This window comes from Synechococcus elongatus PCC 11801 (genome assembly GCF_003846445.2).
GTDB classification, from domain to species: Bacteria; Cyanobacteriota; Cyanobacteriia; order Synechococcales; family Synechococcaceae; genus Synechococcus; species Synechococcus elongatus_A.
This window is the reverse complement of record NZ_CP030139.2, coordinates 910256-1024261: the sequence shown is the minus strand read 5'-3', so window position 1 is coordinate 1024261 and position 114006 is coordinate 910256. Positions and strand designations below refer to the sequence as shown.

Below are 114006 nucleotides of genomic sequence, written 5' to 3'. Positions count from 1 at the left end.
GATGCAGCAAGTGCGACCAAAACGCTGATTCGGGGACAGGTGCGCATTGAGGATCCAGAAACAACCAGTCGTTATTTGCTCATTGAGATTTACGGAGAGTGCGATCGCCAAAATCCCCAACAGTCTTTTCTAGGACTTGAGCGCGTCAATGATGTGGATGAACTGCTGCAGCAACGCACGCCTCGAGCTGGTCTGGGAACAGTCATTAGTCTGGCGGATCCACAACCCCCTGCCTGGGTCAGTGATCTGATGCGGCGCTACTGCCCACCAGAAGCCTGGCCCTAGAACAACGCTTGACTCAGTTCAGCCAGTTAAGACAGGCGCATCGGTTTGGTCTGCGGCTCGAAATCGCGGCAGTTGACGGCGGCATCTGTCATCGCGAGATGGGGATGTACACAGCATTTGAGGTGGGTGTTGTTGCTAAAAAAACGACAGCGCGGACAGGGAATCGCATACATGCGCCGCGCTTGCCGGAGCGCATCTCGGGCCGCACTGAGTAAACTCCAAACCGTCAGCAGGATTAAGACCCAGCTCAAAATCATCGCAACGGCGACAAAGAGGGCTTCCATTCAACTGCGATCGCGATCGCTGACGTGCTCCCTCTACGCTAGCTAAACCCTGAGCTTGTAGCCAACACACACCCAAAATTACCCTTGGCGATCGTCAATGAATCGTTGCAATTGTGGTCATAGGCGTCAAATCTAGCCAGAATTTGAGCAATGCCTGTCACTGGGCCACGGTGTTCTGCAGAGGGAAACCCCATGACTAACAACAACGCGCCAAATAGTTCAGGCAACACGCCCTCTGAAGGTGAAGAGATTTCGCTCGATGAGCTCCTCGCAGACCTTGCGACTGACCCTCCTGCAGAGCCAGCAGCCGGTGATTTTTTAGTAGAACTTGCCTCCGAGCCAACACCCACAGATCCTGAGAATCCCTTCTCGGCAGTTTTTCAGTCTGTGACCGATAAAGCTTCTGAGCTTGGATCGGCAGCCGCAGAAGGTCTCAGCAATCTAAGGGAAAATGCTGCAGACTTAGCCGCAGGTGCCAAAGAAACGTTGGGCGATTTTACGGAAGCCCGTAAAGATGACTTGGGTGATCTCTTTGCCGGCGCTCAGGAAAAAGCGGCCAGTTTCGGTGAAGTTATCAGCGATCGATTGGGTGGCCTACGCGATTCTGCTTCAGAAAGTCTCGGTAACTTGCGAGAAAGCGCAGCTGACTTAGCTTCTGAGACTCAAGAAAAGTTTGGCACCTTTGCAGAAGCTCACAAGGATGATCTCAGTGATCTCTTGACCACAGCCCAGGAGAAAGCTGCAAGTTTTGGAGAGGCTGCGAGCGATCGCTTCAGTGATCTCCGCGAATCAGCCACTGAAGGACTGAGTAATCTGCAGGAGAGTGCTTCTGGATTCGCTGCAGGCGCGCAAGAGAAGTTTGGAGCTTTTGCAGAAGCAGGTCAGGAAAAGTTAAGCGACCTTGCGGAAACGACTCAAGAGAAAGCTGCAAGTTTTGGCGAAGCTGTTGGCGATCGCTTCGGCAATCTGCGCGATTCTGCCTCGGATGTTTTCAGCAACTTGCAAGAAGGGGCCAGTGGTCTGACCGGTGCTGCTCAAGAGAAAGTTGCGGAGCTCGCAGCTGGCGCTCGTGAGAAGTTCAGTGACTTTACGGCTACTTCGCCCGACCTTCCTGAAGCTGATCCAGCCTCCAATGAGGACTGGTTGCAGCCGCCGGTGTCTGAGCAGCCAGCGTCCCCTAGCGATACGGTCGATGAGATCTTGGCAGATCTGCCTACAGACACTGCTGTTGAACCGGCATCAGAAGATGCCGCGAATCCCTTTACCACGGCCTTGCAATCGGTTGCCGATACAGCGGCTGATCTGGGGGCTTCAGTAGCAGAGGGAGTTGGGAACTTACAGGAGGGTGCAACTGACTTGGCTGCGGGCGCCCAAGAAAAATTTGGTGCATTTGTTGAAGATCGCCAAGATGATCTGAGTGGGGTATGGACAACAGCCCAAGAAAAAGCTGCAAGTTTGGGTGAAGCTGCGAGCGATCGCTTGGGTGATCTGCGTGATGCAGCGTCAGAAACCCTGAGCAACTTGCAAGCAGGGGCTGCGGAATTAGCCGCCAATGCTCAAGAGAAATTTAGTAGCTTGGTCGATCCTCCTCAGGCTGAGGCTGAGCCACTCCTCGCAGCATTCCCAGATCCGGAAGTGACTGATGATGTCACTACGGATGAGACGCCCTTAGAGGACCTTACTGCTACTGCAGCAGAAGAGTCAGTGGAATCTTTGCCAACACCAACGCCTGCTGAAGATTGGCAGGCTGCCCTCCAAGAGCCGATTGGTGAGACTTTGGAGGCTGTGTCCGCGATTGCAACTGAAACAACAGAAACAGTCAGCCAGCCAGTAGTAGATTTACCCACAATCGCAGCTGATCCACTGGAAACAGCTCAGGAAAGTACCCCAGCAGCGATTGAAGCTGAAATTCCAGAACTAGCGCCTGTGCCAGAAGTGCTACCAGCCCCAGAAGCTCCGCCAGAAACCGCTGCTCAAGAGAACCTTACTGCTGCTGCCGTTCCAAGCCAGATCCTTGGCGATCGCATGCAACCAGCAGCTCCCCAAGGATCACTTCAATTGGCCAGTGAAGCACCGAAGCCCAGTCTCTTCAGTCGTTTACTGTGCAAAATCAAGGGCTTTTTCAGAAAGCTGTTTGGCTAAAGTCTGAGTCAAAGTCAGGATACAAGATAGCGCACTAGCAGAGCTCTGCTAGTGCGTTGCTGTCTATAACAGCTTTCATAAAGCTTGGATGGGTCATACCGTAGCAAGGGAAATCGTAAATCCCTGTAGCAAAGAATACTTCTGAGACAGGAATCTCATCCGCGAAGCCCTGACATCAAAAAACCGTGCGATTCAAAACTGAATGCTATCGCAAGAGATTCCTAATAAATCATCATCAAGGACTAAACAGGCTTGCTATCTAGCAGCTTTAGCCATCTCTGTAGCGTGTTAAGAGTGCATGTGGATTTAAGGCAGAACGAATCAGCAGCAAGAAAGCATCGAGTGCGCTTGTCCGACGTACTTGATGCCACCATAACCCTGAATCTACATAGAGCAAGCGAATGAGCATTTGTTCGGCAGCTTTGTCAGGAATTTTGAACTCAAGGCCAATTTGGCGATGTCCATTGATGGCTTTCCGACTAATCCGTAAGACATTGACGGGTATTCGTAGCTCTTCTCTCAACAAGACAAGCTCTGCCTGTCCATAGATCAATTGCAGGTCTCGCTCATTGCGTAAGACAAAACTGGCTCCGCCTTCTGAAAGATCTTGAGTCACTCCCCAAAGTTTGCGACCGTCAACTTCAAGACAGGCCACTGTTTGATAGGGATAGCGCTCAAATTGCCGTCGAATTGGTTGATCAATACAGGCAAATAAACAGACCAACATCAACATGGCATTGTAGAAATTCCAGACAATCATTAATCCTTCCCCTTCAAACGGCGATCGCACAAAGTTGGGAGATAGCAAGGGGGCAAGATAGCGTAGACAGAAACCAAGGCTAAATAAAATGAGATAGGCAACAAACGGCCAAGACATATGCCAGTTGAAGCGTTTGCGATTGTCTAACTCTCCCTTGGCAGTCACTAGTGATCCAAAATGACCGAAGGGATTCAGGAGAACCTGCACCAGTCGATGCAAGCTAGGCCAGCACATAATGGATTCATAGACCTCTGTCCAATAGAGAAAGTAGTGCTTGTAAGCTAACCAACTTGTTGCGCCATAGATTAATAAGACAAAAGGAAGGCCGTAATGTAAGTATTCAATAGGCGGTGCCGCGATGAGTGTGAAGCCAAAGAGGAAGCTCAGCAGTGGAAAGAGGATATACACTGCCCGCATCAATGGTGTTAAGCAGTAGATCAGCAGACTGAAATAAAAGAGCCGCTGCCAAGTGGTCAGACGTTGAGACCAAATGGGTAGCTTTTCTCCACTGCAATAAAGTTGAATGTTTCCTTGCATCCAGCGCAAGCGTTGCTGGAGATATTCTGAAAAATGGCGAGGCACCTCTCCTATACTTAAAACCTCATTGAGATAAACAACCCGCCAACGATTGAGAAGCAACTTCGTTCCAGTTTGAAAATCTTCAACAATACAATCGGTGTAGTAGCCACCAACCTCTTCAAGTGCTGAGCGACGAGCGACATACGACGTTCCACAGCAAATAACTGAATTAAATTGATCACGAAGAGGTTGGATATAGTGAAAAAAGTAATCCATATCATTGGGCAAGACATAGTCTAAACCTAGGTTCCGATTATGAAAGTCACTATTGTAATAGTGTTGTGGTGTTTGAACGAGAGCGATGTCATCATCAATAAAGAAACCAACAGTCCGCTGCAGAAAATTATGAAAGGGTAAGAAGTCACAGTCGAAAACAGCGATTAAATCACTTTCTGTATGAGCTAATGCATAGTTGAGATTTCCAGCTTTTCGATGTGTATTATCGGGTCGACTAAGGTAATGAACATTGAGTTCTTCAGTAATTGCTTGAATAATTGGTCGATGCCCATCATCTAAGACGTAAATTTCTTTGTTGTCATAGTTAATTAGCTGGCAGGCGAGAATGGTTCGCCGAATGATGCGAGGGTCTTCATTGTAAATCGGAATCCAAATAGCGACACTAGGCGAGAACTCATGCAGGATATCTTCTTGCTCATCAGCCTGTCGCGATCGCCGTTGAGGATCAAAAACAAGCGTAGGATAAAACTGTACTAGTAAGCTTAAGACATAAAGACTCTCGGCTAGCAGAAAAATAATACTAAAAGTTAGGCTAATCCAATGCCCTGAATTGAGTGCAAATAAACGCCAAATAAAGTACCTAAATCCATAAATTAAAAGGAAAACAAGAACGATTAAGTGACTAACTGGATGATGGGGAAAGACGGTTAATAAGAGTAGCAATGCTGTTGCTATCAAAAGGGGTTGAAGTAGCTTGCTCGGCTCGTCTGGAAACTGTAGAGATTCAGGTAAATCTCGAGTCAGCTGAGGATTGAGATAAGTAGGTAGATTTTGGAACCAGCTTAAATTGAGGCTGAGCAGGGCAATAACAAAGACAGCAAGACTCAGACATAAAAATCCCCAGGTCCATGGCGAAATAGGATTGGGTGGCAAGCTAGACTGCTGCGTTCGCCGCAAGAGATTAGGGAATGACATGATTCTGTTCCCTAAAGGTTCTGGAAGGTGACACGGCCTGTAAAGCCAACATCACAGAACTCAGAGGGTTGTATCTTGTCAGGATTGAGCTGAATACGAACCTGACTTTCTCGGGCAAGATTAATAGGAATTGAGGGCAAAACATCTTCGCCTACTCGCAACCGACCAACGCCAGATCGGATAAAAATAACTTTTCCTTCTAAAGATCTATCTTTGCCAATTAAATCGACTCGAGCTGGTTCACCTACTCGAATCTTACGCAAAGCAGTTTCACCAATGTAGACATCAACCCAGCGATCGCGGCAGTCAATCGTTTTGGCTAATGTTTGACCCCGTGTTACAACATCGCCATTGCTCACCGATGCTTGCCATAAAACCGTGGGAACAGGACTGGCTAGCGGAATCTCCTGGCGCGATCGCGTGTTGCGAGTAATTTCTTGCAATTGATTTTTCAGTCCATTGACTTGAGCAGTTTGCGCAGCCACCTGCGATCGCAGCTGACTCTCTTGTAGCTTGAGTTCCTGCAGCCGTACGCCCGGATCATAGTTACTGCGCGTATTGACTAGAGTCAGTCCTAATCTTGCGGCTTGGAGATCTTGCTCGCGGCTAGCGAGTTCCTTGGTTAAGGCATTGAGAATATCTCGCTGTCGCAGATACTCTGTTTCTGCTTGATCAGCAACTTCAACTGAGACTGCACCGGTTGCTGCTAAGGCTTGTCGTCGCTGATAGATTCTTTGTGCGAGTGCCAATTGCTCTCGTGCTGCACTGATGTCTGCTTGGAGCTTGCGACGAAGCTCGGTAAACTTTGTAATTTCTAGACGCTGCTGATTGCGGCTATCAAGCTCTACCTGTTGACGGAGTTGGACGATAGCTGCCAATTGATCCTGTTGGAGTTTTAGCTTTTGCTGCTCGGTGTTCAGTTGTGTTTGTAAGCGTGCTTGATCAAAGGTGCTGGCGCGAGCATTCTCAATCCGTAAGAGTGGCTGATTTGCAGGGACTTCTTCCCCAGGCCTGATTTGAAAATCAGTCACAATGCCATCGTCTGGGGCTTGGAGTGTAATGACTTTGGCATTGATAATGGCATCGCGTCCTCGGGTTGTCACCAATGCATAAAACAATAAGCCGACGCCGCTGAGGAGGATCAAAATACCGAGACTAATGACCACAAAGTTAGCGGCATTACTCCGTTGAGGTTTTGTGGTCAAATCAGTTTGAAACCGATTGGGATTGGAGGAGGCTGACGAGGATGCCATAGGTCTCGGTGGGTTGAAAGTTGAAGTCGAATGGAAGAGGACGCTGCGGTAGCCCGTCTGCGCGGGGAGCGAATTGATTGAGCCAACTCAAGCGATCGCTGAGTCCCCAAGTGGTCACCAACTTGAGGCGAGGGGTGGGGAGCACTGCCGTTAAAAAGCGTTGATAGAGGTGGGCCACCTCTCGATCGCGTTCGGCAAAGTTGGCAGGCAAAGCTCGGTCATTGACATCAAGCTCCGTGATATAAAAGTCCAGATCAAAGCGACTAAGCTCCGCCAAAAACTCTGCAAACCCTGTAAAACTTGGGGGTGCTTGGGGATTGGCGACTAAGTGTGCCTGAAACCCGATCGCCTGCAGGGGAGCATCGCGATCGCGCAGGGTCTCCACCAGTTGCAACAACTGCTGACGCTTACGGGTTGCTAGGGGGCTGTCGGGCTCTAGGCCATAGTCATTAATCACCAATGGAACTTGGGCATCAGCCACCCGTGCCCAGCGCAGAGCTTGCTCAAGATAGTTGGGGCCAAGCTGTTGCAACCAACGATTCGGCCGCAAACCATACCCATCTTCTGCGATTGGTTCATTGATCACATCCCAAGACTGCAACTGGCCTCGGTAGTGGCCAACAACGGTGTCGATGTAGCGTTGCAGTGCTGTTGCGGTTTCTGTGGCCGTCAGATTATTGAGCCAAGTTGGCAGCTGCTGGTGCCAGAGTAAGGTGTGCCCTCGTAACTGAGCTTGGTAGGAGCGGGCAAAAGTTAGCAGGCGATCGGGACGGCTGAAGTCAAAGCGATCGCGATCGGGCTGCAAAACCGCCCATTTCATTTCCCACTCCGGCACTAGGAGACGAGTCTGTTGCCGGTAGAGGCCGGCCCAGTCAGGGATCGTCAGCATCTCTGTGCTGATGGCCGCCCCCCAGAGCAGCGACCGCTGTTTTGCGAGCTCAGCCAGTGATGGCTGCTGTGCTTCAACCCGCAGCGGCTGACCCGTCAGCAATGCTGCAGAGAGACCTCCAATTCCCAGCAAAAACTGCCGTCGTTTAAGTGCAAAACGAGTCAAGTAAGACTGTTATCCAGATTCACTGGATCACAAGATTCCCATAAGTGGATTTAATCTTTCAATCATCAACCAAGATGACCATTTTGATGTCTGCAGCTGATAGTTCTCATTCTGGTCTCTTGGACTAGAAGGCGCACACCAATAATCACTTGCAGTGATTACTTTGAAAATTACTTTAAGTATGCAAGCTGATTGGGAAGGTAGTGGCTATGGTTGCTGCTTGGCTCTCCCAGCGGAAGAACCCTCGAGGATTTCAGAAACATGATTCGAGAGACCACTTGCCCCTCTTCTCTAGGCATTCTTCCCAGTGAGGGAGCGGAGAGCCTAAGTTGAACGGAACTATTCTTGAAGAGTTCTGAGATTGTTACAGCACAAATCTCGACAAGATAAGCTCAGGCGAGAGGGGCTAGTTTTGGTCAGAATTTACTGACCAAAACTATCGTCTTGAAACTGATAGTCCAGTTATTCATTAAACGGCTATAGGTGTTTTGACTGCTTGGGTGGCAGGTTCATAGAGATATTCAAACCAGTTACCATCAAGATCTTTTCCATAGAAAGAAGCCGTGCCATCCCGATGCTCGTGGATGCGGGTGAGTTCCACTCCTTGAGCTTTCAGTTGCTCATAGGCTGTGTCGATTTCAGCGCGATCGTGGAAGATAAAGCCAAAGTGGGGACCTGCTTGCTTGTAGCTCGGTCCTAACAGGGCCAATCCATCCTCACCGGCCTTGAGGTACGCCCAGTCGGCATCCTTCCAAACCAGCTCTAGGCCTAATCCTTGGTAAAACACAGCCGCAGCTTCGATATCTTTGACACAAATGGCGACGTGGCCGAGACGTTTAAGAGTCATACCAGTACGAGCAGCAGTACTCCTCTATTGTGCCGCTTGTGGCTGATCCACTCGCTGGAAGCCTACCCACTTCTCCCAGTTGTCGCCTGCTTGAGTCCAGTCTTCCTCAATAAAAAGAAATTTTGGTGAATTGTCAGTTGAACTCACCAGAGATGACATCTTAAAAGCTTGAGTCAGCTGCCAGCAATTGATGGAGAGGAGTCTGAATCATGTGGTCACGTCTCAGACAGTGGTTCTCATCAGCATTTCGTAAGTCTAGAACAATCAATAATGAACCACTTAATAAAGTTAGTCTCGTTGTCATCATTATTATCGATATTTTTATTCTTTCGAATGTCTTTTCTGGTTTAGCTGAAGTTAGTCGATGGCCGCTAACAGCTAGTGAGTCTTACCCTTGCTATCAGGACTGGCAGATTTATCAAGATCCACAATTGCGTCAAGAGAAAAATCAAGGTTTTGTGCTAGTTTCATCAGCTGTGAAAGTGGGCATGAAAACCATCGATGGATCTAACCCACAACTTTTACTCACAGAACAATATAAACAGTTACAAAGCGATCGCTTGGGTGAAGTTGCACCGTTGTGTTGGCAATATGCAGAGCGATACGACAAGATTTCAAAAGCGAACTACTCTAACTTGCTGACTTCCATCGATGAGAGACGAGTTGGGATTAGTCGGCTAGAAGATCAAAATCGAAAAATTCGCGAACAGTATGATTCGTCCTTGCTAGAGGAAATTGCTGGGCAGGCTCCCGATCAGGCAATCACAGATGTGAGTGCAGCACAGGCGCGTCAAACGCTAGAGGCCAATCAAGCGAAGATTCAAACCCTTCGTCGTGAAATTTCAGATTTTGAGAACAGGCTCCTAACACAACCCATAAGTCAGTCTTTTCTCAGTTTCCTCGCCGATCAGAGCCGTTTTCAGGCCGTATTACAGGGCTATCAGCAGGCTGGATTTTGGTATCCTGCTCTGCAACTATTACTGCAGATTCTCTTTCTTGCTCCTCTGCTCGCGATCGCGGGTGGTATCCATCGTTATGCTCAGCAGAGAGGCTATGGATTGCTGGCTTTGCTGAGCTGGCATCTGTTAGTCATCTTCTCGCTACCGCTCATCTTTAAAGCCTTTGAGCTGCTTCGCATCAATCTCATTTTTGATGCTCTCTCTCAGGTAGTACAGCTACTTTTTGGCCGTCTGCTTTTTCTCGTTAATTATCTCTATATCTTCCTAATTCCTGCGATCGGCTTTGGTATTATCAAAATTGCCCAAGCTTGGATCTTTAATCCTCGTCTACAGGCTGCTAATCGAGTTCAAAAATCTCGATGTATTAAATGTGCTAAACGTCTCCCCAATCAAGAGGCGCACTGCCCTCACTGTGGTCATTATCAGTATGTTGAATGCAGTCACTGTCATCAACTGACTTATCAGTACTTGCCCTATTGTCGTGCCTGCGGATCAGCACAGCGATCGCGTTAATTTCCTTTGCAGCTACTCGAGGCCCATCCGGTTCACACGGAATAGTCGATCCCTCTGGTCTCGTTAAAACTGATCTTTCAGACCGCGAAGTCTGGCAAAGGTCTGAACGGGATTGACGCTGTGAACAGTAGCTTGGACTGCTGGTTGATCCCAGCGCAAAAAAGGATTCGTCGCTTTTTCGAGGTCAATTCGGCTGGGAATCGTGGCGAGTCCTTGCTGTCGAGCGATCGCGACGGCTTGATAGCGTTCTCGCAGCTCAAGATTGTCAGGATCCACCGTCAGCGCAAACCGCAGATTATTCAAGGTGTACTCATGGGCGCAATAGACGGCAGTGTCATCGGGGAGCGATCGTAGCTGTTGGAGGGAGTCCAGCATTTGAGCAGGCGTCCCTTCAAACAGACGGCCGCAGCCACCGGCAAATAACGTATCTCCGCAAAACAAAGCACCCCTTGCTTCTGCACCAGCAACCTGCTCAAAGTAGTAGGCCACATGGCCACGAGTATGGCCGGGCACAAAGAAAACTTCTGCTGTCTGTCCACAGACTTGGATGCGATCGCCCGCTTGGAGCAAAACTGTTTGGCCAGGAATGCGATCGCGATCGACTGCACTGGCATAGACAGTCACAGTGGGGAAATGCTGCAGCAACTGACGGTTGCCACCCACATGATCGCCGTGGTGGTGAGTGTTGAGAATCGCCGTCAAGGTCAGTCCCTCGGCATCGAGGGCAGCAAGAACCGGCTCAGCTTCAGCCGGATCGACAACAGCGGCTTCGTGTTGCTCGGGGTCAACCAGCAGAAAGATGTAGTTGTCTTGGAGAGCGGGCAGGCAATCAATCCGCATAGGAAAGAGATCCAATTAGGGCGATTTAGACAGAATCGGCAGCTTGGAAACGATAGCCCTTGCCATAGACGCTGAAAATGAGCGGTGTCTCACCAGGGGCTTCGAGTTTTCGGCGCAGTAATCGGATTTGAGCAGCCAAAACATTACTACTGGGAGGATTTGCCAATCCCCAGACTTGAGATTGCAACGCTTGGTGGCTCACGAGCTGACCGGGATGTTGCATGAGCACGGCTAGTAGTTGTGTTTCCTTTTCCGACAGTTCAATGCAACGACCTTGACGATAGGCCAGTTGATTGGGGACATCGAGCGCAAGGTCACCACAGCAGAGACGAGGGACTTCTGGGGACTCTTGCCGAGGCGATCGCCGCAGCAAGGCACGCACGCGAGCCAGTAATTCTTTTAGCTCAAAGGGTTTGACCAAATAGTCATCCGCCCCCGCATCCAAGCCTTGAACGCGGTCATCTACCGTATCGCGAGCGGTCAGGAAGAGAACTGGCACTTGGCGATCGCGACTCCGTACCGACCGACAGAGCTCCAAGCCCGATCGCTCTGGGAGCATCCAATCCAAGATCAATAAGTCGTAAACCTGTTGCGTTGCCATCTGCTCCCCTGTCTGACCGTCGCTAGCGACATCAACTTCATATCCCTCACGACAGAGCATGCGATGGAGAGGCGCAGTCAGAGCTTCTTCGTCATCCACAAGCAGAATTCGCATGATTCAGGGTGCAGTCATGACAACTTCTATGATCGCGCCTTGCTGGGACTGCCGCGATTGCCTCGATCTAATTGAAGCTGGGCGGATTCCTCTCACCATTGGGAGTAGTCTTTTTTCTGCAATCTAAGGATGGGGATAGCGATCGCTCAGCCAATGGAGAACCCGCTGTCGAGCCGCTTCATCGCTGCCAGCCGGTACTTTGCCATCCAGAACCGCACCGTGCAGAGCCTCGAGAATCTCACGGAATTGAGGGCCAGGCCGATAGCCCAGCGTTTTGAGATCATGGCCGCTAATCGGTAATTCCAGCGGCAGCCACTCCCAGAGATAGCGGCTGATCACGCGGCGCTGCGATCGCGGTAAGACAGCCGCAGCTAACAGTAGAGTGATCGGGTCGTAGTCCGCTAGCTGGCGATAGAGCTGACTCGGGAGTTGTGCAGAATCCAGTTGGGTGAGCTGAGCGATCGCTTCCGGCCACTGTTGCAAGCGTTGAATCACTTCCTGTGGCAGTTGCAAGCGTTGGGCGATCGGCCCCGGCTCTGGCAGGCTGGTCAGCAGACTTTGCAGCCGTAGCAGCCAAGGCGGTACGGGTTTGAGTGACGGATGAGCTTGCTGTTGCCAGCGCCGATTAAGGCGATCGCAGCGACGGAGCTGGGCTTCGAGCGATCGCGTCCACCAACAATCACTGTGCAGACAACGGAAGGCTTGCAGAGAGCCAAGTTCCCGCAGGGCGGGCAGCCAATATTGCGCCTCCAAAATCAGTTGTAGTTCTGCCCGCAGACGGGTTTGCAGCGCGGGCGTAATGCTGTTTTCCCCTTGAGTACGCTGATAGACGCCACTGTCGAGGGCATAGCGAATTTGTCGCCGCGTTTGGTCTTCGATCGCAAAGCTGAGGCGCACGGCAAAGCGCACCGCTCGAAAAATACGCGTTGGATCTTCGATGAAGCTGTTGACATGGAGAACGCGCACCTGACGGGCTTCGAGATCGAGCCGTCCCCCAAAAAAGTCGAGGAGTTCGCCAGCGTGAGGTTCGGTCAGACGAATTGCAAGGGCATTAATCGTAAAGTCGCGCCGGTAGAGGTCTTGGCGGATTGAGCTGGCTTCGACTTCGGGGTTGGCTGCTGGGTAGGGATAGAACTCCGTGCGCGCCGTGGCGATATCTACCCAGAGCGACTCAAACACCGGATCTTCGTGCCAGAGCAGCGCCGCCGTTTGGAACCGTCCATGCACTTCCAGCCGCGCCTGCGGATAGCGATCGCGCAGCAATTGCGCTAGTTCGACTCCCGCTGCTTCGGACAGAGCGCGGTGAAACCCATCGACGACCAGATCGATATCGCTGATTAGCAACGGTGCATCGGTCTGAGCAAGGAAGAGATCACGCACACCACCGCCGACGAGATAGAGATGCCAGCCCCGTTCTTCAGCAAAGTGCGCCGCCGTTTCTAGGAGCTCCCATTGCGCAGGAATCAAGCGCTGGCGGAGCCAATCGCGGGGTGTGCCGGGTAGCAGGCAAGCAGGCGCATTCAGCGGCGGTGTTTGGCGCTGTTGATCCTGATGCAGTTGGCGTAGCACATCCGTGCGAGTAACGATGCCGACGAGTTGGTCGCGATCGAGCACCGGTAGACGGCCAATGTCGTAGGTGACCATCAGGTCTTCAATTTCCGGCAGACTCGTTTCGGGGCTGATCGTCTTGGGATTAAGAGTCATGTAGCCCTTGACCGGTGCATGGCCAAAACCATGGTGCAGCGCTAAATCCAAGTCGCGGCGGGAGATGATGCCAACGAGTTGATCCTGTTCGTCCACGACCGACAGGCCGGAATGACCGTAGCGCAGCAGGATCCGTTCGGCTTCCGCGATCGCAATTTCGGGGCGCACCGTTCGCACTGGCGAGGACATCAAATCGCGAGCCAACAGCGGAGCAGGCAGTTGCTCCAAAACTGCAGCCCCGATCGCTGCCCACGTTGCTGCGATTGCGGTACCTCGCCAATTCAGCGAAGCAGCACGGGCATGCCCACCACCGCCCCACTGCCGAAAGGTTTGACCCAGATCCGGTCCTTCAATCCGCGATCGCCCGATCACGGTCAAGCGGCGATCGGTACTGCCTTCCACCGGATAGTGAACGCCCAGCAGCAGTAAATCGGCTTCGGTTAGGGCAAATAACTGAGCGGCAAGGCTGGAGAGGCCGGTCAAATAGCCATCCACGGGCAGCAAAACTCGCGCGAGGGTTTTGCCCCGTCGTTCCTCCAACTCCAAGACCTCGAGGGACTGACTCAAAAGCGCTTGCAGCGGTGCAGACAGTCCGGGTTCCACATACTCCCGCAAGACTCGTAGATTTGCCCCTTGAGTCATCAGCCAGGCCAGTGCTTGAGCATCACGAGGGGTGCTTTGGTCGTAGCTGAGGGAACCTGTATCGACGTGAATGCCAAGAGCTAACACCGTCGCCTCAGCAGGTGCGAGTTGAATCTGGGCTGCTTGCAATCGTTCACACATTAAAGTGGCCGTCGCACCTACGGCTTCCACTTGGCGATCGCTTGCCGCAATATCGCAGGGACTTTGTAGGTGGTGGTCGTAGACTGCGATCGCCTCCAACTGCGGTAGGTCCAGCCATTCTGCCGCCTTGCCAAAGCGCAGCCGCTCTTGGGCATCCACTAAGTGAATTCGCCGCAGCCGCTTGGGATCAACCGATCGCCGTTCAATCAGCGGATACTCATCGCGATAAAGTGCCAAAAAGTCTCGCACGGCTGGATGAGCCCCGCCCGTCAGCACAATGCGCGACCCCGGCAGCAGACGACTGAGGCCAACCGCCGCGCCCAACGTGTCAAAGTCGGCCGTGCCGTGACAGAGAATCAGATCCATGCAATGCCCTAGGCCACCCTTTCATGCTCGCTGATTCTTCGCAGCCGTCGTCATTCCACCACGTCACGGTTCTCCAAAAGGAGTTAGTGGAGGGATTACTGCCCGATCGCGGCGGTTGGTTTTTGGATGCAACCTTGGGTGGTGGCGGTCATAGTGAGTTGTTGCTTTCTAGCTGGGCCAATACGCAGGTGATTGGCCTCGATCGCGATCCGGCGGCGATCGCCGCGAGTCAGAGCCGACTGCAGCCCTACGGCGATCGCGCTCAGTTTCAGCACGTCAACTTTGCTGACTATCAGCCGGGCGATCGCCAGTTTCAGGGGATCATGGCGGACCTTGGCGTCAGTTCCCCACAGTTGGATGAGGCGGAGCGCGGTTTTAGCTTCCGGCAGGATGCGCCGTTGGATATGCGCATGGACCCTACGGCGGAATTGACTGCTGCCGAGATCGTTAACGAATGGGATGAAACGGATCTCGCCAACCTGATCTATCAGTACGGCGAAGAGCGACTGTCGCGCCGCATTGCTCGCCGGATTGTGGAGCGGCGTCCCTTCGATCGCACACTGGAACTATCGGAAGCGATTGCTGGAGCCGTCCCGCGCAGCTACCGTTATGGCCGCATTCATCCGGCAACTCGTACGTTTCAGGCGCTGCGGATTGCGGTCAATGGCGAACTGGACGCGTTGCAAACCTTTCTCGATCGCGCGCCCGATTGGTTGGCACCGGGTGGCCGCATTGCCCTGATCAGCTTCCACAGCTTGGAAGACCGGATTATCAAACATGCCCTGCGCGGCGACGATCGCCTGACCGTGATCACCCGTAAACCACTCTTACCCAGCGAAGCCGAGATTGAAGCCAACCCGCGATCGCGATCGGCCAAGCTGCGAATTGCGGAGCGAGTTGCTGATTAACTGCTGCTGACAATCACTGCAGCAAGGTTGGGCGCTGGAAAGAATCACCGTTCTGCCTGCAGGGAGGAACTGTCAGAATCACGTCCTCTGTCGTACACTGCATCGACAGCTTTGCAGTTCCCCCTAACTTCGCCATGAAAGTAAGCGTTATTGGTACTGGCTATGTCGGTTTGGTTACAGGAACCTGTCTGGCGCACATTGGTCATGACGTGCTCTGCATCGATAACAACGCCACCAAGGTTGAGCAACTGCAGGCCGGTCAATCCCCCATCTACGAACCGGGACTGGACGAGCTGATTCAGTCCTCAACAGCGGCGGGACGGTTGCAGTTCAGCACAGACCTCGCGGCTGGGGTTGCCCATGCAGAAATTTTGTTTATTGCCGTTGGAACGCCGCCGCTTCCCAATGGCGAAGCCGATATGCGCTTTGTCGAGGCGGTGGCTCGCGGGATTGGCGAGCATTTAGATGGCAAGACCTATCGGGTAATCGTCAACAAATCGACGGTGCCGATTGGGTCGGGTGACTGGGTACGGATGCTGATCCTCGATGGCATGCTGGCGCGGCGACAGGCATTGGTGCCGGTTGGGGCTGCGATCGCCGATAGCGAGGACTTACCCCAAGACTGTTTTGATGTGGTTAGCAACCCAGAGTTCCTGCGAGAAGGCACAGCAATCCACGACACGTTTAATCCCGATCGCATTGTCTTGGGAGGCAGCAGCGATCGCGCCTTTGCCCGCATGCAAGAACTCTACGAGCCGATTGTTCAGCGTCAATTTGCTGTCGATCGCGATCGCCCACCAGTGCCGGTTCTTCGGACAGATCTAGGCTCGGCCGAAATGATCAAATATGCAGCCAATGCCTTCCTTGCGACCAAGATCAGTTTCATCAATGAAGTCGCCAACATCTGCGATCGCGTCGGCGCGGACGTTGTCCAAGTGGCGAAGGGCATGGGACTAGATGCGCGGATTGGCAGCCGCTTTCTCAATGCCGGTTTGGGCTGGGGTGGCTCCTGTTTTCCCAAGGATGTTTCGGCCTTGGTGCATATCGCCCAAGACTATGGCTATCCCGCAACCCTGCTAGAGGCCACGATCGCCGTCAACCAGCGCCAGCGGCTGATTCTGTTGGAGAAGCTGCAGCAGGAACTGAAAATTCTCAAAGGCAAAACGATCGGCTTACTCGGGCTAACGTTCAAGCCCGACACCGATGACCTGCGTGATGCGCCAGCCTTGACCTTGGCCGAACAGCTATTACGCCTTGGTGCCAAAGTCAAAGCTTACGACCCCATCGTGAGTGCTGCACCGATCACAGGTCTAGAGATCACGACCTCCGCTCTGGACCTCGCCAGCGGCTGTGATGCCCTAGCCCTCGTGACGGAATGGCAAGAATTCCAGGAGCTGGACTACCTGCCCTTAGCTGCCCGGATGCGGCGACCGCTGATCATTGATGGCCGTAACTGCCTCGATCGCGATCGCCTGCAAGCCCAGGGCTTCCGCTATATCGGTATTGGTCGTTAGGGCAGCACTGCAATACAGTCAATTTCAACTTTGGCATCCTTGGGCAGCCGCGCCGCCTGCACACAAGCCCGAGCCGGTGCAGTTGCCTCGTCGAAGACCGTCGCGTAGATAGCATTGACGCGGGCGAAGTCTTCCATATCTGCCAGAAAGACGGTGGTGCGCACCACATCAGCAAAGCTAGCCCCTGCTGCTGCCAACACTGCTTTAAGGTTGCTCAAAACTTGGTGGGTTTGTGCTTCTACATCGTCACCACCGACCATCACACCGGTCACAGGATCGAGAGCGATTTGCCCCGAGACAAACAACATCCGCCCGCTGGCTGCGATCGCTTGGCTATAGGGGCCGACCGGGGCGGGAGCTTGGTCGGTGTAGAAAACTTCGCGCGTCATGCCGTCATTGCTGAAACTTGCTTTGCCATTGTCTCGTTTGACGTTGCCGCCGTTCGACTAGAGCGATCGCTTGTTGCCGAGATCAAATGTCAAAAATCCATGACATATAGTCCTTGAAAACGACTAATTTGGTCAAAAAGTCTTTTCTGGACTGGATTTTTGCTTGATCCCCGCCTCTGAACTGAGGCAAGGTAGAAGCGTCGCATCTCGAATGGTTATGTCTAAACCGCCCTATCCGCTGGAGCAGATGACTCTGCGACAGTTGCGACGCGTTGCCAGTGAATATGGCGTGTCGCGCTACAGCCGCATGCGCAAGTCCGAGTTAATTGCCGCCATTCAAAAAATTGAGGCAAATAGCGCCGTGCATACTAGCCCTTCCCCCAGCAGCGATCGCCAAGAAGAAGTCGAAGCTACGAAATACGATGTGGGCCAACCGCAGCCGGTTGAACCGATCGAACTGACGGGTGTAGATGCAGAGCTGCCCGATCTGCCGGAAGGCTATGGCGAAAGCCGCATTGTCTTGCTGCCTCGCGATCCGCAGTGGGCCTATATCTACTGGGATGTGCCAGGCGACCACAAGCAAGCGCTCAAATCGCAAGGTGGACAGCTACTGGCGCTGCGTTTCTATGACGTTACCGATCTCGACCTCAATTACCAATCGCCCCACAGCCTGCAGGAATATCCCTGCGATGAGCTGGCGCGGGATTGGTACCTACCCGTACCGGTGAGCGATCGCGACTATTTGGTGGAAATCGGCTACCGAGCAGCAGACGGCCGTTGGTTGCTGCTAGCCCGCTCTGCCCCGGTGCGCGTGCCGCCGGTCTATCCCTCCGACTGGATCGAGGACCACTTCATCACCGTCAACTGGGACGAAGACCTCCGCGGTCAAACCGTTTTCCAGTTGGTGCCGCCCAGCCAAAAGGCCAGTTTGGCCGGCAGTGGCGGTGCTGCTCCTGGGGCCGGAACCGCCAGCGACGAAATCTTTGCCTTGTCGGAAGGGGCCGAGTCGATGCGCTTGGCGGGTTCCCTCTACGGTTCGCAACACATGCGTCCCGTCCACGAAGAAACCCTCAGCTCCTACGTCTTCCCTTCGGGTGTGGGCATGTGGGCGCTGCCGACCGCTTCGGGTCTGACTCAGTCGGGCGTCGGCATGGTTGGTTTCTCTGCTTCGCTGCCGCTGGAACGTCAACCCCGCAAGTTCTGGCTGGTCGCGGATGCTGAGCTGATTATCTACGGGGCAACGGAACCAGATGCCACGGTCACGATCGGCGGAAAAGAGATCAAGCTCAGCCCCGATGGCACCTTCCGCTTCCAGATGTCCTTCCAAGACGGTGTGCTGGACTTCCCGATCGAAGCCGTTGCAGTCGATGGTGAACAAACGCGATCGATTCGCATGACCTTCAATCGCGAAACTACCAACCGTCGCACCAACACCAAGGAAGAAGCCCAACTGGAATGGTTCCAGTAGGTCACTCCTGAGTCGTAGCCCTAGCGCTACAACGTACCCGCTGGCTCTGGCTGGCGGGTTTTTGCTGGTTGGACTTCGGGATGCTGCGCCAGAATTTGTCGCATCACCGTTTGCGCCGAGTAGCTGACGCCAGCGGTGCCTTCGCCGGGATGGGTGGAGTCGCCAACTAACCAGAGATTTTTGACCGGTGTGCGGTTGGCAAAGCCGAAGGGGCCAAAGGTGCTGATGCGCATCCCCAAACCACCGACACTGCCGCGATCGCGATCGGTGTAGCGAGCAAACGTGCGGGGCGTGCCGGCTTCCACATGGCGGAGGTGCTCAGGCCGTAAGTCGAAATATTGACCCAGCCGCGTCAGCATCGTTTCGGTGTAGTCCTGCTTGAGAGCGGTGTAGTCCTCGGTCTGGCTCCAGTGATCGAGATCCGTGAAAGTCGAGGCAACGATCGTGGCTTGACCTGTGGGTGCACGACCATCGTTGGGGCGACTAACAGAAACGAAGAGGGAATTGTTTTCGCCGAGGGGGCCTGCGGGATCAAACAGGAATTGGAGATGGGGCGGACAGTCGGCTGGCAGAGCGGCAGCATCCACCCCGAGATAAAGAACAAAGGCACCGGAAGGCGTGGGAGTTTTGGCGAGACGCTGTTGATAGCCCTTCAACGCTGGAAGGGTTTCAACGGTTGAGCCGAGCAATCGCAACAAATCAGCTGCCGTGACATTGGCAACAACGTGATCGGCCGCGATCGCCTCTACAGCCTGCGTGCGTTGATCGCGAACTCGGATCCCCTGAACGCGATCGCCCACAGTTTCGATCGCTTCTACCCGTTGCCGGTAGCGAATCTGGCCGCCATGTTTCTCCAGCCCTTCCAGCAGGCGATCGCTGAGGACTTGCATGCTGCCTTCGAGGTGATAAAGCCCATAGGGCGCTTGCGAGAGTGCTAAGGCAGTCGCGGCATAAAGTACTGCCGTTTCATCAGCACCGCACTGGGAATAGAGCTTGAGTTGAATATCCAGAAAAGTCTTGAGGCGGCGATCGCCCCCCAAGCCCAGCAGATTCAAAACCTGTCCCACGGTCAGCAGCGCGTAGGGTGCCGTCAGTACAGTCTCCGGTCGTACCGCGCCGATCAGCTGCTGCAAATCCCAGAGATTGCGCGGGGGCAATACTGGCTGACGCTGTTGGAATTGCCAGCCCAACTGAAAGAGCTGCTGCATCAACGCCCAAAAGGGTTCACTGCCAGGAAACCAACGCTCCCGTTCCGCTTTCCAGCGATCGCGATCGTGCCAAACGTGCACAGGTTCCGATTCACCCGGTAGCCAGACCGCGCAGGCCGGATCGCAGATTTTTGCTGCCGGTAGCTCTAGACCTAGTTCGGCAAAGATTTGAGCATGGATACCACCCGGTTCGAGCCCGGCAACCTGAGTTGCGCCGACATCAAAAGTAAAGCCACGCCGCCGAAACGTAGACGCGCATCCGCCCGCGATCGCTGCCTGTTCGTAGACCGTGACATCAAAGCCTCGTGCAGCTAAGAGAGCGGCCGCTGTTAAACCACCAATGCCTGCACCAATGACCGCAACTGAGGGACGCTCCACAGGCATGGCAAGAGTTAGAAAACTTTACATTTCCTACTCTAGCGATCGCGGTGGGCGAAGAATGCAGCGATCGATGTAACGGAATCGTTAGGATTAGCTCGAATCCGTGCTTCCAGACCCGATGAACAACCTGACACGCCGCCAATTTTTGGCGACTGCCACCCTTGCGACTGGCTTTGCCCTAGCAACTCGCCCGATCGCTGCTGCTGTCATCACGACAGATAGCAAGGGACTCGAGACCGGGACAGCTCAAATTCCGACTGCCGATGGATCGATTCCGGCCTATTGGGCGCGGCCCGTCAGTGGTCAAGACTTCCCGATCGTGCTGGTAGTTCAGGAGATTTTTGGCGTCCACGAGCATATTCAGGATGTTTGCCGTCGCCTAGCGAAGTTGGGCTACTTGGCAGTCGCCCCAGAAATGTTTGTGCGGCAGGGCGATGTTTCTAAGCTGGAAAGCATCGACGAAATCCGCAAGATTGTCAGCAAAGTGCCGGATGCGCAGGTGATGGCGGATCTCGATGCCACAGTGGCTTGGGCTGCGACCCAAAAAGGCGATCGCGATCGCCTCGCGATTACAGGTTTCTGCTGGGGCGGCCGGATTACGTGGCTCTATGCCGCTCACAATCCGCAGGTTAAAACCGGTGCAGCTTGGTACGGACGACTGGTTGGAAACTCGACTGAACTGACACCCAAACACCCAGTCGATGTCGCTGCCGAATTGAAGGTTCCAGTCCTAGGGCTCTACGGTGGCGAGGATACAGGCATTCTGTTAGACACCGTTCAACAGATGCGCGATCGCCTCAAGACGGGACAGAGCAAGTCCGCCATCATCATCTACGAAGGCGCACCCCATGCCTTCTTTGCAGACTATCGCCCGTCCTATCGCCAAGCGGATGCGCAGGATGCATGGCAACGGCTACAGACATGGTTCCAGCAGCACGGCGTTTAGAGTGTCGAGCTGAACCGTGAGTTAAGCGATTGCCTAGTCAGCCAGCGGCTCTTGAACGACTGTCAGTTCAGCTACCCAGTCAGGACAAGTGGCGGCGTTAGGGCCGTAGGGGTGCATGGCACAGATCAGGCGATCGCCCCGACCATGCACCCGTCCGTAGTAGTGACTGCAGCCGCGACAACTCGGTGGGCGATCGTCACTGGGGCGCAGAAACCCTGCTTGAGCCAGCAAAATTTGCTGCCGGCGATCGCGGAGACGCCGGCGATTTTCGAGGCGATAGCGTAGTCTGGGCAGTGCGTTCCAACTCAGATCAGCGGCATCCATTCTGGAAATCCCGCAGCAGTGATCTCAGTCTAGAAGCTCCGTCCTACCAGCGATCGCCTTGTGGAAGACAGGTTTAGATCTCGGATTGAGACTAAGCTTCCGGCCGAACCGTCGCAAAGATTTCGTCGAGAATTTCCTTCGCACCTTGGGCTTTCAGCTTGGCAGCCAGTTCGAGTCCGAGGGGTTCTGGATCGTTGCTGGGGCCACTAACCTGATCGCGCAGCAAGCGTTGGCCGTCCAAGCTAGCAACCATCCCGGTTAGCGTCAGTACGCCATCTGCGATCGCGGTGTTGACACCGATCGGGACTTGGCAGCCGCCTTCCAATTCCCGCAGGAATGCCCGTTCCGCCAAGCAACGCTGAGAAGTCGGTTCGTGCTCTAGGGCTTTCAGCAATTCCAGAATTTCTGGGTCTTCGGCGCGGCATTCAATCCCCAAAGCCCCTTGTCCAACGGCATGGAGCGAGACTTCTGCAGGAATCAACTGGTGAATGCGATCGGCCATGCTCAGGCGTTGTAAGCCTGCGGCAGCCAAAATCAGCGCGTCATATTCACCGGCATCCAGTTTGGCGAGGCGAGTGTTGAGGTTGCCGCGCACATCCTTGAACTGCAGATGCGGATAGTGGTGCCGCAGCTGAGCTAAACGGCGCAGCGACGAGGTGCCAATCACCGTTCCTTCCGGCAGCGTTTCAAGCTGGTGCTCTTTGAAGCGCTCATGAACGACCAGTGCATCGGCCGGATCTTCGCGCTCGGTGACGCAGCCAAGGATCAAGCCTTCGGGCAGGCGCGTCGGCAAATCTTTGAGGGAGTGGACAGCGAAGTCGACTTCGCCCGCCAGCATGGCGACTTCCAGTTCTTTGGTGAACAGTCCTTTGTCACCAATCTTGGCCAGTGCCACATCCAGAATGATGTCGCCTTGCGTGCTCATCGTCTGCACGTCGAACTGGCGCTCGGGATAGAGCCGTTGCAGTTCGCCTTGCACCCAGTGGGTTTGCACCAAGGCTAGTTGGCTTTTGCGAGAGCCAATACGAATCGGACGGGCAGGGCTGGAGACCATGGAATATCAGCAGTGGAGAGCAGCGGCCAAGCAAGGCCCTTAATCAGATTACCGTTTCGAGCGATCGCCCACTTCAGAAGCTGGAGAAGAGGCTGAGCGATCGCCCTTCAACCATCCCCACCCGGGCAACCTTTTAGGATCGAGGATAAAGACGAGGGATTGGGATGCAGGTTGCGGAGATTAGCCCCCTATTGATCGAGCTGTTCGGCGCTGATCGGCTCGAGGCCAATCCGCCCGAAAGTTGGCAAATCCAGACGCCGGAATGTCGGCTGTTGCTGCTGTTATCGGCCAGCGGTGAATGGCTCCGCGTGCTGTTGCCCCTGTTGCCTGCAGTCGATGCTGCTCCCTTTCACGCTCAAATCCTAGAGGCGAATTTCGATGCCACGGGGCCAGTGCGCTACGCCCTCCATCAAAACGTCCTTTGGGGAGTCTTTCAGCATGACCTCGCTAGCTTGACTACCGGTGATCTCTATCAAGCGATCGCTAGTCTCTTCGATTTAGCTCAGCGTGGATTGGATCCATTCTTCACGGCTTTGGCAGAAACACAGCTGCGGCAAATTGTGCACGCGGCCAAACAGCAGGGTCAGTCTTTGGCTGCCACGCTGCAAACCCTCACCCATCTCTACGAAGAGGGGGTTTTGGGGGATCTCAGCAATGGTCCTGAGATCCGACGTTTCACCCTCGATCGCTGGCGCGAACAACTGGAACGACTCTGGCCAGAAGTTGAACTAGATGCGCGGGAGCCATCCTGACTTACTTACAGTCTTGGGGCTGGTGTCTTGGACGTAGATCATCTAGCAGTCGCCGATACCGTCTTTTAGCCACTTTCCTCTAGGGTGAGTAAAGAAATTTTACGAGTTTTGAGGGGTGTGGGCATGGTGACGAGTGCGATCGTGGCCTATCTGCATTACTTGGGCTTCATGCTCAGCTTTGGAGCGTTGGTGCTGGAGCGGCGCTTGCTGAAGGCAGAACCCAGTATCAATGAGGCCAAGCTGATGATTGGCACTGATATTGTCTACGGCTTGGCAGCGCTCACAATTTTGGTGACCGGCGTGCTGCGGGTGCTCTACTTTGGCCAAGGCGTTGACTTCTACATGCACAATCCGGTTTTTCTGACCAAAGTCAGTCTGTATCTCGCGATCGGGGGACTCTCGCTCTATCCCACGATCAGCTTTATTCGCTGGGCTTTCCCGATTCGTGATGGTAAAGCGCCGGTGATTAGCGAAGCTGCCGCCAAACGCCTCGGCTGGGTGCTGAATATTGAAATTGCAGCCTTTGTGGTGCTGCCCCTACTGGCTGCTTTGATGGCTCGCGGGATTGGCCTGCAAGCCTAACGACACTGCTTGAGTTCAGTAAGCCTGCTCCCCTAGGGAAACTTGGGGGAGCTAATTATTAGGACTACTGTACTGATTGGTGTATTGATCGATCGCTTGCTGACGTTGTTCAGTGATGCGATTCATTTCCGTTTGGACCGTGTCGATGGTATCGAGTCCCTGCTGAGTCGTTTCAGCAGGCATCATCGCCATCTTGTAGTAGACACTGCCCAACCAAACGGCGATCGCGCCGATTGCGCCCCAAAAGATGAGATTGATCAGGGTCTTGGACATAGTGATTTCAAAATCGCTGTTTGAATTGTGCCCTGCGATCGCCACCATGCCTGCTGGCTCAGCCGTTGGAGGCTTGTACTGAGGGACTACGGAAACCGCACGCTAGGACTCAAGCACTCATCGCTAGCATCCGCTCAATTGGGCGAAGGGCCGCTAGGCGAATTTCTTCAGGAATTTGAATTTCAGGCTGGCGATCGCGCATACAGAGATAGAGCTTCTCCAGCGTGTTGAGCCGCATGAACGGACATTCGTTGCAGGCACAGGTGTTGTCTTGGGGCGGCGCCGGAATAAAGGTCTTGTCAGGTGCCGCTTTCTGCATCTGGTGGATGATGCCCGGCTCAGTGACAACGATGAATTCCCGACTGGGACTGTTAAGGCTGTAGTTCAGTAGCGCGGTAGTCGAACCAATAAAGCGGGCATGGTCGAGCACCGGTGTTTCGCACTCAGGATGCGCAATGATTTCGGCTTCGGGATGACAGGCTTGTAGCTCCAGCAACCGCTGCTCTGAAAACGTCTCGTGGACGATGCAACTGCCGTCCCAAAGCACCAGATCGCGTCCGGTTTCCTGCATCACATAGCGACCCAAGTTGCGATCGGGCGCAAAGATAATCGGCTGATCAGCCGGAATTTGCTGGACAATCTTTACTGCATTGGAGCTGGTGCAAATGATGTCGCTGAGTGCCTTAATCTCGGCGGTGCAGTTGATGTAGGAAATGACGATGTGGCCGGGGTGAGCGGCCTTAAACGCTGCAAACGCTTCGGGTGGGCAGCTATCGGCTAAGGAGCAGCCTGCCGCCAAATCAGGCAGCAAGACTTGCCGATTGGGATTGAGAATTTTCGCCGTTTCTGCCATGAAGTGAACGCCAGCAAAGACAATCACGTCTGCATCCGTTGCTGCTGCTTGACGCGACAATCCGAGCGAATCACCAATGTAGTCTGCGACATCTTGAATCGCTGCTTCTTGGTAATAGTGCGCCAAGATAACCGCGTTCAGCTCTTGCTTCAGTGCTGCGATCGCGGCAGGCAAATCAGTAGGAAGATCGGTGGTGGGGCGATCGGCGGCGAGGAACACAGGCAGATCTCAGCAAGGTCGAAGATGCTTCGATCCTAGCTAGCATTGCCGCGATAAATGCGTTGTTGTTGTTCCGGTGAGAGCCAGCCACGGCTGGAATAGCTAGCGGGTTGAGCCGCAGATGCAGCGATCGCGGGTTCTGGTTCTGCGGGCAAGTCTTCAGTCAAAGGCACCACACAGCGCCCCAGAATTGATTTTTCTTGGCTACCCGGCAGGCGCACCGGACATTCATCGATACCGGTGTCGTCACTGTTCGTACGGCTGATCTGTAGGACTTCACCGCTTTCGACTTCGTAGATCCAGCCAAAGATTTGCAGCTTGCCTTGGAAGAGGCGCGATCGCACCACGGGATAGGTCTTGAGGTTTTCGATTTGGGTGAGGACGTTCTCGGCAACCAGAATCTCGACCAAATCATCGGTGTCGTAGCCGCTGTAGTTGTCCAAGACCAAGCGGCGAGTTGCCTCAGCATGCTGCAGCCAGTTGTAGACCAGCGGCATTTTTTCTTGCAGCTGATTGAGCTTCAGCAAGCCCTTCATCGCGCCGCAGTGCGAGTGGCCACAGACCACCACATGCTCGATGTTTAGTGCTGCGATCGCATATTCAATCGATGCACCCTCACCGCCATTGGCTGCCCCAAAGGGCGGAATCAGATTGCCCGCATTGCGGATCACAAACAGTTCACCCATGCCCGACTGGGTGATGAGGTTGGGGTCAATGCGCGAGTCGGAGCAGGTAATGAACAACACGCGTGGGTGTTGGCCTTTGGCAAACTGCTCAAACAGCTCCCGATGGGACGGATAGTAAGACGTACGGAAATGCCGTAACCCCTCGATGAGCTTGCGCATGCCAGTGATACTCGGGACTGAGGAGCATTATCGCGGAGAAGCGATCGCAGCGCACGGCCTTTGCAAAATCCAATGGTGCCGATAAGTGCAGACAATCCTTCTGCTGGGTAGGCTATAGCCACAGACAGCAATTGAGGAGTGCAGGATGCGAGCTTTGAGTGGCGCAGTTGTGGTGAGTGCGATTGGTCTGCTGGCTACCCCCGCCATGGCGCAACCAAGCCCCAGCACCCTCTACGGCACAACACTGATCTATCTGACCTGCATTAATCTCAACAACGGCACGATTACTCGCCAAGATTTATCGAGCCTCAGTGATGGCGAATATAATGCGCTGCTTCCAATCTGCAACTCTCTCCAAGATGGGGCCATTACCCCAGAAGAAACGGTTGCGATTCAAACGCGACTGAAGCAGGAAAGCAATCAAATCAATCAAGCGGTCGCTCAAAAACTTCAGAGTCAGCCTTATCTGCAGGGCGCACAAATTGACCTGCAATCTGTGGAAACCATCAATCAAATCAACTCGATCTTCAACACGACATTCACCCCCGCTCCCTTTTAGATAGCTGTAGAAGACTGAGTTGCGATCGCAGGAATCAGCAACGCAACTGACTCATCTGCTAGCAACAGTCTCTCGACTCCAACCTCTGTCTAGATGAATCGATGCTGAAGCTCACTGTTGCTAATACGATTACGGCATTAATTCAAGGGGATATCAGCGAGCACTACCCGATTCGTCAAATCCCCCTTCAAGGCGAGGTGATTGGCCTTGGCACAACAACAGAAATTGATAATGGCGAGTTGTGTTTTTTGCCGGAGGGTAGAACCACTGCTATCTACAAAGGCGATCCTGAAGCAGGAGCTGCAATTCTCCAAGATCCAAGCTCAGAACTGATCCATTTCCCCTATGTCTGCTTTACCAGTAATGGCAGTGGGCTAGGAATTCCGATTGATACTGCTCAACTCCCTTCCGTAGAGGCCGGATTACAGGCCATTATTGCTGCCGCGATCGCCCAAATTGACTCCCCTGCAGACTACTTTGGTGTACGACTACAAGCTCACTGGCATACGTTAGTTGTGACGGTAGCTGCCAAGCTCTGTCTTTGGCAACGTCGCCGCTTGGTGCGTGATAGCCAAGAGGATAACGTCTACGAAAGTCTTAAACACTTTTATTTTGCTGATCAAGCTGGTGACCCGCTGCACCACCTTTTAGGGCCTGCTCCGATTTGGAATCTCAGCGGCTTCTATGCCCGCCATCCCGAAACGGGTTTAGTGACTGTTCCCCGTGCAAATGCCCATCTGCATATCCATGGCTGTTCCAGCGATCTCCGCTTTGCAGGTCACGTCCATCACGAGCATCCCAATACGCAACTAGTCTCGTTCAAAGAACTGATTCTCTATCCGATTAGCACCGTAGAGGTTCTAAAAGCGGATCTAGCAATCGAAAACCTCAGAATCGAGTCAGACTGGCTGCACTTTAGCGTGACGAATCAAGGTCGCATGGATGTTAGTAATGCTGATGTGGCGATCGTGGTCAACAACAGCTATCGAGGGCATCGTGCCTTACGGCTTCCTTGGTTAGCCCAAGGCGATCGCGAAGATTTGGCTTACCCGATCGCAAAATTACCGCTACGACCCGGTGAGAACTTTATCGAGGTTATTGCCAATCCTGATCAAACGATCTTAGAAGACGATCGTAATGATAATCGAGCAGGAATTACGACATTTCTATCCCGTAATTTCACACAGCTCTGCCCTGAGAACTTCGAGGATCTGTAATATGTTTTAGCCTTCATGGCTCAGATCCTCTTAACCTCAAATTTTTGTTTAAAAAATAGTTAATATGTGGCCGCCTAGATTCCTAGTGCTGCTGAATCTATCTATGAGCATTATGGATGTCAGCTTGCATTCAAACGAGCTGAGCTATGTCATGGAAAAATTGGTATCTGGAGTTCTATCTGTTGCAAAATTTAAACGGTGAAAACTACACACATGAGCACGCTGGATATGAAATATTTATTGAATGAAGATGAGTGATTTTAGACTAATGAATATGATGAAAGCATAGCTTCTGTCAGCTGACAGGAGGAACTGATGAATCGTCTTGTGCTGCTTGGGGGATTAGCGGTCAGTAGCACCTTGATAGTCGCTGCGATCGCGGCAACTTTACCGGATCCCGTGAAGGCTAGTTCTGTTGAATCTTCTGCGATCGCCCAAGGGATGGGACCACCCAACAATCTGGGGCGTCCTGGCTGGCCGGGCAGGATGGGCAATGCAGATCAACACTTCATTGTGATGATGATTCCTCACCATGAAGGGGCGATCGCGATGGCTGACCTCGCGATCAAGCAGTCTCAGCGATCCGAGATTCGCGCCCTCGCTCGCGCGATTCAAACAACGCAGGCTCAAGAAATCCGCGAAATGCAAACCTGGTACCGCCAGTGGTATGGCATAGAAGTCCCAGACTGGGGCGATCGCGGGATGGGAGGTTGGCGCAATTCATCCATGGTTGGTGGTGGCATGGGGTGCGGGGCGATGGGTGGCATGACGGGAGACCTGAACGCCCTGAACACAGCACCCGACTTCGATCGCGCTTTCATCGAAGCGATGATTCCCCACCATCAAATGGGGGTGCGAATGGCTCAAATGGTTCTGATGCGCAGCGATCGGCCAGAAATTCAACAGCTCGCCCAAGCCATCATCACGGCTCAGAATCGGGAGATTCGCCAGATGCAGCAGTGGTATCGCCAGTGGTATCCCTAAACTGCGATCGCGCTAAGAAGCAGTCGAAACACTTAGATAAGCGATCGGCTGATCGCCCCTTGAGATAGTCGTTTGAGTTTCAGTCGGGATGACAGGATTTGAACCTGCGGCATCCTGCTCCCAAAGCAGGCGCGCTACCAAGCTGCGCTACATCCCGGTCTGCTTATTATACCGAGGGGCTTGCACTTCCTGAAACTGCCGCAACGGGTATGCTGCTGAAAAGCATAGCGACAGAACGATGCGGATCTTAGTCACGGGTGGTGCCGGTTTCATTGGATCGCACCTCATCGATCGCCTGATGAACGCAGGTGCAGAGGTGATTTGCCTAGATAACTACTTCACCGGGCGAAAGCAAAACGTTGCCCAGTGGCACGGTCATCCGCGCTTTGAACTCATCCGGCACGACATCACCGATCCCATCCGCCTCGAAGTCGATCAAATCTACCATCTCGCCTGTCCTGCGTCGCCGGTGCACTATCAGTACAACCCGATCAAGACGGCCAAGACGAGCTTCATCGGCACAGCTAATATGTTGGGCTTGGCCAAGCGGGTTAAAGCCCGACTGCTGATGGCCTCTACGTCTGAAGTGTATGGCGATCCCCACGTTCACCCGCAAACCGAAGACTACTGGGGCAATGTCAACCCGATCGGCATTCGTTCCTGCTATGACGAAGGCAAACGGGTTGCAGAAACTCTCTGCTTCGACTATCACCGTCAACACAATCTTGAAATTCGGGTAGCGCGAATTTTCAATACCTATGGACCGCGCATGCTCGAGAACGATGGCCGCGTGGTTAGCAATTTCATTGTCCAAGCCCTGCGAGGTCAACCGCTGACGGTCTACGGAAAAGGGGAACAAACCCGCAGCTTTTGCTATGTTGCCGATCTCGTCGAGGGATTGATTTGCCTGATGAATGGCGATCGCATTGGCCCTGTGAATCTCGGTAATCCCAGCGAGTACACAATTCTGCAGTTAGCCGAACTGATCCGCGATCGCATTGATCCCAGCCTGCCGATCGAGTTTCGACCCTTGCCGCAGGATGATCCGCAACAGCGCCGACCAGATATCAGCCGTGCAAAGGCTTGGTTCGGTTGGCAACCCACCGTCTCGGTGCAAGAGGGTTTAGACCGGACGATCGCGGACTTTCGCGATCGCCAGCAAGCAGCTGCAGAGCGAGTCCCGGAAAGTAGCCTGCGTTAGCCTGCTGTTCCTGCCCGCGCTAGGCGATCGGATCACTGGCTTGGGGCGGGCGCGGCAAATCTGTCCAGACTAACCCCGGTGCGTGGAGAATGGCGAGACAAGCATCCACCACATCGGGGTCGTAGAGCTGACCGCGATTGGCTTCAATCTCGGCGATCGCTGCCCCTAGCCCCAGTCCCGGTCGATAAGGACGGTGGCTGGTCATGGCATCGATCACATCGGCTACAGCAATAATGCGAGCCCCGAGTAGGATTTGATCGCCTTTGAGTTTCTGCGGATAACCCGAGCCATCGAGTCGCTCATGGTGTTGCAGCGCAATTTCTGCCACTGGCCACGGGAACTGAATGTTTCTAAGAATGTCGTAGCTTGCTTGCGAGTGTAATTTAATCAGTTCATATTCAATCGGATCAAGCCGACCCGGCTTTGAGAGAATTTCAGCTGGGGCTCGCAACTTACCGACATCGTGCAGCAGCCCTGCCACGTAGATCCCACGAGCAGTATCTTCAGGTAGCTGCAGCTGATGGGCGATCGTGTAGGCGAGCCGTGCGACTTGATTTTCATGACCCTGTGTATAGGGATCGCGCAGCTCAACCATCTTCACAATCGCCTGAATTGTTTGGTCGAGGAGGCGATCTTGGGCTGCAAGAGTCTGACGGCTGGTCAGTCCATAGGCCAATAGCTGTGCGACTTGCTCTAGCAACTCTTGATCCGCTGGCGAGAAGCTATTGGGTTCGGTGCTGTAAATATTCAGCGCCCCCAACACGCGATCGCTCTGCTTGATGGGCAAGGCAATACTAGCCGTAATGTGATGATGCTGCGCGAGATCTTGCCAAGGCATGAGGCGGGGTTGAGGAGATCGCCAATCAGCCAATTGGCTTTGACCTGTTTTGATCGCTCGACCGGTGGGTCCTTGCCCTGTAGGTGCATCGTCCCACGTCACTTGGAGATTATCGACGTAGGACTGTAGGCTTCCGTAGCTGGCAAAAGATTGAAGAACTTCGTGAGGATCAGGACCGGCGAGCGTCACCAAAGCGTGGGCATACCCTGCCTCAACCACACAGAGGCGACAAAACTCTGCCAGAAACTCCTGTTCACTGGAAGTACGAACCAAGGCCTCGTTACAAGCTTTCAGGGTTAAGAAAGCGTGCTCTGAGCGCTCGGCCAGTGCGACTTGTGCATGCAGTTTTTGCTGCAGGTCTTCAGTGTCCATTCTGCTGAAGATGCCTCACGCGCCTGTAAACCAATTATCAACCCTAAAGCTCTGGCTGGTTACTCAAGAGTGTAGCCATTGTAGGACTTGGCTGCCAAAATCTAACACTTGGCAGTCTTGAATGCTTTTTTAGTATTTATATCTGTCAATTGTGCTGTCTGTATCTCTGAGAACATCTCAACTTGGTACAAGCCAAAGAAATAATAAAAAAGTGCAAATCTTGACTGAGGAAAATCTACTAAAAATCGCCAAAAGTAAATCCAGCAATCAGAGGCGATTTCAATAGAGATGAATTCAATACTGCTGAACTGCTGATTCCGTAACACTATGATTTGAACCAATGGACTGTTAGACACTGGGTCAAATCTTGATAATCCATAGCAGTGCTTAGACAGCAGAAGTTCAAATTTGGAGCCTTGTCAGAGGTCTTATCAAAGAAAATCTAGAAGAGTCAATTGACTGCCAAGAGTTTTATCAATTCTCTCTCTAGGATTGGGCTTCCACTTTCTGCATCCCCTTGAGCAATCACTGCCATCAGGAAGAGACAGCACAATTGCGATCGCGTGAAGACGTTCAGGATGAGGCATGCAGGCGTCGCTAGATTGACCAACCCTGTGAATGGCTGCGTGACATACCCGATGGATTGAAGTCTCCTAGGGGAAGTAGCCGTTGAGTGATGAACCACATCGCAAGCGAATGACAAGGAAGGAAGTCGCTCATGGCAGACTAGGGAGCGACAGAGTTGTTTTCAGTTGCAGCCTATGGTCACGCCTGAACAAGTAGAGTCCATGATCTGTGCCCAAATTCCTGATGCACAGGTCATGGTGACTGATCTCACTGGAGGAGGTGACCACCTGCAGGTGACAGTTGTCTCGCCTGTCTTTGCAGGGAAAAGCCTGATTCAGCAACATCAGCTGGTCTATGGCGCTGTGAAAGCTGCCATGTCAACTGAAGCAATTCACGCCTTAGCGCTGAAGACTTACACCCCCGATCGCTGGCTAGCTGAAGCTCAGGCTTAGCCCGTCATCAGTGCGATTCATCCCCTTTGACGATTGAGATTAATAATGACTCCTGAACTTCAAGAACGGCTAACCACCATCGTTAATGGTGACAAGATTGTTGTCTTTATGAAAGGCAACAAGCTAATGCCGCAGTGTGGCTTTTCGAACAATGTTGTTCAAATCTTGAATATTCTGGGTGTTCCCTACACCACCGTTGATGTCTTAGCTGATTATGAAATTCGCCAAGGAATTAAAGAGTTTTCAAACTGGCCTACGATCCCCCAAGTCTATGTCAATGGGGAGTTCATTGGTGGTTCTGACATCTTGATTGAGCTGTATCAAAATGGCGAACTGCAGCAAATGCTAGAGGTTGCTCTTGCCTCTTAGGACTGCACCCTTGGGATAAATGCCTCTTGGCAGTGACCAGTATCAGTGCTACATTGGTAACTTGTCACGGGGCGTAGCGCAGCTTGGTAGCGCACCACTTTGGGGTAGTGGGGGTCGTGGGTTCAAATCCCGCCGCTCCGATTGCATCGGAATCACTCCAAGTTCATCGATAGGATGATTGAAGCCTCAATCATCCTTTTCTTTTAGTCCAGTATCCTCGTAAGACGCAGTAGCTACGCTCGCCACTACCTACTCTGATTGCAGCTTCACTGCCGGCCAGCCCTTCGACCCGATGCTAGAGCGACAGGCGCGATCGCTGATAGCGAGCACCCCCAATTGCGGTTGCTTCAGCCGTTTTCTGATTCCAGATCAGCCGGTTAGCTTGAAGACGCGCTTGATCCTTGGCTGAAAAGCTTTCAGCATTTCCTTCCAGTTGAATGAGTTGGGCATTGAGGTTAGCCTGACCGCGATCGCCTCGGACGGTGGTTTGCTCAGCCGGATAGTATCCCTGCACTGCGATCGGGCTGTCGACCAAGTTTTGGGGCAAGTTCCAGCGCAGATCATCACCGCGTAGCTGGGCCACTGGATCGAGCGCATCCAACTCCACCTGCTGCTGCAAGATCAAGATCTGCGGGTCAAGCAGAAGTTCACCGCGCTGCGATCGCCCTTGTCCCTTCAGTTGATTGCGATCGCGCCGTTCTGCCTGCAGCGGATTAGGTGCAAGTAAGCGTTTCTCAGCCAGCAGCCAGCGGGGCGATTGAGTTTTTAACTCTGACAGAATGTCCCCTTGCTTCAAGGTCGCGACTATGGGGCCGATCAGCTCCAACTGCTGCTGACGCACATCAAACCGGCCTTCATTTGCCTTGAGAACCGCATCCCGATAGGTGCCAATGACATTGCGCCGTAGATCAAAAGTCTGCTGGTTTGGTCGCCATTCCAGTTCTTCACCCTTGAGTACGGCTCCTGGCTCCTGCATCTGCCGAGCCACAACATTGCCATTAATCCGAATGACGTCAGCATTCTCCCCTTCAATCGAACCGCGATCGCCCTGAATTTCGTAGAGGACTTTGCCGGTTTCATCGAAGAGAAACCCGAGGGGTTTGGTCAGTTGTGCAGCACTTTTGTCGTTGTTATAGACAATCCGAGGGGTGCGCAGCTCCCAAGTTGGTTTACCGGTGGGGTTGGCTTGACGTAGCGTAAAGTCCGTAAAGCTGAGGTCTGGGCGCTCAGCCCGAGGCGGGGCTGGTGGTGGCTCTTGGCAGGCTGTGACTCCCAAGCTGAGGGCTAGCAGTAGTGCAGACCAAAACTGGCCCGATCGCAGCGTCATCGCAAGTCTCCAAGAACCCCTCGGCAAGCTCAATCTTCTCGTGCTTTAGGGAATAGTCGAAAGGATAGCAAGAGTGGGTTGGGAAACGACGTGGCGAGTGCAGAGTCTTCCGGTCGTTTAACAAGGACTTGCAGTGCTCATTCAGTGCTTCCTAGCTGCGCCTATCTATTAGTCATTGCGTGGCAATCGCAATTATTCTGAGCAGTAGAAGGGTGAGAAAAAGGTTCTTTCTTGTTACTTGAACCATCTCAAAAATAAGCGGGCGATGGGACTCGAACCCACGACGTTCAGCTTGGGAAGCTGACATTCTACCACTGAATTACGCCCGCAGCGGTGCCTAGATAGGTAGCGTTAGCTATTATACGCAGATTTTCATCGCTTCCGACCCCCTCTTCCGCTAGAGTGCGAACAGGCGAAGAGGATTTCCCCGTGAATGCAACCCAGCGCAAACTACTGATGCAGCTCGTCATTGGTGCCGCTTGGGTCGACGGCGAACTTGATCGCCCTGAGCGTCAGTATTTACAGGCATTGCTGGAGCGGCAAAAGCTTGATCAGGATCCTGATCTGCTGGCTTTGCTAGACACGCCGATCGCCTTGCCCCAATTGGAAGCTTGGTTAGTTCTCTTCCTTCAGGGCACCAGTACCCCCACCCGCTTGGCCGCTTTGGCAACAATCGCCAATCTTTTAATGGCCGATGGGGTTGTCAATCGCAGCGAACACAACTTGATCGATGAGATCCACTCCTTGATGGCTCAGATTCCTGCAAGTCGGGATGAGGAGGAGTATCGGCAAGCCGCCCCAGGTTTAGTCCAAGGGCTGAGAGGGCTTGTCCGCCGTGCCCTCGATGGCGCCAAGCACCTCTTTCAGTGATGCGGTAAAGAAGCTGTGTTCTAAACAGCCGGTGTTCGCCGTCATCCCTTGCTAGGATCAGCGGCTGATTCATTGATGAGATGGGCTATGACCGATGCTGCGCTTGAATTGAATCAGCCTGAGAATTTCTTCAATCGTGAAATTAGCTGGCTGGCTTTCAATCAGCGCGTCCTCCACCAAGCTCTCGATCCCCGTACGCCTCTTCTTGAACGCCTCAAGTTCATGGGGATCTTTAGCAACAACCTTGATGAATACTTCATGGTGAGGGTGGCCAGCCTCTTGCAGCAAATTGAGGCAGGTGTCAGTAAGCGATCGCCCGATGGACTCACCCCAGCTGAACAGCTCGAGCGGATCCGTGCCTGTCTTGGACCGTTAGTGGAGCAGCAGCACAGCCATTTTTACCGAGAACTGCGCCCACTCTTAGCCGAGGAAGGGATCCATCTGCTCAACTACACCGATCTCAACCGCACTCAGCAACGCTATCTCGATCAGTATTTTGCTGCACAGATTTTTCCAGTTCTGACGCCGCTCGCAGTCGATCCGGCTCACCCCTTTCCCCATATCTCCAATCTCAGCCTCAATTTGGCAGTGCTGATTCAAGACGACAGTGTTGGCGAAGAACAATTTGCCCGCATCAAAGTCCCAAACATCCTGCCGCGCTTTATTGAGTTGCCGTCCAAGACCCGTCGGCGATCGCAGCAACCAATCATCTGGATGGGCGTGCCGATCGAACAGGTCATTGCCCACAACCTCGGCACACTCTTTCCCGGCATGAGTGTAATCGATTGGTTTATCTTTCGCGTCACCCGCGACGCTGATCTCGACGTCAAAGAAGACGAAGCAGACGACCTGCTGTTGGCGATTGAGCAGGAACTACGCAAGCGCCGCCTAGGAGCTGGTTCTGTTGTCCGCCTTGAAATTGAGGCAGGAACTCCCGCTTCAATCCTCGAAATTCTGATGAATGGCATGGACCTTGACCCGCAAGATGTCTATGCTCTGCCCGGCCTCCTCGGTCTTGAAGACTTGATGTCTCTGGTGGCTCTGCCGTTACCCGATCTCAAGGATCAGCCTTGGAATCAGGTGGTTCCCAGACGGCTCCGACGCGTTCAAATTCCCGTTGGTGAAGACTTAGAGCGCTCCAAAGTCGGCGAGGAAAGCGAGGATATCTTTGCGGTGATTCGTCACCGCGACTTGCTGGTCCATCACCCCTACGATTCCTTTGCGGCCTCAGTCGAGCAGTTTGTCGCCCAAGCCGCGACGGATCCCCATGTTCTCGCCATCAAGATGACGCTCTACCGCACTTCGGGAGATTCCCCGATCGTGCAGAGCTTGATGCAGGCTGCCGAGCATGGCAAACAAGTGCTGGCACTGGTGGAACTCAAGGCTCGTTTTGATGAAGAAAACAACATCACCTGGGCGCGGCGGCTCGAGAAATCGGGCGTTCACGTAGTCTATGGTTTAGTGGGTCTCAAGATTCACACCAAAGTGGTGCTGGTTGTTCGGCAAGAGCGTAACCAGATTCGCCGCTATGTCCACATTGGCACTGGTAACTACAACTCCAAAACCGCCCGAATCTACACTGATCTTGGCTTATTGAGTTGCCGCGAAGATTTGGGAGCCGATATCTCTGAACTGTTCAACTATCTAACCGGTTTTTCGAAGCAGCGAGACTATCGCAAGCTGCTGATTGCTCCTGTCAGTTTGCGGGGGCAGATGATTCGACTGATCGATCGCGAAATTCAGCAGGCGATCGCCGGACAGCCAGCTGCGATTCGCGCCAAGATGAACTCGCTGGTCGATCCCGCCATCATTCTCAAGCTCTACGAAGCCTCGCGGGCAGGGGTTGAGATCGATTTAATTGTGCGAGGGGTATGCTGCCTACGACCTGGTGTCCCAGGGCTGAGCGATCGCATTCGGGTGATCAGCATCATTGGCCGCTTCTTGGAACACTCACGCATCTTTAGCTTCCACAACAATGGACAAGAGGAGTTTTTCATCGGCAGTGCCGACTGGATGACCCGCAACCTCGATCGCCGCGTGGAAGCGATTACCCCAATTGAGGATGAGGCGATCGCGGTGGAATTGCGAACCATTCTGGACCTCTCCTTGGCGGATGATCGCTTGGCGTGGGAGCTGCTCCCTACTGGCGAATATCGACAACGACAACCTGCCGATCCAGATGCCCCAAACAGCTCTCAGCAGCAATTTATGGATCGCGCTGCTTCAATCCGCTAGTTCAATGCCCTGGGTTGATGGCGGACCCTGCGAATCCCCCATGATCACAGAATTACTCGGGGCGGCGATCGCTGCCCTTGAGCGAAGAGGAATCGAGTTGGGGCACTTGCACAGGGAATAGTTGAGCCCGCTGGCCGGGCGATCGCAATTTGATGTGGCGTGCCAGCCTAAGCTCGGCGATCGGGGTGCGTAATTGAGGCAGAACTGCTGCCAGGCGATCGGCAATACTGGCATGCGGGCAATTAATCCGTAGCACAAACCAAAAGCGACTGATTTGGCAGTAGCGCAGGGCGGCTAACTGAGCGGCAAGATCGGCATCTTCTCGGTAATAGCTCAGGATGAGCTGTTGGAGCTGCTCACTGCGAGACATAGGATAGGCAGGGATTGGATTGTTTTCATTCAAGATCCGCTCACTGGCAGGATCTGCAGGGACTCCAATTCCTTTAAGCCTATGTGTCGATTCTGCAATGGAAAAGCTGTAATTCCTTGAAGCTGGGTTATCAAGATTGGCAGAGTGATCTCATGCCGGTAGCCTGCTTCAGCTTCTGAGAGAGAGCTGCTGCCGAGTGATTGATCCAGAGCAGTCTTCTAATCTGCCTACGATCGCAATGCTTACCTGCTTGCGGAGTTGGGGGCGAAGAAGAAGTCGATTCAAGGTGCATCATTAGCACCGCTGCTAGTCTTCAAAAGAAATCTAAAATGCCTAGGAATCATTGAACTAAACAGTAAGTTTAGAAAGCGATAATTAATCATTTTTTTATATCTTCTTACTCTTGGTTTTTAGGCAAAATTTCAGTCCATGAATCATTGGAGACTAATGATCAGTCGCTTACATATTCGAAAACAGGTTTGTGAACTCACGGCTGATGATCTGGATTAACATGCCGTGTGGGAGTTCGCCCTAGATGAAGAAGGAGAAGAAGGACAGGACGAAGCAACTGTTCGACCTTACGAGGGGAATCAACCGCTGAATCCAACCGATGGTATGTTCATTGTGCGCGCGCACTTTTTGTTAGTGGATGGTACGCGAATGCAAGAATATTTGACACCTCCCGTGCAGGGCAACTCGAGTCTTAGTACCTTGCAGCAGACTATTTTCACGATTGAAGGTCGAGTTTCATTCTGGTTTGGCATGCTGACACCGGAACCAAAGCAGTTTGCAGAGAGCTATGCCTGCCTTGGCAAATCATCTTCGCAAGAGGTTTTCCCAATCCAGTTTGAGTCTGATGTTGAATTGACCTGTGGGTCAGTTGCTGGACAACTACCGGGATTTCTCATTCTTGCGGACTTTGCAACTATGAAAATAAAGGTGTTCAGATAATATCTAATGTTTTGATCGAGTTTACTTTAGCCCGCCAAGAGTGATGTTTTGATGAATTTAAGCTGCTTGTTCAGAAGTCATTTTCACAAGCAATAAGTCCACAATTTTCGGGCTTTATCGAGAAGAAGATTACCTGCCACGGGAGTATCAGAAACCAGGTCCCACGCCAGCAGATATGGAGATGCTCTGCCGCTGGAGTAGTGCAGAGCAGATGTTTCAGGACTGGCAAGAACTGCTCAATCAATAGTCCTCGGCCAGCCTAGAGGACTAACCAGCAACTTGAAGTCGCCACCGTTGGGATGCGGGGGTAGCGTTTTTGTGGACGTTAGTCATCACCATAGAGGGCAGCAGCAGCGAGGTGGTCTTGGCGGAGGGCATCGCGCAGGGAATGGGGGGCCATGACTTTGACGCCATCGCGCAGCCCGAGGAGCCAGGTTTTGAGGGTGATTTCCTGGAGGGACCAAGCGGGCAGCTTCACCTTCAGCTGATAGGGATGGGTGGGGTCAGGAGCTTTGGGGAGACTGTAGAGCTTCTGGAGTTCAGGCGAAGCAGCAGCGAGTTTCCGCCCTGGGGGTCGAGACATCTTCATCTGGGCGAGGGGGAAGCGCTGAGTGCCTTCACTAATGAAGGCAAAGAGGGACTCTGTGAAGCGCAGCTCGAGGGTGTCCATGGAGCGGAGTCGTGCCGCTGGGGTTTGCAGCAGGAAGGTTTGCTGGGGCTTAACGGCATCACCGAGGAAAAGGCCATAGCCATGCTGCTGGAGGGTGGTGATGGCCTCGAGCGCTGCCTTCTGCTCTGTCTGGGAGCGAGGTTTACCAACGGGCTGAATGCGATACAAACGGTCGAGGCGCTCGTAGCAGAAGAGTCCTTGTCTTGGTCCAGAAGCGACCTCGTAGGCGAGATACCAAGCGATGTTGTGGAAGACAATCTGCAGCGGCCAGATTTCTTCCTCGTTCTGCCGCAGGTCATCGTGTTGTTTGAACTGAGCTGCTCCGGCAATGCGTCCAATCCGAATCTTCTGGGCATTGCGGATATCCGTTTCGACCACACTGCCAGCAGTGGCGGTGGCGAGGGATTCGCGACTGAGGAGATCGGTTGAGACAATGCTGCCCCGACTGATGGAGCGAACGGGGTAGAGGGTGGCGGGGTTAAAGCGCGCCCACTGGAGCCGTGCTTCGAGGGTCCGGAAGGTCTCGGTGGCCAGCGGGTCATCGAGCCCATCAGCCTGCTTCTGCACCAGTTGATAGATCTGCTCCAGTTGACTGCGGTTGAGGATGCCGGTGCCAAGGTAGTAGCCTTTGCGCAGACTGGGTTCTGGGAAGATGCTGTAGGGATGGAGGACCCACTCGATGTCTTTGCGCAGCATGCCCTGTTCTGTCTGATAGAGGATGCCGGCTTGCTCGAGTTGGCTGGCGAGGATATCAATGCGCCGAGGGGAGAGGCCAAAGGAGCGCTGCTCTTGGTAAACCTCCTCCTGGGTGAGGGGATTGTGGAGGATGAAGCGAATGGTTTTGACCAGCCGTGAGAAGGGAGCGCGATCGCTGTAGTGATGGAAGAAGAGGGGTGGGTCTGGCTGGGTGAGCGGGGGTAGGCGGAGGTCTTGGGCAACGACATCGGAGCCGAGGAAGCCTTCCGCTTCCAGCCATTGCAAATCGAGGGCGATCGCGGCCTCATCGCCATAGAGGGGTCCCTGCTGGGCGCGGAGGACAGCGGCAATCTCAGCGACGGCATCGACAAAGACGGGGGCAGGACTGGTTTTGAGCAGCTGTTCGAGGGTGGCGGGGTCTTGGTCACGCAGTTGCCCGAGGCCTGGATAGCGGCTGAGCAAGGCGAGCAAGTGCATGAGGCGGTCGAAGTCGAGGAGTCGGGAGTAGCGATGGGTCTCGGTTTTGGCGTAGCGATTTTCGTGATTGATGCCGCTGCGCCGACACTTTTTGAGCTGGGCTTGGATAACTGCTGCCGGGTTGGTATCTTGCGTGGGATTGAAGCTGGCGAGCCCGACAAAGCCTTCTCCGAGGGTGGGTCGGAGGTGTTGTTGGTAGCGATAGAAGTCTTCGATGACGCGCTCTGGGACGACGCGCTGTCGCTGCTGATTCCAGGCTTTGCAGGTGTTGAGATCGGTCTTGAGTTCCCAGGCAATCCACGGCAGTCCGAGGGGACTGACTTGCTGGAGGAAGCCCATGCGCCAAGCGCGTTTGACGTTGGTGGCGTCGTAGATGATGGCTTTGCCATCTGCGACGGCCTGCTGAATCTGGCGCTGCAGTTCTGCTTCGATCTCTTCCCAGGGACCTTGAATGGCGGCATCGCCGTAGAGCTGCTCGCGGATGCGGTCAGTGGAGAGGATCACCGCTGCGCCGAGTTCCTGCTGGAGGGATTTGGCGAAGGTGGTTTTGCCGCTGGCGGGCGGGCCAATCAGGAGATGGTTGAGGAAGAGATCTGAGGACACGCGACTGAAGGATACAAAGCGATGCCTGAGTCTGGGCTGAACCGGAGAGAAAAGTCAGGCATTTGATGCGAATGATAACAGGGGTGTGTTTGATATTCGCATCCAGCTGCTGTTAATCCGCTGGGACGGGCTGCAGACTCAGTCCAGTTTTCATTCGGGTGCTGTGATGTCTGAGTCTTTGCAGATGATTTGTCCGGTCTGCGGTGCGGCAATTAGTAGTGAGGGAGAGCGCTGCGTGCATGTGCAGTTTCTCTACAGCTATGACCAGGCGCGGTTTTTGTTTCTGTCGCTTGACTTGGCGGAGGCGATCGCTCGGGCAGATGCGCAGCAAGCGGGCTGTGCTGATGCGGAGTGGCGATCGCTGCCGGAGTTGGCGCATGAGCTGTTAGCGCAGCGAGAGCAAGTGGTGGTGCTGGACTGTCAGCAACGCGGGACGAGTTGGGTGGGGTGGTTGCTGGGGCTGGATGCCAAGGCGCGAGCAGCGGGGGTCAATGCCCTGCCGTTCTATGACTATGAGCCGATGAGTCTAAGTTCTTGTTCGCATCGATTCTCTGCATAGCCGCGATCGCCATTTCTATCCTGCTGTTGAGTCATTAGAGGATTTGACAATGCCCCACTTGCCTCGAAACCCACGACGACGGGACATCATTCGGTTTGCACGTGAATGCGGCTGGTCGATTGAACCTGCTGGATCCGAACAACTCAAAGCGACTCGTCCGGGTTATGTCTGTGTTCCGATTCCTGGTCATAACGACAATAAGCGAATCCCTGTGGGAACAGCCAATGCGGTAGCTAAGCAGCTCTTGTATCCACTTAGACAAGATCAAGTAATCCGAGATTTGCGATCGCAAGTAGCAGAGCTGGAGCAACACCTAACGAACATCAGTCAAGATCGCGATCGACTGGCGCTACAGCAGCAAAAAGATGAGCAGCTGGCGCGCCTCAAGAAAGCAGAAGAAGACCAACAAGTCTATGAAGAACTGCTGTTAGAGCTGGAAGAGCGAAATAATACGCTCAAACACTGGTTTGGGAAACGGACGAAAAAGCTTCGTCAGCAGCTACAGGAAGCGAAACAGCAGTTACATAAGGCCAAGCGCCAGGCAGCATCAGCTTTGAAAAATCTGCAGCGAGTCACGGCTGAGAAGCGGATGGTGGATGCAGAACTCAAACTGATCTTGGCTGCTTTAGAGCAAGTGGAAGCAGTGGTTGAACAGGCCGCGACTCAGCAAGCCCGAGGGGGAGATACTGACCAGCTCCTGCAAACGCTGCTTGGACGGCTACAACACATTTTGGAGATCAAGGAGTTGGACGCATGAGCCTAGCAAAACGGCTGCGCCAAACGATTGCTAAGTCCGAAGCATTGGAACGCCAGCGGATACGGGCAGAGGCAAATCTAGCAGCAGTCGCCGCTCAATTTTCTGAACTAGCCGAGGCAGCGCTGGACTCTCCGACCTTGGCGTTAGGTGCTGTTCAAGAGCTTCAGATCCTATCGGTCGAGGAGCTGAAGGAGCGCTATGGTTCCTATCGACACTGTCGGAGGCTAGCCTCTCAGCTGGGCGTGCGCTTTGCCACAACTCCAACTTGGACACAGCTAGCGATCGCCCTCTCCCATGGCCTTCATCTGCAGCAGTTCTGGCAGGACTACTGTCAGCAACATCCTGAGCTGGCGAAGCTAGGTGTCCAATTCTGGTTGAACGGGAAGCCAGGAGTTCGGAGCGATCGCCTTGCACCCCAGCAGCTAGCTGCTGCACAGCGATTAGACTAGCGATGCCCAGAGCTTGTACGGCAACTAAAATTGAAGCGCCGCGATCGCACCCCTTACCAATTGTGAAAAGCCCCTGCAGAACAGAGGCTCTTCACTGTGCAGCGACCCTGATTGATCGCGATCGCTATTTGGGAACTAGAGCTTAGCGCCCACCTTAATCGGAGCCGAGGAACGACGACGGCGCATGCGGTTGTCTTCTTCAACAGGTTGAGCTGCTGCGCTGGGCACAAATTGCAAGGTGCAGAGAATCATCGGTACGCATTGCAACTCACGTTTGAGGCGGCGCTGCATTCCGACTTCGACTTCAGCTTGCAGACCCACCCAGTCCACATCTAGATCGCCACTCGGTAAGCGGCGGCAGTAATCGGCCCAGCGGTTGTCGAGGGCCATCTCGACTTCCTTCTGTGCCCAGACGCTGACTCGGCGCGGATCGGCAGAAGTCACTACCCCCCGCAGATGGATGGTTGGCGCTTCGACCAATTGCCCTTGGCTGTTGACCAAGGCGGTGAGCGCTACGAGGCCATCTTCAGCTAGTTGTTGGCGCTCTTTCAGGGCTTTGCCATCGACCAAACCGGTGCGTGAAGTGTCAACAAGTTCGATGCCAGCTGTCACGCGATCGCCCAAGCCAATCGATTCCGGCGTCAGTTCAACTGTGTCGCCATTATCGATCACGATCATGTTCTCGGCTGGAATGCCCATCGACTGCGCTGTTTTGCAGTGCTGCACCAACATCCGATGCTCACCGTGCACTGGCACGAAGAACTTCGGCTTGGTCAGGGCAATCATCAGCTTTTGGTCTTCTTGGCAGCCGTGCCCAGAAACGTGGATGCCTGCGCCTTTGCCGTAAACGACGTGGGCACCCTGCATCATCAGTTGGTCGATCGTATTGACCACGGAGATCGTGTTGCCCGGAATTGGGTTGGCCGAGAAGATCACCGTATCACCTTGGCGAATCTTGACCTGAGGATGCTCACCTCGAGCAATCCGCGTCAGCGCGGCCAACGGCTCACCTTGGCTGCCAGTGGTCAGAATCAGCACATCGCGATCGGGATGATCCCGGAGCTCTTTCAGGGGCAGGAACAGGTCATCGCTGCAGTTGATGTAACCCAAGTTGCGGGCATGGGCGATGACGTTGAGCATCGATCGCCCTAACACCGTCACCTTGCGGCCATGTTTTTTCGCCAGTTCCAGAATCATGTTGACCCGGTGCACCGACGAGGCAAAGGTCGTGACAATCAGGCGGCCCTGAGCCTGAGAAAAGGCGCGATCGAGGTTCGGGAAGACCGATCGCTCGGACGGCGTGAAGCCTGGGAGTTCAGCGTTGGTTGAATCACTGACCAGACAGAGCACGCCCTGTTCGCCGTAGTCCGCCAGACGCTGAATGTCGAAGGTTTCCCCATCGACAGGTGTATGGTCGAACTTAAAGTCGCCGGTGTGAATCACCACACCCAAGGGGGTCCGGATCGCCAACGTAAAGCTGTCAGCGATCGAGTGGGTATTGCGAATGAACTCGACTAAGAAGTTTTGGCCGATCCGCACCACCTCGCGGGGTTGGACGGTCTTGACATTGGCACGGCCAACAACACCGGCCTCTTCCAACTTCCCAGCCAGCAAAGCCATGGCAAGGCGTGGCCCATAGATGATCGGGATATCGAGCTGACGCAGGTGGAAGGGAATGCCGCCGATGTGGTCTTCGTGACCATGGGTGACCACCATCGCCTTAATGCGGTGCTGGTTTTCGCGCAGATAGGTCATATCCGGGAGCACGACATTCACCCCGTGCATCCCATCAGTCGGGAAGGCTAACCCAGCATCAACCAGCAGAATTTCGTCGCCGACTTCGTAGATGCAAGTGTTCTTACCAATTTCATGCAGGCCGCCCAGGGGAATGATCCGCAGTCGGTCTGCCGTAGAAGCAGCACTGGTTTTGGAAATAATTGTGGGTTTTGGAGAAGGCATAGGCTTGAGAATCAACAAATGAAGGAAAGGACAAACTTGGGGAACGGACTAGGGTTCGTATAGACCTAGTTCCGCTAAACAACTCGCCAAGGTTTGACGAATTTCTGGGCTTGCAGGAACCAGCGGGAGGCGAGGCTGGCCAATGGACCATCCCAAAAGCTCGAGGGCTGCCCGCACAGGGATGGGATTGGTGGTCAGGAACAACGCCTTAAACAGCGGATAAAGCTGCTGGTGTAACTGCTGCGCTTGCGCCACATTCCCTGCTTCAAAGGCTTGAATGAGGGTTTGCAACTGTGGTCCAACCAGATGGCTGGCAACACTGACAACACCCTGAGCCCCTACAGCCAACATGGGCAGAGTGAGCGAGTCATCGCCGGAGTAGATAGCAAAGGAAGCGGGCAGCAGCTGACGCAGTGCGCTGACTTCTTCAACATTGCCACTCGCTGCTTTGATGGCGACCACATTCGGAAGTGTCGCTAGTCTAGCAACCGTTTCGGGTTGAAGGCTTTGGCCAGTCCGTCCGGGGATGTTATACAGCATCAACGGGAAGTCAGGACAGGCTTCCGCGATCGCGCGAAAGTGGGCGTACAGGCCTTCCTGCGGTGGCTTGTTGTAGTAGGGTACAACTTGCAAGCTCCCGTCTAGCCCCAAGGCTGCAGCACTTTGAGTGGCGGTGATCGCCTCGCGGGTGCAGTTGGAACCAGTACCAGCGATCACTACAGCGCGATCGCCCACGGCTTCTTTCACCGCCCGAAAGAGCTGGTGCTCTTCCTCCCAAGTGAGGGTGGGTGACTCGCCGGTGGTGCCGCAGATCACGAGGCCATCACTGCCTTGATCCACCAAATGAATCGCCAGGGATTGGGCAATGTCGTAAGCGACTTGGCCTTCAGCAGTAAATGGCGTAATCATGGCCGTGATCACACGACCGAAAGGGTACGACTGTGGCATCGTGCGCTTCCAGCGTTAGTGAGTGAGAGCCGGCGATCGCAGCCACTGGCGGTCAACCAGTAGCTCAGCGATTTGCACTGCATTCAGGGCTGCCCCTTTGCGAATCTGATCGCCACAGATCCACAACTCCAAGGCGTTGGGCTCAGATAGATCCTGACGGATGCGCCCAACTAAAACATCATCTTCGCCACTGGCCTCAATCGGCATCGGGAAGTAATTCCGATCCCAATCTTCGAGGAGGCGTGCTCCGGGGGCTGCTGCGATCGCTTCGCGGGCTTCGGCCACCGAGAATGGTTCCGTGAACTCGATATTGATTGCCTCTGAATGAGCGCGCAAGACGGGTACTCGTACGCAGGTCGCAGTCAGCTTAAGGTCAGGCAGACCAAAAATCTTGCGGCTTTCATTGAGCATCTTCAGCTCTTCTTCGCAGTAGCCCGACTCTGTCAGCGGCGAGTTGTGCGGGAAGAGGTTGAAAGCCAAGGGATAGGGCAGGACTTCTGCAACAGCTGGCTGACCGGCCAAGATGGCTCGGCTTTGTTCCTGCACTTCTGCCATGGCCCGCGCCCCAGCACCGCTGGCGGACTGATAGGTAGAAACCACAATCCGTCGAATCGGATGACGCTGCTGCAACGGCCAGAGGGCGATCGCCATCAGAATCGTCGTGCAGTTTGGGTTGGCAATGATGCCTTGATGGTGCGCTGCCGCTTCTGGATTGACTTCCGGTACCACAAGAGGCACAGTCGGGTCCATCCGGAAGGCGCTGGAGTTATCGATCATGACAGCGCCAGCAGCCACGATCGCTTCCGCTAAAGCCTTGGAAGTGCTGCCACCCGCAGAGGCCAGAACAATATCTAGTCCATGGAAAGCAGTGGGAGTCGCCTCCTGAATGGTGAGCGTTTCGCCTGCAAAGGTCAGAGTCTGACCTGCGGATCGTGGGGATGCCAACAGCCGCAGCTCAGCGATCGGGAAATGACGTTCTTCTAGGATTTGCAGCAGCTCAGTTCCAACTGCACCGGTCGCTCCAAGGATTGCAACACGATAGCCCTGTGACAACGACAACCTCCTAACCCCAAACAACAGCAAATAACAACATTGGCCTACTCTGCTCTTGCTTCACAGCCGATCGCGGCACAGCATTTTATGAGGAGCGGTATCAGTAGGATCAGCCTTTGATTCATCACGCCTCGGCCTTGGGCATGCTTAGAAGGCAGTACTGATGAGCGATTTTGCTCACGGATTTTACGAGCTGATCGGTCATACAGCAACGTTCGGCAAGATCCTCAGGGCAACCCTTTGGAAGATCGCTCTGTTAAGGCTTGGCCTAAAGCGGGGAAACTACAGGAAGATTCCATCATACTCGCCGCTGTTGAGAAAAGGATACTGTGCAGCGGCAATACCTGCTGCCTATAGCCAGCGGCTTACGGGTGGCAATAGAGCTGCGATCGCAGGCGAGTGGATGCTAGCTCAGGTCATGGCGGACTGAGCTAACGCCTGACAGACATATTTGGGCAGGTAAGGGTTATTAAATGCTGTAGTCATAATTCTGAGAAAAGAACAGGCTGATTAAATCGCTGGTGCACTCAGGGCAGGGATATCAGGCAACCCACTGACCACCTTCGCATCTTGAGAGGGTAAAAGACGATGGAAGGCAGGACAGAATGCTAGCTGTCGTTGGTGAGTCGCGATCGGCCACCGGTCAAGATTGATCAGTCCTAACCCTCTTTTACTGAGAATTCTTGACAGTTCTTTACTTCAAAGGTTTCCCTGCTTCAGGCGATACAAAAGTTCAAGCCTTAAGGACTAAAACTTGATAAATACCAAAGCAACATCGAGGCTTTACTGAGAGCTTACACTTTGGGCGAAATCTAAAGACAGCTAGGGCTTTGGCAGCATTTTTATTTTTTATAGAGAGACTATCTTCCAGATGAGCACTTGCTTTTGAGTGGATTGCCAAATCTGGAGTCACTGAAGCAAGGCGTGAGTCCTGTAACAAACTGGATCTTCACCATGACGGCTGCCTATTTCACCAACACCACGGAATACGAAGCAGTTTCGTCGGCACCTATCGCTTTGTCAGAAACGCCAACTTCCGACCCCCAAGAAACTGCTCCTTCTAGCCGACAATCCACTGATTTGATTCGGCTTTACTTACAAGATATCGGTCGGGTTCGCCTGCTCGGTCGTGATGAAGAAGTGAGTGAGGCACGCTGGGTTCAGCGTTATATGCAGCTATTAACAATTCGGAATTGTGCTGCTGTTGAAGAAGGTGGTGTTCTTAAAGATTATGTAGATCTTCAAGAGAGCCGCGATCGCCTCACCGCTCAACTCGGACATCGTCCTTCCTTCGAGGCATGGGCCAAGATTGTCGACCGACCTATTGCGGAGGTACGCCAAGCACTACAGCTCGGGCTTCGTCGTTGGGCTGAAGTTTGCCAGCTTGACCTAGACGAGTTGAAGGATATTTGCAAAGAAGGTCAGCGGGCTAAAGATCACATGATCAAAGCCAATCTGCGTCTAGTGGTTTCTGTTGCTAAAAAGTATCAGAATCGAGGTCTAGAGCTACTGGATCTGGTTCAGGAAGGAACGCTAGGCCTCGAGCGGGCAGTTGAGAAGTTTGATCCGACGAAAGGCTATCGGTTTAGTACCTATGCCTATTGGTGGATTCGCCAAGGAATTACCCGGGCAATCGCCACCCAGAGTCGGACTATTCGCCTTCCAGTTCATGTCACAGAAAAATTGAATCGCATCAAAAAAGCACAGCGAAAAATTGCCCAGACCAAAGGTCGAACTGCCAACTTAGAGGAAATTGCTCACGAGCTCGAAATGACCCCAGATCAAGTTCGGGAAGTCTTACTACGCGTGCCGAAATCTATCTCTCTTGAGACAAGGGTTGGCAAAGAAAAAGATACAGAGTTGGGGGATTTGCTGGAGACAACTGACTTTACCCCTGAAGAACGGCTGACGCAGGAGTCTCTCAGCCAAGATTTACAGCGACTTTTGCTTGAACTGAATCATCGAGAACGTGACGTAATTCGGATGCGCTTTGGTCTGAGAGATGGCCAGATTTACTCCTTAGCAGAGATTGGACAAGTTCTGGATCTCTCTCGGGAACGTGTACGCCAAATTGAGGCCAAAGCCCTCCAAAAGCTACGGCATCCACGGCGACGCAATCAGATCCGTGACTATCTAGAGCTGCTGCACTAGTCCAATCGTTCCGTTTTTCAGTTCTCCTGTGTTCCTGTGGCCTAGGTGCGATCGCCTAGGCTTTTTTGATGACCGTCCATTGTGTAATGGGAGCCAGTGCTTTCCAGCTGAAAAAGCGACCGATCGGTTCAGCGCGCTGCACAGCTACGCGGCTCAGTTCACCGCCCAATCGCTGCTGTTCCGTCAATAGGAGCTGCTCGCTTTCCAACGTGACAGCATTGACGACCAATCGGCCACCGACTTTGAGGGCTTGCCAACACCGGTCCAGTACACCGGGCACAGTGACGCCGCCTCCAATGAAGATGGCATCGGGTTGTGGCAACCCGTCCAACGCAGTGGGTGCTGAACCCGCGACGATTTGTAGGTTGGGTGTCCCTAGGGCGATCGCATTCTGGGTAATGAATTGCAACCGCTGGGGGTGTTGCTCGATGGCGATGGCGCGGCAACGGCGATCGCTGCGCATCCATTCAATGCCAATCGATCCACAGCCTGCGCCCACATCCCAAAGAAGTTGTCCTGGGCAGGGGGCCAGAGCTGCCATGGTGATGGCGCGTACTTCTCGTTTGGTCAGTTGCCCATCGTGGTGGTAGGCCGCATCGGGGAGTCCGGCGAGGCGAGGCGGGAAGTATCTGGCACCATCACTGGCTCGGCACTCAATAGCAACAGTATTAAGAGCGGCGATTGCAGGATTGGACCAAGTCTCAGCGACTTCGCTGACGATGCGTTCTTGAGAGCCGCCGAGATGTTCCAAAACCATGAGGTGACTGGCACCCCAGCCCTGTTGACAAAGTTGTTGCGCGATTGTGGCTGGGGTTGAGCTATCGGCACTGAGGGCCAAAATTTTGGCGCCGGGATAGAGCAACGCATTCAGTAGTGCCGGATCACGACCGCAGAGGCTCAGAGTTTCAATTTCTGGTAACGCCCAGCCCAAGCGGGCACAGGCCAAGCTGAAGGCCGAAGGAGCAGGCAAAATCTGGAGCTCAGCAAGCGGAAGTCGTTGCGCCAGAAGACTGCCAACGCCAAAGCACATGGGGTCACCACTGGCCAGCACACAGACCGACTGACCACGCCGTTCTAGGATCCGAGCGATTGTGGCTGAGAAGGGAGATCCCCAACGCCACTGTTCTGGTGCAGCCACAGGAGGGATCAGAGCAAAATGGCGATCGCTGCCGACGAGGATCTCTGCTTGGGTAATGCACTGTTGAGCAACTGGGGTTAAGGTAGTCCACCCCTCTTCACCAATCCCAACGATCGATAGCCATGGAGTTGAGGAAGGGGTATTTATCATCTTCGTAAAAAGTAATGCTCGAGTAGGCTAGATCCAGCCCCATGCTATGCTGCTGAAGCTTAAGGATTGGGAAAGTCCGGTGCGATTCCGGTACTGTGCCGCAACTGTAATCAACTTCTAGATATCGCGATCGCCAATAATGGTGATTTCTCTTTTCTGAGATCTCTAGAAGCTTCTGGAGTCAGAATGCCAGCCTTGAGGAGTGTCTTGAAGACATTCATTTGCTGAGGTTCTCTGCGCAGCACAGAGAAGGCGATCAGAATGAGTTGGTTGACACAGGCGAATGCTTGTCCGGGGCTGTTCTATGGCACCCGGGCTCAAGATGGGTTTCTTCTCAGAATTCGCATTCCCGCTGGGATTCTGCACCTGTCTCAACTGAAAGTTATTGCGGATTTATTAGTTGATCTGAATTGCGATCGGCTGCAAATCACAAATCGGGCCAATCTCCAAATTCGTGGTATCCAGCGCGCTCTAGATGACGCCGAGTTTAGTCGACTGCAAGCTGTTGGCTTAGCAGCAGTAAATCCTCACACTGATCATCTGCGCAATTTAATGGGTAGCCCAACCGCAGGGATTGATCCAGAAGAGATTCTAGATACGCGGCCTTACATTCAGCAAATCGATCAGTTTTTGCAACAGCATCCCGAATATCAGAGGCTCTCTGCCAAATTTAGTTTTGGTCTAGATGGTGGTGGTTGTGTTGGCATTGGTTCGCGATCGCCCGTGTCATGGGAGCACCGGCTGAATGACATTCAGTTGACTGCTGTTCAACTAGACGATCAGCAAACTCGTTTTTTGTTGCAAGTTGCTGGTGAAAAGAAACTGATTAATACGCAGTATGCAATTTCTCCTGAAGCATTATTCCCAACTATTTCAGCTTTAACTGAGATCTATCACCATTACACTCAACAGATTGTATCGACTGACTCATCTGCAAAAGTACGCCTGCGATCGCTGCTTGAAGATTGGGGTGTCGAGCGATTGTTGCAGTCTGTTCAAGAGCAGTCTCAGCAATCTCTGCATCTGACTGAGAAACTTCTGCCAGCCAGTCAGCCCTATCGACAATTTGGTATTCAACCTCAGAAAGAGTCTGATCTTTTCTATCTCGGTGCTTCTCCCTTTCTAGGCCAGATAACCCATGCTCAACTCAAGACATTAATTTCGGTTTTGACAGATTGGGGCTGTCAAGAGTTGCGTTTGACACCCTGGCAAGGTCTGATTATTCCTCACTTAACTGCTCATCAAGCTTTAGAGGCTGAAGCGCAATTCCAATCAATCGGTTTCAAAACAATTCCAAGTCAACCTGTCATCGTTGCTTGTGCAGGTCAACCTGTTTGTAAATCAGCGGCGGCACCGACCCACGCACTTGCCAAAAAACTGTTGCAATCGATTGATCAGACGGTGAACCTCACTGAAGCAGTTAATATCCACATCAGCGCTTGTTCTAAGTTTTGTGCTCAGTCAAGCCCAGCCCAGATTACGATTCTTGCAGCCGATTCTTCTGGTGAACAGACGACCAGTGAGCGATATAATATTTTCTTCGGCGATAATCATCGTTTTGATCGAATCCTTGGTCCTATCCTGGATTTTCAACAGGTTATTTCATTCATAACAGAGGTGCTGCAACGCTACCAATTGCAAAGGAACTCTACTTCAGAGTCTTTGATTCAATTTTTACTGCGATCGCAATCCTCCCTGCCTTTTGATCTGCACTGTCCTGCCTTGGTTTAGGAGTTTTAAGACTCAGAACATGTTCGACTATATTCGAAATGGCACTGACATTTATCGAAAGTCTTTTCGCATTATTCGAGAAGAAGCAAGTCTTAGTCACCTGCCGGAAGATTTAGCAACAGTCGTTGTCCGGCTGATTCATGCCTGTGGCATGACTGATATTGTTCAAGATTTTCAGGCTTCAGAGACAGCACTCAGGTCAGGACGTCAGGCCTTGCAGAGCGGCGCAACTATTCTCTGTGACTCTCAAATGGTTGCAAATGGTATTACACGTAAGCGTTTGCCTGCGCAAAATGCGGTGATTTGCACATTAAATGAGCCTGAAGTGCCAGCAATTGCTGAGCGGATTGATAACACTCGGTCAGCTGCTGCATTAGATCTGTGGCGATCGCAGCTTAATGGGTCAGTGGTTGTGATTGGCAATGCGCCGACAGCACTCTTTCGGTTGCTGGAAATGCTGGATGAGAGCTCGGAACGACCTGCATTGATTCTTGGCTTTCCAGTTGGTTTTGTTGGTGCAATCGAATCCAAGCAAGCCCTTGCTGAATACCCACATGGTATTCCTTTTATGACATTGCATGGTCGGCGCGGTGGAAGCGCGATCGCGGCAGCTGCAGTCAATGCGATCGCTCAGGAGAGTGAATTATGAGTTCAGTCGGTCGTCTCTATGGGCTGGGTATTGGGCCCGGTGATCCAGAGCTATTGACGCTCAAGGCCTATCGCATTCTGCAGCAAGTTCCTGTGATTGCCTATCCAACATTGGAAAATGGTAAGGCTTTGGCGCGATCGATTGTTGCTGACTATATTCAACCGCATCAAATTGAGATTCCGATGCCGCTGCCCTTTAGTGTGGAGCGCTCATCTCAGCCTTACTATGATCAAGCCGCTTTGCAAATTGCCCAGCATTTAACAGCCGGGCAGGATGTCGCTGTTCTCTGTGAAGGAGATCCGATGCTCTACGGAACCTTCATGTACCTCTTCAATCGTCTAGCGAATCAGTTTCACACTGAGGTCGTTCCGGGGATTTCCTCAACCTTTGCTAGTGCAGCAATGCTAGGTGCACCCATTACCTATCGAAATGATGTCCTGAGCATCATGCCCGCTACCCTGGATGCCGAGACCTTACGCGATCGCTTAAGCAAAGTTGACTCTGCCATCATCATCAAACTGGGTCGCCATTTCGCAAAAGTCAAATCAGTTTTGACTGACTTAAACCTTTTAGATCGAGCCCTCTATATTGAGCGAGCAACACAAGCGAATCAGCAGATATTCGATATCAAAACGGTTGAACCGCAAGCTGTTCCCTACTGGGCACTGATCCTGATTCCTAGCCAAACTCAGCCACGATGACTGCGATCGCTATTGTAATTCTGGGTGAGACGAGTTACATCACTGCAGCCAGAATTCAGTCAGCTTTACCAGACTCAATCATTTATGGACTACAGCAGCGGACGCAGTCTGCTGATCAGACCTATCGTGATTTTGGAGAGACCGTTCGGACACTTTTTCAGCAAGGTCAAACCATTATTGGGATCTGTTCTGCCGGTATCCTCATTCGATCGCTGGCGGCAGTCTTAAACAATAAATGGCAGGAGCCTGCAGTTCTAGCGATCGCAGAGGATGGAAGTTCAGTTGTTCCCTTGCTGGGTAGCCTACAAGGCGCTAATCAGTTGGCTCAACAACTTGCCCAAGTTTTTAAGTCCCATGCAGCAATCACAACGACAGGGTCGATCCGTTTTCAAACAACGCTCTTGTCCCCTCCCAATGGCTATCAGTTAGCTTTTCCAGAGACAGCTAAAACCTTTATTGCCGATCTGCTTAGTGGTCAGTCAGTCAAACTAGAAGGGACTGCTACTTGGCTAGAGACAGCAAAACTTTCTTTGGATGCTCAGGCGAGACATTGTATTAAAGTCACTCATCAACTCCAACAGCCTGATCCTTATCAACTCACCTATTACAGTAAAACTGTTGCAATTTTTATCGCTCTAAAAAACTTCTCTGGCGACTCAGATATTGCTTACATTATTCAAACACAACTCACTGCTCATCAAATTGCCCCAGCTTCTATTGCTCTAATTGGCCTGTTAGTCAATCAAACTCAGTCTGTAGATATTCAGACGATCGCCACACAATTTTCTGTGCCAATTCGTCTCGTGCGGAACTCCTCAACACAGTCTGTTAGTGACCTAGCTAAACAGTTAACTCATGCTGAACAGATTATTGCTGTGGATTCTGTCATCACTATCGCGATCGCAGAACAACCCTTGGATTCAGATGCGATTGGTCAGGCTGCTGGACAATTGAGTATTGTTGGTCTGGGACCAGGTGCTGCAGAATGGTTAACACCGCAAGCGCGGCAAGCCCTTCAGCAAGCGACTGATTGGATTGGTTATAAAACCTATCTCAATTTGGCAGAGCCGTGGCGATCGCCTCGGACCCAACGTCACGACTCTGATAATCGGGTGGAGCTCGATCGCGCTCGTCATGCTCTAGATTTAGCGGCTACGGGCCGAAAAGTTGCGGTCATCTCTTCAGGTGATCCTGGCATTTATGCAATGGCTGCAGCTGTCTTTGAAGTCTTAGAGAAGGCAGAAAATCCAGACTGGCAGACCCTTGATATTCGTATCTGCCCTGGAATTTCTGCAATGCAAGCAGCGGCAGCGCAGGTTGGTGCCCCGCTCGGTCATGACTTTTGTACGATTTCGCTCTCAGATATTCTCAAACCTTGGGAGATTATTGCCGAACGTATTACAGCAGCAGCCCAAGCTGATTTTGCGATCGCTTTCTATAATCCAGTTTCCAAAAGTCGACGCTGGCAGCTCGAGAAAGCCCGAGATTTACTGTTGGCTTGGCGATCGCCACAAACTCCAGTTTTGCTGGCTCGTAACTTGGGGCGACCGCAGCAATCTATGCAAGTGATTGCTTTGGCTGATCTAGTTGCTGATCTAGTAGATATGAATACGGTTGTTTTAATCGGTTCTAGTAGAACCCGTCAGTTTGAGGCGGCTAGTCGTTCCTGGATTTATACTCCCCGCTACTATTAAAGAATGGCCCTGATTATTGCTGGTGAACGCAGCGGCGTTGGTAAGACAACGATTACGCTAGCGCTGCTGTCTGCTCTTAAAGCACGTCAAGCTACGGTTCAGTCTTTCAAGGTCGGACCCGACTATATTGACCCGATGTTTCATCAGTTTGTGACAGGTCGTGATTGTCGGAATTTAGATCCAGTTCTGACTTCAGAAGACTATGTTCAGCGCTGTTTCCAAAAGCATAGCCAGACAGCAGATTATGCCCTCATTGAAGGGGTTATGGGGTTGTTTGATGGCTTAACTGGCAAAATAGATACTGCGAGTACTGCTCACATTGCCCGTCTTCTCAATCTCCCGATCCTTCTGGTTCTGAACTGTAGTAGTACAGCGCGATCAATTGCTGCGATCGCCTACGGTTACCGGAACTTTGATCCCCGTCTAAACATTGCTGGGATTATCCTTAATCGAGTCGGAAGCGATCGCCATTTAGAACTGCTAACAGATGCACTTGAACCCCTATCGATTCCAATTTTGGGTGTCTTGCGTCGCCAGGATGAAATCCAAATCCCCGATCGCCATCTAGGGCTGATTCCAACAGCAGAGCTACCTCAACTACAAGCCATCATCGATCGCCTTGCTGTTTTGGGGCAACAGTGTTTTGACTGGGAGCGTTTGGAACCTCTTCTTGCGACAACTGATTTCTTGACCCAAACGGATAGTTCTACAACCCAATCCAGATCTGTTAAGCCCGTGATTGCGATTGCCCGTGATCGCGCCTTTAATTTCTACTATGCAGATAATTTAGATATCCTACGAGATGCAGGTGCTGAACTAATTGAGTGGAGCCCGCTTCAGGATTCTTGTTTCCCTACTGAAGCTCAAGGTCTGTACTTTGGAGGTGGCTTTCCGGAGGTATTCGCTTCTGAACTCAGCAATAATCTATCTGCGCGTCAAGCCGTTCAACAGGCAGTTTCCCAAGGTATGCCTTGCTACGCAGAGTGTGGTGGTTTGATGTATCTCTGCCAACAGGTAATTGACTTTGAAAAACAGCATTACCCAATGGTTGGTGCGATCGCAGCAACGGCTCAAATGGGCTCTCGTCTAACCCTTGGCTATCGTGAAGCAACTGCACAAAAGAACAGTCCACTTCTGAAGCAAGGGCAAGTAGTCTGGGGACATGAATTTCATCGTTCGAGCTTGCTAGAGCCGGTTGTCCAACCTCTTTTCCAGCTGAAGAACTTCGATGGCTCCCTCAACTATGGAGAGGGTTGGAGTTATGCCAATCTTCATGCTTCTTATCTGCATCTCCACTTTGGGGCAAAGCCTTGGCTCGTTCAGAATTTTTTGAAAGCATGCCAAACAATCGTTTTACCTAGTCGTTAATTAACTAGTCTGATTCTGCTGCTGCTGTATCTCCTCAACGTATTCTTTTGCATCCTTTAAGCTTAAGTTCAACTCTTGGCGGACTAGTTTAATCGCTTCAAGCAGTTTCTTCTGATCAATTAACTCGTGGAGTTTTTCTGCCCAGTCAGAGCTTTCCTCATGACTAGTTAAATTTTTGTCTTGTGCAGGACTTCCAAGGACAATTTTTTCAACGAGTTCCCGTGACTCTTGAAGCCCCATCCCTGTTTCATTGCGAACTAGTTTGATTGCTTCAATTTTTCGATTCTTGAGAACTAAATCACGAACCTGCTCAGTTGCCCAATCGGATAGAGATGTTGAAGTTGCTACCCAGGCATTGCTTGCCCGCTCGGAATTGCGATCGCGACTAAAGAATATTGTAATGACAATGATAATAGCGATGAGGGCTATAACCAATAAAAATCCAGTCATTATTTCGGCCTTAGCTCACGAATACCTTCAATCTTCCCTAGCCATACGTTAAAGTTGCGATCTGACAGTCCAATAAAGTTTCTTCAATACGAGTAGCTAGCAATCATGATTGCTTTGCCCTCATCTGCGACTAGCCCTGATTATGAGCATCATCATCGTTGGATGACGATTGCCTATGAACAAGCTGCCAGTGCCGGCCAAGCAGGTGAGATCCCTATTGGGGCAGTCATTATCCGAGATGGAGAACTGTTGGCAACGGGTCAGAATCGCCGAGAGCGCGATCGCGATCCCTGTGGCCATGCGGAAATCATAGCCATTCGTGCTGCTGCTGCACAGCTAGGAGACTGGCGCCTTAATGACTGTCAGCTCTATGTCACCTTAGAGCCTTGTCCGATGTGTGCAGGCGCGATAATGCAAGCGCGTCTTGGTCAGCTGATTTATGCTGCGGATGACCCTAAAGCAGGTGCAATTCGGTCACTACTGAATTTGCCTGATAGTCCAGCATCCCATCACCATTTATCGGTACTTTCTGGCATTTTGGCAGAGCCTTGCGGACATCTTCTTCGAGACTGGTTTCGGCAACGACGACCGCGATAATTGAGTGATCACTCATTCCTCAATCCTTTTGATCAGAATCAATCGCTTCATAGAGTGCTGAATAATCCTGATCACCCCAGCCCTGCGTGATCGCCTTTTGTACGATCGACTCAACCCCTTCTACGGCGTCAGTGGCTATGCCTAATTCAGCAGCGGTTTGTTGGAATAGCCGTAAATCTTTGGCTAAGTGAGTTGTTGGGAAGTTGGGATTGTCGTATTGGTGGCTAAGCAGTCGCGCCAGCTTTTTGTCAAACGTTGGAGCGTACAACGCACTCTGGCGCAGGATTGCCATGAAGGGTTCTACAGCCAGACCACTGCGCTGAATGAGCGCCAAACTGGCCCCGAAAGCACTCGTCAGCGAGCCGATCAATTGATTAAGTGCGAGCTTTAGGGTGGCTGATGCCCCCACAGGCCCAATCCATTGAGGTTCAGGACTGAGCTGACCCAACAGCGATCGCCACTGTTCAAAAGCAGCAGGCTCAGATCCCACCATGACAATCAAGGTGCCGTTGCGCGCCTCCGGCAAACTTCCAAGGACTGGCGCTTCGAGATAACTTCCTCCAGCTGCGGCGATTTGATCGGCGATCGCCCGGCTCTCAGTCGGCGCAATCGTACCCATCTGAATAATCGTCTTGCCTACCAATTGCGATCGCGATGCCTCTGTCAGCAGCGTTGCAGCGATCGCTTCAGCATCACTCAACAAAAGCAGACAGACTTCGCACTCTGCCAACAGCGCTGCAGGTGTGGGTGCGATCACAGCTCCTAAGTTTGCCAAAGTCTGACTGCGTTCAACCGTCCGGTTCCAAACGGTGAGGGGTTGTCCAACCGCTAGCAACCGTTCTGCGATCGCGCCGCCTAGTAAGCCCGTTCCAATCAATCCACAGCGCATGCGAGTCTCCTGCTCCCCAACCATTCCGGCAGGATCGCCACGCTGTAAGGAAACTTAACGGCAACGCTCAGAAAAAACGGTTTACCTTGATCCTTTAGGCGGGTATCTTGCCCAGCCCGATTAAAACCTTTTTTCGAGGCTCTGCACCTAGCGTAGAGCCGCTGTACTACAAGGACTGGACTTGATAAGCATGGGCGCAAATCTAGCAACCAAACTGCGCGAAGGCACCAAGAAAGCACACACCATGGCCGAGAACGTGGGCTTTGTGAAGTGCTTCCTCAAAGGCGTCGTCGAGAAAAACTCCTACCGCAAGCTGGTCGCAAACCTCTACTTCGTCTACTCGGCCATGGAAGAAGAGATTGAGCGCCACCGCGACAACGACAAAATCGCGGGCATCTACTTCCCCGTACTCAACCGGAAGAACAGCCTAGAGCGTGACCTCGCCTTCTACTACGGCGAAGATTGGCGGCAACAAATCCAACCTTCGAAAGCAGCCCAGGCTTACGTTGCTCGTATCCGCGAAGTTTCTAACACGGCTCCTGAGCTACTCGTTGGCCATGCTTACACCCGCTACTTGGGTGACCTGTCAGGTGGTCAAATCCTGAAAACGATCGCTCAACGTGGCATGAACCTCGATGGAGCTGGCACTGCTTTCTACGAGTTCGAGGCGATCGATGACGAAAAAGCCTTCAAACAAACCTATCGGCAGGCGATGGACACCTTGCCCGTCGATGAAGCAACTGCCGATCGGATTGTGGAAGAAGCCAACGATGCCTTTGGCATGAACATGGCGATGTTCCAAGAGCTGGAAGGCAACTTGGTGGCCGCAATCGGCAAGATGTTCTTCAATTCGCTCACTCGACGTTTTGTTCGTGGCAGCACGGAGCTAGCCACTGCAGCCGAGTAATCATTGTTTTCATGCAGGAGAAAAGCCTAGGGATCAAAATCTCTAGGCTTTTTAGTGAGACACAGCGCACAATAGGACAACAATGCCAATTGTGGGCGATCGCGCTCTCTTGACTGGTTCGTCATGCCGTCTCCACTCCAGCCCTTTCTAGAGCCTTCTCGTCCTCAGCCGGCGAGCGAGACCTTGACATGGCTGTTTACCCCTGCCGGACAACTCTTACTGGCTAGTCCTTCAGCGCAGCAACTGAGCCTTCTAAGTGATCCCTATGCAATCATCGTTCCCAATTGGTTACAGCAGGTTGTTGAGAGAGCGTTAGCAACGGATCGCCCCAGCCTTGAACAGGCCCCTCAAGTTGAAAACTTACGGGTGGCTCTAGTCACTGAAGTTGTTCATATCCCCCTGACGTTAGAGCTGCAGTGGCTGGCAGACACAGACTCCGGATCGACATTATTGCTGGTCACGGGATCCTGCCAGGATCTCAACCAGAGTCTCTTATCCGATTGGCAGCAACTCCAATTCTTAGAAGCCCAAAGACTCAGTCATAAGGTGAGTTATTGGAGTTGGAATCGAGAACAAGCCAATCAGTTCTTTGCGGCTCCACAGGTGTATGTCTTGTTAGGACAAGACAGCAATCAAACCCTTACACTCGAGACATTTCTTCAGTCCTGCCGTGGTTCACTCGACGATCTGCAATCCGCTGCGACATCGCTCGGCAATCAGCGATCGCATTGGATTGGGGATTTCCAAGTTCATACAGCACAGGGCGATCGCTGGTTAGAGTGCCATTGCTTACTGCATCATGATTCGGAAGGGCAGCTCATCAGTATTGTTGGCAACCTCAAAGACATTACTGAGGAACATCATATTCTGAGTCTAATTCAGGATAGTGAAGCCCGTTTCCAGGCCGTACTGGAAAATAATCCCAACGGCATTCTGATCTTGGATGAACAAGGAGAAGTTCTTTATGCTAACTCAACCGCTGAACAGCTATTCGGAAAATCTCACCGTGAATTAAAGGGGAAGTATTTAGGCTTTCCTTTGACTTTCAATATCACAATCCATTTGGATCTTGTTCAGTCAGATAGAAGCTTACGACATGTTGATGTCTCGATAGTCCCCATTCCCTGGAAGCAATCCAAAGCTTACCTTGCTCTCCTCACGGATGTTACTAATCTCTATCAAACCCAGCAAAGGCTTCAATTGCTGCAAGAGGCTACTGAAAAAAGTCCTGTCAGCATTGTCATTACCGACCGAGAAGGCTCAATTGAATATGTCAATCAAGCGTTTGAATCCATCACCGGCTATAGTGCGCAGGAAGTGATTGGACAGAATCCTCGCATTCTCCAGTCGGGTCTGATGCCCCTTGGCTTTTACCAAAATCTTTGGGCCACCATCACCGCTGGAAAAATCTGGCGTGGTGAATTTCACAATCGTCGTCAAAATGGTGAGCTTTTTTGGGAAAGAACCTCAATTTCTCCAGTCAAAGATCTTGCTGGTCAAATCGTTCATTTTGTTGCAGTTAAAGAAGATGTGACTGAGCAAAAGCGCAATCGAGAGCTGCTGGATCACCAAGCCAACTATGATGGCTTGACTGATCTTCCCAACCGCACACTCGCCCTTGATCGCCTTCGTCAAGCGATTGCCTTGAGTGAGCGCAGCAATGACGCTGTCGTTGTGATGCTGCTCGACTTAGACCGCTTTAAAAACGTCAACGATACGCTTGGTCACTCCTACGGCGATCGCCTGCTGCAAGCGGTGGCACAGCGCCTTCGGTATTCCCTACCTCGAGAAATGACTATTTCTCGCTTAGGTGGTGATGAATTTTTGATTATTTGCCCTTCAGTTGAGGAAGGAATTCATATTGAAAAGCTCTCGCAGAAACTCCTCCAAGTAATTTCTCAGCCCATCGTGATTGAGGCTGAAGAACTCGTTATCACTGCCAGTATTGGGGTTGCTTGCTATCCCAACGATGGTTCCACACCTGAAGTCTTAATGCGAAATGCGGATACAGCTATGTATAGCGCCAAGCGCAATGGAGGCAATGACTTCCAACTATTCATGCCCACGATGAATGCAGCAGCTCATGAACGCATTCAGTTAGAAACCCACCTGCGACATGCACTTGAGCAATATCAGCTTAAAGTGTTCTACCAGCCCATTATCAACCTTGAGCATGGGCGTGTAGTTGGCCTAGAAGCCCTATCCCGTTGGCATGATCCTCAGCTGGGGAACATCACTCCCGATCGCTTCATTCCGATTGCTGAAGAGACCGGTCTGATTGTGCCGCTAGGTTATCGAGTCATCGAACAAGCCTGCCAAGATGTTGCTAAGTGGCAACAACAATATGGTCAACCGCTCTGGGTTGCAGTCAACCTTTCGCCACGTCAACTGCGCAGTAGTCGCTTTGTTCAAACCACTCTGAAGATTCTGAATCGCTATGACTTCCGACCGGATGCTCTCAAGCTCGAAGTGACCGAGCAAATGCTGATGGATGACACAGCTAGCGCCACCCAAATGCTTTACACCTTACATGAGCAAGGGATTCAGCTCGCTTTGGATGACTTTGGCACTGGCTATTCTGCTTTGAGTTACTTACGACGCTATCCTTTCCAGTCGCTCAAAGTGGATAAAAGCTTCCTCAGTGACCTTCCTGATTCTGCCGAGAGTTGCGCACTGGTCAAAACGATCGTGGCCATGGCGCATGGGCTCGGGATGCAGGCGATCGCGGAAGGTGTTGAAACTGAAGAGCATGTCCAGTTCCTCAAGGAAATTGGCTGTGAATATGCTCAGGGATTCTTCTTTAGTCGCCCCTTACCGGCTGCAGAAATCGAGCCTTTCCTCGCACAATCAATTGGCTCAATCAGCTAGACCATGCTCAAGGGAAAAGCGGACGAGTTCCGTGCGACTATTCGTACCTGTTTTACTAAATAAGCGACTGACGTATTTTTCGATGTTACGAACACTGGTATCGAGCTCACGGGCAATCTCTTTATTCATGAGGCCTTGAGCCACCAGTTTCAACACACTTTCTTCTCGCGGTGTCAGGTCCAGCGCGAGTGGAGTTGGTTGAGTTTGCAGTTGTGGCTTCTGCTGTAGCATGGCTCGAATTTCGGCCACTTGACGTGCCACTTCTGCCAGATCAGGATTGCCAGTCTCCGCGACAGCCGCGATCGTTTCACGACGACGACGTAGTAGGTTTTCAACCCGAACGACGAGTTCATCGGGATCAAAAGGCTTGGCAATATAGTCGTCGCAGCCGGCCTCATAACCCTGAATGCGATCGCCCGTCATGCCTCGGGCCGTCAGCAAAATGACCGGCAGCGCCTTAAAGCGATCGTCACCCCGCAGCTGCGCCAAAAACTGATAGCCATCGACGCGAGGCATCATTACATCGGTGATGACGAGATCTGGCCGCACCTGCTGGAGTTGCTCCCATCCCTCCTGTGCATTGGCAGCCGTCCGTACCCGAAAGCCACTGTCTTCCAGATAGGCTTGAACTGCTTCGCGCAGACCGGGCTCATCATCCACTAACAGAATCTCAGCGTCGCTCACAGCTTGCTCCATCCTCGTTCTCAGTCTAGTGCCTCGATCGCGACCCAAAACCCAGCAATCCCAGGCAATAGGCGATCAGCTTCGGAGCATCCCATCGCCCAGATTGAGAGAATCGCGCTATCACTGTCTGGTGCTGAAGGCTACTGAAAACTCTCTGTTTTTAGGATCTTGACCTTGCCAGTCTCATCAAACTGCCAGAAGTCATAGCGTCCCGAGACATCGCCGTTGTTATCTAGCTTCAGTTCACTACTGGCCCCTTGAAAGTTAATCGGTTTGCCAGCACGCACCAATGCCAATGCCTGACAGATATCACTGACGGGTTCGCCAGGGCCATTGGCGATCGCGGCAATACTCTCCTTCAGTTTTTCGCCCTCGAAGGACTTGCTCTTCTCAGCGGCCAGGACAAGCAGCGCGGCCGCATCCCAGGTATTGGCATCAAAGACTTGGGGATCACGCTGAAAACGCTGCTCATACAGCGACAAAAACTTTTCTCGCCCCGGCCCACCAGAACTGGGAGCAACACCCACGAGATCTTGAACAATGTAGCGACCCTGGGGATCGCGACCGACCAGTTCAGCGAGTTGATCCGTCTTCAAACCATCTGTGAGCATGACTTGCGTTGGATTGCCCAGCAATCCTTTTTCGTAGGCACTTTTGAGAATCAGGGCACCGGAATCGGGGTAACCAATCAAGACCACGGCATCGGGGCGATCGCGGAAAGCTTGCTCGACTTCGCTGTCAAAGCTACTGGCATCCGGCGTGTAGAGCACGGGCTGATCGCGGTTGAAAACAACTCCACCTGCTTGTTCAAACGCAGGAATAAACGATCGCAGTAAACCGTTGCCGTAGTCGTTATTAATGGCAATCACTGAGACCGATCGCCAGCCTTGATCCAGCGCTAACTGAGCCAGCGCAGGACCCTGGAGGGCATCTGAAGGCGCGGTGCGGAACCAGTAGCCTTGAAAGTCACCCCGACGAGCCCGTTCAGTAAAGCGAGGGCTGGTACTCGAAGGCGAAATCATGACCACGCGGTTATTGACCGCCAAAGTTAAAGCGGCATCCGAAACATTGCTCGCTGCTGCTCCCACAACGCCTGCCACGCGATCGACTTCCGCCAATTTGGTCATGGCAGCGACGCCGCGATCGGGCTTGGTTTCATCATCGGCAGCAATCAGACGGACTGGTTTTCCCTGCACACCGCCGCAGGCATTGACTGTCTCCACCAGCAATTCCGCAGTGTCCTGCATCGGCCGACCATACTGAGCCAAATCCCCCGTCAGTGGTAGGAGGCTACCCAGCTTGAGTCCCCCGGGATCTTGCCACGGCCATTGCACTTGCGTTTGACAACTGGCCAGCAGCACTGTAGACATCAGTGCAACACAAGCCGACCGCGATCGCTGCATGATGGATCAGTCTGAACATCGCAGGCATTCTAGCCGGTTGGAACTGCTTCTGCCGCCGAGACGTCTGTAGCGAGACAGTCGAAATTCAGCGTAAAGTTGTGTCGGCTGTGCCCCGCTTCAATCTCATCAACGCACTCAGCATCATCGTGAACTAGGGACTGACGTGAACAAATTTCTGACCAGCGCTGCTGCTTTATTGATCTCCCTAGGCGGAGGCATTGCCGTTCCCCTGATTGCACCGCCAGCCGCGATCGCGCTCTCCGATCAAGAAGTGGCTGCTCGGATTGGCCGCGTCCCTGTATTTGTGATCCTCACCAAAGAGCAGCAACCCCTGCTCTTTACCACTCGAGATCAAGCGGGCAAAGAAGTTAGTAAAACATTCCCTGTTTTTATTAACCAAGCGCAAGCGCAAACTGCACTGGCAGAGCTCCAAAAAAGTAATCAGCCTCTCGGGAAAGATGCCAAAATTGGTTCGCTGTTGCTCCCTAAAGCACTGGAACTCATTCTTGACTTCTTGAAGAAGACCAATGATCCCAAAGTGACCTACGAAATCATTCCAGATCCCAAACAGCGAGCGAAAGCGATCGAGCTATATAAAGCCGATAAAAACATCAAACCTGAGCAGATCAAGCAAATTGAAAGCGAGGCTTTTGTACCTGTTTTCTATTCCGAATCCCTGTCCATCACGATGACCAATCAACAGGGTCAACCCGTAAAGGATGCGAAAGGCAATCCAATTCGGCGGATTCCTCTGTTCTTGGAATATGAACCGCTAGCTGCGGAACTGGAAAAGCTGAAAAAACAGGATACCAATGCCAGAGCAGGGGAGTATGCGATCACTGTCACCGATTTGCTGACGATTATTAATACCCTGACAGCGGCTCAACCGGGCAGTAACGAAAGTCTGATTGAGCTGTTGCCTCCTGTGAGTAGCTTGCCGGTGTTGCAAGAATTGGTGAAGCAGTTAACTCCGACCACTGGCACAACTCCTCCGCCAGCCGGCGGCGCGACTCCTCCCCGAGCTACCAACCCAACCCCGGCACCCCGCCCAGCCAATTAGCTGCTGTTCTCGATGGTGACGACCACATGGCAGGATTTGCTGGCTTGGCGATCGCAACAGCAGCAACAAGCCCCTGAGATTGATTGCCAAGAGTTGGATTGGCTACTCCGCGAGGTGGCTGGAGTCCGCGTGGAAAGACAACGCTGGGCTGCTGCCGACGATCATCTTGATCTTCGTTGTCCTCTATCAGCGATCGCTGATCTCTGGCAAAAGCGTATCCAGCATCGCTGTCCGGTGCAGTACTTGGCAGGGCACACCCCTTGGCGGGATCTGGAGTTACAGGTCTCGCCAGCCGTGCTGATCCCGCGACCAGAAACTGAGTTGATCATCGATCTGGCGATCGCTTGGGCACAGGTTGACCCCGAGCGGCAGACTGGCTACTGGGCTGATCTCGGAACCGGCAGTGGCGCGATCGCGATCGCATTAGCCCGTGCCTTGCCACAGATCACTGTTCTGGCGGTGGACGCCAGTGCCGAAGCCTTGGCGATTGCCCAGTGCAATACAGCTCGCTACGACTTGAGTAAGGATCGCATCCGCTGGTATCACGGCAGTTGGTTTGAACCGTTATCGGCCTACCGAGGCCAACTACAGGCGATCGTCTCCAATCCGCCCTACATTCCCACCCACGAATGGCAACAGCTGGAGCCGGAAGTGCGAGATCATGAACCGCGCTTGGCTCTCGAGTCGGGCCCCGAGGGATTGAATGCGCTGAAAGCACTGGCTCAGACTGCTCCTGACTATCTGCGATCGCCGGGGCTGTGGCTTTGCGAACATATGGCCGGACAGGGCAGTACTGTGGCTGCTTTGCTCGCCACCATTCCTGGCTATGCTGAGATCCACAGTCATGGCGATCTCGCGGGTCGCGATCGCTTTGTCTCTGCCACTTGGAGTGCTTGAGGAAGATGGCGCGTTTTTCGTTAGCGGAAGTGATTACAGCGGCTCAATCCGGCCAAGTGATTAGCTTTCCGACGGATACTCTGCCCGCTCTTGCCGTCCAGCCCGAGCAAGCGGCCAAAATTTATCAGCTCAAGCAACGCCCCCCTGAAAAACCGCTGATTTTGATGGCCGCTCACCTCGATCAGCTGCTGAGTTCTGCCCAAGGAACCGCAGTTGAGCGAGTTCAATGGCAAGCGATCGCTAACCAATACTGGCCGGGAGCCTTGACGCTGGTTCTTCCTGCCAGCGATCGCCTACCGGCAGCAGTCAATCCCCTCGATCGCAGCAGCATTGGTCTGCGGATTCCTGATTGCGCGATCGCTCGGCAAATTTTGGCTGAGACGGGGCCTTTGGCAACTACCAGTGCCAACCGTTCGGGACAGCCTGCCTTACTCGATCCGGATGCGATCGCCGCTGAATTCCCAGAGGTTGCTGTTCTGGCTGAAGATCCTTGGCCTGCCCCGTCAGGACTGGCTTCGACAGTAGTGCGTTGGCAGCCTGATGGACAGTGGCAGGTGCTGCGGCAGGGCAGCATTCGACTCGGCGAGGGCTGATCGGATGGCGATTGCCCTCGGTCTGTTCTTGCCGCTGGTCTGGCTACTGCTGACAGTCGTCAAGTTGTTTTTCTGGATTCCGATTCAGAACTTTGAGCAGCTGTTTCACTGGCCGCTGCTCTGGCTCATCCTCGGAGCCAGTCTGCTCAGTTGGCTGCTCAGCGGCGATCGCCCACGCTGATCCCAGACCTTTCTGCCAATCCGAGGCAACAGTTTAAGCGATCGCGATTTTGCTCAAGTCGGCGGCCAATCAACGCTAGGCTGAGGCTATTCCTGCGTTCAAGAGCGCGCCCGTGCAATTGCGCCAAGTGATCATCGCTTACAAAGCCGGTGATCCCACTAGCAAAGCTGCCGCAGATGACTGCGCCCATTGCCTCGAAAGCCAAGGGATTCGCGTCATGCTCGGACCCAGTGGGGCGCGCGACAATCCTTTCCCAGTTTTTTTGGCTTCAGCGACTGAACCCATCGATTTGGCGATCGTTTTGGGCGGGGACGGTACAGTCCTCGCTGCCTCTCGTCACCTCTCCGACGCAGGAATTCCGCTCTTGACCTTCAACGTCGGTGGTCATCTCGGCTTTTTGACCCAGCCGCGGGAATTTTTTCAGCCCCAAGCGGAACTGTGGGATCGCCTTCGCAACGATCACTATGCCGTAGAGCAGCGGATGATGCTGGCGGCAAGTGTGCACGAGGGCGGCCGCGAAAATCGCGAGCCGATCGGCGAGACCTACTATGCGCTCAACGATATGTGTGTCAAACCAGCGGCACCTGATCGCATGTCGGTTTGCATCCTCGAAATGGAGGTCGATGGTGAGATCATCGATCAGTATCAAGGAGACGGCCTGATCGTCTCAACGCCGACCGGTTCAACCTGCTACACGGCAGCTGCTCACGGCCCGATTGTTCATCCTGGTGTCGATGCCCTCGCCGTCACACCTATTTGTGCCATGAGTTTGTCCAGCCGCCCAATCGTGATTCCGCCACGATCGGTGGTCAGTGTTTGGCCGCTCGCTACCCAAGACCCTAATACCAAACTCTGGATGGATGGTGTCCTCGCTACAGCTATCTGGCCTGGGCAACGGGTTGATATTCGGATGGCGGAGAAGCCGGCTCAGTTCATCGTGTTAGACAGCGATCGCTCTTTCTATCGCATCCTGCGCGAGAAGTTGCAGTGGGCTGGCGCCGTCATTCACTACAACAACAACTTCCGCAATTAGACCCAAATTAGACCCAGTCCCACAGTCATCACTGCTGTGGCTAGGCAGCTGCAAAAAGATCGAGTGGGAAATGGCCATAGGTACCGCTGGGGCCGTCAGCTAGGTCTGAATGTACGGTAATCAGCACACCGCGATAGTCGCCCTCATATGGATCCAAGAGCAGCCGTCCCGATCGCCCATTGGCTTTGAGAAAACAGGGCTCCGCGATCGTGGGCAAGTCTGTAGGATCTAGCGCTGGTTGCTGGAGTGCATCCCAATACACTGCCAAGGCATCTTGAGCAGCTGCAGAGGTCTCAGCACAGATCCCCAGGGTGAGAAAATCCGCGGCGGCAACAAGGATGCGGAGGTCGGCACACACTTGCTGGCGTTCTGTAGGACTCCAGTCAATGGCTTCAGTCTGACACCGATACTGTTGCAGACGCTGTTCTGCAGCCATCCAGTTTGTATCCATGTCACTCTCCCGATCGCTCATTGCTGGAGTTGATTGTCTCAGTTCCTGTCAGCAATCCAGATCATTGCTGATGTCTCTAACAAGAAAGGGGCCAGAGCCCCTTTTCCTGTCAAGAGACTGGAGAGTCCCTTGTCACGCTGTCATCATGCGCCGTGAGAGTGAGCCCGCGATCGCTTCAGCCGCCTGCTACCGCCGGCACAATGCTGACTTCATCGCCATTACCCAGGCTGGTTTGAATACCATCGAGGAAGCGAATGTCTTCGCTATTGACGTAGACATTCAGGAAGCGGCGCAGCTGGCCTTGCTCATCGCATAGACGTGCCTTGATACCCGGAAAGGATTGCTCCAGTGCATCCAATAGCGATTTCACATCGCTAGCTTCACATTCCAAGCTGGCTTGGTTGTTGGTGAATTTTTGCAGGGGCGTGGGGATCAGAACGGTGATGGCCATGGAACTTGCAGAAGTCAAAGAAGGGAACTCAGCGAAACGGCAGCCTCGCAGCTGCCGCTCATTTGTATCAATAAGAGGCGATCGCAGCTTAGATCAGCACTTGCTGCCATTCCAAGCGATCGAGGGTCCGAGAGCGCTCTAGCGCATGCTCGAAGCTTTCAAGTTTAGGCTCGATCGTGAATGGCTCGGCAATGTAGCCCTGAACTGCTTCTTGGGTCTTCAGACCGTTACCGGTGATGTAGACCACTGTGGTTTCATCCGGGTTGATTTTGCCAGCTTCCACCAGTTTCTTGAGCACAGCGACGGTGGTGCCACCAGCCGTCTCGGTGAAGATGCCTTCGGTTTCAGCGAGTAGCTTGATCCCTTCGATGATTTCGGTGTCGTTGACCGCTTCAATGTTGCCGCCGGTTTTGCGGGCAATTTCGACAGCGTAGATGCCGTCAGCCGGATTGCCGATCGCGATCGATTTGGCGATCGTGTTCGGTTTCTCAGGAGCGATGAAGTCGCGACCTTCTTGGAAGGCTTTAGCGATCGGTGAACAACCTTCGGCTTGAGCACCGCTGAAGCGAACGGCTTTGTCATCGACAAGACCGACGTCGACGAATTCGCGGAAGCCTTTGTAGATCTTGGTGAACAACGAACCGGAAGCCAGCGGCGCGACAATGTGATCCGGCAGTTGCCAGCCCAGTTGTTCTGCTACCTCATAGCCCAAGGTTTTGGAACCTTCTGAGTAGTAGGGACGCAGGTTGATATTGACGAAGCCCCAGCCGTGAGTATTGGCGACTTCGGAGCAGAGGCGGTTGACTTGGTCGTAGTTGCCTTTGACCGCCATCAAGGTCGGGTTGTAAATCAGCGTCCCCAGTACTTTGCCGGCCTCGAGGTCAGCCGGGATGAAAACGCAGCAGTCCAGACCTGCGTGAGCTGCGATCGCCGCCGTCGAATTGGCAAGGTTGCCGGTGCTAGCACAGGAAACCGTGCTGAAGCCCAGCTCACGAGCACGAGTCAGCGCCACCGACACCACCCGATCCTTGAAGCTCAAGGTCGGCATGTTGACCGCGTCGTTTTTGATGAAAAGCTTTTTCAGACCCAGACGGCGAGCCAAGCGTTTGGCTTCAACCAAGGGCGTCATGCCAGTGCCGACGTCAATGACGTCTTCGCTGGTCACTGGTAGAAAGTGACGATACCGCCAGATCGAATTAGGGCCCGCTTCAATGGTGGCGCGACTGACGCGTTGGCGGATGGCGTCGTAGTCGTAGACCACTTCCAGCGGGCCGAAACACACGTCCTCACAAACATGCTTGGCACCCAGGTCATACTCATGACCGCACTCTTTACACTTGAGTGCCTTCACGGTGCTGGTGTTGAGTGTTGTTTGGGTCATGGGTCACTGCCGAAACGGCGGGTGCTGCGATGACACGGATGTTAGCACGGTTACAGATTTGCCTTCAAAAACACAGACTAAAAAAGTCTGTTTTAGTGAAGACTTTGGAGATAGCTAGCAATTTTCAAGACGGTCAGAAACAGATCGACGGCTAAGATCGGTGCGTTGACTGGGTTGGTTCATGCCTCGCCACTGGAGCCGCTGGGGAATTGCGATCGCAGCGATCTTGCTGGGGTTGGGGATGCTAACACGCATCCACGTCGAAACCCTATGGTTTGCCGAGCTGGGAATTCCCACGGTTTTCTTACGACGACTAGGCGTTCAAGTCTTGTTGTTTAGCGTGGCTGGGCTGGCGATCGCTGCTTGGATTGGCGGCAATTTGCGCTGGGCCGCCCGACTGCAAGCAACTTTGCCCGATCGCTCAGCACCCCGGCTGCAATTGACTGGGCTCCTTACCGTCTTGAGCCTGCTCTGGCTGGCACTGCTGGCCCTCACCACTCAAGCTGTGATTGCCGCTTGGACCTGTCAGGATGGCGGGGCTTTACCGCTCTTGCCAAAAATCCTGACACTGGATTGGCTGCAGTCACCGCTGATCACAGAACGGACGTGGCCCCTTGGCTGGGGGCTGGTGATTGGCCTCGGTAGTCTCGTGTTGTTTCTTTGGCGGCCTTGGCCGATTCTGATTGGCCTATCTACTATCACGAGCTTGGCGATCGCCCTGTTTACCTCACGGGAATGGCTGCGGATCTGGCCTGCCTTGGCGGCTGAAAGTGTCAGCGATCGCGATCCCATCTTTCAGCAAGATTTGGCGTTCTATCTATTCCGCTTACCCGCACTGGAGGTCTTGCAGTTCGATCTCTGGATTGCGCTGGCTTTCAGCTTTTGTGCCGTTCTTGCCATCTACTACTTAGCGAATCACAGCGTTAGCAATGCGGAGTTTCGTGGCTTTGCTCCGACCCAGCAACGGCATCTCGTACGGTTAACGGTCGCGATCGCTCTATTTCTAATTGGGCATTGCTGGCTGGCACAGCGCGAGTTGCTGTTCTCTGAATTAGGCGCAGTCTACGGCATTGGCTTTACCGATCGCTGGATCAAACTGCCCCTGCTACGAATTTGGATGGCGCTCTTTGGCATCGCGGCGATCGCACTGTTCTGGAAAACTCGGCGTGGTCTGCTGTCCAGCCGCTGGATTCGCAACCTACAACTGGGCGCGATCGCCAGTGTCCTGATTTGGGTGACCTTGCCCGCGATCGTGCAGCAATTGGTGGTGCAGCCCAATGAGCTGGCCCGAGAACTGCCCTATCTCAAACAGGCGATCGTCTTTACCCGTCGCGCCTTTGGTCTTGACCAAATTGAGACCCAAACCTTCGACCCTCAGCCCAGCCTGAACCGTGCGGTGCTCCGTGCCAATCGAGAAACGGTGCAGAATATCCGGCTTTGGGATACGCGGCCGCTGCTGCAAAGTAACCGTCAACTCCAGCAAATCCGCCTTTACTACAGCTTCCCGACAGCACAAATCGATCGCTATCTACTCCAGACCAGTTTTGGCAAAGCCCTGCAGCAGGTGATTATTGCAGCCCGAGAGCTGGACTACACCGCCATCCCTGCTGCCGCTAAAACCTGGGTCAATGAGCATCTGATCTACACCCATGGCTATGGCTTTACCCTCAGTCCCGTCAATAGCAGCGCCCCTGATGGCTTGCCGCATTACTTTGTCAAGGACATCGGAGCGAATACGCGCATTAACGGCGATGCCAGCCTAGGGATTAGTGCCGAGGCTGTCAAAGCAGCTATCTCCGTCGAGAATCCTCGGATTTACTACGGCCAGCTCACTCGCAACTATGTCTTTACTCCCAGCCGTACCCAAGAGTTGGACTATCCCAGCGGCAATGACAATGCCTACAACGTCTACGACGGCAGTGGGGGAGTTCAGCTGGGAAACTACGCTCAGCGTTTGCTCTTTGCCCTCTATCTGCGCGATTGGCGCTTGCCGTTTTCCGGTGACCTGACGGCCCAGACGCGAGTGCTCTTCCGGCGACAAATTAAAGACCGAGTGCGAGCGATCGCCCCATTTCTCCGCTATGACGCTGAACCCTATCTGGTCACGGTCAACTCCGAGAGCGCTGCGACGGCGGGGCTTGGGCAAAGCTCACTGTTTTGGATTTTGGATGCCTACACCGTCAGCGATCGCTACCCCTATGCTGACCCGGGAGAACAGCCTTTCAACTACATCCGCAATTCCGTCAAAGTGGTGATCGATGCCTACAACGGCAGCGCCAAGTTCTACATTGTTGACCCCAGCGATCCCTTAATCCGGACTTGGTCGCGGCTGTTCCCAACCCTGTTCCAGCCGTTGGATGCCATGGCGCCGATCTTGCGATCGCACTTACGCTATCCCACTGACCTCTTCAAAGCTCAATCGTCGCAGCTGCTGACCTACCACGTCCTCGATCCGCAAGTTTTCTATAACCGCGATGACCAGTGGGCCTATCCCCTCGAAATCTACGCTGGCGAAACGGCAACGGTTCAGCCCTATTACTTAATTACTCGTCTACCGACTGCTGAGGGCGAAGAGTTCCTGATTCTGACGCCCTTTACGCCCTTGGGTCGCAACAACATGATTGCTTGGCTGGCAGGGCGATCGGATGGTGATCAGTACGGTCGTCTTTTGCTCTACGAGTTTCCGCGACAACGGCTGATTTTTGGTCCTGAGCAGATTACTGCTCGCATTAACCAAGACCCCCGCATCTCTGAGCAAATCACGCTGTGGAATCGGGAAGGATCTCGGGCGGCAGAAGGCAATCTTTTGGTGATTCCCATCGAGCAATCGCTGCTCTACGTTGAGCCGCTCTATCTTGAAGCTTCGCGCAATAGCTTGCCAGCTTTGACCCGCGTTATTGCGGCTTATCAAGATCGCATCGTGATGACCCCCAGCCTCGTGGAAAGTCTGAAACAGCTTTTCCCAGAACCTAACCTAGCAGCAGAGCCTACTGCGATCGCTCCATCAGAGACTGACTAGATTCTGGCAGTGCTGACTACTCAAAAGGAGATGGCCTTTGGGTAATCTCCTGCTCAGAACATTGGACAGCACTCAAGGCCATAGGCGCCGAGATAGAAAAAGGTCAAGAGATGAGACGACCGCTGGCCTAAAGGGTTCTCGTTCAAGTGAAGATCAAGGGTGGCGTGCGGAAATTGCCATGTTTACGGGTCTAGTGCAGGCGCTGGGAGAACTAACAGTTCTAGACGGCGCAGTCCGAATTCACTGTGTGGCCGGCGATATCCAAGCGATTCTGCAGGATCTGGCGATCGGTGACAGCATTGCCGTCGATGGCATTTGCCTGACGGCAACCCAATGTCTTGGCAATGGCTTTTTGGCGGATGTGTCCCCAGAAACGCTGCAACGCTCGACGCTTGGGGATCTGCCACCGGGCGCTCGAGTCAATCTGGAAAGCTCTTTGCGCGCTGGCGGTAAAGTCGGTGGTCACTTTGTCACCGGTCACGTTGATGGCGTGGGCTGGCTGATCAGTGCTGAGGCGACCGAGCAATCTTGGCTGCTCAAATTTGGGGTGCCTGCCGGTTCACTGCAGCGTTACCTCGTCGAAAAGGGCAGTATCGCTGTCAACGGCATTAGTTTGACGATCGCTGACTGCGATCGCGACGGGCATTGGTTCACGGTGGCAGTGATTCCCCACACCTACCAAGAGACAACCCTGAGCCGCTTGCAAGCGGGCGATCGCGTCAACCTTGAGGGCGACATTCTCGGCAAGTATGTGGAACGGCTCCTGCGTCATTCCGGTCAGGCTACCTCTCAATCAGACATCAGTCTGGAGTTCTTGACAGAGCATGGCTATGTCTGAACTGGTGTCAGGCGAAGGTCTGTCCTTATCCCGCTGAATCCAGCACAGCAGCTTCAGTCTGAGCTGTTAATTCAGCCAGTAGGGAACCCGTCAGCAGCGTATAAATCGGGACCGCGAGGATGATCAGGAGGTTTGATCCTAAAAAGCTGAGTCCTAGCGGACGACCGAGCAATTCAGTTGCGCTGATTGCAATTACCGAAACAACACTCATGGCAACGTGCAAGTGAAACCAGCGATCGGACTCAGCGATCGCCCGACCCAACTGCCGAGATTGCCCATAGCCCATGCCACTCCCCGCCGCGATCGCGATCAAACCACTGGCGATCGCGCCACCGGGTGAATAGGACAACGAGACGAGGAAATTGAAGATCGCGACGGTGAAAACGCCCCAACCGAGAATGGCGCTGCCGATCCAAATTTTGGGGCTAGTAATCCAGCCTCGGAGTAGCTTTTGTTGCGCCCATCCCACGATCCCCCCAAACAGGAGAGCACTCTCCAAAATCACGCCGAGTGCCAGACAGAGGATCCCGCCGAGACCGTACTGACAAACACCTAAGTACAGCAACAGCAACCCAAAAGGAACAAAGGATCCCCGAACGAGAAGACTGCCAACTCTCCAAGCACTCCCAATCAAGAGTCCGGCAAGCATACTGAGCAGATTTCGCTTGACCCATTGGCGCCGGAGCCGGCGACCTGCAAGGCGAGGTTCAGGAGGCATGGGCAGCCTAGAGCGAGAGAGCAACGATATTTCACTCCCTGAGAAAAGCGGGTGGGTTTTCCTCTGTCAAGGCACGTTAGTCCAGGGTTAGCGGGTCACAGTCGTGAGGGTGCCGCGAGTCACCCCTAGCTGACGCATCAACTTCAGCTCACGCCAGAGTTGTTCGCCGCTGCATTGCCCTTGCAAAAGTTGCCAATAGCGATCGCAGAGTTGCGTGACCTGAGCTGGCGACTCCTCTAGACAATCGATCCGGAAGCGGAACAGCCCTTGGCTTTGCAGCGCAGGGACAAATTCTGCCCCCGTTTGCGCCGTGCCGTTGTAAAGCGTGTTGCGGCAGCCCGCGTCAGCCTTGAGGATATGTTCTACACCAACGCGATCGCGCAGCCGCACTTCTTGCTGTTCGCAGGGGCGACCACAGTCGCGGAAATCATGGCCGTCGCTGAGGAAGGCACAAAACACGCAGTGCTCCATGTGGAACAGCGGCATGTGCTGGTGAATCGTCACTTCCAGCCAATCGGGCGGCGTCTGCGCCAATAAATCCAATAGTTGTTGAGCATTGAGGTCGTAGGAAGCCGTCAGCCACTCCAGCCCGGTCTGTTCCACCCAATGAGCTGCAGTCAGAGGATTGGCCACATTCAGGGAGAAATCGCCCACACAGCGATCGCCTTGAAAAGCAGCGAGGTGATCGTAGTTGCGAACCAGATAGCCGTCCGGTTCTGCTCGTCGCACCTGCTCCAAAATCCAAGTCTCGCCTGGCTTGTAGATGCGCGGCGGGGCTAGCCAAATGGTTTGTTCCGATCGCTGCGCTTGCCGGAAGACTTGGACTGCTTCGCGGTAGCGGCGCGGATCTTCAAACTCGCAGTAGAGTCGCGTTGCTTGGGTAGCGATCGCGGCTTGCAGCTGCGGCAGATTGCGTACCAGTACCGTCAGTTCTGGCGATCGCGGTTGGGTCGCCGGCCGTTGAGGTAAGAGGCTACTCAAACGGGCTGTGGCATTCAGCGGCCAATGACTCGGCTGCGATCGCTGCGTTTCTAACGCACTCACCCACTGCCGCCGCAGGCGATTCAGTTCACTGATCGGCAGAATTAGGCCATCCGGTAGCTGATTTTCGAGGGACCCTAACTCAAAGGCGGTGTTTCCCAGCCGTCCCAATTGGGCGGCCAGGCGATCGCGATCGAGGGGATGCTGAGTCGCTGCCTGCAAGAGCTGTTCAGATTGCACCGTGACTTGATGGCCTTGGCGATCGCAAGCAATCACGGTCAAGGGCTGTTTGATCGCACCTTGCACCGTCAGATCCACCGGCTGCTTCCAGCGAGGCTGCTCTGCACTAAAACTTTGGCGCAATTCTTTTTCAAGGGACGGATCGCTGGTTTTCCAGAGGCGATCGCCGACTTGCACCGCTCGCAGATCAAACTCGCGGCTGAAACAAAGGCGCAGGCGTTGACCAGCGATCGGCTCCACCTGATAGACCCGCCCGCCGCGATCGCCCCGATCCGTTTCGATCAGCAGGCCATCTCCGGCCTGAATCGGGGCTAGCGGCTCCACTTGAATACCCCGGCGATCGACCGCTAGAACGGTGCCCAGAGCAACGCCTCGTTTTTTGGCATAGCGACCTTGGACCAGGGCTTGGTTATCGATGCCCTGTAACCAACCGGAGGACAGCCCCCGCGAAAAGGCCATCTCCAACTCGTAGCGATCGCTCGGGTCGAGCACCGTGCTCTGGCCTAACCAAGCGCGATCGATTGCCTCACGGTAACGGCGGGTGACACTGGCGACATACTCCGGTGCCTTGAGCCGGCCTTCAATTTTGAGACTGCAGACGCCAGCGGCGATCAGCTCCGGCAACAGTTCAATCCCCATCAAGTCTTGGGGACTGAGCAAGTACTGGCGATCGCCCAGATCGACCGTTTCGCCATCAGCAATCAGGTCATAGCTCATGCGGCAGGCTTGGGCACATTCGCCCCGATTGGCCGATCGCCCGCCCAAGGCTTCGGAGGTGAGGCAAGCGCCGCTATAGGCCACACAGAGTGCCCCATGCACGAACACTTCCAGCGGTAAGACTTTGTTGAGGGCCGCCGTTTGCTGTCGAATTTTCTGGATTTCCGCAAGGGAGTTTTCCCGGGCCAGAACGACTAGCTGGCAGCCCAGATCGTGGGCAAACGCAACCCCAGCCGCACTGCTGATCGTCATCTGGGTCGAGGCATGGATCGGGAACGTCGGTGACAGATGGCGAATCAGCTGACACAAGCCCACGTCCTGCACGATCGCCGCATCGACACCGGCACTGATGATCGATCGCAGGTATTGCTCAGCAGCAGGGAGCTCCTGCGGAAAGATCAGGGTATTGAGAGTGACATAGGCTTTGAGCCCGCGTTGGTGCAGCGTCGCCACCACTTCCGGCAGATCCGCCTCAGTAAAGTTGTGGGCTCGCATCCGCGCATTAAAGCGATCGAGGCCGAAATAAACTGCATCCGCCCCATTTTCAATCGCAGCTTGCAGACAGTCCCAGTCGCCCGCAGGTGCCAACAATTCTGGGCAGGACAGTGAAGCAGCAGCCATAGGTGCAAGGGGGAACGGGCGATCGCCAAGAGCCTTTTCAGCCTAACCTGTGCCTCTGTTTGTCAGAGCTTGGGCAGTTTGCCTGCCCTGGCTTCACGGCGTCTCATGGGTGGATAGCAGGAACTCACGGGCTAGCAAGCCGCAACGTCCCATTGCAACTACCTGTAATCCTTAGAAACCAAAGAAAAGATTAAAGTCTTTAGTTGAGATCAAGGCAGTGTCATTTGACGTCATTACGAAGGGGTTGCGATCGCAGAACTAGCGGTTGCTTCCTAATGGCGAGGATCCAGATCTAATAGTCACTGTCACCGACACACTTTCCCTTGCATTTTTTGCCATTGCTACTGGTGCGACCGCAGTGCTGACAAGGCTTTTCCGCTGACATGAGTTCTCGGTGAAGTGCTTGAGTTTGATCATTAACACAGGTTTGCCAAGGGGTGTGGCTAGACAGGCTATCTGTGCTCTAGCGAACACCCAGACGCGATCGCAGCCAGATGGATGACTGACAGCGGAGTCAACACTTTTCCAAAAGTTGTGAAAGACTAAGGGCACCCCGCCCATCTGCTACCATGCGCGCTTTACTGATTTATCCTCGCTTTCCCAAAACGTTCTGGTCCTACGAAAAAATCCTGGAACTCGTCAATCGGAAAGTGTTGTTACCGCCGCTGGGGTTGGTGACTGTCGCCGCCATCCTGCCGCAAGAGTGGGAATTTAAATTGGTGGATCGCAATATCCGCGCCGTTACCGAAGAGGAGTGGGCTTGGGCGGACATCGTGATTTTGTCCGCCATGATCGTCCAGAAAGAGGACATGGTCGATCAGATTGCCCTTGCGAAGCAGCATGGCAAGCGCGTTGCTGTCGGTGGCCCCTACCCCACCTCAGTGCCTGAGGAAATGGAAGCGGCTGGCGTTGACTTTTTGATCCTGGACGAGGGCGAAATTACGCTGCCGATGTTTGTCGAGGCCCTAGAACGGGGCGAGACGCAGGGGCGCTTTAGCTCCAATGGCGAAAAACCGGATGTCACCACCACACCAATTCCGCGCTACGACCTGCTGGAACGCAGTGCCTACGACTCCATGTCGGTGCAATTCTCGCGGGGCTGCCCCTTCCAATGCGAGTTCTGCGACATTATCGTTCTCTACGGCCGTAAACCCCGCACCAAGGAGCCACAACAACTGTTAGCCGAGCTGCAGGCGCTCTACGACCTTGGCTGGCGTGGCGGTGTTTTTATGGTCGATGACAACTTCATCGGCAACAAACGCAATGTCAAACGGCTCTTGCAGGAGTTGAAGGTTTGGCAGGCCGAGCGAGGCTATCCCTTCCGCTTTGATACAGAAGCTTCCCTCGATTTGGCCGATGACGATGAGTTGATCGATCTGATGCTCGACTGCAACTTTGCAGCGGTGTTCATGGGCATTGAGACGCCGGACACCGACAGTTTGCAGTTGACCAAAAAGTTTCAAAACACGCGATCGCCGCTGCTGGAGTCGATCGATAAGGTGACGCGATCGGGCCTACGGGTGATTGCTGGCTTCATCATCGGCTTCGATGGGGAGAAACCCGGTGCGGGTCAGCGCATCGTCGATTTTGCTGAAGTGACGGGTATTCCCACGACCACCTTTGCCATGCTTCAGGCGCTCCCGAATACAGCGCTCTGGCATCGGTTGGAAAAAGAAGGCCGCCTGCGGCTACCCGACGCCAACATCAACCAGACGACGTTGATGAACTTTGTACCGACCCGTCCGGTCGAAGACATTGCCCGCGAATACGTTGATGCTTTCCGCCAGCTCTACGAGCCGGTGCAATACCTAAATCGGGTCTATCGCTACTTCCTCAAGCTGGGCGCTCCTCGCGTGCAACCCAAGTTTCAGTGGCCTGAGTGGGTCGTTGTGCGCGCGTTGCTCTTGGTCTGCTGGCGTCAAGGGGTGGTTCGCAAAACCCGCTGGCTGTTCTGGCATCACCTGTTCAGCATTCTGCGGCGCAATCCGGCTGTGGCCGAACAGTACATTGCTGTTTGCGCCCACAACGAACACTTCATGGAGTACCGCGAGATCGTCCGCGCCCAAATTGAAGCGCAACTCCAGGCCTATCTCGAACAGGCAGAACGCCAAGCTCCAGAAACGGCGATCGCAGCCTAATCTCCCAGTGGCCTGACCACATCTCTAGTGGTGGTACCAGTTCGCCAGTCTTTGATCGCTGAGTCCACAGTGGTGGCCGAGCAAGATCAATTGATTGAGTAATGTCGTTTGTAGCACCCCCCGTTTTTGCCAACGGCGGGCAGAGGTCGTTACGGCAGCCGGTGCGATCGCAATTCGTCCTTGGCGACGCAGTTGCCGTACCAGTCGATAGTCCTCTAGCAACGGTCCGGTACTAAAGCCCCCGATCGCACGCCAGCGTTCGCGGCGGAGAAACAAGGCTTGATCGCCGTAGGGTTGCTGAAGCCAGCGGCTCCGCCAGCGCACGCCCCGCTCGACCCAGCGCAGGCGCCAGTCAGTACTATCGATCTGTAACTGAAACGCTCCTGCAACGACTTTCGGGGATTGCAGTGTTTGCACGACGTGATTGAAAAACTGAGGCGGCAGGCGGGTATCGCCGTGCAGAAACAGCAAAAGGCTGCCGTGGGCAGCAGCAACTCCTTGGTTGAATTGGCGTCCCCGTCCAGCAGGACTGGGAATGACCTTAGCTCCCCAAGTTTTGGCGATCGCAACTGTTTCGTCTTGACTGCCACCATCCACAACCAAAGTTTCCACGGGAGCATCCCCGATCGAGGCCAAGGTATGGGGCAGGTTTGCTGCTTCATTGAGTGTGGTGATGATCACCGACAGCTGCGGCTGGGGTTGCCAGAGGTCAAGATCTTCGGGGCGATCAAGATCGGAGAGGGGTTCGAGCTGTGCGACTTGGAGATCAGCCGCTTGAGCGGCTTGTAGGGTTTGCGCCAAAACGCGATCGCTGCCCCAATCAATGTCCTGGAAGAGTCGAGCCTGAGGCTGGCGCAGACCAATCAGCCAATAGCCGCCATCAGTGGCGGGGCCGAGCACCACATCAGCGGTTTCCAGTGCCTGAAACGCAGCCGTCAAATGGTCGGGGGTAATGCTGGGGCAATCGCAGCCAATGATTACGGTTCGGTTTTTACCTGCTTGTTGAGCTGCCTGAAATGCCTGATGGAGGCGATCGCCCAAATCACCCTCGGCTTGTGGCTGCACCTCAACTGCTCCCAGCCATTGCTGCCAGTCTTCAGGCGTACCACCGCTGGTAGCGATCAGCACTTCGGTCTGGGGCGATCGCGCCTGCCAGCGATGGGCCGTAAACACCGTCCACTCCGTCAACTGGCGCTGTAGATCAGCCGCTCCCTCAGGGCCGAGTGCCGGAATCAGCCGCGTCTTCGATCGCCCCGCTGTGGGATAGCGACTAAAGAGAATCAGGCGCTGACTCATAGGGTTGCTGGAATGTGCGGCTACAGTTCACGGCACGGTAGGCGCAGACAGTGCCGCCGTCAGGGTGAGCACAAACTGTCCAGACCGATCTGTGCCAGTCTACAGTGGCCAAACTCTCTGCCTGTGGGCGATCGCGCCCTTGGGTTGAAATCGCCGTATCGTTTGAGTCGTTGGCTTGAAATTGCTACACGCTTTGCCCAAACTGCTGCCACCCGTGCGACCGATCGCCAGTCGAGTAGCTACTGCTCTGCCTTGGCGGGTTTGGGGGCTGACGTTGCTCGCTGGTCTGGCGATGGCTGCCGCCATGCCTCCTTTGGGACTGTGGCCATTGGCGTGGGTAGCCTTGATTCCCCTCTGGCGATCGCTGTTGCAGCCGGGGCAAGGCGATCGCGCCCGACAACAAGCTTGGCTCTGGGCGGCCGCCTTTCAAGGGCCAACCCTGATTTGGATCACCGGCCTGCATCCGCTGACGTGGATGGGTCTGAGCTGGGGAACAAGCGTGGCAATCGCTTGGGGCTGCTGGCTGATCATCACCGCTTGGGGTTTGATCCAAGTACGGGTTTGGGTGTGGGCCGTGCAGCGGTTACCCCAGCACTGTGGCCTACGACTGGTGGGCGGGATTGGTTTATGGGGCTTGGTGGACTGGCTCTGGCAACAGTCACCGCTCTACTGGTCGCCCTTAGCGCTCAGTCAAAGTCCAGCGAATACTTGGCTGCTGCCCCTGGCAGAACTGAGTGGTGCAGAGGGATTGACCCTACTGATTGTGGCGGTGAATGGTCTGCTGGCTTGGGCGAGTCTTAGTCGGCGGCGATCGCTGCTAGCCGGGGCGATCGCACTTTGGTGCTGTGCCGAACTAGCGGGCTGGGGGCTGGGGCAGCTTCGTGCCGCTGATGGGCCAGCCCTGACGATCGGCTTGATTCAAGGCAACGTGCCAACCCGGATCAAAACAGGCCCCGAGGGCATCCTGCTGTCGCGGCAACGCTACCGTCAGGGCTATCAACAACTGACTGAGGCGGGTGTGGATGCCGTGATCACCCCTGAAGGGTCTGACCCTACCCTCTGGCAAGCTGAACAATCGCCTTGGGCGCGCTGGCTTGCACCTGAGTCACCGCCCTTGCTGTTGGGGACTTATCTCCCGCAGGGCGATCGCTACCGGCAGAGTTTGTTGGCACTAGAACCAGGTGGCGCGATCGCGGGTCGCTATGACAAAGTTCGCCTCGTGCCGCTGGGGGAATACATCCCGGGCGAACGTTGGTTTGGCCGCTGGTTGCAACGTTTGTCCCCGATTCAGCTGGGAATGCAGGCAGGTCGTTTGGATCAACGCTTTCAAACCCCTGTTGGACAGGTCGCCGCATCAATTTGTTATGAGCTGGTCTTTCCTGAGGTGCTGCGATCGCAGGTGCAGCGCGGTGCCACGTGGATTTTGTCGGCTGCCAACCTCGATCCCTACAGCGAGCAGTTGATGAATCAACATCTGGCGCTGGCGGCGTTACGGGCTGCAGAAACCGATCGCTGGGTGGTGCAGGTCACGAACACGGGCTACTCCGCCCTGATCAATCCTTTGGGACAAGTGCAGTGGCGATCGCAACCTCGAATCTTTATGACCCAAGCCGTTCGCATGGCCCAGCGATCGAGCCAAACACCCTATGTGCGCTGGGGTGACAGTGTGACTCCGATTCTGTTGGCCAGCACTGTTATTTGGCTGGGGTGGCGGCGGCGCTGGCTTAAACAAACCCTGTAGATTGCAGAGAGAAACGCGCAGGGATAGGCGATCGCAGAATGACAGTCGGCATTTGGATTCTGGGCGATCAGCTGACGCTGCAACATCCGGCGCTCAATCCGGAATCTGTCGACCGAGGTCAAGCTCGGATTCTGCTGGTTGAATCCCTAGAGCATGTTCAACAGCGACCCTATCACCGGCAAAAGCTGGTCTTAGTGTGGTCTGCCATGCGTCACTTTGCAGCAGATCTGCGATCGCAGGGCTGGACAGTGGATTACCTTGAGCAAGCACCCAGCTTCGCCAGGGCAGTCTCTGAGTGGTGCCAGCAGTATCAGATTACGGAACTGCAGGTGATGGAACCTGCCGATCGCTCGTTTCACGCGATTGTCAGCGGCCTCGCATTACCTGCCAAATTGCATTGGCTACCAAACCGTCAGTTTCTTTGGTCCACGACTGAATTCACAGCCTGGGCCAAGCCCTATAGACAGCTGCGGCTTGAGAATTTCTATCGCGAAGGCCGCAAACGCTGGCAAGTCTTACTGACCGAAGATCAAGAACCGGTTGGGGGGCAATGGAACTTTGATCCGGAGAATCGCAAGCCTCCTAAAAGTGGGCTGCAGCCACCACCAGCCGCTCAATTTTTGCCAGATTCGATCACGCAAACAGTCATTGAAACTGTGCGATCGCTGGAGTTGCCGCTTTATGGAACACTGGAGCCTTTTCATTGGCCAGTGACGCGATCGCAGGCATTGGAAGCCTTGGATCAGTTTTTAACCGTTAAGCTCAAAACCTTTGGCCCCTATCAAGACGCCATGGTCAGCGGCCAAGCAACAATGTGGCATAGCTTGATTGCGCCAGTACTGAATTTAGGACTGCTGCATCCGCTGGAGGTGATTCACCGAGCTGAACAGGCTTTCTATGACAACCAAGCTCCGATCGCCAGCGTCGAAGGCTTTATTCGCCAGATTCTGGGCTGGCGAGAGTATATGCACGGACTCCATCACTATTTTCCTGACACCTATCCGCAATCAAATTGGTTTGAGCACGATCGCTCACTGCCTGAATTCTTTTGGACCGGAAAAACTGATCTCCATTGCCTCCAACAGTGTTTTCAGCAGATTGAAGCGATTGGCTATAGCCATCACATTCAGCGGTTGATGATTCTCGCCAACTTTGCCCTGATTGCTGGACTCGATCCTTGGCAAGTCAAAGAGTGGTTTCAAGCCACTCACCTCGATGCCTATGACTGGGTGATGGAGACGAATGTGCTGGGCATGGGCCTCTTTGCCGATGGCGGGAAGTTGGCCTCAAAACCCTATGCAGCGTCAGCTAACTACATCAATCGAATGAGCAATTACTGTCAGAGTTGTCGCTATGACCCCAAACAACGATTGGGCGATCGCGCTTGTCCGTTCAATGCGCTGTACTGGGATTTTCTCGATCGCCATGAGCAAAAGCTTCAGGCTCAAGGGCGCATAGGCTTAATTCTCAAACAGCTCCAAAAAATGCCAGACAGCGATCGGGCAGCAATTCGCGACCAAGCGGCTCACTGGCAAGCATCTTGGACTTAAATTTCCTATAAAAGTTATAAAGTCTACAAAAGCCTCTTTATGATCAACAAAATTTAAACTAGCAATGATAAAATTTAATCACTAGGTTTTGGATCATTCTAATGCTTGAAGCTATATTGCTAGCAGCAAGTCTCGTTCAAGGTTCTGAAGTCTGCCTCAAAGCACCTAGATCATTGGCCTGTGAGACATATCAGCGACAAGTACAACAACAGCAGCAAGCAGAAGAAGCAAAACTCAAAAAAGAGCTAGAGGCTCAGAAGGAACTTCTTAAAGCCTTTCAAAATAAAAGGTTAGTCTTCAAGGTCAGGATTAGGGATGCAGCGGTTGGTAATGCTTTGCAAAATAGCATCTTCTCTCCTGGTGATGCAGATCGAGAGGAATGGTTTCGACTAACAGTTGACAACGGCAACTCGGTCAGCATCCTTCATTCAACTAATATTATGAATAAATTTTGGGGGAATAGAACTTGGTATGACCATCCAACCAGTGCTATACGAGCTTGCAAGGCCAGCTTATTTGAAGTAGATAAAACCTCTTGCATCATAAGTGAATCCGATAAGATTATTTTGCCGGAAGGCTCAACTGTATATGGTTACTCCTTTGATGTACGCTATGAAGAAGGAGGAGTAGTGTCAGTTAAGAGTCTGCAGTTGAGCAAAGATCGGCAGCCAGATGAAATAATTAATCTTACGGTTCGATGAAATCCATTAATTAAAAGATTCTCAGTATTAATTAGGCTGCTTCGTGGTTTTTTTAAAAGCCTAGCTATTACATCAGTAATTATGACGATACATTGGTTTGACGAGGTGCCAAGATATCCCGCCGAATTGCCAAGAACTCGAATCTAAACAACTCTTTTTAGGCTATCTGTTCTCGGATAGCAATTAGCTGTCTATGAGGTTGAGATGATTGGAGATAGAGAGAATGTTAGAGATTTCATTTTGACATTCGCACTGAAATCCAGCCAAAAAGATCCGGGAGTTGGAAACTAGTGCTATCGCGACCGAACCAACTGCTATGACCTGCGTCTTTCTGCCGACCCTCGCACTACTCCCAAGCCAAGACTGGGCGTTTCAACTGGGTCTGAGTCTCGTGATCTTCGTGGTGCTTAACTCCCTCGTTTGGTTGCCCAGGGATCCAGCCACACACTCTCAACTGACCAAACCGGCGATCGCAGACCCCGAGGAGGACTACCTACCCAAAGAATTACAGAAACAAGGACCAACTCCAGTCGAAATGGAATCTTTTTGTCACTGGGACATGAAGGAGCTGCCTTTCAGTGAATGGCAATCATTGCTCTCTGCTTCAAAGCAGCGATGGTCTGCATAAATCTATCTATTAATCTAGTCATTAACTCGCTATAATCTCTCAAATTTACCGGAGAAAATTTTTTCTTTATTTCTACTATTAATGGCGTGAAGTTAGAAAGATAATCGCCTTTAAACAGTATTGGTTATTAATCATTTATTCTCCTTTTCTAAGGCCGTAAGTTTGTGAATATCCGCTAAAAAATAGTCGTGTAATTATATACTTCTCCCACTGCCCTAAAATTAATTCCCATGCCCAAATCTTTGGTGGTATATGGTTTCCAATAACTCGATATTCAATATCATAAGTAGATAAGATAAAAGACGTCCTTTGAATATGAGAGGGAGATGTAATAACTAGTGCCGAGAGCCAATTTTGATCACGCATTACACTAATTGAGTTAAATATGTTTTGATAAGTATTTTTCGATTTTGTGTCAGTTAAAATGGCATCTTTCGGCACTCCTAGAGAGTGTGCAAATTCTGACATCACATCGGCCTCGATGAATTCACTGTAGACTGCACTCCCTGTAAATAAAATATGCTTTGCCTGCCCTTGATAAAAACGTTTTACTCCTTCAATTACCCTCTGCTTCATTACCTCACTGGGGCCCCCATCTGAATCAGCTGGGCTTCCAAGGACAATAATGACATCAAAAGCTGTACGACTTGTATTGCTTGTTGGTACTCTAAAAAAGATTAGGGAGACTAAGTTGATCAATGTAAATACAAGTATGATTAAAAGAATAAAAATTAATGCCGTGTATTTCATGTTTAAGTGTGAAGCCTCAAGAGTGTTTAATTGTTATTAGATTGATAGCCTCAAAATAAGGAGATGTCACAATAATTGACAACCAAGAAGTCTGTAGCCTAAAACTGTGGGTACAAAACTCACATATAAGCGATGTCAGCCTCATTCCCATACTATGAAGGCTACGATCATTACCGCGCAAGATATCCAGATCAGGCGATTGCGAAAATACTAGATGGACTACCAGTCGATTCTCTTGTAGTGGCCGATATCGGTGCTGGCACTGGTATTGGGTCTCGCCAACTCGCAGATCAAGGTGCTCAGGTTATTGCCATAGAGCCAGGTGCTGACATGCGCAGAGGAGCACCTACTTATGATGGCGTGAAGTATATAGAGGGATCAGCTGAAAATATTCCTCTGGAAACTGCTTCGGTTGATTTAGTCACAGCATTTCAAGCATTTCACTGGTTTGACTTTATAAAGTCTTTGCAGGAGTTTAGACGTATTCTTAAACCCAATGGTCGACTTGCCTTAGTTTGGAACTTCTGGGATCAACAAGATATTGCTTCTCAGGCCTATACAAAACATCTCTATCAAGCTGCTAATACAACTGATCAATATCTTAAGCCAGAACAAAATTTTTCTCTGCGAAAGCAGCTGGACAAATTTCGCTATCAGTTATTTTGGCACGGCATTACTTTGCCCTATTTTCAGCAATTAGAGCGATTTTACTTTGCAACTGAGCAACTTCTTGACTTAGAGGATCTGATAGGACTTGCTCGGAGTCAAGGAAGTATTCCTCAATCTGGCGAAGGCCTCCATCAGTTAATCGTAAAATTAACAGAATTTTACGATCATTATGCCAGCCCTCAAGGTTTCGTTCGCATCGTCTATAAAACACATGTTTACCTTGCTCATCGCAGCTAATCGATAACAATGAACGAAGTAGTAGAAGTTATTATCCCAAAACCACTTTGGTCGTTACTCAGATTCTGTGAGATTCACTGTTTAGCTGCTTGTTGTGGTTTAGATGCCTTTGAGTTTAGTCAGCAATGTGCTGAAGCTTGGCTTAATACAGCAGAGATTGAAACTCTTTCGCAAGCTAGGAGGCAATTAAGAAATATTTTCTCTCTTGTTGATGATAAAAATGCTAATTACTTATCAACTCAGCTTAATTTCTTTGGCGATTATAATGCTTGGCAAAACATACTGAATCAATGGGAGATTCTGCTCATGCAATCAGAAATGATCATTCCTATTTTTCTTTCGCAAGACTTGCAACGGAGTATTGATTTCTATCAAAGACTAGGATTTATAGCGAATGACTCAATAAATCGGTTCACTGACTATGTCATCCTTAGACGCAATTATATTGAAATTCACCTTGCCGTCGAAGCGATGTTGGAACCTTCTCAGTCGAATCTAGCTTGCTACTGGAGAGTTGAACAGGTAGATGCACTGTTTCAAGAGTTTAAGCAATTAGAACTTCCTAAGACAGGTATTCCTCGAATTAGTTCGCTAGAAGATAAACCGTGGGGAATGAGAGAGTTTTATATCATCGATCCTGATGGCAATCTCATCAAAATTGGCCAGCGAATCTAGTCAGGAGCTAGTGATGATTTCATCCCTCAGTATCTCAAGCTTTGGTGGATCCTTTTTTGATGGAGTTTCAGTCAAAGCAGATAGCCGCTCGTGAGTATGCTGAACGCTGTACAAAGAACTGAACTGGCAACGAAGATTGGGATTCAGGTGATGAAACTCAGCAAGACTGATAGGATCGAGCCGCATCCTGCTGCAGTGCTATGAGTCGCTTTCGCATTGGTAATGGCTACGACATCCATCGCTTGGTGGAAGGTCGTCCCCTCATCCTTGGGGGCATTCAACTAGAGCATTCTCTCGGCTTGGATGGGCACAGTGATGCCGATGTGCTGACCCACGCGATCATGGATGCGATGCTCGGCGCCTTGAGTCTGGGCGATATCGGTCACTACTTCCCTCCCACCGACCCGCAGTGGAAAGGCGCAGACAGCCTTCAGTTGCTAGCCCAAGTGCATCAGCTGATCCGCGATCGCGGTTGGAGTATTGGCAACCTTGATTCAGTGGTAGTGGCCGAGCAGCCAAAGCTGAAGCCCCACATTGCCGCGATGCGCGATCGCCTAGCAAGCGTGCTTGGGCTTGAGCCCGATCAAATTGGGATCAAGGCGACCACCAACGAAAAACTGGGGCCCACGGGGCGAGAAGAGGGGATCTGTGCCTATGCCGTGGCGCTGTTGGTGCGTGACTAGGATCCGTCGCTGGTTGGCAGTCTTGCTGGCAGCAGTGCTGCTGGTCGCCTGTAGCAGTGCGAGTTCATCGCCGCGTCAGCAGTTGATCGCTAGCGTCCGCTTTGACCCCAAAACGTTTAACTACGCGCTCAATGAAGAGTCGCCTAACGTCTTTGGGCTGCTCTACGAAGGCTTAGTTCATGTCAATGGCTTCGACGGGAGCCTGGAGCCGGGCTTGGCTGAGTCTTGGGACATTAGCCCCGATCGCCGCCAGATCACGTTTCAATTGCGCCCCGATCTGCGCTGGTCTGATGGCCAGCCATTGACGGCAGCCGATGTCGACTTCACCTACAACCGCATCTACTTCAACCCCAAGGTGCCAACGGGCGCGCGCGATATCCTGCGGATTGACCAGGATTTACCAACCGTCACGGCAGTGGGCGATCGCCAAGTGGTGATTCAGACGCCTCAGCCGTTTGCACCGCTGCTGCGCAACATGGCACTGCCAATTTTGCCCAAGCATGCTCTCGCCGCTTCGCTGGAGCAAATGGATAGTCAGGGTAATCCTGCCTTTTTGAGCACGTGGGGGACTGAGACGAATCCCCAGAAAATTATTGTCAATGGACCGTTTCGGCTGCAGCGTTACCAACCCGGCCAGCGGATCATTTTTGAACGTAATCCCTATTTCTATCAGCGCGATCGCGATGGGAGCCCACTGCCCAAACTTGATCGCCTTGTCTGGCAGATTGTTGAGAATGCCGATACACAGCTGCTGCAGTTCCGCTCGGGCGACTTAGACGTTTTAGAACCCATTCAACCCGGTGATTTCTCGCTACTGAAACGGGAAGAACAGCGCGGCGATTTCACCATCTACAGCGGGGGCCCGGAACCGCTGACTGTTTATCTGACGTTTAACCTTAACCAAGGCCGGCGCAATGGAAAGCCACTCGTCGATCCAATTAAATCGGCTTGGTTCAATGACGTTCGCTTCCGGCAAGCGATCGCCTACGCTATCGATCGCTCCGCGATCGTCGATACGGCCTATCGCGGTTTGGGCGTGGTTGTTAACTCTTTAATCATCCCCCAGAGTCCCTTTTATCTCAGTCCTGAGGAGGGCTTACCTGTTTACAACTTCAACCAAGCAAAGGCGGAACAACTGCTGACAGAAGCCGGATTCCAAAAAGATGCCGAAGGACAGCTGCGCGATCGCCAAGGTAATCCTGTTCGCTTCACCTTGCTGACCAATGCCGAGAATCCGGTGCGCGTTGCAATGGGAGCACGGATCAAAGGCGACCTTGCCCGCCTCGGGATTCAGGTTGACTTCACACCGATCGCCTTCAGTAGTGTGATCGACCGGATCAGTAATCAGCTGGACTGGGAGGGGTTAATCCTCGGGTTGACTAGCAACATTGAACCCAACAGCGGCGCCAATGTCTGGAATCCTGAAGGCAGTCTGCATCTCTTTAATCAGCAACCCAGCGCGAGCCAAGCCTCGATCGAAGGGCGTCAAGTTGCACCTTGGGAAGCTGAAATTTATCAACTATTTGTCGCTGCAGCTCAGGAAATTGATGACGATCGCCGCAAGGAAATTTATGGTCAGGCACAGCGACTAGCCCAGCAGTATTTACCCTTTATCTATCTCGTCAACCGCCAACAGATTGCAGCTGTCCGCAACACGATTACTCCGATTCAATTCTCGGAGCTGGGTGGCGCACTGTGGAATACGGAATACGTCTCAGTGAATGACGATGATTGATTCGCAAGCCCTGCAAAGACTGCTGGAAGAAGTCGCAGCAGGTGCGATCGCCCCTCAGCAAGCCCTTGACCAACTGCGTTATCTCGATACGGAAGCGATCGGTGACTTTGCCCGCATCGATCACCATCGCCAGTTGCGCACCGGGTTTCCCGAAGTGATCTGGGGTCAGGACAAGACAACTGAGCAGATTCTGACGCTGTTCCGTGCCTACGCCGCTCGTAATCAAGCCGCGATCGCCACGCGTATTGAGCCCGATCGGGTGCCCCGTCTGCAAGCCCAATTACCTGGCCTCACTTACGATCCGATCGCCCGGATCGCCGCCCTCCAACCCCAGCCTCCCCAACCCCAACCGGGTCGCTTGGGGGTCGTCTGTGCAGGTACCTCGGATCTGCCTGTCGCTGAAGAAGCCGCCGTCATTGCAGAACTCTGGGGCTTTCGTGTCGATCGCATTCGTGACGTGGGGGTGGCTGGCCTGCATCGCCTCTTGGCCGAGCGATCGCGCCTGGATCAGGCAGATGTGCTGATTGTGGTGGCAGGGATGGAAGGGGCGCTGCCCAGTGTGATTGCTGGTCTAGTCGCCTGCCCCATCATCGCTGTGCCCACCAGCGTAGGCTACGGTGCGAGCTTCCAAGGCTTGGCGGCACTGCTGTCGATGCTGAATAGTTGTGCCCCTGGCATGGGTGTGGTCAATATTGACAATGGATTCGGAGCCGCTCAATTGGCTGGGCGGATCCTCCGCCGCCTGCATCGCTGGGGAGGAAGCGACAACCTATGAGTCTTGAAGCTTTTCATCACTTTTTTGACTGCTGTATTGGCGGTTGGAGTACTGAACGCACCTACCACTATTTGACTCGCCAAGAAGTGGAACGATCGCATACGGAATTTGCGGTGCGATCGCTCTCCGCCGAGACCAAAGCTCAAGTCTTGGCTGTCAACATCATGGAAACCGAGCAAGCCTTGGAGCAGCTACCGGGCTTTTGCTTGGGCTTTCATACCGTCTCAGAACATGGCGAAGAGGTCAGCCAAGAGCTGAATATGCTGTTTGTGCCGCGAGGTACGGAAGACGGTTGGCTGGTGGGCGACTACCTGCGCGATCGCGCCTATGAGGAAGCCCGCCCCATTGTCTCAGCGTTTCGCTTCAATCCTGAGAGTCGCGAACTGCTGATGACCACGCACTACACGCGTATCGTTTCTGTTGATTCGATTACCTTGGTCAACCCCCGTCTGAGGGTGCGCCGCATCCTCAACTACGTTCGCCCGACTCGCGATGATCAGCCGCTGGATACCCTCGCACTCGTTGGATTTGGCGTCGAGCAAAAAACAGATGGTTAGTCCTGAGAGCGAACGCTAGGGGCAGCAAGCATTGCATCCATGCCAGCCAGATGGTGAGCGTTGGACTAAAGTAATTCCCTAGCGCGGTTTGGTGCGCAGCGATCGCAGTTTCAGCAGCAAGACAGTACCACTCAGCAAGCCGGTGGTGAGATTGGCTGCAATGATTGGCCAGTCGCTGCGTAGCCAGCCGTAGGTCAGCCAGCAGCCCACTCCAGCCACGAATAGTGCATACATTGGCAGTGAGATAGCGCGGGTATCGCCGGTTTTGAGAATTTTGAGAACTTGTGGCAGAAAACTGATGGTCGTGCAGAAAGCAGCGATCGCGCCGATCGAGTGGGTCAGTTCATTCATGCGATCGCTCCGGTGGGCTAAACACCAGTTGCAACTGTAGCGACCAATCCTGTCGCGATCGCCGTTCGAGTTGAATTTCGCGGATAAATTCCCGAAAGAAAAAGCGCCGCTCCACCTCCGACAAATCCTGCCAGAACTGGGGAATGGCCACCGCCTGCACCAATTCCGATAGGTTGACGGGTGAGAGCTGAGCTTGGCGATCGCGCAGTTGCACCAGTTCCGTTTGAATCTGCAGCCGCCGGATCGCAGCCGTTTCCGCATCGAGGATGCCCCGCGCTTCTAAATCTGGCAGTTCAACACTCAGAATCCGCTGCAGTTCCGCTTGGCGGCTGGCGATCGTAGTTTTAGCGGGATGTTGATCGGGTTGTTCAAGGGCAGCGACTGCGATCGGTAATTGCTGGCAGATGGTTTGGATCACTGTCTGTAGGCAAGTGTCGTAGGCGATCGCACTGCAACGGGGAGTTTGATGACAAGCTGCAGGCGATCGCAGGTAGAGATATTCGCGATCGCTACGGTGGGGTTTGGTGCTGCCAACAACGAGATGCGCCTGACAGGTTTGGCATTGCACGAGTCCGGCCAGGCAACGAGGCGCACTCGCAGTTTTGGGTGGTAGCCGTCGATTGCGCCGCAGAATGCGATCGATCTGCGCGGCTTCTTCCCGCGATACCAAGGCTGGATGGGTGTCGGCCACGATCGCCCCACTGCCGTAGACCAAATCACCGCGATAGACCGGATGGCTCAGCCAACGGCGCACGGTTGTGATGGCGATCGCCCGCTGATGTTTTTGCGTTACGTAGCGAGCAGCTCCTCGCAGCGAACCGTAGATCAGGAAATGTGCAACTCCATCCCGTACCAAGGCTGCGGCTGCCCGATCAATCGCATAGCGCTCTTTGCCGCGTCGGTAGCCAAAGGGAGCCGGTCCCGGTGGCGGTAGAGCTTGCAGACGATTTTTGGCATGTCCGGCTTTGAGTCGATCGCGTTGCTGCGATCGCTGTACTTCGGCCCAGAGCGGCAGCAAGTCGAGTCCTGCAGCGGAATCGAGTGGCAGCGGCTCTTCCAGTCCAAGGATCTGCACTTGCACTGACTGCTTTTGGCAGTTCTGCAGGACGGGCAACAAGGCATCGAGGCGATCGCCCAGATCGTGGAGTTGCCGAAGCCAAAGGCGATCACCCGGCTGCAATTCAGTCAAAAGCTGTTGTAATTGCGGGCGATCGGGGGCGGGCAACAGGTCGCAAAAAACCCGATCGGGGGACTCTGGCCAAGTCTCGGGGGCGACCAGCGTTTCCCAAATCGGGTTCAAAGCGTAATAGGCGACGATCGCCACGACCGTCCGGCAGTAGGCTACTTCTTCAGCCAGCTAAACATAGCCCGCGGGTTTTTGCCCACCGACTCGATCGGATGCTCAGCTTCTAGGTAGCGCATGACGGTCATTTCAGGCCAAGGCGGATCCGAGCAGCCAACTAAACTCTGATTCAGTTAGAGACTCAACTGACATCGATCGCCCGCCCGCTCGCAACTTGCTGTTAATGCGGCAATGGTTATTGATTGTTCCGATTAGTCGTGAAAGCCACCTGCCGATTAACGTCAATGCCTTGGGTTTCGCGGATCGCACCCGTAAGGCCAGGGGTTCGAATCCCCCTTAGCTCCATCTTTCAGGAATTGAATAACTGCGAATTGCAGGCCGATCGCACCAGCGCCGAAGGTCATTCAACAGTTCCTAGCTTGTGTTGCCAAGAACTGTTGTTGGTTGGGATGCTGTTAGACAGCAAGGCCACGGCTCACCAAATTGTCTTGGGCATGTTGCCGCACTAAGCGGTTGCCATATTGGCAGAGTTGTTGCAGGGTGCTTTCGGGCTGACCGACAACCTCAAAGGATAAGTGGAAAGGCTCTCTGCGGAGCCAGCTAACTGTGTAGTTGTGCGGCGGCAGACAACATTGAACATCTACCAATAACCTCTTTCCCGTCCGCACCAACGCGGTGTTAGCTGTTATCACACCGATTATCTAGCATGTAACTGCTGAGAGATGGAATGCCCTTTTTCACTCAATCATGATTTGCATATCTATTAAAGGATCTTGATTAGCTTGATCATCAATAAATCTAACCCGAGTCGCACGAGCCGTTACTTGCTTGCCAAGCTGCAGTTCTCTTGAAATAATGATTGCCTTGTCGCGTTGTACATAGCCAATTTGTTCCCCGTCAAAGGAAACGCTAACAGCAGTGGGATCGTAAGGATTATCAGGTTCTAAATTCAGTTCCAAGACATCTCCTTCTCTTACTTTTGCTGCTACAGTCACCCGACTATCCACGTATGAAATTTCTCTTACTGGAGATTCAATTTCCTGTATCTCTTCACGCAAGCATTGCAGACTTTCATTGCCAAAAACGATTCCATTTCGAATCTTAAACATACTGGAATACTCAAAATTCGAAACACTTATCTCACTAAAAATATAGTCATTGGGTAAGTTTACAAACCATCGAACAAAGTCACTATAGTCAAGAGTTTGAAAAGGGTTTTCAGATAAGTATGCTTGGCCTATTTGTAATGCTGAGTTTCTTGAGGTGATACCGAGGCTGCTAGCCCAGCAACTAAAGATACTATTAACGCCGAACTTTACCATGGATGGAAGATGCTGCCATATAACTGGCAAATCAGTATATTCTCTTCCTAATTTGAATGCCAAAATACTTAGGAAACCATTGATTCCCCAAGGTAGCTTGTAAGTGATTCTATCTGCTAAATAGCGGCTAAAATCCTCTTCCTTATCAGGATCCCAAAGATTATTCCGCAATTCTCGAATCGGTGCACCATTTACCCAGCTTCTAATTAAAGAGAATTCATCGCCTTCAGGCCCATGGTAGTCAATAGTATGCAATAATCTCATTTCTGGTAAACTTTGGCAGGCTATAAAAGCAACCTGGATGAAGAAATCACTATTTCGAAAACGAGTATTCTCTACATATTCTACATTCTCTATATTTTCCAATTCCGATCTAATTTCTTCAAAATACTGATTTATATTTGCTTCAATAGCCTGACAGCTAGATACTCTTAAGCCAGTTGCAGCAAATACTTTCCTTAGTCCCTCATCTTCAACTTGATCAAGTATCCAAGCTGAGGCCGTCCTCATTGCGGAGGCTAAAGGAGTTTTTTCTACTTGCTTTCGATTCGCCTGTACTCCGACTAAACTAGTATCAAGAAAACTCGAAATATTAGCTTCATCCTGAGTATCTACTGCCTCTTCAGCTAGCAACGCTAGTAGGTGAGAATCGAGGTAGCCAATTAGATCATTTTGACTGATTCGCCTCTCTACTAAAGCCTGAAGTATTTTGAATAACCCACTATCTACTTCTTCAAGATTTCCTTGATTCTGGTATTCTCGAATCAGTTCCTCATCATGAGAGGTAATTTTTACAAACACAACCTGTCCTTCAGTTTCCTTTCCAGCTCTGCCTGCTCTCCCACAAATATTCCAAAAATCTCGTTTTCTCAGGCTATTCGAATAAATAACTGGTTCACCATCATTTGTAGATTCAGACCAACGTCGTTCTAGACTATGGATAATTACCGTCTTAACAGGCAAATTAACTCCTTGTCCTAAAGTATTAGTACTAACTAAAATCCTTAAGCGGTTATCTCGAAACTCCTCTTCAATTGCTTGCCTCACAGGGTCTGGTAACGGTCCATAGTGTAAGCCTACACGGTAATGGAGAGCCTGCGTTAAAGGATGACCTTCGCCTAGCCATTCAATTGCTTCATGATAGGAGGCTAAGTTTGGTTCAGCTTCATATCGAAGATCATCAGTAGGTAGTTCCTCTGAAGCCTCAAGATATTTGAGGGTTTTGACAAGATTATTTAAGACATCTCTTGCATCTCGAGTTTGCGCGCAAAAAACCAGAACTGGACCTGTTTTAGCAAGTCTTACTGCAAGCATTGCTGATGTCTGGCTCTTATTATTAATATCTGGCCAACTTTTTCTTTCTCTTCGACCTGTAGGCGTTAATTCACCCGTATAGTATTGTTTCCGCTGAATAAAACTTGGAACCCATGGTTGTCTACCTGTAGAAAGTTGAGGTAAGTTCAAATACTGAATTTCGCCATTATTTTCTGAGCGCCATTCGAACTTTCCAATTACTTGACGCGAAGGGCGCTCAGAAGGATCGATGTGCAAGGCATCCTGCTGGCTACTGCATAACCACCTCACAAAATCATCGGAATTAACTTCAGGCATAACCGCAGAAATAAAAATGAAACGGCTCTGTGGAATCTTAGCCTTAAGTCGAGTCATCAAAAACTCAAGAAGAACTCCTCTACCTAGCGTTTCTTGCTCATGCAGCTCTTCCAAAAGTGTTTTACCCTCAGGGAGATCTTCTAATGTAGAAATCCCCTCATCAATCATATGTCCTTCGTCAACAATAATAGTTCCTATTTCATTAAAGTAATCTGGTTTTGTTCTTAACAGCATATCTACCTTTTCAGGAGTAGTTACAAGAACATGGGCTTGAGTCAGCAGAAAATTCTGGAATGTATCAAATTCAAAACCGCCAACAAGTTTAGATACACGATATCCAAGTTTACTAAGCACATTTGATAAGTGGCTTTGAACTTCATTTACTAATGCTCGGTATGGAGCTATATAAAGACATCGAGTATCAGCTCCAGCAGTCAGAGATGCTAAGATAGCCAACTCTGCAATAAAGGTTTTCCCTGCACTAGTTGGCATTTGTACAACAAAGCTATCATTACTTGTGAGTAAGTGGTTTTGAATGGCTTTTAGTTGAGATACCCAAAACTCAACAATCGATTTCTCCTGGGCTAGATTTCTAAGGTAGAACCGCCAAATTGGGTCATTTAGCAAATTGCTAGCATATTCATTTATGTTAATCCATGTTGAACGCTCAGAGAATAAATCAAGGATAGCCAGAAGTTCTGAAACGATTACAGCAAAGGTGGAATCACCTGCCTTTGAGAAGTTACATTGGCTCTTTTGAAGTTTCCTTTTACACTCTTCAAAAATTTCTAGGTTGCCACTTAGACAAAACTGTGAAAAATCGCTAATCGAGCGATGAAAAAATGCATGAGCAGTCAACGCAAAAACATCATTTATTGAAAAGTCTGGATGTTTTATCTGTTGAGAAATAGTAGTCTGGAAACCATTAATTCTATCAATTGCAAGACTTGAAACTTCTTGCATTCGTCGGACTTCTCGACGCAGAAAATTAATAAAGGCTTGTCTAAAAAATCTTGTCAATTCAGAATCTATTTCTCCAGGCTGTGGGATATTTGCCTGATTCAAAAATTCAGCTTCAATGAGTCTACTAATGCAAAATGAGTTTGCTTGATATCCCGATATTTGATAACAAATAGCAGAGTTTATTAGCAAAGTTTCTCGCTCCTCTCGGTTTGCAAACTTTGCCAAAAATTCAAAAGATTGGGCGGCAGTTTTAATATTTTCTAGTAAATAATTCTTATCGTCAAAATTTTCTTTTAGCAATAGAATACTTTCTGAAAGAAGATAGTCACAATATTGCCAGATTCTCTTAAAGTCAAACGTAAACTGAGTATCTGACTGCCCTGGAAGAAATTCATGTTGAATAGCTTTTGTTCGAACTTGATATAAATTATTTCTAAAAATTGGATCTGAATTTAATTCTCTGAGGCTATTAGAGGTGTTTTTCAGAAAGGTCTGCTTATCCATTGACAATTTCTCTCACCCCTTTCCAAGCTCGTGCGTAGGACTCATCAATAATTTTTCTTAGTTCTTGAATAAGTACTACACTGACGCAGAAATTTTCTAATCGTTCATCTATTGAATGGGTATTAAGCTTATCTAAGATCTCATCACTCCAAGTTTGTTTTTCATGCACAAGAAAAAGATAGAAGTGTTTATCGTAAGCTATTTTTCCAAGCCTAATTTTTGAGAAGAAGTCTGCCTCATCAAATTTCTCCCTGCTGTAAAGCATTTTACAAAAAAATTTAAGTATTTCAGGGTCTTCTAATGCATCATCCTTGATTAAACTATCATGACCTTGAATTCCGAGATCGGCATCAAAATGACTAGATTTAGTTTTGACTTCACCATAGCAAATCAAAGGTTTAGCCAATCTTTCACAATTTTTGATAAGACAAAAATCTGTCAATTTCATTGCCCAAGAGGTTTTTTCGCGATACCTCAATTTGTAAATAGGTGACGAAAAACCTTGAAATTTTATCAAAATCAGTGATGATAAGATCTCACCAAAATTACCAAACCAAGCTAAACCTTTAAAGCCAGATGTCCTAACAGGTAAAACTTCTTCTTCGGCGTATTTCTGGAAAATTTTTTGCTCAATTTCTTCTTTAATTATAGGTAAATCTACATCCTCTAAGTCTTTAAGGAGAATCGTGCATTCATTCTTGATCATCTCAGGATCTGCATGTGCAGTCAAAAGATACTTGGCAAAATCATCAAGAATAGAGTCATCTGGATCTGCAAGGTTCGGTTGACTACTTTCTGTAATATCTTCAACTAAAAAATTGTAAGGGCAAGGCTCTCTTTTATTGATGGCAAACCAGTTGCAGAACAAATGTGGACTCCAAATAATCTAGAAGGCCCAAGCCAATATAGCTTTTCCAAATCCGTAATCGCCACACAAGCTATTACTTTTAGGACAGCTAACTATGTATTAAGCGTCAGATCCGTTAGATAACTACCGTGATGCCGAATATTATCCACCGGATCTACGGGATGACACCGTGGTTTTGGGGTGTTATCCAGCACTTTTGACGGACAATACCCCCCCAGTCGGGGTTATCCAGCATCTACCTATGTCATCACCATAACCACTGCACCTGCTTGATCAGGTGAGAGAAGCGATTCGCCTTAAACATTTCAGCCTCAAGACCAAGAAGTCGTATCTTTACTACATTCGAGATTTCATCCTGTTCTACAACAAGCGCCATCTGAGAGAGATGGGGAGCGACAAGATTCGAGCTTACCTATCTCACTTAGCGATTCAGTGTCATGTGGCCCCGTAACGCAAACCGTTGCTTTGAGCGCCTGACTGTTTCTCTATCGGCAGGTTTTACAAATAGAGTTGCCGTGTATTGTGGTGCGATCGCGGGATGGTAGCGATCGCCGTAGCGTGATTGTGCAACTGACGCCCAAAGGTATTGCGCTAGCGGATGATAGTGATGCCCGTTTTTTCGCTCAAGAAGGGGCGCTGCTCTCCGAATTTGCCACTTCCGAGGAGCTGGCGACACTCGTGCCACTGCTGAGAAGACTGCTGTTAGCAATGGATGCAACTGAGTAATTGCGGCGCTCAACAACGCAAAATCCGGCCAAGAAGCGGCGAACGACTCAGCGTTAACAACCACTCCCAAACCGGATTTTTAGAACAGACTGATAGGCGATCGCCGATTAATAGCGATCGCTTAGGCGCTTACTTTTTCAGCCAGCTAAACATAGCCCGCAGGTCTTTGCCCACCGACTCGATCGGATGCTCGGCTTCCAGACGACGGGTTGCCGTCATCACCGGCTTGCCAGCACCACACTCTTGAACGAAGTCGAGGGCGAAACGACCTTGCTGAATGTCGGCCAGCACGCGCTTCATTTCAGCCTTGGTTTCTTCCGTGATCAGGCGAGGACCGGTGACATAGTCGCCGTATTCTGCCGTGTTGGAGATGCTATCGCGCATTGCCGCCAAACCACCTTCGACGATCAAATCGACGATCAGCTTGACTTCGTGCAGACACTCGAAGTAGGCCAGCTCAGGTTGATAACCAGCTTCCACCAGTGTTTCAAAACCGGTTTTGATCAGGGCGCTCAAACCACCGCAAAGCACCGCTTGTTCGCCGAACAGGTCGGTTTCGGTTTCTTCACGGAAGCTGGTTTCCAGAATGCCGGCGCGGGTGCCACCAATGCCTTTGGCGTAAGCCATGGCGCGATCGCGAGCTTGACCGCTGGCATCTTGGTAGATCGCGAACAGGCAGGGCACACCTTGGCCTTGTTCATAGGTGCGACGCACCAAGTGGCCGGGGCTCTTCGGTGCAATCATCACCACGTCCACATCGGCGGGCGGCACGATTTGGGCGAAGTGGATGTTGAAACCGTGAGCAAAGGCGAGGACTTTCCCTGCACTCAGAGCCGGACGGATTTCGCTTTCAAAAACGCTCTTTTGGAATTCATCGGGCAGCAGGATCATGATCCAGTCTGCAGCTTGCGCGGCTTCCGCCACGGGCAGCACTTTCAGACCTTCCGCCTCGGCTTTCGCAGCCGATTTGCTGCCGGGGTACAGACCAACCACGACGTTCACACCGCTGTCGCGGAGGTTGAGGGCGTGGGCATGGCCTTGCGAGCCATAGCCAATGATGGCCACCGTTTTGCCATTCAACAAATCCAAATTGGCATCGGCGTCGTAATACATCCGGGCCATGCAGCGGCTCTCCTTGGTCTGTGCGATGAATAAGTCACAAGCCTTACATTCTACCAATAGCCTTACCCGCGAGCCATTCATGCTAGAGCTGCATACCCACACCACCTATTCCGATGGCAGTCTGTCGCCCACCGAGCTAGTCGAAGCGGCGATCGCGGCTGGGGTGACGGCACTGGCAATCACTGATCACGACACCTTGGGGGGCTGGACAGCAGCGATCGCAGCCGCAGGGAATCGCCTCGAAATCGTTCCCGGCATTGAACTCAGCACGATTCACAACGATCGCTCTTTGCATCTGCTGGGCTTTTGGCCCGATCGCGAGATTTTGGAACCGCTGCTGATTGAGCAACAGGCGGGACGCTGGCGACGGGCAGAGGCGATCGCCACCAAACTAGCGGAACTTGGAGCCCCGATCGTCCTGCCAGAATTGCAAGCTGGACAGATGCCGGGTCGGCCTCACTTTGCCCAAGCGCTCCTAAATGCGGGTCACGTCCAGAGCTGGGATGAAGCCTTCCGCCGCTTCCTCGGTGAACAAGCTCCCGCCTATGTGCCTTACGAAAAACTAGATGTCGTCGAAGGCATTCGCTGGTTGCGAGAGGCCGGTGCGGTTGTCGTCTGGGCGCATCCGTTTCTCTGGCGGGGTGGTCGCGTCGAAGAGACATTGCCGCTGTTGGTGGAAGCCGGCTTGCAAGGACTGGAGGTCATTCATCCCGGGCATAGCCCCAGCGATCGCCGGCAACTCGAGGAATGGTGCGATCGCTACCAACTGCTACCCAGCGGTGGCAGCGATTATCACGGCCCGGGCAATGGTGGTGGCCGTCATGCGGAATCCCTCAATACACAAGCGGTCCCAACCGACTGGCTGGAACCGCTGCGCAATGCTGCAGATTAAGGGATGAGCCTAAGCAGCGGTGTTGAGGGCACGGCGATCGATGACGCGATCGATCAGACCGTATTCCACCGCTTCATTGGCGGACATGAAGAAGTCGCGATCGGTGTCATCCTCAATGCGGCTGAGGGGCTGACCGGTGCGCTCGGCCAATACCTCGTTCAGATTCTGCTTGATGTAGAGGATTTCGTTGGCTTGGATTTCGATGTCCTTAGCCTGACCCTGAGCACCCCCCAAGGGTTGGTGAATCATGATCCGCGAGTGAGCCAAGCTGGTGCGCTTGCCTTTGGCACCCGCCGCCAGCAGGAATGCGCCCATACTGGCCGCCAGACCGACACAAACTGTCGAAACGTCAGGACGGATGTGGTTCATCGTGTCGAAAATGCCCAAGCCGTCGTAGACCGAGCCGCCCGGCGAGTTGATGTAGAGGTAAATGTCTTTCTCGGGATCTTCGGCTTCGAGGAACAGCAACTGCGCCACGATGCGGTTGGCGACATCAGAGGTGACAGGCTCGCCCAAGAAGATAATCCGCTCCCGCAACAGACGCGAGTAGATATCAAAGGCGCGTTCGCCCCGTCCAGATTCTTCGACGACGATGGGGATCATGAGGTTCTCGGTTGCTGCACGGTCGGTGAAGACTTCGTTATTGTAGCCAGAGGTGCCCTTCGGTCGTTGCTTGGCAAAGCTGGCGATCGCGGCTCACAATTGTTCCAGCTCCCACGCTTCAGTGCCTAACGTGACCTCTGTTCCTACCGTTTCAGATAGCAAGCGTGCCTTCTACGCTGCCTATACGCGCCCCATTAACCCCCTCTATCGGCGCGTCGTAGAGGAGCTGTTGGTGGAAATCCACCTCCTCTCGGTTAATACGAGTTTTGTCTATGACCCGCTGTTTGCCTTGGGTGTGGTCACGGCTTTCGACTCCTTTATGAGCAGCTACCGCCCAATCGAAGCAGTGGGGCCTTTGTTTACAGCACTGACCCAAGCGGTTCGCCAAAATCCCGATCAATATCGTCACGACGCCAATGCGATCGCGGAGCAAGTCAAGGGGGTTGGCAGCGACACGATTCGTCAGTGGTTGACAGATGCCGAAGCCCTCAACGGCGCACCGGATCTGGTTCGCAATGGCTTCCAATCAATCGCAGGTCGTTCGGAATTCAAATACAGCCGTCTATTTGCGATCGGGCTGTTCAGTTTGCTGGAAAGTGCTGCACCAGATTTGGTGCAAGACAACGATGCGCTGAAAGCAACGGTGACTGCGATCGCCGAGCGCTTCCATCTCCCCAGCGAAAAGCTGCTCAAGGATCTCGAGCTGTACCGCAGCAACCTCGAGAAGATGGAACAGGCGCGGATCACGATGGAAGAAGCGATCCAAGCCGATCGCCGCAAGCGGGAGCAGCGCGAGCAGGAAAAACTGGCGAAAGCCGCAGCAGCTGAAGCGCCCGCATTGGAAGCGGCAAGTGAGAATCCTGAACCTGCCGAACCGGAAACCAGTGAAACGCCGTCTTAGATCACTGAGATCCCACACGCGATCGCTGAAACTTGCTTGTCTTAAGCGATCGCGTTGAAGTCCAGTTGAACCGACCCACCCCTGTTAGCATCGCGGGGGTTGGGAGTTCAGGAAGGTCAGATGCAAGCAGGACGCTGGAGCCGAGGTGCCGCGATCGCGATCGGGCTGAGTTTAGGTTGGGCAACTCCGGCGGTGAGTCTGACGCCGTCGCAACAACAACAGTTGAAAAGCCTTGGTATTCCAGTCATTGTTCCTGGGAAGGTTCCAGCGGGCTTTCAAGTCAAAAAGATTTCTGTTGATCCCTGTCCTCCCAATGCACTACGGGAGGGGCAAGGGGTCTGTCGCTTTGGCCCCGACTACGAAATCCTCTATCACAACAGCAAAGGTAATTGCTTCACGATGGTTGCCGTTGGCGGGGGTGTTGGCGGTGTTGACCAAGCCTACGGCTACGAGGTTGACGTTCCTCTCTTTCGCGATCGCGTCATGCTTTGGTTTGGCGACCTCAACACCAACAGTCGCTACCGTGTTCCAACTGCTCAGCAGCGGCAGCAACCCCAAGCAAGTCTTCGATCGGACTGGGTTGGCAAAGGACCTTTCTACGGTGTCAGTTATGTCCAGAAAGATCCCCAATGTCGGCGCGGTATCACTCCCAGCCAAGCCGAGCAAATTCTGCGATCGCTACAGTTTTTACGCTAGGTCAGTCTCGAACTCAGCAGCACAATTCACTGATTGGTCAGCCCTCCATCAAGCGATCGAGGCCACGATACTGCGCGGCTTCTGCCAAGTGCTGACTCTGGAGCTGTTCACTACTATCCAAATCAGCGATCGTGCGAGCCACTTTAAGGATGCGAGCCGTCGATCGCCCTGACAGCCGTAACTTGGTGATGATTTTTTCTAACAGCACAGTGGTTGACTCGGTTAAAGCACACCAGTGTCGGAGGTCGGCACTCTGCATTTCGGCATTGCAGCGTAGGCGACCTTGAAAGCGGCTTTGCGCTTGCTTGCGAGCCCGTGCCACGCGATCGCGCACGATCGCTGTCGACTCTCCGAGTTGACTTCGTGCCAGATCCGTCGGAGGTAACCGCTGCACACTCACTTGCAGATCAATGCGATCGAGCAGTGGTCCCGAAAGACGATTCCAGTAGCGTTGCCGCTGATTCAGACCGCAGGTGCAGGGCTGTAGCGTATCGCCAAAATAACCACAGGGGCAGGGATTTGCACTGGCGACGAGGGTAAATCGGGCGGGAAAGGCGACTGACTGCCGCGTTCGTGAAATCATCACTTGACCGTCTTCCAACGGCTGCCGCAGGAAATCCAACACCTCCCGCTTAAACTCCGTCAGTTCGTCGAGAAACAACACACCGCGATGGGCAAGGGAAATTTCGCCAGGTCGTGGAAAAGAGCCGCCGCCTACGAGGGACGGCCCCGATGCGGAATGGTGCGGACTGCGAAACGGGCGATCGCGAATCAAGTGGCCTCGTTCTTTCAATAGGCCTGCTGATGAGTGGATGCGCGTCACTTCCAGTGCTTCTTCAAAGCTGAGGGTCGGCAGAATACCTGGCAGACGCCGCGCCAACATTGTTTTGCCGCTGCCCGGCGGCCCGATAAATAAGAGGTTGTGTCCCCCCGCCGCCGAGATTTCTAATGCCCGCCGTGCCTGCAATTGGCCCTGCACATCAGCTAAGTCGAGGCTTGAGGCTGATGACGGCTGACTGTTATCCTCCGACTCCAGCAGCGTCGCAGGGCACGGATTTCCGCGATCAGGATGGCGGAGAAACTCAGCCACTTCTGCAACGGTATTGAAGCCATAGACTGCCAATCCTTTGACCAACGTGGCCTCAGCAGCATTAGCAGCAGGCAGCACCAGTGCTTGATAGCCCAGCTGTTGAGCAGCGACCGCCACTGATAAAACACCTGCGATCGCGCGAAGACTGCCATCGAGAGCAACCTCTCCCAGTAGTAAGAAGCGATCAAGTTGCGGACTCGGCAGTTGTCCTGATGCTGCCAAGACCGCCATGGCGATCGCCAAATCAAAACTGGGACCTTCCTTGCGCAGATCGCCTGGTGCCAGATTGACCACCACTCGCTGCATGGGAAATGAGAGCCCTGCATTGCGAATCGCAGCTCGCACCCGCTCCTTCGATTCCTGAATTGCTGTATCTGGCAAACCGACGAGAACCATGCCTGGCAAGCCAGCCGAGACATCGGCTTCGACGCAGACTGGAACCGCATCTAAACCGATCAGGGCAGCACTCCAAGTCCGAGCATGCATCGTTCCGATCCCTGACGCCTACTGCTAGCATGCCGAGCCCTCATCCGCCCCCCTAAGATCACTCCAGTTCTCTTTGGAAAGTCACCAATGAGTGAAGACACGATCTTTGGCAAGATCATCCGTCGCGAGATTCCGGCTGACATTGTTTATGAAGACGAGCTGTGCCTTGCATTTCGCGATGTTGCGCCCCAAGCCCCCGTTCACATCTTGGTGATTCCCAAGCAGGCGATCGCCAATCTTGATGGAGCTAGCCCGGAACACCAGGCCCTGCTTGGTCATTTATTGCTGACTGTGAAGGCGATCGCCGCTCAAGAAGGGCTGGCTGACGGCTACCGCACTGTGATTAACACTGGCCCTGCCGGTGGGCAAACCGTCTATCACCTGCACCTGCACGTTTTAGGTGGGCGATCGCTGGCCTGGCCACCCGGCTGAGAACAATCTGAAAGTTCTTTACAAAACTCAATCTACTTGTTAGATTCTACTCACGAGGATATTAAGCCTCGTAAATAGTTCAACTAAGGACTCATCGCAAAATGACGACTGCATTGCAGCGGCGCGAGAGCGCCAGCCTGTGGCAGCAGTTCTGCGAGTGGGTGACCAGCACCGACAACCGCCTCTATGTGGGCTGGTTCGGCGTGTTGATGATCCCCACCCTGCTGACCGCCACCATCTGCTTCATCGTTGCGTTCATCGCAGCACCTCCCGTCGACATCGACGGCATCCGCGAGCCTGTTGCTGGTTCGTTGATGTATGGCAACAACATCATCTCTGGTGCTGTTGTTCCTTCCAGCAACGCAATTGGTTTGCACTTCTACCCGATCTGGGAAGCCGCTAGCCTCGACGAGTGGCTCTACAACGGTGGCCCCTACCAATTGGTAGTGTTCCACTTCCTGATCGGCGTCTTCTGCTACATGGGCCGTGAGTGGGAACTGTCGTACCGCCTCGGTATGCGTCCCTGGATCTGTGTTGCATACAGCGCACCGGTTGCAGCAGCGACTGCAGTGTTCCTGATCTACCCGATCGGCCAAGGTTCGTTCTCGGACGGCATGCCTTTGGGTATCAGCGGCACCTTCAACTTCATGTTCGTGTTCCAAGCTGAGCACAACATTTTGATGCACCCCTTCCACATGCTCGGCGTTGCTGGCGTGTTCGGTGGTTCGCTGTTCTCGGCAATGCACGGTTCGCTCGTGACCAGCTCGCTGGTGCGTGAGACGACCGAAGCTGAGAGCCAAAACTACGGCTACAAATTTGGTCAAGAAGAAGAGACCTACAACATCGTGGCAGCCCACGGTTACTTCGGTCGCTTGATCTTCCAATACGCTTCGTTCAACAACAGCCGTTCGCTGCACTTCTTCCTGGCTGCATGGCCGGTAGTGGGCATCTGGTTCACGTCCTTGGGCATCAGCACCATGGCGTTCAACCTGAACGGTTTCAACTTCAACCAGTCGATCTTGGATAGCCAAGGTCGTGTGGTGAACACCTGGGCAGACGTGCTGAACCGCGCCAACCTGGGTATGGAAGTGATGCACGAGCGCAATGCTCACAACTTCCCCCTCGACTTGGCTGCTGGCGAAGCAACCCCCGTTGCTCTGACCGCTCCTGCTATCAACGGCTAATTCCCGCTGATGCAAAGTCATTGCTCAATTGAATAGTTGAGTAGTTGTGAGAGGGCTCTGGAATCCAGAGCCCTCTCGCTTTTGGCAAGATTGCTTTGATGGCTGCGCGATCGCAGGTTGAAGTCGTTGTTTATGCTGAGATCTGGCCCATTTACATTCCTCTGTTCTGGCTATGACTGAGTTCACTCCAACTACCCTCAGCGACGAAGAGCAGCAGGAGTTATTGGGACAACTGCGCCGCAAGGAAGGTCGCTGGCTAGCTTGGGCGAGGGCTTGTCAAACGCTCTTAAAAAGTGGCCTGAGTCCGCAGGCGCTGTTTGAAGCCACAGGCTTTGAGCCGATTCAGCAGAATCAAATTACGGTGGCGATGCAGGTTTATGACTCGATCCTGCGGCAAGACCCTCCTGCCCATGTCCGCGAAACATACCAAGAACGCGGCAGTGATCTCCTTTATGAGCTGCGCGAACTCGACCAAGAGCAGCGATCGCTCACCGCACAACTTGCCCTCGAACGCAATTTGGATGCGGATCAAATCCGTGAGGTTGCCAAAGCGACGAAGGATTTTTGTCGATTGCCCAAGCAGCCTGATCACTTTGACCGCCATCCGGGGGATGCGGTTGCCTATCAATGCTGGCGGCTTGCCCAAGAGCGAACGGATCTGACCGAGCGATCGCGGTTGATTGCGCGGGGGTTGCAATTTGCTCAGTCGGCTGGGGCCCGCGCCCAAATCGAGACCTTGCTGATGGATCTCAGCGGCGTCCCCAGTCGCAAACCGCCGATGCTGCCGCTCTATCGGCTAGAAACGGAAGAGGATTTGCCCCGCTTGTTGCCTTTCGCCGGTCACTTGCCGCTTCCCAGTCCTCAAATTGAGGCGATCGCGGCGATCGAAGCAGAAGGCCCCTTTGGTTTGGTCACTAGTCCTGCTGGACAACAGTGGCTGGCCTTGCCCGGCTGGCAAGCGGTTTTGGGTGCTCAAGATCCAATCGCTTGCTTGGAAGAGATTGATCGTCTGCCCAATGCACCGGAAGGGCCAACAGAGACGGTGATCTTGGTGATCGATCGTGCTGATCGCACTTGGGACGCCGAGCACTTTTTCTTGGTTGAACAAGCAGAAGGGGCTCGGGTTCAGTGGTCGCCTGAGGCGATCGCCGCTCCCATTCTGGGACGATTGGTCCTGATTTTGCGTCCGAAGCGGGTGCTCGACGAAGCAGCGATCGCCACCCCTTGGCAGTTCGAAGAGTAAATGGCTCGCGATCCTCAACCCTGCGATCGCTGCCAGGCCGTAGTTGCCATCCGCTATCGAATTCAAAGCGAAGCACAAGGGCCGTGGCAGCTGGTTTGTCCCGATTGCCAAGCTCATCTGAGTCAGGGGAACCCTCACTACCGTTATGGCGGTACTTGGAAAGTCCGTCACCGTTAAGCAGCGACTCAGATCAACATGGCATTGGGGGGATTGCTCGTAACTACTGAGGCCATCGTGATAGTGCTCACCTAGCGTCTTTGCCACGCTAGCCACTCCTGAGAACTGACTTGCGATCGTCGATTCCGCTCTTCGAGGGTGCAAACCTGATCCGCGCTCTGTGGCTGTTGCGCTTGAGTTGCATTTGGAGCCAGTCGAGCAAGACCCAAACCTGACCCTAGTCCAATCACCAGCGCAGTGCCGGCTGTGACAACGGGACGTGACCCGTACTGGGCAAGGCGGAGCGCAAAACGGAGTTGCGTACAGACCTGTTCTTGATGACGTAGCTCCTGCTGGCCTTGCTCAACTTCAGTCCGTGTTTGTGAGAGTTTTTGAGCAAGGGTCCCATTCTGTGTGACAAGCTGCTGGAGCTGTTCGTACTCGTGCACGACGATCGCTAGTTGTGTTTGTAGTTCCAGCTCGATCGGCATGGACGGAGTTGCACGCTGCAGAATCACCACACTGCGCGGTTTACTGCCAAAACCAATCACCTTTCGCCGTGGGTTATCGCTGTTCTGCACCTCCGGACCATCCAACCCCTTCGTGCAGTATTGAACCTTCGCCGTAAACAAGACGCGATCGCCCGATTGAACTCCTGCTGCTAGCCAGCAGTCCCGCAGCTTAAACCACCAGTGATCGGGCTGAATAGGACGATTGCTATCAGCCAAATGCAAGTCCCGAATACAAATCGTCTCCTGCCACCCTTCAGCAGTAGAAAACCGACTGACTCGATCGACAACACCCGTAAAGCGATGAACTTGACCCCGTAGTGACTTTAGGGAGAGATGAGGTTTCATAAGCACCAGCAGAACCCAGAACGCCCTGATGCTAGGTTCGTCCCCAAGGCAATGCGCTTGAATTAGTGCGAATGACTAAATACGGCGCGATCGCGGGCTGAGGAGTATAGTCCTGTTGTCTACAGTGACTCAGTGCAGACAGGTCATTTAGGGAAATGCAAGCATCCTCTCCCTGCACAGAGGCAGAGATCCAGAAAGAAGAATAAGCTTTCCCTCACACACAGTCAGTGCACAACAAGGATGAGGAAAGGGGGACAAGTAGTGCTCATTACGAGGTGCTTCTCCCCCCACAGGATTGATCGATTCCGTTCCTTAATACTGCGCGCTGGACTCAGGATTGAGTTGATGCAGCCTCTAAGGAGGTGGCTGCTGCTTCTTGCCGCTCGCGATCGAGACGGCGCTTACGGGCATAAAGCTGAATGGTCGCCAGCATCGTCACGACCAAGCCCACCATTAGCCAGACTGAAGCACTGGTGGGGAACTGGTTTTTGAAAATCACCAGCATGACGATTAAGACCAGCAACAGGGTGGGCGCTTCATTGAGGGCACGCAGTTGTTGCCCGGTCCATTGGCAGGTTCCGGCTTGGAGCTTCTTAAGCAGACGCACGCAATAGTGGTGGTAGCCGAGGAGAACCGCCACGAAGGCCAGCTTGGCATGCATCCAGCCCTGTTGCAGATAGTCTGGCTGGGTAATCAGCAAGGCGATCGCCATACTGACCGTGACCAGCATTCCAGGCGTGGTGATGATGTTCAGTAAGCGCTTCTCCATGAGGCCATACTGCTCTTGCAGAATGCTCCGAGCCGGTTCTGGCTTGTCATTGGCTTCAACGTGATAGATGAACAAGCGCACGAGGTAAAACAGCCCCGCAAACCAAACCACAACACCAACGATGTGAAAAGCCTTGAACCAGTAGTAGGCCACGCGATCGGCCTCAAGAGAGCGCAACGTTTCCTAATCTAGCCGTTGATCGAGCTGCAAACGGCCTTTCAGTTACACGGCTTGACGAAACAAAGAGTCGAGGTAGACGCGGGCAGCTCGGCGATCGCTTCCTGTGTTCTGCAGCAAGAACAGAGACAGTGCCGCCGTAAAAACGCGATCTTGATCCCAATCTGGATGCCCTTCCAGATAGGCCTTGAGTGAGTCGTGCAGCTCCTCGGGAATTTCAGCAAGGATGCTGACGGTTGCGGGCATAGAGCGTCTCCAAGGCAGCGAGTGGACAGCCCAAACAACTCGGAGGCGATCGCACAGGATCGACGCCGAGGCCACAGGGGCTTAGGTCGCATCATTGTGCGGCAAGGGACCTAGGGCTTGTCAATCTCCACGAGACCCTGGGATTTTGCTGAGACTCACTTGAGAGCAAGCGCAAAGAATGCAGTCGCCTCGCTGGTTTCTTACGCCTCCATCCTCAGAAGTCACAATTTGGATCCGAGGCCGACCACTGACCTTTGTTTTCCCCAGAACCAGCCGAGTTTCTAGGACTGACGCGATCGCCCTGTGGAAAACCAGTGAGAAGAGTTGTGGAAATCTTGCCCCTAGCTGTGGAGAGATTGTGGAAGAGGACAGATAATTCACTAGTGTTACAAAATGTGAATTTTCTGAGTAAGACGACGGAGAGATTGACTGTTCTGAGGGGTTGGGCAGGCGATCGCTCCTTGAGATCAATGATTCATCTAACCTCGAATGATCCCTTTGTTAGGACATTGCATAGTTATCAGGGTGAATGCTCCTTCGGTTTTTCTATCTGGTTCTGAGGGTTTTAACGAGTTGCAGTTTAGAGCGTATTAGGCCTCTTTTTTTGTCCTGTTAAACCTGATGCCTTTCATGCTGCTCCTGTCTGTCCCTGAGGCTCAGCCGGTACAATAACGGTTTCACTTGGAGCCTTAACCGGACATGGACTACCGCGAAGCTGGTGTAGACATCGAAGCAGGGCGGGCCTTTGTCGGGGATATTCGCAGCCTCGTGGAAAGCACCCGTCGTCCTGGTGTGCTGGGAGGGCTGGGAGGCTTTGGTGGTTTTTTTGAACTGCCCAGCGGTTACCGCCAGCCTGTTCTTGTTTCAGGGACGGATGGTGTCGGCACAAAACTGAAAATTGCTCATCAAGTGGGGCGTCACGACACCATTGGCATCGATCTCGTGGCGATGTGCGTCAACGACATTCTGACGGCGGGGGCAGAACCGCTCTACTTTTTGGATTATCTGGCGACGGGACGGCTCGATCGCGAACAACTGACGGCAGTGGTGCAAGGGATTGCGGCGGGATGCCGAGAGTCGGGCTGTGCACTGCTCGGAGGCGAAACAGCTGAAATGCCAGGCTTCTACGGCGCTGGCGAGTACGACGTGGCTGGTTTTGCTGTCGGCATTGCTGAGAAGTCAGAGTTGCTCGATGGCAGCCAAGTTCAGCTGGGTGATGTGGCGATCGCTCTGGCTAGTTCTGGGGTGCACAGCAATGGCTATAGCCTCGTGCGTAAGGTCGTGGCAAACAGTGGTTTGGACTGGACAACCCCACAAGAATTCTTTGGTGGCAAAAGTCTCGGCGACGTCTTTCTCACCCCAACGCGCCTGTATGTCAAGCCAGTTCTGGCTGCAAAGGCAGCGGGTCTACCGATTCACGGCATGGCGCATATCACGGGCGGCGGTCTTCCGGAGAACCTGCCGCGTTGCCTCGGGCCAAATCAGAGCGTGGCGATCGATTTGGAAAGCTGGGAGTGGCCGACTGTCTTCCGTTGGCTGGCGAAGCAGGGCAATATTGCTGACTCGGAAATGTTTAACACGTTCAATATGGGCGTCGGCTTGGTGGTGATTGTCCCTGCCGCGGCTGAGACTCAGGTACTCAAGTTCTTCAAGACCCAAGGGCAGACAGCTTGGACCTTGGGGGAAGTGGTAGCTGGTGATGGCGCTTTGATTGGGTTGCCCTAACCGATCGCGATCACTCAATTAGAAAACCCTTCGGCTTGGACTTTGATGGGCCCATTCCAGGCAGTTTGAGAATTGACTAGCGTGCCGGCGATCGCAAGCGTTGCAGCAAGCGGTCGGCCACAGGATCTGCCACTGGAGTCACGGAGAGGCGATTGCCCGGACGCAGAATCAGTAAGTCTTCGGCAGTAAACTCAGTCCGCAACTCCGCCAGGGTTAAACCCGGCTGAAAGCGATCGCTAAAAGACAGCTTGACGGTGATCCAAGTCGGATTGTCCGGCTGCGATCGCGGGTCGTAGTAATCGCTGTTGGGGTCAAATTGGCTGGGATCAACTTGCTCAGTCGCACTGACCGTCATCAAGCCGACGATGCCCGGTGGCTTGGTGTTGGAGTGATAGAAAAAGGCGCGATCACCGACTGCCATCTGACGCAGAAAGTTGCGTGCTTGATAGTTGCGAACGCCATCCCAAAGCGTCTCGCCCTCCCGTTCGAGATCGGCGATGCCATAGACATCCGGTTCAGATTTGAGTAACCAAAAAGCCATGACCCAAGCGGAAAGACGCACAACGCTCCATAGCCTAGCGCCAGACCGGCGATCGCTCTAGCGGGGAACGCCCGAGGACTCTGGCTCAAAGTAGGTGTGATGCAAGTAAGGACAATTCACCACGGTTGCTGGCTGACCTTCGCAGTCCACCGTCAGACCGGCGCCCCCTGCTTTCGTCCGCAGATAGCCGAGGCCAATCGCGCCGGTTGCTGTGGCGATCGCACTGGTGAGAACACCGACTTTTTCGCCCTCCAGAGATAGCGGAGCCGGTAACTGGCTGGGGATAGTCGTCAGCTCTAAGCCGTAGAGACGTTGCTTGACGCCCTTATAGGTATTGAGCCGAGCGATCGTCTCTTGGCCGATGTAGCAGCCCTTGTCAAAGCTGAGGGTGTGCCAGAGGCCTGCTTCCAGCGGGTTATAGTCCTCCGTTAGCTCGCGATCGACAGCGGGCCGTCCTTGCTGGATCCGCAACAGTTCCCACTGTTCAGCAGTGGCAGGCTGGGCACCGGCGGTTTGGAGCGCCGCTTGGACTGCTGCTAATCCCCTGACAGGTACCAGCAGCAAACTGCCGGGCAACCTCAGTCCGGAGTAGTTGACCCACTGCACTGACTGACCAGCGATCGCCAGAGTTGCATGCTGGCTCTCCGTTATTTCCGGCAGAGCATCTGCCACCACTGTGTGCAATAGCGATCGCGTCCCATCCCCGACCAAGGTCAACACGGCCAGCGTGGAATCTGCATCTGAGACGGCAACTTGATCAGAGAAGAAAATGTAGCGATCGAGGCGCTGCAACAGATCCGCTTGCCGATTGGGCGAGACAAGTAGCCAAACTGCTTCTTGATCGATCAGGGCGATCGCCAGATCCAAGATGCGGGCAGTGGCCGTTACCAGCACCGTCTCGCAGACTTCTCCGGGTTGACGCTGTCGAAATGCCTGGGTGCTTTGGTTATGTAGAAAAGTGAGGCGATCGCGATCGCTGACCTGAATCACACTCCACAGCGATGGCTCAAAGAGCAGCACCGATTCCGTCACAAAGCTTGGCAGAGCGCAGCATGTTCTATCTTCAGCGATCGCTGACCGTTTCTGGCGCGCTAGCCGCGTTCACCTGCGCCAGCAATTGCTCGACAAACTGGCGCGTCTTAATTTCTAGTCGATCCCAGTCGCACTCCCCATCGGGGGTTAGAAGCACTGGATCGACTTGACCGTCGTAGTCGCCACTGGGCTGCCAAGCGGGACAGCAGAGCTGCCAGCAGAGTTCCCAAAGATCAAATTGGTGGTGGCGATCGCCTTGGTCGAGTTGCAGAGTGTAGACCGGTTGGGGGGTCGGTAAAGCAGCCAGTTCTTGCTCAAGGGCGGGCGCTTCTGCCTCTGAGGCTCGATAGAGTTGCAGCTCTAGATCTTGCCAGCGCTGCTGCTCTTGATCGCTGGTGCCCTCTGGCCACAGCAGTTGTTGATCGACTTGATGTTGCCAGTCGCTGGCTTCTAGTACCTGCCGTAGGTTGTCGATCAGGCGAATAAAGCTGGGCTGGAGAACGGCTTCGGCAGCTTGCCAAGCCTGATCACTGGCAAAGGTTGGCGGCATAGTTCAGGGGCGATCGCTGTTTCCATTGTTAGCCGTCGCGGGCGATCGCAAACGACTAACTCAGCCCCAGTGCTTGACTGGCGCGATCGCTCCCCTGCCAAGCGAACTCAAGGGGAACGGCATAATGGGATTGCAATGCTGCCCGATCGCTTGTCTCGGAATTTGCCATGACTGTTGCCAGCTCTGCCGTCTCTAGTGCCCTAGATGCTCCGAAACTCGGCCTGCCGGTCACGATCATCACAGGCTTCTTGGGCAGTGGCAAAACCACTCTGCTCAACCACATTTTGACCAACCAGCAGGGGGTTAAAACGGCGGTTCTCGTCAATGAATTTGGTGAAATTGGCATTGATAACGAACTGATTGTTTCCACCGGCGAAGATATGGTGGAACTGAGCAATGGCTGCATTTGCTGCACCATCAATAGCGACTTGATGGATGCGGTCTATCGCGTCTTAGAACGCCCTGAAAAAATTGACTATCTCGTCGTCGAAACGACGGGTTTGGCAGACCCGCTGCCCGTGGCAC

At 53.0% G+C, this 114006-nt stretch carries 106 protein-coding genes, 3 tRNA genes, 1 pseudogene and 1 riboswitch (2 of these 111 only partly in view); of the genes and pseudogenes, 61 read left to right on the top strand and 49 right to left on the bottom strand.

Translation table 11 applies throughout. The features are described from left to right. Positions 1 to 285, top strand: the 3' portion of a protein-coding gene (locus tag DOP62_RS04880; protein WP_208672584.1) for a hypothetical protein. It extends 135 nt beyond the left edge of the window; 285 of the gene's 420 nt are visible here — the last part of the coding sequence; its start codon lies off the left edge, out of view; it ends in the stop codon at positions 283 to 285. A 26-nt stretch (positions 286 to 311) separates the two neighbouring features. Here DOP62_RS04880 and DOP62_RS04875 read toward each other — a convergent pair whose 3' ends face one another. Then, a complete protein-coding gene (locus DOP62_RS04875) occupies positions 312 to 569 on the bottom strand; it encodes a hypothetical protein (RefSeq protein ID WP_208672583.1) in 258 nt (85 codons plus the stop codon). A gap of 192 nt (positions 570 to 761) precedes the next feature. Between DOP62_RS04875 and DOP62_RS04870 the strand changes: the two genes are divergently transcribed. Continuing rightward, complete coding sequence (locus DOP62_RS04870; protein WP_208672582.1) at positions 762 to 2711, top strand: hypothetical protein; 1950 nt, start codon at positions 762 to 764, stop codon at positions 2709 to 2711. Between the two features lie 268 nt (positions 2712 to 2979). Here the strand turns inward: DOP62_RS04870 and DOP62_RS04865 are convergent, their stop codons facing one another. From DOP62_RS04865 to DOP62_RS04850, 4 genes are all read right to left on the bottom strand, one after another. Next, positions 2980 to 5202, bottom strand: a complete 2223-nt coding sequence (locus DOP62_RS04865) for a glycosyltransferase (RefSeq protein WP_208672581.1) — start codon at positions 5200 to 5202, stop codon at positions 2980 to 2982. Positions 5203 to 5213: 11 nt separating this feature from the next. Then, complete coding sequence (locus tag DOP62_RS04860) at positions 5214 to 6455, bottom strand: HlyD family secretion protein (protein WP_208672580.1); 1242 nt, start codon at positions 6453 to 6455, stop codon at positions 5214 to 5216. Next, on the bottom strand, positions 6409 to 7509 hold the full coding sequence (locus DOP62_RS04855; protein WP_208672579.1) for an endo-1,4-beta-xylanase: 1101 nt from the start codon (positions 7507 to 7509) through the stop codon (positions 6409 to 6411). The genes DOP62_RS04860 and DOP62_RS04855 overlap by 47 nt, the downstream gene beginning before the upstream one ends. A gap of 469 nt (positions 7510 to 7978) precedes the next feature. Beyond that, a complete protein-coding gene (locus DOP62_RS04850; protein WP_208672578.1) occupies positions 7979 to 8356 on the bottom strand; it encodes a VOC family protein in 378 nt (125 codons plus the stop codon). 209 nt (positions 8357 to 8565) lie between these two features. Here DOP62_RS04850 and DOP62_RS04845 point away from each other — a divergent pair, with 209 nt between their 5' ends. After that, positions 8566 to 9828, top strand: a complete 1263-nt coding sequence (locus DOP62_RS04845; protein WP_208672577.1) for a zinc ribbon domain-containing protein — start codon at positions 8566 to 8568, stop codon at positions 9826 to 9828. A 63-nt stretch (positions 9829 to 9891) separates the two neighbouring features. On the opposite strand, the gene gloB is transcribed toward DOP62_RS04845, so the two are convergent. From gloB to DOP62_RS04830, 3 genes are all read right to left on the bottom strand, one after another. Then, positions 9892 to 10668, bottom strand: coding sequence for a hydroxyacylglutathione hydrolase (gene gloB, locus DOP62_RS04840; RefSeq protein WP_208676943.1), 777 nt, complete (start codon positions 10666 to 10668; stop codon positions 9892 to 9894). Between the two features lie 25 nt (positions 10669 to 10693). Then, a complete protein-coding gene (gene rppA / locus DOP62_RS04835; protein ID WP_208672576.1) occupies positions 10694 to 11383 on the bottom strand; it encodes a two-component system response regulator RppA in 690 nt (229 codons plus the stop codon). A 123-nt stretch (positions 11384 to 11506) separates the two neighbouring features. Next, positions 11507 to 14236: a CBS domain-containing protein gene (locus DOP62_RS04830; RefSeq protein WP_208672575.1), complete on the bottom strand. Its 2730-nt coding sequence runs from the start codon at positions 14234 to 14236 to the stop codon at positions 11507 to 11509. Between the two features lie 23 nt (positions 14237 to 14259). Here DOP62_RS04830 and rsmH point away from each other — a divergent pair, with 23 nt between their 5' ends. Then, positions 14260 to 15144, top strand: a complete 885-nt coding sequence (gene rsmH / locus DOP62_RS04825) for a 16S rRNA (cytosine(1402)-N(4))-methyltransferase RsmH (protein ID WP_208672574.1) — start codon at positions 14260 to 14262, stop codon at positions 15142 to 15144. A gap of 134 nt (positions 15145 to 15278) precedes the next feature. Beyond that, a complete protein-coding gene (locus DOP62_RS04820) occupies positions 15279 to 16658 on the top strand; it encodes a UDP-glucose dehydrogenase family protein (RefSeq protein ID WP_208672573.1) in 1380 nt (459 codons plus the stop codon). Here the strand turns inward: DOP62_RS04820 and DOP62_RS04815 are convergent. Then, a complete protein-coding gene (locus tag DOP62_RS04815) occupies positions 16655 to 17047 on the bottom strand; it encodes a RidA family protein (protein ID WP_208672572.1) in 393 nt (130 codons plus the stop codon). The two genes, DOP62_RS04820 and DOP62_RS04815, sit on opposite strands and share 4 nt — an antisense overlap. A gap of 217 nt (positions 17048 to 17264) precedes the next feature. On the opposite strand from DOP62_RS04815, the gene DOP62_RS04810 reads away from it, so the two are divergent. Continuing rightward, positions 17265 to 18515, top strand: a complete 1251-nt coding sequence (locus DOP62_RS04810) for a DUF4912 domain-containing protein (RefSeq protein ID WP_208672571.1) — start codon at positions 17265 to 17267, stop codon at positions 18513 to 18515. A 26-nt stretch (positions 18516 to 18541) separates the two neighbouring features. Here the strand turns inward: DOP62_RS04810 and crtD are convergent, their stop codons facing one another. Next, positions 18542 to 20107: a C-3',4' desaturase CrtD gene (crtD, locus tag DOP62_RS04805; protein ID WP_208672570.1), complete on the bottom strand. Its 1566-nt coding sequence runs from the start codon at positions 20105 to 20107 to the stop codon at positions 18542 to 18544. 115 nt (positions 20108 to 20222) lie between these two features. Here crtD and DOP62_RS04800 point away from each other — a divergent pair, with 115 nt between their 5' ends. Next, on the top strand, positions 20223 to 21050 hold the full coding sequence (locus tag DOP62_RS04800; RefSeq protein WP_208672569.1) for a dienelactone hydrolase family protein: 828 nt from the start codon (positions 20223 to 20225) through the stop codon (positions 21048 to 21050). Between the two features lie 33 nt (positions 21051 to 21083). Here DOP62_RS04800 and DOP62_RS04795 read toward each other — a convergent pair whose 3' ends face one another. Both DOP62_RS04795 and hemC read right to left on the bottom strand, forming a co-directional pair. Continuing rightward, positions 21084 to 21374 (bottom strand): hypothetical protein, encoded by a 291-nt coding sequence (locus DOP62_RS04795; protein ID WP_208672568.1) that lies wholly within the window; start codon positions 21372 to 21374, stop codon positions 21084 to 21086. A gap of 91 nt (positions 21375 to 21465) precedes the next feature. Further along, the gene (hemC, locus tag DOP62_RS04790) at positions 21466 to 22428 is read right to left on the bottom strand and encodes a hydroxymethylbilane synthase (protein ID WP_208672567.1); all 963 of its coding nucleotides are present in this window, start codon (positions 22426 to 22428) and stop codon (positions 21466 to 21468) included. Positions 22429 to 22592: 164 nt separating this feature from the next. Here hemC and DOP62_RS04785 point away from each other — a divergent pair, with 164 nt between their 5' ends. After that, complete coding sequence (locus tag DOP62_RS04785; RefSeq protein WP_208672566.1) at positions 22593 to 23180, top strand: hypothetical protein; 588 nt, start codon at positions 22593 to 22595, stop codon at positions 23178 to 23180. A gap of 123 nt (positions 23181 to 23303) precedes the next feature. Beyond that, positions 23304 to 23762 carry a DUF2214 family protein gene (locus tag DOP62_RS04780; protein WP_208676941.1) on the top strand — a complete coding sequence of 153 codons (459 nt, stop codon included), beginning with the start codon at positions 23304 to 23306 and terminating at the stop codon, positions 23760 to 23762. 51 nt (positions 23763 to 23813) lie between these two features. Here DOP62_RS04780 and DOP62_RS04775 read toward each other — a convergent pair whose 3' ends face one another. The 3 genes from DOP62_RS04775 to DOP62_RS04765 all read right to left on the bottom strand — a co-directional run bounded on the left by DOP62_RS04775 (position 23814) and on the right by DOP62_RS04765 (position 25952). Further along, a complete protein-coding gene (locus DOP62_RS04775) occupies positions 23814 to 24035 on the bottom strand; it encodes a hypothetical protein (RefSeq protein ID WP_208672565.1) in 222 nt (73 codons plus the stop codon). Positions 24036 to 24144: 109 nt separating this feature from the next. Next, a complete protein-coding gene (gene nadA, locus DOP62_RS04770; protein WP_208672564.1) occupies positions 24145 to 25107 on the bottom strand; it encodes a quinolinate synthase NadA in 963 nt (320 codons plus the stop codon). Between the two features lie 35 nt (positions 25108 to 25142). Continuing rightward, positions 25143 to 25952: a carbonic anhydrase gene (locus DOP62_RS04765; protein WP_208672563.1), complete on the bottom strand. Its 810-nt coding sequence runs from the start codon at positions 25950 to 25952 to the stop codon at positions 25143 to 25145. Positions 25953 to 26097: 145 nt separating this feature from the next. Here DOP62_RS04765 and DOP62_RS04760 point away from each other — a divergent pair, with 145 nt between their 5' ends. From DOP62_RS04760 to DOP62_RS04750, 3 genes are all read left to right on the top strand, one after another. Continuing rightward, positions 26098 to 26511, top strand: coding sequence for a hypothetical protein (locus DOP62_RS04760; RefSeq protein ID WP_208672562.1), 414 nt, complete (start codon positions 26098 to 26100; stop codon positions 26509 to 26511). A gap of 101 nt (positions 26512 to 26612) precedes the next feature. Beyond that, entirely contained in the window at positions 26613 to 27728 is a 1116-nt protein-coding gene (locus tag DOP62_RS04755) for a hypothetical protein (protein WP_208672561.1), read from the top strand. A 315-nt stretch (positions 27729 to 28043) separates the two neighbouring features. Then, positions 28044 to 28712 carry a DUF305 domain-containing protein gene (locus tag DOP62_RS04750; RefSeq protein ID WP_208672560.1) on the top strand — a complete coding sequence of 223 codons (669 nt, stop codon included), beginning with the start codon at positions 28044 to 28046 and terminating at the stop codon, positions 28710 to 28712. A gap of 83 nt (positions 28713 to 28795) precedes the next feature. Here DOP62_RS04750 and DOP62_RS04745 read toward each other — a convergent pair. Then, positions 28796 to 28869, bottom strand: a tRNA-Pro gene (locus tag DOP62_RS04745). A gap of 81 nt (positions 28870 to 28950) precedes the next feature. Here DOP62_RS04745 and DOP62_RS04740 point away from each other — a divergent pair. Beyond that, complete coding sequence (locus DOP62_RS04740; protein WP_208672559.1) at positions 28951 to 29913, top strand: UDP-glucuronic acid decarboxylase family protein; 963 nt, start codon at positions 28951 to 28953, stop codon at positions 29911 to 29913. A 19-nt stretch (positions 29914 to 29932) separates the two neighbouring features. On the opposite strand, the gene DOP62_RS04735 is transcribed toward DOP62_RS04740, so the two are convergent. Beyond that, positions 29933 to 31123: an HD domain-containing phosphohydrolase gene (locus DOP62_RS04735; RefSeq protein ID WP_261789748.1), complete on the bottom strand. Its 1191-nt coding sequence runs from the start codon at positions 31121 to 31123 to the stop codon at positions 29933 to 29935. Between the two features lie 761 nt (positions 31124 to 31884). Here DOP62_RS04735 and DOP62_RS04730 point away from each other — a divergent pair. The 3 genes from DOP62_RS04730 to DOP62_RS04720 all read left to right on the top strand — a co-directional run bounded on the left by DOP62_RS04730 (position 31885) and on the right by DOP62_RS04720 (position 32652). After that, positions 31885 to 32142, top strand: coding sequence for a BolA family protein (locus tag DOP62_RS04730; protein WP_208672558.1), 258 nt, complete (start codon positions 31885 to 31887; stop codon positions 32140 to 32142). A 45-nt stretch (positions 32143 to 32187) separates the two neighbouring features. Beyond that, positions 32188 to 32511 (top strand): Grx4 family monothiol glutaredoxin, encoded by a 324-nt coding sequence (grxD, locus tag DOP62_RS04725; protein WP_208672557.1) that lies wholly within the window; start codon positions 32188 to 32190, stop codon positions 32509 to 32511. A 67-nt stretch (positions 32512 to 32578) separates the two neighbouring features. After that, positions 32579 to 32652 (top strand) — tRNA-Pro (locus DOP62_RS04720). Positions 32653 to 32806: 154 nt separating this feature from the next. Here DOP62_RS04720 and lptC read toward each other — a convergent pair. Together lptC and DOP62_RS04710 are read right to left on the bottom strand one after the other, a co-directional pair. Next, positions 32807 to 33838 (bottom strand): LPS export ABC transporter periplasmic protein LptC, encoded by a 1032-nt coding sequence (lptC, locus tag DOP62_RS04715; RefSeq protein WP_208672556.1) that lies wholly within the window; start codon positions 33836 to 33838, stop codon positions 32807 to 32809. 257 nt (positions 33839 to 34095) lie between these two features. After that, a tRNA-Gly gene (locus DOP62_RS04710) sits at positions 34096 to 34167 on the bottom strand. 100 nt (positions 34168 to 34267) lie between these two features. Here DOP62_RS04710 and DOP62_RS04705 point away from each other — a divergent pair. After that, entirely contained in the window at positions 34268 to 34708 is a 441-nt protein-coding gene (locus DOP62_RS04705; protein WP_208672555.1) for a TerB family tellurite resistance protein, read from the top strand. Positions 34709 to 34783: 75 nt separating this feature from the next. Next, the gene (gene ppk1, locus DOP62_RS04700) at positions 34784 to 36943 is read left to right on the top strand and encodes a polyphosphate kinase 1 (RefSeq protein WP_370538882.1); all 2160 of its coding nucleotides are present in this window, start codon (positions 34784 to 34786) and stop codon (positions 36941 to 36943) included. A gap of 52 nt (positions 36944 to 36995) precedes the next feature. On the opposite strand, the gene DOP62_RS04695 is transcribed toward ppk1, so the two are convergent. Continuing rightward, the gene (locus DOP62_RS04695) at positions 36996 to 37313 is read right to left on the bottom strand and encodes a hypothetical protein (RefSeq protein WP_208672554.1); all 318 of its coding nucleotides are present in this window, start codon (positions 37311 to 37313) and stop codon (positions 36996 to 36998) included. A gap of 516 nt (positions 37314 to 37829) precedes the next feature. On the opposite strand from DOP62_RS04695, the gene DOP62_RS04690 reads away from it, so the two are divergent. After that, the gene (locus DOP62_RS04690; protein WP_208672553.1) at positions 37830 to 38264 is read left to right on the top strand and encodes a hypothetical protein; all 435 of its coding nucleotides are present in this window, start codon (positions 37830 to 37832) and stop codon (positions 38262 to 38264) included. Between the two features lie 325 nt (positions 38265 to 38589). On the opposite strand, the gene DOP62_RS04685 is transcribed toward DOP62_RS04690, so the two are convergent. After that, positions 38590 to 40710, bottom strand: a complete 2121-nt coding sequence (locus DOP62_RS04685; protein ID WP_208672552.1) for an AAA family ATPase — start codon at positions 40708 to 40710, stop codon at positions 38590 to 38592. Between the two features lie 166 nt (positions 40711 to 40876). Between DOP62_RS04685 and DOP62_RS04680 the strand changes: the two genes are divergently transcribed. From DOP62_RS04680 to DOP62_RS04670, 3 genes are read left to right on the top strand one after another with little or no spacing between them, the layout of a single operon-like run. Next, complete coding sequence (locus DOP62_RS04680; RefSeq protein WP_208672551.1) at positions 40877 to 41269, top strand: hypothetical protein; 393 nt, start codon at positions 40877 to 40879, stop codon at positions 41267 to 41269. A gap of 49 nt (positions 41270 to 41318) precedes the next feature. Then, positions 41319 to 42026 carry a hypothetical protein gene (locus DOP62_RS04675; RefSeq protein WP_370538881.1) on the top strand — a complete coding sequence of 236 codons (708 nt, stop codon included), beginning with the start codon at positions 41319 to 41321 and terminating at the stop codon, positions 42024 to 42026. Next, positions 42023 to 42475, top strand: a complete 453-nt coding sequence (locus DOP62_RS04670) for a hypothetical protein (protein ID WP_208672549.1) — start codon at positions 42023 to 42025, stop codon at positions 42473 to 42475. Before DOP62_RS04675 ends, DOP62_RS04670 begins: the two co-directional genes overlap by 4 nt. Before the next feature lie 135 nt (positions 42476 to 42610). On the opposite strand, the gene DOP62_RS04665 is transcribed toward DOP62_RS04670, so the two are convergent. Genes DOP62_RS04665 through DOP62_RS04655 form a run of 3 tightly spaced genes read right to left on the bottom strand, consistent with a single transcriptional unit; the run spans position 42611 to position 46435 of the window. Next, positions 42611 to 44434, bottom strand: a complete 1824-nt coding sequence (locus DOP62_RS04665; protein WP_208672548.1) for a ribonuclease J — start codon at positions 44432 to 44434, stop codon at positions 42611 to 42613. A gap of 48 nt (positions 44435 to 44482) precedes the next feature. Continuing rightward, positions 44483 to 45382, bottom strand: a complete 900-nt coding sequence (gene dapA / locus DOP62_RS04660) for a 4-hydroxy-tetrahydrodipicolinate synthase (protein ID WP_208672547.1) — start codon at positions 45380 to 45382, stop codon at positions 44483 to 44485. 15 nt (positions 45383 to 45397) lie between these two features. After that, on the bottom strand, positions 45398 to 46435 hold the full coding sequence (locus tag DOP62_RS04655) for an aspartate-semialdehyde dehydrogenase (protein ID WP_208676939.1): 1038 nt from the start codon (positions 46433 to 46435) through the stop codon (positions 45398 to 45400). Positions 46436 to 47389: 954 nt separating this feature from the next. On the opposite strand from DOP62_RS04655, the gene sigC reads away from it, so the two are divergent. Further along, positions 47390 to 48586, top strand: a complete 1197-nt coding sequence (sigC, locus tag DOP62_RS04650; RefSeq protein ID WP_261789747.1) for an RNA polymerase sigma factor SigC — start codon at positions 47390 to 47392, stop codon at positions 48584 to 48586. A gap of 55 nt (positions 48587 to 48641) precedes the next feature. Here the strand turns inward: sigC and cbiE are convergent, their stop codons facing one another. After that, entirely contained in the window at positions 48642 to 49874 is a 1233-nt protein-coding gene (gene cbiE, locus DOP62_RS04645) for a precorrin-6y C5,15-methyltransferase (decarboxylating) subunit CbiE (RefSeq protein WP_370538880.1), read from the bottom strand. 24 nt (positions 49875 to 49898) lie between these two features. Then, positions 49899 to 50086, top strand: a riboswitch (cobalamin riboswitch). Between the two features lie 49 nt (positions 50087 to 50135). On the opposite strand from cbiE, the gene cobG reads away from it, so the two are divergent. The 5 genes from cobG to DOP62_RS04620 are packed head-to-tail and all read left to right on the top strand — an operon-like array spanning position 50136 to position 56017. Beyond that, positions 50136 to 51605, top strand: a complete 1470-nt coding sequence (gene cobG, locus DOP62_RS04640; RefSeq protein ID WP_208676774.1) for a precorrin-3B synthase — start codon at positions 50136 to 50138, stop codon at positions 51603 to 51605. Between the two features lie 19 nt (positions 51606 to 51624). Beyond that, a complete protein-coding gene (locus tag DOP62_RS04635; protein WP_208676772.1) occupies positions 51625 to 52254 on the top strand; it encodes a precorrin-8X methylmutase in 630 nt (209 codons plus the stop codon). Further along, entirely contained in the window at positions 52251 to 52955 is a 705-nt protein-coding gene (gene cobI, locus DOP62_RS04630; protein WP_208676770.1) for a precorrin-2 C(20)-methyltransferase, read from the top strand. The genes DOP62_RS04635 and cobI overlap by 4 nt, the downstream gene beginning before the upstream one ends. Continuing rightward, positions 52952 to 54649: a precorrin-3B C(17)-methyltransferase gene (cobJ, locus tag DOP62_RS04625; RefSeq protein WP_208676768.1), complete on the top strand. Its 1698-nt coding sequence runs from the start codon at positions 52952 to 52954 to the stop codon at positions 54647 to 54649. The genes cobI and cobJ overlap by 4 nt, the downstream gene beginning before the upstream one ends. 3 nt (positions 54650 to 54652) lie before the next feature. Then, positions 54653 to 56017, top strand: a complete 1365-nt coding sequence (locus tag DOP62_RS04620; protein WP_208676766.1) for a cobyrinate a,c-diamide synthase — start codon at positions 54653 to 54655, stop codon at positions 56015 to 56017. Here DOP62_RS04620 and DOP62_RS04615 read toward each other — a convergent pair whose 3' ends face one another. Beyond that, complete coding sequence (locus tag DOP62_RS04615) at positions 56018 to 56467, bottom strand: ribosomal protein L7/L12 (RefSeq protein ID WP_208676764.1); 450 nt, start codon at positions 56465 to 56467, stop codon at positions 56018 to 56020. It lies immediately after the preceding gene. A 105-nt stretch (positions 56468 to 56572) separates the two neighbouring features. On the opposite strand from DOP62_RS04615, the gene tadA reads away from it, so the two are divergent. After that, complete coding sequence (tadA, locus tag DOP62_RS04610) at positions 56573 to 57064, top strand: tRNA adenosine(34) deaminase TadA (protein WP_208676762.1); 492 nt, start codon at positions 56573 to 56575, stop codon at positions 57062 to 57064. Between the two features lie 19 nt (positions 57065 to 57083). Here tadA and DOP62_RS04605 read toward each other — a convergent pair whose 3' ends face one another. Continuing rightward, positions 57084 to 57953, bottom strand: a complete 870-nt coding sequence (locus DOP62_RS04605; protein WP_208676760.1) for an NAD(P)-dependent oxidoreductase — start codon at positions 57951 to 57953, stop codon at positions 57084 to 57086. A gap of 190 nt (positions 57954 to 58143) precedes the next feature. Here DOP62_RS04605 and DOP62_RS04600 point away from each other — a divergent pair, with 190 nt between their 5' ends. Continuing rightward, complete coding sequence (locus DOP62_RS04600; RefSeq protein WP_208676759.1) at positions 58144 to 58860, top strand: biliverdin-producing heme oxygenase; 717 nt, start codon at positions 58144 to 58146, stop codon at positions 58858 to 58860. Between the two features lie 123 nt (positions 58861 to 58983). Next, a complete protein-coding gene (locus DOP62_RS04595; protein WP_208676757.1) occupies positions 58984 to 61728 on the top strand; it encodes a sensor domain-containing protein in 2745 nt (914 codons plus the stop codon). Here the strand turns inward: DOP62_RS04595 and DOP62_RS04590 are convergent. After that, a complete protein-coding gene (locus tag DOP62_RS04590) occupies positions 61717 to 62424 on the bottom strand; it encodes a response regulator transcription factor (RefSeq protein WP_208676755.1) in 708 nt (235 codons plus the stop codon). The genes DOP62_RS04595 and DOP62_RS04590 overlap by 12 nt on opposite strands. A gap of 128 nt (positions 62425 to 62552) precedes the next feature. Then, positions 62553 to 63782, bottom strand: coding sequence for an ABC transporter substrate-binding protein (locus DOP62_RS04585; protein ID WP_261790070.1), 1230 nt, complete (start codon positions 63780 to 63782; stop codon positions 62553 to 62555). 181 nt (positions 63783 to 63963) lie between these two features. Between DOP62_RS04585 and DOP62_RS04580 the strand changes: the two are divergent. The 5 genes and pseudogenes from DOP62_RS04580 to DOP62_RS04560 form a co-directional block, all read left to right on the top strand. After that, positions 63964 to 64875, top strand: a pseudogene (locus tag DOP62_RS04580) (Tic22 family protein); the annotation flags it as partial. A 12-nt stretch (positions 64876 to 64887) separates the two neighbouring features. Continuing rightward, a complete protein-coding gene (prmC, locus tag DOP62_RS04575; protein WP_208676753.1) occupies positions 64888 to 65772 on the top strand; it encodes a peptide chain release factor N(5)-glutamine methyltransferase in 885 nt (294 codons plus the stop codon). Between the two features lie 5 nt (positions 65773 to 65777). Continuing rightward, entirely contained in the window at positions 65778 to 66365 is a 588-nt protein-coding gene (locus tag DOP62_RS04570) for an L-threonylcarbamoyladenylate synthase (RefSeq protein WP_208676751.1), read from the top strand. Positions 66366 to 66369: 4 nt separating this feature from the next. After that, complete coding sequence (locus DOP62_RS04565; RefSeq protein ID WP_208676749.1) at positions 66370 to 66546, top strand: hypothetical protein; 177 nt, start codon at positions 66370 to 66372, stop codon at positions 66544 to 66546. Between the two features lie 112 nt (positions 66547 to 66658). Further along, positions 66659 to 67579, top strand: a complete 921-nt coding sequence (locus tag DOP62_RS04560) for an NAD(+) kinase (protein ID WP_208676747.1) — start codon at positions 66659 to 66661, stop codon at positions 67577 to 67579. Between the two features lie 40 nt (positions 67580 to 67619). Here the strand turns inward: DOP62_RS04560 and DOP62_RS04555 are convergent, their stop codons facing one another. The 3 genes from DOP62_RS04555 to thrC form a co-directional block, all read right to left on the bottom strand. Next, positions 67620 to 68030: a DUF1824 family protein gene (locus tag DOP62_RS04555; protein ID WP_208676745.1), complete on the bottom strand. Its 411-nt coding sequence runs from the start codon at positions 68028 to 68030 to the stop codon at positions 67620 to 67622. Between the two features lie 175 nt (positions 68031 to 68205). Beyond that, positions 68206 to 68481, bottom strand: a complete 276-nt coding sequence (locus tag DOP62_RS04550; RefSeq protein WP_208676742.1) for a MoaD/ThiS family protein — start codon at positions 68479 to 68481, stop codon at positions 68206 to 68208. Between the two features lie 88 nt (positions 68482 to 68569). Continuing rightward, entirely contained in the window at positions 68570 to 69862 is a 1293-nt protein-coding gene (thrC, locus tag DOP62_RS04545; protein ID WP_208676740.1) for a threonine synthase, read from the bottom strand. A gap of 181 nt (positions 69863 to 70043) precedes the next feature. Here thrC and DOP62_RS04540 point away from each other — a divergent pair, with 181 nt between their 5' ends. Further along, the gene (locus DOP62_RS04540) at positions 70044 to 72881 is read left to right on the top strand and encodes a UPF0182 family protein (protein WP_370538879.1); all 2838 of its coding nucleotides are present in this window, start codon (positions 70044 to 70046) and stop codon (positions 72879 to 72881) included. A 178-nt stretch (positions 72882 to 73059) separates the two neighbouring features. Next, a complete protein-coding gene (ribE, locus tag DOP62_RS04535; RefSeq protein ID WP_208676738.1) occupies positions 73060 to 73719 on the top strand; it encodes a riboflavin synthase in 660 nt (219 codons plus the stop codon). A 25-nt stretch (positions 73720 to 73744) separates the two neighbouring features. Here the strand turns inward: ribE and DOP62_RS04530 are convergent, their stop codons facing one another. Both DOP62_RS04530 and DOP62_RS04525 read right to left on the bottom strand, forming a co-directional pair. Continuing rightward, positions 73745 to 74437, bottom strand: a complete 693-nt coding sequence (locus tag DOP62_RS04530) for a hypothetical protein (protein ID WP_208676736.1) — start codon at positions 74435 to 74437, stop codon at positions 73745 to 73747. Positions 74438 to 74524: 87 nt separating this feature from the next. Further along, positions 74525 to 76996: a peptidase U32 family protein gene (locus DOP62_RS04525; protein WP_208676734.1), complete on the bottom strand. Its 2472-nt coding sequence runs from the start codon at positions 76994 to 76996 to the stop codon at positions 74525 to 74527. Positions 76997 to 77565: 569 nt separating this feature from the next. Between DOP62_RS04525 and DOP62_RS04520 the strand changes: the two genes are divergently transcribed. Then, a complete protein-coding gene (locus DOP62_RS04520) occupies positions 77566 to 79134 on the top strand; it encodes a B12-binding domain-containing radical SAM protein (RefSeq protein WP_208676732.1) in 1569 nt (522 codons plus the stop codon). A 24-nt stretch (positions 79135 to 79158) separates the two neighbouring features. Here the strand turns inward: DOP62_RS04520 and DOP62_RS04515 are convergent, their stop codons facing one another. Beyond that, positions 79159 to 80430 carry a TIGR04283 family arsenosugar biosynthesis glycosyltransferase gene (locus DOP62_RS04515; protein ID WP_208676730.1) on the bottom strand — a complete coding sequence of 424 codons (1272 nt, stop codon included), beginning with the start codon at positions 80428 to 80430 and terminating at the stop codon, positions 79159 to 79161. A 175-nt stretch (positions 80431 to 80605) separates the two neighbouring features. Here DOP62_RS04515 and lnt point away from each other — a divergent pair, with 175 nt between their 5' ends. The 4 genes from lnt to DOP62_RS04495 all read left to right on the top strand — a co-directional run bounded on the left by lnt (position 80606) and on the right by DOP62_RS04495 (position 85050). Further along, positions 80606 to 82171 (top strand): apolipoprotein N-acyltransferase, encoded by a 1566-nt coding sequence (gene lnt / locus DOP62_RS04510; protein WP_261790068.1) that lies wholly within the window; start codon positions 80606 to 80608, stop codon positions 82169 to 82171. A 38-nt stretch (positions 82172 to 82209) separates the two neighbouring features. Beyond that, complete coding sequence (locus tag DOP62_RS04505; RefSeq protein ID WP_208676729.1) at positions 82210 to 83721, top strand: cryptochrome/photolyase family protein; 1512 nt, start codon at positions 82210 to 82212, stop codon at positions 83719 to 83721. 101 nt (positions 83722 to 83822) lie between these two features. Next, a complete protein-coding gene (locus tag DOP62_RS04500; protein WP_208676727.1) occupies positions 83823 to 84422 on the top strand; it encodes a hypothetical protein in 600 nt (199 codons plus the stop codon). A 316-nt stretch (positions 84423 to 84738) separates the two neighbouring features. Then, a complete protein-coding gene (locus DOP62_RS04495; protein WP_208676725.1) occupies positions 84739 to 85050 on the top strand; it encodes a hypothetical protein in 312 nt (103 codons plus the stop codon). Between the two features lie 135 nt (positions 85051 to 85185). Here DOP62_RS04495 and DOP62_RS04490 read toward each other — a convergent pair whose 3' ends face one another. Beyond that, positions 85186 to 85800: a YdcF family protein gene (locus DOP62_RS04490; RefSeq protein WP_208676723.1), complete on the bottom strand. Its 615-nt coding sequence runs from the start codon at positions 85798 to 85800 to the stop codon at positions 85186 to 85188. 132 nt (positions 85801 to 85932) lie between these two features. Here DOP62_RS04490 and DOP62_RS04485 point away from each other — a divergent pair, with 132 nt between their 5' ends. From DOP62_RS04485 to DOP62_RS04460, 6 genes are all read left to right on the top strand, one after another. Beyond that, complete coding sequence (locus tag DOP62_RS04485) at positions 85933 to 86706, top strand: class I SAM-dependent methyltransferase (protein ID WP_208676721.1); 774 nt, start codon at positions 85933 to 85935, stop codon at positions 86704 to 86706. 9 nt (positions 86707 to 86715) lie between these two features. After that, on the top strand, positions 86716 to 87381 hold the full coding sequence (locus DOP62_RS04480) for a DUF6331 family protein (protein WP_208676719.1): 666 nt from the start codon (positions 86716 to 86718) through the stop codon (positions 87379 to 87381). Positions 87382 to 87581: 200 nt separating this feature from the next. After that, positions 87582 to 88064, top strand: coding sequence for a 2-C-methyl-D-erythritol 2,4-cyclodiphosphate synthase (gene ispF / locus DOP62_RS04475; RefSeq protein WP_208676717.1), 483 nt, complete (start codon positions 87582 to 87584; stop codon positions 88062 to 88064). After that, a complete protein-coding gene (locus DOP62_RS04470) occupies positions 88057 to 89799 on the top strand; it encodes an ABC transporter substrate-binding protein (RefSeq protein ID WP_261790067.1) in 1743 nt (580 codons plus the stop codon). Before ispF ends, DOP62_RS04470 begins: the two co-directional genes overlap by 8 nt. Continuing rightward, positions 89792 to 90574, top strand: coding sequence for a nickel pincer cofactor biosynthesis protein LarB (gene larB, locus DOP62_RS04465; protein ID WP_208676713.1), 783 nt, complete (start codon positions 89792 to 89794; stop codon positions 90572 to 90574). The genes DOP62_RS04470 and larB overlap by 8 nt, the downstream gene beginning before the upstream one ends. Then, a complete protein-coding gene (locus DOP62_RS04460; protein ID WP_208676711.1) occupies positions 90571 to 91131 on the top strand; it encodes a phycobiliprotein lyase in 561 nt (186 codons plus the stop codon). Before larB ends, DOP62_RS04460 begins: the two co-directional genes overlap by 4 nt. A 78-nt stretch (positions 91132 to 91209) precedes the next feature. Here DOP62_RS04460 and DOP62_RS04455 read toward each other — a convergent pair whose 3' ends face one another. Together DOP62_RS04455 and DOP62_RS04450 are read right to left on the bottom strand one after the other, a co-directional pair. Next, a complete protein-coding gene (locus tag DOP62_RS04455) occupies positions 91210 to 91482 on the bottom strand; it encodes a SemiSWEET transporter (protein ID WP_208676709.1) in 273 nt (90 codons plus the stop codon). After that, on the bottom strand, positions 91475 to 92806 hold the full coding sequence (locus DOP62_RS04450) for a recombinase family protein (RefSeq protein ID WP_208676707.1): 1332 nt from the start codon (positions 92804 to 92806) through the stop codon (positions 91475 to 91477). The genes DOP62_RS04455 and DOP62_RS04450 overlap by 8 nt, the downstream gene beginning before the upstream one ends. A 263-nt stretch (positions 92807 to 93069) precedes the next feature. Between DOP62_RS04450 and DOP62_RS04445 the strand changes: the two genes are divergently transcribed. Beyond that, on the top strand, positions 93070 to 93294 hold the full coding sequence (locus tag DOP62_RS04445; protein WP_370538878.1) for a hypothetical protein: 225 nt from the start codon (positions 93070 to 93072) through the stop codon (positions 93292 to 93294). Between the two features lie 228 nt (positions 93295 to 93522). On the opposite strand, the gene DOP62_RS04440 is transcribed toward DOP62_RS04445, so the two are convergent. Together DOP62_RS04440 and DOP62_RS04435 are read right to left on the bottom strand one after the other, a co-directional pair. After that, positions 93523 to 97185 carry a DEAD/DEAH box helicase gene (locus DOP62_RS04440; protein ID WP_370538877.1) on the bottom strand — a complete coding sequence of 1221 codons (3663 nt, stop codon included), beginning with the start codon at positions 97183 to 97185 and terminating at the stop codon, positions 93523 to 93525. Continuing rightward, positions 97178 to 98053 (bottom strand): hypothetical protein, encoded by an 876-nt coding sequence (locus DOP62_RS04435; protein ID WP_208676701.1) that lies wholly within the window; start codon positions 98051 to 98053, stop codon positions 97178 to 97180. The genes DOP62_RS04440 and DOP62_RS04435 overlap by 8 nt, the downstream gene beginning before the upstream one ends. 277 nt (positions 98054 to 98330) lie before the next feature. Here DOP62_RS04435 and DOP62_RS04430 point away from each other — a divergent pair, with 277 nt between their 5' ends. Together DOP62_RS04430 and DOP62_RS04425 are read left to right on the top strand one after the other, a co-directional pair. Next, positions 98331 to 98504 carry a phage integrase N-terminal SAM-like domain-containing protein gene (locus DOP62_RS04430; protein WP_370538876.1) on the top strand — a complete coding sequence of 58 codons (174 nt, stop codon included), beginning with the start codon at positions 98331 to 98333 and terminating at the stop codon, positions 98502 to 98504. A gap of 59 nt (positions 98505 to 98563) precedes the next feature. Then, on the top strand, positions 98564 to 98779 hold the full coding sequence (locus tag DOP62_RS04425) for a hypothetical protein (protein WP_261790064.1): 216 nt from the start codon (positions 98564 to 98566) through the stop codon (positions 98777 to 98779). Between the two features lie 129 nt (positions 98780 to 98908). On the opposite strand, the gene ilvC is transcribed toward DOP62_RS04425, so the two are convergent. Continuing rightward, positions 98909 to 99901 (bottom strand): ketol-acid reductoisomerase, encoded by a 993-nt coding sequence (gene ilvC / locus DOP62_RS04420; RefSeq protein WP_208676699.1) that lies wholly within the window; start codon positions 99899 to 99901, stop codon positions 98909 to 98911. 25 nt (positions 99902 to 99926) lie between these two features. Between ilvC and DOP62_RS04415 the strand changes: the two genes are divergently transcribed. After that, the gene (locus DOP62_RS04415) at positions 99927 to 100793 is read left to right on the top strand and encodes a PHP domain-containing protein (RefSeq protein WP_275937698.1); all 867 of its coding nucleotides are present in this window, start codon (positions 99927 to 99929) and stop codon (positions 100791 to 100793) included. 9 nt (positions 100794 to 100802) lie between these two features. Here the strand turns inward: DOP62_RS04415 and clpP are convergent, their stop codons facing one another. Next, on the bottom strand, positions 100803 to 101483 hold the full coding sequence (gene clpP, locus DOP62_RS04410) for an ATP-dependent Clp endopeptidase proteolytic subunit ClpP (protein ID WP_261790082.1): 681 nt from the start codon (positions 101481 to 101483) through the stop codon (positions 100803 to 100805). Between clpP and psb29 the strand changes: the two genes are divergently transcribed. Together psb29 and DOP62_RS04400 are read left to right on the top strand one after the other, a co-directional pair. Further along, positions 101449 to 102297, top strand: a complete 849-nt coding sequence (gene psb29, locus DOP62_RS04405) for a photosystem II biogenesis protein Psp29 (RefSeq protein WP_261790063.1) — start codon at positions 101449 to 101451, stop codon at positions 102295 to 102297. The genes clpP and psb29 overlap by 35 nt on opposite strands. A 120-nt stretch (positions 102298 to 102417) precedes the next feature. Continuing rightward, positions 102418 to 102993: a hypothetical protein gene (locus tag DOP62_RS04400; RefSeq protein WP_208676693.1), complete on the top strand. Its 576-nt coding sequence runs from the start codon at positions 102418 to 102420 to the stop codon at positions 102991 to 102993. Between the two features lie 37 nt (positions 102994 to 103030). Here DOP62_RS04400 and DOP62_RS04395 read toward each other — a convergent pair whose 3' ends face one another. After that, the gene (locus tag DOP62_RS04395) at positions 103031 to 104569 is read right to left on the bottom strand and encodes a YifB family Mg chelatase-like AAA ATPase (protein WP_208676691.1); all 1539 of its coding nucleotides are present in this window, start codon (positions 104567 to 104569) and stop codon (positions 103031 to 103033) included. An 87-nt stretch (positions 104570 to 104656) separates the two neighbouring features. Between DOP62_RS04395 and DOP62_RS04390 the strand changes: the two genes are divergently transcribed. The 4 genes from DOP62_RS04390 to DOP62_RS04375 all read left to right on the top strand — a co-directional run bounded on the left by DOP62_RS04390 (position 104657) and on the right by DOP62_RS04375 (position 107605). Next, complete coding sequence (locus DOP62_RS04390; protein WP_208676689.1) at positions 104657 to 105001, top strand: histidine triad nucleotide-binding protein; 345 nt, start codon at positions 104657 to 104659, stop codon at positions 104999 to 105001. Between the two features lie 101 nt (positions 105002 to 105102). Next, positions 105103 to 106185: a photosystem II q(b) protein gene (psbA, locus tag DOP62_RS04385; protein ID WP_338431276.1), complete on the top strand. Its 1083-nt coding sequence runs from the start codon at positions 105103 to 105105 to the stop codon at positions 106183 to 106185. A 172-nt stretch (positions 106186 to 106357) separates the two neighbouring features. Then, positions 106358 to 107428 (top strand): RuBisCO accumulation factor 1, encoded by a 1071-nt coding sequence (locus DOP62_RS04380; RefSeq protein ID WP_208673537.1) that lies wholly within the window; start codon positions 106358 to 106360, stop codon positions 107426 to 107428. Then, positions 107429 to 107605, top strand: a complete 177-nt coding sequence (locus tag DOP62_RS04375) for a hypothetical protein (RefSeq protein ID WP_208673535.1) — start codon at positions 107429 to 107431, stop codon at positions 107603 to 107605. Between the two features lie 71 nt (positions 107606 to 107676). On the opposite strand, the gene DOP62_RS04370 is transcribed toward DOP62_RS04375, so the two are convergent. The 3 genes from DOP62_RS04370 to DOP62_RS04360 all read right to left on the bottom strand — a co-directional run bounded on the left by DOP62_RS04370 (position 107677) and on the right by DOP62_RS04360 (position 109633). After that, positions 107677 to 108441: a hypothetical protein gene (locus DOP62_RS04370; RefSeq protein WP_370538875.1), complete on the bottom strand. Its 765-nt coding sequence runs from the start codon at positions 108439 to 108441 to the stop codon at positions 107677 to 107679. Between the two features lie 331 nt (positions 108442 to 108772). Then, entirely contained in the window at positions 108773 to 109387 is a 615-nt protein-coding gene (gene hemJ, locus DOP62_RS04365; RefSeq protein WP_338438618.1) for a protoporphyrinogen oxidase HemJ, read from the bottom strand. 45 nt (positions 109388 to 109432) lie between these two features. After that, positions 109433 to 109633: a DUF2811 domain-containing protein gene (locus DOP62_RS04360; RefSeq protein WP_011243002.1), complete on the bottom strand. Its 201-nt coding sequence runs from the start codon at positions 109631 to 109633 to the stop codon at positions 109433 to 109435. Between the two features lie 699 nt (positions 109634 to 110332). On the opposite strand from DOP62_RS04360, the gene purM reads away from it, so the two are divergent. After that, a complete protein-coding gene (gene purM / locus DOP62_RS04355; protein ID WP_370538874.1) occupies positions 110333 to 111358 on the top strand; it encodes a phosphoribosylformylglycinamidine cyclo-ligase in 1026 nt (341 codons plus the stop codon). A gap of 76 nt (positions 111359 to 111434) precedes the next feature. Here purM and DOP62_RS04350 read toward each other — a convergent pair whose 3' ends face one another. The 3 genes from DOP62_RS04350 to DOP62_RS04340 are packed head-to-tail and all read right to left on the bottom strand — an operon-like array spanning position 111435 to position 113481. Continuing rightward, positions 111435 to 111899 (bottom strand): EVE domain-containing protein, encoded by a 465-nt coding sequence (locus DOP62_RS04350; RefSeq protein ID WP_208673529.1) that lies wholly within the window; start codon positions 111897 to 111899, stop codon positions 111435 to 111437. Between the two features lie 57 nt (positions 111900 to 111956). Beyond that, complete coding sequence (gene ygfZ / locus DOP62_RS04345) at positions 111957 to 112931, bottom strand: CAF17-like 4Fe-4S cluster assembly/insertion protein YgfZ (RefSeq protein WP_261789816.1); 975 nt, start codon at positions 112929 to 112931, stop codon at positions 111957 to 111959. Positions 112932 to 112962: 31 nt separating this feature from the next. Next, entirely contained in the window at positions 112963 to 113481 is a 519-nt protein-coding gene (locus DOP62_RS04340; RefSeq protein ID WP_208673527.1) for a hypothetical protein, read from the bottom strand. Between the two features lie 167 nt (positions 113482 to 113648). Between DOP62_RS04340 and DOP62_RS04335 the strand changes: the two genes are divergently transcribed. Further along, positions 113649 to 114006 carry the start of a CobW family GTP-binding protein gene (locus tag DOP62_RS04335; RefSeq protein WP_208673525.1) on the top strand. Its footprint extends 797 nt past the window's final position, so the window shows 358 of its 1155 coding nt (coding positions 1-358); its start codon is at positions 113649 to 113651; its stop codon lies beyond the right edge, outside the window.

What these genes read in the sequence shown, in the direction of transcription:
- DOP62_RS04850 (WP_208672578.1), bottom strand. Translation starts at nt 8,356, where the DNA reads ATGACTCTTAAACGTCTCGGCCACGTCGCCATTTGTGTCAAAGATATC.
- DOP62_RS04695 (WP_208672554.1), bottom strand. Translation starts at nt 37,313, where the DNA reads ATGTCTCGCAGTGAGCAGCTCCAACAGCTCATCCTGAGCTATTACCGA.
- DOP62_RS04390 (WP_208676689.1), top strand. Translation starts at nt 104,657, where the DNA reads ATGAGTGAAGACACGATCTTTGGCAAGATCATCCGTCGCGAGATTCCG.
- DOP62_RS04830 (WP_208672575.1), bottom strand. Translation starts at nt 14,236, where the DNA reads ATGGATCTGATTCTCTGTCACGGCACGGCCGACTTTGACACGTTGGGC.
- cbiE (WP_370538880.1), bottom strand. Translation starts at nt 49,874, where the DNA reads ATGATAAATACCCCTTCCTCAACTCCATGGCTATCGATCGTTGGGATT.
- DOP62_RS04455 (WP_208676709.1), bottom strand. Translation starts at nt 91,482, where the DNA reads ATGAATGAACTGACCCACTCGATCGGCGCGATCGCTGCTTTCTGCACG.
- ispF (WP_208676717.1), top strand. Translation starts at nt 87,582, where the DNA reads ATGAGTCGCTTTCGCATTGGTAATGGCTACGACATCCATCGCTTGGTG.
- DOP62_RS04775 (WP_208672565.1), bottom strand. Translation starts at nt 24,035, where the DNA reads ATGTCCAAGACCCTGATCAATCTCATCTTTTGGGGCGCAATCGGCGCG.
- DOP62_RS04595 (WP_208676757.1), top strand. Translation starts at nt 58,984, where the DNA reads ATGCCGTCTCCACTCCAGCCCTTTCTAGAGCCTTCTCGTCCTCAGCCG.
- DOP62_RS04760 (WP_208672562.1), top strand. Translation starts at nt 26,098, where the DNA reads ATGCGAGCTTTGAGTGGCGCAGTTGTGGTGAGTGCGATTGGTCTGCTG.
- DOP62_RS04380 (WP_208673537.1), top strand. Translation starts at nt 106,358, where the DNA reads ATGACTGAGTTCACTCCAACTACCCTCAGCGACGAAGAGCAGCAGGAG.
- DOP62_RS04565 (WP_208676749.1), top strand. Translation starts at nt 66,370, where the DNA reads ATGGCGATTGCCCTCGGTCTGTTCTTGCCGCTGGTCTGGCTACTGCTG.
- DOP62_RS04540 (WP_370538879.1), top strand. Translation starts at nt 70,044, where the DNA reads ATGCCTCGCCACTGGAGCCGCTGGGGAATTGCGATCGCAGCGATCTTG.
- DOP62_RS04530 (WP_208676736.1), bottom strand. Translation starts at nt 74,437, where the DNA reads ATGCCTCCTGAACCTCGCCTTGCAGGTCGCCGGCTCCGGCGCCAATGG.
- DOP62_RS04875 (WP_208672583.1), bottom strand. Translation starts at nt 569, where the DNA reads ATGGAAGCCCTCTTTGTCGCCGTTGCGATGATTTTGAGCTGGGTCTTA.
- DOP62_RS04815 (WP_208672572.1), bottom strand. Translation starts at nt 17,047, where the DNA reads ATGACGCGCGAAGTTTTCTACACCGACCAAGCTCCCGCCCCGGTCGGC.
- gloB (WP_208676943.1), bottom strand. Translation starts at nt 10,668, where the DNA reads ATGCGGATTGATTGCCTGCCCGCTCTCCAAGACAACTACATCTTTCTG.
- DOP62_RS04350 (WP_208673529.1), bottom strand. Translation starts at nt 111,899, where the DNA reads ATGGCTTTTTGGTTACTCAAATCTGAACCGGATGTCTATGGCATCGCC.
- ilvC (WP_208676699.1), bottom strand. Translation starts at nt 99,901, where the DNA reads ATGGCCCGGATGTATTACGACGCCGATGCCAATTTGGATTTGTTGAAT.
- hemC (WP_208672567.1), bottom strand. Translation starts at nt 22,428, where the DNA reads ATGGTCTCCAGCCCTGCCCGTCCGATTCGTATTGGCTCTCGCAAAAGC.
- DOP62_RS04635 (WP_208676772.1), top strand. Translation starts at nt 51,625, where the DNA reads ATGTTCGACTATATTCGAAATGGCACTGACATTTATCGAAAGTCTTTT.
- DOP62_RS04820 (WP_208672573.1), top strand. Translation starts at nt 15,279, where the DNA reads ATGAAAGTAAGCGTTATTGGTACTGGCTATGTCGGTTTGGTTACAGGA.
- lptC (WP_208672556.1), bottom strand. Translation starts at nt 33,838, where the DNA reads ATGACGCTGCGATCGGGCCAGTTTTGGTCTGCACTACTGCTAGCCCTC.
- DOP62_RS04415 (WP_275937698.1), top strand. Translation starts at nt 99,927, where the DNA reads ATGAATAAGTCACAAGCCTTACATTCTACCAATAGCCTTACCCGCGAG.
- dapA (WP_208672547.1), bottom strand. Translation starts at nt 45,382, where the DNA reads ATGCCACAGTCGTACCCTTTCGGTCGTGTGATCACGGCCATGATTACG.
- DOP62_RS04500 (WP_208676727.1), top strand. Translation starts at nt 83,823, where the DNA reads ATGCTTGAAGCTATATTGCTAGCAGCAAGTCTCGTTCAAGGTTCTGAA.
- DOP62_RS04795 (WP_208672568.1), bottom strand. Translation starts at nt 21,374, where the DNA reads ATGGATGCCGCTGATCTGAGTTGGAACGCACTGCCCAGACTACGCTAT.
- DOP62_RS04570 (WP_208676751.1), top strand. Translation starts at nt 65,778, where the DNA reads ATGGCGCGTTTTTCGTTAGCGGAAGTGATTACAGCGGCTCAATCCGGC.
- larB (WP_208676713.1), top strand. Translation starts at nt 89,792, where the DNA reads ATGATTGATTCGCAAGCCCTGCAAAGACTGCTGGAAGAAGTCGCAGCA.
- thrC (WP_208676740.1), bottom strand. Translation starts at nt 69,862, where the DNA reads ATGACCCAAACAACACTCAACACCAGCACCGTGAAGGCACTCAAGTGT.
- DOP62_RS04585 (WP_261790070.1), bottom strand. Translation starts at nt 63,782, where the DNA reads ATGTCTACAGTGCTGCTGGCCAGTTGTCAAACGCAAGTGCAATGGCCG.
- DOP62_RS04860 (WP_208672580.1), bottom strand. Translation starts at nt 6,455, where the DNA reads ATGGCATCCTCGTCAGCCTCCTCCAATCCCAATCGGTTTCAAACTGAT.
- DOP62_RS04755 (WP_208672561.1), top strand. Translation starts at nt 26,613, where the DNA reads ATGCTGAAGCTCACTGTTGCTAATACGATTACGGCATTAATTCAAGGG.
- DOP62_RS04615 (WP_208676764.1), bottom strand. Translation starts at nt 56,467, where the DNA reads ATGACTGGATTTTTATTGGTTATAGCCCTCATCGCTATTATCATTGTC.
- DOP62_RS04360 (WP_011243002.1), bottom strand. Translation starts at nt 109,633, where the DNA reads ATGCCCGCAACCGTCAGCATCCTTGCTGAAATTCCCGAGGAGCTGCAC.
- DOP62_RS04750 (WP_208672560.1), top strand. Translation starts at nt 28,044, where the DNA reads ATGAATCGTCTTGTGCTGCTTGGGGGATTAGCGGTCAGTAGCACCTTG.
- DOP62_RS04490 (WP_208676723.1), bottom strand. Translation starts at nt 85,800, where the DNA reads ATGAAATACACGGCATTAATTTTTATTCTTTTAATCATACTTGTATTT.
- DOP62_RS04740 (WP_208672559.1), top strand. Translation starts at nt 28,951, where the DNA reads ATGCGGATCTTAGTCACGGGTGGTGCCGGTTTCATTGGATCGCACCTC.
- DOP62_RS04785 (WP_208672566.1), top strand. Translation starts at nt 22,593, where the DNA reads ATGCAGGTTGCGGAGATTAGCCCCCTATTGATCGAGCTGTTCGGCGCT.
- DOP62_RS04800 (WP_208672569.1), top strand. Translation starts at nt 20,223, where the DNA reads ATGAACAACCTGACACGCCGCCAATTTTTGGCGACTGCCACCCTTGCG.
- rppA (WP_208672576.1), bottom strand. Translation starts at nt 11,383, where the DNA reads ATGCGAATTCTGCTTGTGGATGACGAAGAAGCTCTGACTGCGCCTCTC.
- DOP62_RS04870 (WP_208672582.1), top strand. Translation starts at nt 762, where the DNA reads ATGACTAACAACAACGCGCCAAATAGTTCAGGCAACACGCCCTCTGAA.
- DOP62_RS04480 (WP_208676719.1), top strand. Translation starts at nt 86,716, where the DNA reads ATGAACGAAGTAGTAGAAGTTATTATCCCAAAACCACTTTGGTCGTTA.
- DOP62_RS04605 (WP_208676760.1), bottom strand. Translation starts at nt 57,953, where the DNA reads ATGCGCTGTGGATTGATTGGAACGGGCTTACTAGGCGGCGCGATCGCA.
- DOP62_RS04765 (WP_208672563.1), bottom strand. Translation starts at nt 25,952, where the DNA reads ATGCGCAAGCTCATCGAGGGGTTACGGCATTTCCGTACGTCTTACTAT.
- psbA (WP_338431276.1), top strand. Translation starts at nt 105,103, where the DNA reads ATGACGACTGCATTGCAGCGGCGCGAGAGCGCCAGCCTGTGGCAGCAG.
- DOP62_RS04485 (WP_208676721.1), top strand. Translation starts at nt 85,933, where the DNA reads ATGTCAGCCTCATTCCCATACTATGAAGGCTACGATCATTACCGCGCA.
- purM (WP_370538874.1), top strand. Translation starts at nt 110,333, where the DNA reads ATGGACTACCGCGAAGCTGGTGTAGACATCGAAGCAGGGCGGGCCTTT.
- cobJ (WP_208676768.1), top strand. Translation starts at nt 52,952, where the DNA reads ATGACTGCGATCGCTATTGTAATTCTGGGTGAGACGAGTTACATCACT.
- DOP62_RS04680 (WP_208672551.1), top strand. Translation starts at nt 40,877, where the DNA reads ATGTCTGAGTCTTTGCAGATGATTTGTCCGGTCTGCGGTGCGGCAATT.
- DOP62_RS04340 (WP_208673527.1), bottom strand. Translation starts at nt 113,481, where the DNA reads ATGCCGCCAACCTTTGCCAGTGATCAGGCTTGGCAAGCTGCCGAAGCC.
- cobG (WP_208676774.1), top strand. Translation starts at nt 50,136, where the DNA reads ATGAGTTGGTTGACACAGGCGAATGCTTGTCCGGGGCTGTTCTATGGC.
- DOP62_RS04675 (WP_370538881.1), top strand. Translation starts at nt 41,319, where the DNA reads ATGCCCCACTTGCCTCGAAACCCACGACGACGGGACATCATTCGGTTT.
- DOP62_RS04810 (WP_208672571.1), top strand. Translation starts at nt 17,265, where the DNA reads ATGTCTAAACCGCCCTATCCGCTGGAGCAGATGACTCTGCGACAGTTG.
- DOP62_RS04505 (WP_208676729.1), top strand. Translation starts at nt 82,210, where the DNA reads ATGACAGTCGGCATTTGGATTCTGGGCGATCAGCTGACGCTGCAACAT.
- DOP62_RS04735 (WP_261789748.1), bottom strand. Translation starts at nt 31,123, where the DNA reads ATGGACACTGAAGACCTGCAGCAAAAACTGCATGCACAAGTCGCACTG.
- DOP62_RS04600 (WP_208676759.1), top strand. Translation starts at nt 58,144, where the DNA reads ATGGGCGCAAATCTAGCAACCAAACTGCGCGAAGGCACCAAGAAAGCA.
- DOP62_RS04460 (WP_208676711.1), top strand. Translation starts at nt 90,571, where the DNA reads ATGAGTCTTGAAGCTTTTCATCACTTTTTTGACTGCTGTATTGGCGGT.
- DOP62_RS04400 (WP_208676693.1), top strand. Translation starts at nt 102,418, where the DNA reads ATGCAAGCAGGACGCTGGAGCCGAGGTGCCGCGATCGCGATCGGGCTG.
- rsmH (WP_208672574.1), top strand. Translation starts at nt 14,260, where the DNA reads ATGCTCGCTGATTCTTCGCAGCCGTCGTCATTCCACCACGTCACGGTT.
- DOP62_RS04495 (WP_208676725.1), top strand. Translation starts at nt 84,739, where the DNA reads ATGACCTGCGTCTTTCTGCCGACCCTCGCACTACTCCCAAGCCAAGAC.
- DOP62_RS04440 (WP_370538877.1), bottom strand. Translation starts at nt 97,185, where the DNA reads ATGGATAAGCAGACCTTTCTGAAAAACACCTCTAATAGCCTCAGAGAA.
- ppk1 (WP_370538882.1), top strand. Translation starts at nt 34,784, where the DNA reads ATGAGATGGGCTATGACCGATGCTGCGCTTGAATTGAATCAGCCTGAG.
- DOP62_RS04525 (WP_208676734.1), bottom strand. Translation starts at nt 76,996, where the DNA reads ATGGCTGCTGCTTCACTGTCCTGCCCAGAATTGTTGGCACCTGCGGGC.
- DOP62_RS04520 (WP_208676732.1), top strand. Translation starts at nt 77,566, where the DNA reads ATGCGCGCTTTACTGATTTATCCTCGCTTTCCCAAAACGTTCTGGTCC.
- DOP62_RS04620 (WP_208676766.1), top strand. Translation starts at nt 54,653, where the DNA reads ATGGCCCTGATTATTGCTGGTGAACGCAGCGGCGTTGGTAAGACAACG.
- ribE (WP_208676738.1), top strand. Translation starts at nt 73,060, where the DNA reads ATGTTTACGGGTCTAGTGCAGGCGCTGGGAGAACTAACAGTTCTAGAC.
- sigC (WP_261789747.1), top strand. Translation starts at nt 47,390, where the DNA reads ATGACGGCTGCCTATTTCACCAACACCACGGAATACGAAGCAGTTTCG.
- crtD (WP_208672570.1), bottom strand. Translation starts at nt 20,107, where the DNA reads ATGCCTGTGGAGCGTCCCTCAGTTGCGGTCATTGGTGCAGGCATTGGT.
- grxD (WP_208672557.1), top strand. Translation starts at nt 32,188, where the DNA reads ATGACTCCTGAACTTCAAGAACGGCTAACCACCATCGTTAATGGTGAC.
- DOP62_RS04730 (WP_208672558.1), top strand. Translation starts at nt 31,885, where the DNA reads ATGGTCACGCCTGAACAAGTAGAGTCCATGATCTGTGCCCAAATTCCT.
- DOP62_RS04845 (WP_208672577.1), top strand. Translation starts at nt 8,566, where the DNA reads ATGTGGTCACGTCTCAGACAGTGGTTCTCATCAGCATTTCGTAAGTCT.
- tadA (WP_208676762.1), top strand. Translation starts at nt 56,573, where the DNA reads ATGATTGCTTTGCCCTCATCTGCGACTAGCCCTGATTATGAGCATCAT.
- DOP62_RS04555 (WP_208676745.1), bottom strand. Translation starts at nt 68,030, where the DNA reads ATGGATACAAACTGGATGGCTGCAGAACAGCGTCTGCAACAGTATCGG.
- DOP62_RS04370 (WP_370538875.1), bottom strand. Translation starts at nt 108,441, where the DNA reads ATGAAACCTCATCTCTCCCTAAAGTCACTACGGGGTCAAGTTCATCGC.
- DOP62_RS04670 (WP_208672549.1), top strand. Translation starts at nt 42,023, where the DNA reads ATGAGCCTAGCAAAACGGCTGCGCCAAACGATTGCTAAGTCCGAAGCA.
- DOP62_RS04515 (WP_208676730.1), bottom strand. Translation starts at nt 80,430, where the DNA reads ATGAGTCAGCGCCTGATTCTCTTTAGTCGCTATCCCACAGCGGGGCGA.
- DOP62_RS04665 (WP_208672548.1), bottom strand. Translation starts at nt 44,434, where the DNA reads ATGCCTTCTCCAAAACCCACAATTATTTCCAAAACCAGTGCTGCTTCT.
- DOP62_RS04590 (WP_208676755.1), bottom strand. Translation starts at nt 62,424, where the DNA reads ATGGAGCAAGCTGTGAGCGACGCTGAGATTCTGTTAGTGGATGATGAG.
- prmC (WP_208676753.1), top strand. Translation starts at nt 64,888, where the DNA reads ATGGTGACGACCACATGGCAGGATTTGCTGGCTTGGCGATCGCAACAG.
- DOP62_RS04780 (WP_208676941.1), top strand. Translation starts at nt 23,304, where the DNA reads ATGGTGACGAGTGCGATCGTGGCCTATCTGCATTACTTGGGCTTCATG.
- cobI (WP_208676770.1), top strand. Translation starts at nt 52,251, where the DNA reads ATGAGTTCAGTCGGTCGTCTCTATGGGCTGGGTATTGGGCCCGGTGAT.
- DOP62_RS04395 (WP_208676691.1), bottom strand. Translation starts at nt 104,569, where the DNA reads ATGCATGCTCGGACTTGGAGTGCTGCCCTGATCGGTTTAGATGCGGTT.
- DOP62_RS04375 (WP_208673535.1), top strand. Translation starts at nt 107,429, where the DNA reads ATGGCTCGCGATCCTCAACCCTGCGATCGCTGCCAGGCCGTAGTTGCC.
- DOP62_RS04445 (WP_370538878.1), top strand. Translation starts at nt 93,070, where the DNA reads ATGCCTTGGGTTTCGCGGATCGCACCCGTAAGGCCAGGGGTTCGAATC.
- DOP62_RS04550 (WP_208676742.1), bottom strand. Translation starts at nt 68,481, where the DNA reads ATGGCCATCACCGTTCTGATCCCCACGCCCCTGCAAAAATTCACCAAC.
- DOP62_RS04865 (WP_208672581.1), bottom strand. Translation starts at nt 5,202, where the DNA reads ATGTCATTCCCTAATCTCTTGCGGCGAACGCAGCAGTCTAGCTTGCCA.